This window comes from Citrobacter sp. H12-3-2 (assembly GCF_009649895.1).
GTDB lineage: Bacteria > Pseudomonadota > Gammaproteobacteria > Enterobacterales > Enterobacteriaceae > Citrobacter > Citrobacter portucalensis.
This window is the reverse complement of sequence record NZ_CP045837.1, coordinates 1,036,897-1,152,239: the sequence shown is the minus strand read 5'-3', so window position 1 is coordinate 1,152,239 and position 115,343 is coordinate 1,036,897. Positions and strand designations below refer to the sequence as shown.

The following is a 115,343-nucleotide window of genomic DNA, read 5'->3' as shown; positions in this document are numbered from 1 at the left end:
GCGACTGAGTAAACCCAAAAGTGCACTGTGGGCTTTTGGCCTTACCGATGAAGTCTTTGCCGCTGCAACGGCAAAACTGGTCCGGGATAATCGGCGCTGGAGTGAAAACTGGATGATCGGCATCGCACTGTGCTCCTGGGCCTCCTGGGTGTTTGGTACGGTGATCGGCGCGTTTTCCGGCAGTGGTTTACTCAAGGATTACCCGGCGGTTGAAGCGGCACTGGGATTCATGCTCCCGGCGCTGTTTATGAGCTTCCTGCTCGCGTCATTCCAACGTAAACAAGCGCTCTGCGTGACTGCCTCCCTGGCCGGGGCGCTGGCTGGCGTCATGCTGTTTTCCATACCTGCCGCTATCCTTGCAGGTATTGTCTGCGGATGCCTGACGGCGCTCATCCAGTCATTTTGGCAGGGAGGTCCTGATGAGCTATGAGGTTCTGCTACTTGGCCTGTTGGTCGGCTGCGTTAATTACTGTTTTCGCTATTTGCCACTCCGTCTTGGGGTAGGCAATGTTCGCCCGACGAAGCGCGGCGCGACGGGCATACTACTCGACACTATTGGCATTGCATCTATTTGCGCCCTGCTGGTGGTGTCTACCGCACCAGAAGTTATGCACGACGCTCGTCGGTTCGTGCCTACGCTGGTGGGGTTTGTCATACTGGGCGCAAGCTTCTATAAGACCCGCAGCATCATCATTCCAACGTTACTGAGTGCTCTGGGCTATGGATTAGCCTGGAAAATGCTTGTTGGCTTATAGATAAAAACAATCATTTTAAAGAAATAATACATTTACTTTATTTGTCACTGTCGTTACTATATCGGCTGAAATTAATGAGGTTATACCCAAATGGATAGTTCGTTTACGCCCATTGAACAAATGCTAAAATTTCGCGCCAGCCGCTACGAAGAGTTCCCTTATCAGGAAGTGCTTCTGACTCGCCTCTGTATGCACATGCAGGGTAAGTTGCTGGAAAACCGCAATAAGATGCTGAAAGCTCAAGGGATTAACGAGACATTGTTTATGGCGTTGATTACGCTGGAGTCTCAGGAAAACCACAGTATTCAGCCTTCTGAACTGAGTTGCGCGCTTGGCTCGTCACGCACTAACGCCACCCGCATTGCGGATGAGTTAGAAAAACGTGGCTGGATCGAACGTCGTGAAAGCGATAACGATCGCCGCTGTCTGCATCTGCAATTGACCGAGAAAGGCCATGCTTTTTTGCAAGAGGTGTTACCGCCTCAGCATAACTGCCTGCATCAGCTCTGGTCGTCTCTTAGCACCACCGAAAAAGATCAGCTTGAGCAAATTACCCGTAAACTTCTGACCCGTCTTGATCAGATGGAGCAGGATGGCGCGGTGTTAGAAGCGCTGCGCTAACGCGCCGACTCGCTCAGAAATCCAGATTTATAAATGAAAAAACCGACAGGCCAGCACGCATACTGCTGGCCTGTCTGATAAACAGGTCGGCTCAGCCGATGTGAAAAAAATAAGATCGTGGAGAACAACATGAGCGCAAATGCGGAGACTCAAACCCCGCAGCAACCGGTCAAGAAGAATGGCAAACGTAAAAGTATGCTGCTCCTTCTGACCTTGCTCTTTATTATCATTGCCGTGGCATATGGGATTTATTGGTTTTTAGTACTTCGTCATGTCGAAGAGACAGACGATGCGTACGTGGCAGGGAACCAGGTTCAAATCATGGCTCAGGTATCAGGCAGCGTGACGAAAGTCTGGGCTGATAACACTGACTTTGTAAAACAAGGCGATGTGCTGGTCACCCTCGACCAGACAGACGCAAAGCAGGCATTTGAAAAAGCCAAAACTGCGCTGGCTTCCAGCGTGCGTCAGACGCACCAGTTGATGATCAACAGCAAGCAGTTACAGGCAAGCATTGAAGTGCAAAAAACCGCACTGGCGCAGGCACAAAGCGACTTTAATCGCCGAGTTCCGCTGGGCAATGCCAACCTGATTGGCCGTGAAGAGCTGCAACACGCTCGTGATGCCGTCGCCAGCGCTCAGGCCCAGCTTGATGTCGCGATCCAACAATATAATGCTAACCAGGCGATGATTCTGGGTAGCAAGCTGGAAGATCAACCCGCTGTGCAACAGGCTGCCACCGAAGTGCGCAATGCCTGGCTGGCGCTGGAACGTACCAGAATTGTCAGCCCAATGACCGGTTATGTATCCCGTCGCGCCGTACAGCCTGGTGCGCAAATTAGCCCAACCACGCCGCTGATGGCGGTTGTTCCGGCCACTAACCTGTGGGTAGATGCCAACTTCAAAGAAACACAGCTCGCGCACATGCGTATCGGCCAACCGGCGACCGTTATCAGCGATATATACGGCGATGACGTAAAATATACCGGTAAAGTTGTCGGTCTCGATATGGGTACGGGCAGCGCTTTCTCCCTGCTGCCAGCGCAGAACGCAACCGGCAACTGGATCAAAGTCGTCCAGCGTCTGCCGGTACGTATCGAACTGGATGCGCAGCAACTGGCACAGCATCCATTACGTATTGGTTTGTCTACGCTGGTTACGGTAGATACCTCAAATCGTGACGGACAAATTCTGGCAAGCCAGGTTCGTACCACGCCGGTATCAGAAAGTAATGCACGTGAAATCAACCTTGCTCCGGTCAATAAGATGATCGAAGAGATCGTGCGGGCCAACGCGGGTTAATTCAAAGGTGCGTGTGATGCAACAGCAAAAACCGCTGGAAGGCGCGCAGCTCGTCATTATGACGATCGCGCTGTCCCTGGCGACATTCATGCAGGTGCTGGACTCCACCATTGCTAACGTGGCGATCCCCACTATCGCCGGGAACCTCGGCTCTTCACTGAGCCAGGGGACCTGGGTGATCACCTCATTCGGGGTGGCGAACGCTATCTCTATTCCGATCACCGGCTGGCTGGCAAAACGCTTTGGCGAAGTAAGACTCTTTATGTGGTCAACTATCGCCTTCGTCATTGCGTCATGGGCATGCGGGATGTCCACCAGCCTGAACATGTTGATTTTCTTCCGCGTAATCCAGGGTATTGTCGCCGGTCCATTAATTCCGCTGTCACAGAGCCTGTTGCTGAATAACTATCCACCCGCCAAGCGTTCCATCGCCCTCGCGCTATGGTCGATGACGGTGATTGTTGCCCCGATATGTGGTCCTATTCTTGGGGGCTATATCAGCGACAACTATCACTGGGGCTGGATATTTTTTATCAACGTGCCAATCGGGGCTGTGGTGGTATTGATGACACTGCAAACCCTGCGCGGTCGGGAAACCAAAACCGAGCAGCGGCGCATTGACGCCATTGGTCTGGCACTGCTGGTCATCGGTATCGGCAGTTTGCAGATTATGCTCGACCGCGGCAAAGAGCTGGACTGGTTCGCCTCGCAGGAGATTATCATCCTGACGGTGGTCGCCGTTGTCGCTATCAGCTTCCTGATCGTCTGGGAGCTTACCGACGAGCACCCCATTGTCGATCTCTCGCTGTTTAAGTCGCGCAACTTTACCATCGGCTGCCTGTGTATCAGCCTGGCCTATATGCTCTACTTCGGCGCAATCGTACTGCTGCCGCAGCTGTTGCAGGAGGTATACGGCTATACGGCAACCTGGGCTGGTCTGGCGTCAGCGCCGGTTGGGGTGATTCCGGTGATCCTGTCTCCGATTATCGGCCGCTTCGCGCATAAGCTGGATATGCGTCGGCTGGTAACGTTCAGTTTTATTATGTACGCCGTCTGTTTCTACTGGCGTGCGTGGACGTTCGAGCCGGGTATGGACTTTGGCGCATCGGCCTGGCCGCAGTTTATTCAGGGGTTCGCGGTAGCCTGCTTCTTTATGCCGCTAACCACCATTACGTTGTCCGGCTTGCCGCCCGAGCGTCTGGCGGCGGCATCCAGCTTGTCGAACTTTACGCGAACGCTGGCAGGTTCCATTGGCACATCGATTACGACGACAATGTGGACAAACCGCGAGTCGCTGCATCATGCGCAGCTAACGGAATCTGTTAACCCCTACAACCCAAATGCACAGGCTATGTACGATAAGCTGCAAGATTTAGGGATGACGCACCAGCAGGCTTCAGGTTGGATAGCTCAGCAGATCACCAATCAGGGGCTGATTATTTCCGCTAACGAAATCTTCTGGATGTCGGCGGGGATCTTCCTGGTCCTGCTTGGCCTGGTGTGGTTCGCCAAACCGCCCTTCGGTGCGGGCGGCGGCGGCGGTGGCGCACACTAACTATCTGATAAAAGGGATCTGCGGATCCCTTTTTTATTAGACCTACAATCAGAAGTAATATTTGAATCTCAGACGCCCGCCGTAACGCGCATCTTCGCTGTTATCACCATTATTCGGATTGGCCTCTACCCATGAAGCATAGGCACCGAGGTAGATGTTAAAGTTTTTCATATCCATCACATTGGGGAATAAATATGAGGCATGAATAGTGTGAATGTCATAATTGCCGGGATCGGTGATCCAGCAATCGTCCTCACAAACGGCATCGATATTGGTAGCATTGAAAGCTTCGATTTTGTTATGCGCATAGATATAACCCAGTTCAAATCGATGCCACAACGCATTCACCCCAGCAGTAAAATCTGTCTCATCGGTCGCATCCATATAGGCGGTATTCAGGTTAATCACGGCGCCATCTTCCGGGTCCGTTTTTTGACCATTCCAGGTCATGGTAAAACCATAGCCCGTACGATCTGACTGATCGATCCACGTCCCATTTTGGTAATAGCCGTAGGCGTTGTTAACGACGTTACTTTCCATCGCTATCGCCGTTGAAAAACGCCCGTTTTGCCAGGCGATAACCGGACGGACGTAAGCCACGTTTTTATCGTTGGTTAAATCCATTCCGTGGTACTGCTTCTCGGTATATAACATACTGCCATTTTCCAGCAATGTGTTAACTTCGAAATACCAGTTGTCGATGGTTTTGCTCAGCAGGAAGTTCCCCCCGCTGTCGCTACGTCCCCGTCCTTCTTTCATCATATAGATATAGCCGTAACCGTCACTGTAGAGATCGTTCGCTGTATTCCCCGAATATTCAACAAACGTATCCTGATTCAGCGGGAACATATCGTAGGCTTCGAAACGACCAACCTTAATTTTCCAGTCATTCTCACGACCAAAGAAGAAAACGGCATCATCGAGGTTCATTTTTCCGGTCAGGTCCGCCAGAGGCTGTACCGAGAACCCTGCAAAATTACCGTTGTCCCGCCGCTGGTAGCCATCAAAACCCAGCAACAGGCGTCCGTTAATATCCCAGCGTTCATTGGTTCCTGGTGCCCAATCTTTATTCGCTGACGTTCTCGTCGATGTCAGGCTACCGGAACGGCTTGCCGCATCCATATTAAATTCGACATCGCCATAGAACTTAATATCGCTGAAGCCGGATAATGTCAGCTTAGGCGGAGTTTCACCTGCTGCAATCGGCTCGGCAGACTGGACATTCACCGTCGGCGTAGCAGCGACCTGCTGCTGCTTCAGCGAGCGAATTTGCGCCTCAGCATCGGATGCCCGTTTTTCGGCATTAACAACACGTTGCTCCAGTTCAGCCAGACGCTGCTCAATAGTGATATTATTTGCTGCCCAAAGGTTATGAGAAAAGCAAGCACCGATCATCAGCGCTAAATATTTAGCCTTCATTTTCATCCCTAAAGTTTAATGTATACCAGATAAGATTTGATAAAAACCCTATCTACCGGCTATTAAAAGAGTCTTGTTATTACCCGGATATCTGGCGCATTCCATTATGTTTTTCTATTAATTATTTATGTTTTTTAGTTTATGTGATCAATACACTCTGGCATCATTATTTATCCACCTCTTTCTGTTTACCAGATCACATTTTATTATTTAACAGGTCAGGCATCACTTAAATTAAAATGTATTCTCGCCGCAAATATAATAAACGCACATTATATTAAGCAATAAAAAACCCCGGACATAAACCGGGGTTAATTTAAATACTGGAACAGCTAATCAATAAGACTAAATATGCAGTTCCTGCAGTTTCTCTTTCGGTAGCGCCAGCTCTTCATTGCTGTTCACGCGTACATCACGCTCCAGAATATGACGCGCGATATCCTGTGCTTCGCTAAGAGAGTGCATCTGATACGTACCGCACTGGTAAACGTTCAGCTCCGGGATCTGGTTCTGATCCTGTACTTTCAGCACGTCCGCCATTGCCGCTTTCCACGCGTCGGCTACGCGCTGTTCGTCCGGCGTACCAATCAGGCTCATGTAGAAGCCGGTACGGCATCCCATCGGAGAGATATCGATAATCTCAACGCCGTTACCGTTAAGGTGGTTACGCATAAAACCTGCAAACAGGTGTTCCAGCGTATGGATACCTTTCTCAGGCATCACTTCTTTGTTCGGAATGCAGAAACGCAGATCAAACACGGTGATTGCGTCGCCATGCGGGGTGTTCATCGTTTTTGCAACCCGGACCGCGGGAGCTTCCATCCGGGTGTGATCGACAGTAAAACTATCTAACAACGGCATTTAGCCACCTCCGATAAATTTTTTAAAAATAATCTGAACTCTTTGTTCCGGGGCGAGTCTGAGTATATGAAAGACGCGCATTTGTTATCATCATCCCTGTTTTCAGAGATGAAATTTTGGCCACTCCCGAGTGGCCTTTTTCTTTTGTATCAAGCGTGCTTTTCCAGCCACACGCTAAACGGCTCAGTATCAGCCGCTTCGATCTCCTGCTGACGACGCTTTGAAGCCTCGGTTTCAGCAATAAATTCAGCTTCCTGCACTATTTCTAACGGCTCTTCACGCAGCAGATTTCGGTAAGCCTCACCCAACGCTTTGCCCGTGCCGCCAATGCCTTCATCAATCATAGACCGTAGGATCCGGGCAGAGAAAGTCAGTTCAGGATTGTCAAAACAGGCAACCAGTTCATCACAGACCTTCTGATACTCCTCTCCCCCATCGATGCTGTCCAGCGTTTGTGCCACTCGTTTCAGATCGCGGAACAAATCTTTCCCAACCTTCGGCAGCGGGAACTGGGCTGTTTCACAGCCAATACCTAACGTCAGCCCAGGCTTACGCCCTTCGAGAATCACGCGATTCCAGTTTTTACGCGTACACAGCAATTCATCGCTGCTCATTTCCGGGGCATCAGCCAGCGCACACCAGACCATAAACAGATCGAGGAAGCGCACCTGCTGCTCGTCCACGCCGATAGGCGAGAACGGGTTGATATCCAGCGAGCGTACTTCGATGTACTCGATACCGCCACGCAGAAGCGCATCTGATGGCGTTTCTCCACGACGAGTGACGCGTTTCGGGCGAATAGGCGCATACAGCTCATTTTCAATCTGCAGAACGTTGCTGTTGATTTGCAGACGCTTACCGTCTTTCTCCAGACCGATCGCCGCGTACTCCTCGGAAGGCGTCTTAATCGCGCGCTTTAATCCTGCCACATACTCATGCAAATCGTTAAACGTAATTCCGAGATTGCTTTGCGACTTATTGGTATAGCCCAAATCACTCAGACGCAGCGACGTTGCGTACGGCAGGTAATACATCCCACAGTCGGTTTTTTCAAACGGCAGAGTTGTCGGTTTTCCTTGCAGGAATGAGGAACAAATGGCCGGAGAGGCACCAAACAAATACGGGATCACCCAACCAAAACGGTAGTAGTTGCGGATCAGACGGAAGTAGCCCGCGGAGATCTTCTCTTTAGCATCCTCACCTTCGGTTACACCGCATTTCGCCTGCCAGAAAGCCATAGGCAGCGAGAAGTTGTAGTGTACGCCCGAGATTGTCTGCATCAACGCGCCATAGCGGTTTTTGAGGCCTTCACGGTACAGCGTCTTCAGGCGACCGGTATTCGACGTACCATACTGCGCCAGTTCGATATCCTGACCTTCGGCAATATAGCAAGGCATGCTCAACGGCCACATACGCTCGTCGCCAAGGTTTCTGGCGGTATAACGATGTAAGTCGCGCATGAACGTGAGCATTTTCTCAATGTCATCACCGGGTGGAGTAATGAACTCCAGCAATGCTTCGGCAAAGTCAGTGGTTATCCACTTATGCGTTAGCGCTGAGCCTAACACCTCAGGATGGCCTGTCGTTGCTAATGACCCATCTGCATTAACACGCAGCGTTTCGCGCTCCAGACCACGTTGAATCCCCTTTAACGCCTGAGGATGGTTTTCCAGCCAGGCCAGCGCCTGTGATACGTCCGGGATCAAATTGACCTCCCGCCTGTCAAAATCGTTTTAATTAGCATAATGGTATTGGTTACCCTGAAGGCTATCCCACAACACAATTAGTGCCACCACATAATGCCTTGTGTCGTAACCGCTGCGACAACAACATAGCGCAGCGCCTTGCCAAGGCATAAGAAAAAGAGAACTGGGCCCCACGAGATGCGCATCCACCCGGCTAACAGGCACAGCAAATCCCCCACAACCGGCATCCAGCTTAATAATAGTGTGACAGCGCCATAGCGCCGCAGCCAGCCAGTGGCTTTTTCTTGCCAGCGCGATGTTTTACGCAATGGAAAGAAACGCCCAAGGATAACGTTAGTTAACCCTCCAAGGCTATTACCCATTGTTGCTGTTAAGACTAAGACCCAGGGATGACTGACCCCGGAAACCAACAAAGCAACCAGAACAACTTCAGAATTGCCGGGTAATAGCGTGGCACTGAGAAAACTGCTGGCAAACAGTGACAGGAGCGACAGTCCATCACTCACAATAACCGGACATCCACGGCATCCATTCCCGCGGCATGCGCCGCCTGTATTCCAAAATCGGCATCTTCAAACACGATGCAACGAGCCGGAACAACCCCCATACGTTCGGCACAAAGCAAAAACGTATCAGGAGCCGGTTTATGGTGTTGTACGTGATCGGCTGCGACTACAGCATCAAAATAGCGACGCAGACCAAGGTGAGCGAGCAGCGCTTCTGCAATTGCGCTTTCACTACCCGTACCTACCGACATAGGACGACGACCATGCCAGGCTTTCACGACATCAACCAACGGTAAAGGCTGGACGCTATCCAGCAGCATGCTTCTCACCTTGTCAGTTTTTTCACGTGCCAGTGCATGAGGATCAAGATCGGCATGGTTTAATTCAATTACCGATTGCGCAATACGCCACGTTGGGGAACCATTGAGAGCGACCATGGCATGTTCATCAAACCGTAGTCCATAATGCCCCAATACCTCATGCCACGCCTTACGATGCGTAGGCTCGGTATCCAGGATGGTACCATCCATATCAAAAATCAAACCCGCATAACGTTCGTACATCGTCTTCTCACAAGCCGAGTGACCAGACGTTATTTTATCGTAATTGATTGATTTTGTCGCTGACAGCGAATTGAGGGGTGTTCAGAGAGTATGTGGAAATGATTTAGAGGGAGGGACAAGATGGTGCATCCGGGAGGATTCGAACCTCCGACCGCTCGGTTCGTAGCCGAGTACTCTATCCAGCTGAGCTACGGATGCATCGGGAATTGCTGATTACTACTGATACTGCGAAGAAGATAGTGCATCCGGGAGGATTACTCGGTTGCGCCTCGCCCTGCGGGCCGTTGCTGAAGCAACGTTATCCTCCCTGGTGCTCGCGATTATCTCTCAGACCATGAAACAACAGTTTCGCTGTTATCTCGGAGAATATGGTGCATCCGGGAGGATTCGAACCTCCGACCGCTCGGTTCGTAGCCGAGTACTCTATCCAGCTGAGCTACGGATGCATCGGAAAACTTGCTTTACTGCCGATATTGATATCGTGATAAGCGATATCAAGTAAGAGATGGTGCATCCGGGAGGATTACTCGGCTGCGCCTCGCCCTGCGGGCCGTTGCTAAAGCAACGTTATCCTCCCTGGTGCTCGCGATTATCTCGCAGACCATGAAACAACAGTTTTGCTGTTGCCTCGGAGAAGATGGTGCATCCGGGAGGATTCGAACCTCCGACCGCTCGGTTCGTAGCCGAGTACTCTATCCAGCTGAGCTACGGATGCATCAGGGAAACTTACTTTACTGCAGATTTGATGTCGCTGCTAAAGCGCTATCAAGTAATATGGTGCATCCGGGAGGATTCGAACCTCCGACCGCTCGGTTCGTAGCCGAGTACTCTATCCAGCTGAGCTACGGATGCAAATGGCGGTGAGGCGGGGATTCGAACCCCGGATGCAGCTTTTGACCGCATACTCCCTTAGCAGGGGAGCGCCTTCAGCCTCTCGGCCACCTCACCAACACGCCTCTTGCGAGTGCTTCGAAGAACTTGTTTCTGCTCATCGTCGCTGCGTGGCGCACATATTACTTTCTGGGACTTATAAGTCAAACAATTTTTCCAGAGCTTTTATCGTTTGCACATTTCACGCGCAATTAGTCTGCAAAAACGGCAAAAAGAGTGTTTTATCAACAGATAAATTGGCAATTTCCTGAAGGAGTGAACAAACGGAAACTTCGCAGGAAAAGGCATTACGCGCAGTGGAATCGAAAAAATGGGGAAGACGAAGAAGAAAAGAGAAGAGAAGAGAAGAGAAGAGAAGAGAAGAAAAAGAGTAACTCAATCAGGTTGCGCCTCACCAGAAAGGTGAGACGCGAAAACCTTAGTAACTGGACTGCTGGGATTTTTCAGCCTGGATACGCTGGTAGATCTCTTCACGATGGACAGAAACTTCTTTCGGGGCGTTTACGCCAATGCGCACCTGGTTGCCCTTCACCCCTAAAACTGTCACGGTGACCTCATCGCCTATCATGAGGGTCTCACCAACTCGACGAGTCAGAATCAGCATTCTTTGCTCCTTGAAAGATTAAAAGAGTCGGGTCTCTCTGTATCCCGGCATTATCCATCATATAACGCCAAAAAGTAAGCGATGACAAACACCTAAGTGTAAGCAGTCACGGCATCACATTCTGTTAAACCTAAGTTTAGCCGATATACACAACTTCAACCTGACTTTATCGTTGTCGATAGCGTTGATTCAAACGCTGCGGATTGAAGTCCGCAGCGTCGACTTACGCTTATAATTATTACAGTTTTGCGCTGACCCAGCCTTTCACACTGGCTAACGCTGCAGGCAGAGCCGCTGCATCCGTACCACCGGCTTGCGCCATGTCCGGACGACCGCCACCCTTACCGCCGACCTGCTGAGCGACCATTCCAACCAGTTCCCCTGCTTTCACGCGATCTGTCACGTCCTTAGACACACCCGCAATCAGAGAAACCTTACCTTCCACTACCGTTGCCAGAACGATAACGGTAGACCCCAGTTGATTTTTCAGATCATCAACCATGGTACGCAACATTTTCGGCTCAACGTCCGCGAGTTCGCTGACCAGCAGCTTCACGCCGTTGATATCAACCGCTTTGCTGGAAAGATTTGCACTCTCCTGCGCCGCAGCCTGTTCCTTCAATTGCTGCAATTCTTTTTCCAGTTGACGTGTACGCTCCAGCACGGAACGAACTTTGTCACCGATATTCTGGCTATCGCCTTTCAGCAGCTGCGCAACATCGCTTAAGCGATCGCTCTCAGCATGCACGGTTTGGATAGCACCTTCACCGGTTACGGCTTCAATACGACGAACGCCTGCCGCAGTACCTGACTCGGACACAATGCGGAACAGACCGATATCACCCGTACGGCTGGCGTGAGTACCGCCACACAGTTCGGTAGAGAAATCACCCATGCTCAGAACGCGCACATGGTCGTCATATTTCTCGCCAAACAGTGCCATTGCGCCTTTGGCTTTTGCCGCTTCGAGATCCATGATGTTCGTTTCAATCGGCAAGTTGCGACGGATTTGCGCGTTCACCAGATCTTCAACGGCACGGATTTCAGCAGGCTTCATCGCTTCGGTATGAGAGAAGTCGAAGCGCAGCAGTTTATCGTTAACCAACGAGCCTTTCTGTGCCACATGTGTGCCCAGAACCTGGCGCAGCGCTGCGTGCATCAGATGCGTTGCGGAGTGGTTCAAACGAATACGCGCACGACGGGCTTCATCCACATCAGCCTGTACCGCATCACCAATTTTCAGAGAACCCGCAGACAGCTTGCCGATGTGACCGATAGCCTGGCCATATTTCTGCGTGTCGCTAACGGCAAACGCGAAGCCTGCGCCTTTCAGCTCACCCTTGTCGCCAACCTGACCACCAGATTCCGCATAGAACGGCGTCTGATCCAGTACGACAACGGCATCCTGACCTGCGTTAATTGCGTCTACCGCTTTACCATCAACAAACAGCGCGGTCACTTTGCCGTTCAGTTCCAGGTGCTCGTAGCCTTTAAATTCAGAGGCGCCATCAACGCGAATCATCGCATTGTAGTCTGCGCCGAAGCCGCTGGCTTCACGCGCACGACGGCGCTGTTCTTCCATTGCAGCTTCAAAGCCCGCTTCATCAACCTTAATGTTACGCTCGCGACAAACGTCTGCCGTCAGGTCAACCGGGAAACCGTAGGTGTCATACAGACGGAATGCGGTTTCGCCATCCAGCGTATCGCCAGACAGTTTTGCCAGTTCTTCGTCCAGCAGCGCCAGACCACGCTCCAGAGTACGCGCAAACTGCTCTTCTTCGGTTTTCAGAACCTGTTCAACCATAGCCTGCTGACGCTTCAGTTCTTCACCTGCAGAGCCCATGACGTCCACCAACGGACCAACCAGCTTGTAGAAGAAGGTATCCTTCGCGCCCAGCATGTTGCCATGACGTACCGCGCGACGAATGATACGGCGCAGCACATAGCCACGGTTTTCATTCGACGGCACAACGCCATCGGCAATCAGGAATGCACAGGAACGGATATGGTCGGCGATAACGCGCAGAGACTTGTTGCTCAGATCGGTTGCGCCAGTGACTTTCGCCACGGATTCAATCAGTGAGCGGAACAGGTCGATTTCATAGTTGGAGTTAACGTGTTGCAGCACGGCCGCAATACGCTCCAGACCCATACCGGTATCCACGGACGGTTTCGGCAGCGGTTCCATGGTGCCGTCAGCCTGACGGTTGAACTGCATGAAGACGATGTTCCAGATCTCAATGTAGCGATCCCCATCTTCTTCTGCGCTTCCCGGAGGTCCACCCCAGATATGGTCGCCGTGGTCGTAGAAAATTTCGGTACATGGACCGCAAGGACCGGTATCACCCATCTGCCAGAAGTTGTCTGAAGCATAAGCCGCACCTTTGTTATCACCGATACGGATGATACGTTCGCGCGGAATACCGACTTCTTTTTCCCAGATTTCATAGGCTTCATCGTCAGTTTCATAGACGGTTACCCACAGACGCTCTTTTGGCAGGGCAAACCAGTTTTCACCGGTCAGCAGTTCCCATGCATATTGAATAGCGTCGTGTTTGAAGTAATCGCCGAAGCTGAAGTTGCCCAGCATTTCGAAGAAAGTGTGGTGACGTGCAGTGTAACCGACGTTTTCCAGGTCATTGTGCTTACCGCCCGCACGTACACAACGCTGCGAGGTGGTTGCGCGGGAATAATTACGCTTGTCGAGGCCAAGGAAAACATCCTTGAACTGGTTCATCCCGGCGTTGGTAAACAACAAAGTAGGGTCATTGTTCGGTACCAGGGAGCTGCTGGCAACTACCTGGTGTCCTTTACTATGGAAAAAATCGAGAAACGCCTGACGGATCTCAGCGGTGCTCTTGCTCATAATTATCCTGAAGAAATCAAGCTAACGAAATGTCATTACCAGCATCGGCACGCAAACTGCGCCTCTGGCAATCGAAAAGTGGGAATAAGATAAGTTTTCTTTACTGGGAAGTAAAATCCCGTATGCGGTCAATCGTCAAAATTTCGCCATATTGCCTGAATATCTTCCATCAGATAGCCGCGATAGAGCAAAAAACGCTGGACCTTTATCTTATCTGAAAAATCGACAGGTAAAGGTTCACCGTACTTACGAATGGCCTGCTCGCGTGCAAGCACTGCCCAGTCAATTTCGCACTCACGCATGGCCCGCTCGATAGCTTCACGTGCGATCCCTTTTTGGTTTAATTCCTGGCGCACTCGGGCTGGTCCATAACCTTTGCGGCTACGGCTGGCGATAAACTGCTGCACGAAACGATCATCATCCAGATAACGACTTTCAATACACCAGGCGATGACCTTGTCGTAATCCTCCGGCGTGGCATCAATTTCTTCTGGTCCATTTTTCCCCATCACCGGAGCGGCCAGCTTGCGCCGCAGTTCCTGCTCGCTGTGGTCGCGCATCGCCAGAATGCGTACGGCGCGGTCAAGCAGTCGGGAATAAGCGGAACGGCGGGAAGTTGCTTCTGTCATAGTAAGCCTTCAGAAATGAAAAAGGGCTGCATGATATGCAGCCCTTTACTATATGTGATTCACAACATGCGATTCAAAACAGATTATCAGAAATCTTCGTTCGTTTCTTTTACGTCTTCGCCGCTGTCATCAACGGAGAAATCAGGCGTTGAATCCTGGTTATTGAGCAGTAACTCACGTAATTTCTTCTCAATTTCTTTCGCAGTTGCCGGGTTTTCTTTCAGCCAGTTGGTCGCATTCGCCTTACCCTGACCGATTTTCTCACCGTTGTAGCTGTACCATGCACCGGCTTTTTCAATCAGCTTCTCTTTCACGCCCAGGTCAACCAGTTCGCCGTAGAAGTTGATGCCTTCACCATAAAGGATCTGGAATTCAGCCTGTTTGAACGGCGCTGCAATTTTGTTTTTCACAACCTTAACGCGGGTTTCGCTGCCGACCACATTGTCGCCTTCTTTCACCGCGCCAATACGACGGATATCCAGACGAACAGACGCATAGAATTTCAGGGCGTTACCACCGGTGGTGGTTTCCGGGTTACCAAACATAACGCCAATCTTCATACGGATCTGGTTGATGAAAATCAGCAGCGTGTTGGACTGCTTCAGGTTACCGGCCAGCTTACGCATCGCCTGGCTCATCATACGCGCCGCAAGGCCCATGTGAGAGTCGCCAATCTCACCTTCGATTTCTGCCTTCGGCGTCAATGCGGCAACGGAGTCGACAACGATAACGTCAACCGCACCGGAGCGCGCCAGCGCATCACAGATTTCCAGCGCTTGTTCACCGGTATCCGGCTGAGAACACAGCAGGTTGTCGATATCAACGCCAAGCTTACGGGCATAGACCGGATCCAGCGCGTGTTCCGCATCGATAAATGCACAGGTTTTACCTTCACGCTGTGCAGCGGCAATAACCTGCAGGGTCAGCGTTGTTTTACCGGAGGATTCAGGCCCGTAGATTTCGACGATACGGCCCATTGGCAAACCGCCCGCGCCCAATGCGATATCCAGAGAAAGCGAACCGGTGGAGATAGTTTCCACATCCATGGAGCGGTCTTCACCCAGGCGCATGATGGAGCCTTTACCGAATTGCTTTTCGATCTGACCCAGCGCTGCAGCCAACGCTTTCTGTTTGTTTTCGTCGATAGCCATTAATTACTCCTGTCATGCCGCTTTCGGGTTAAACCGCGAAACGTGATAGATAATGTTCTGTTGAGGCAATTATACTGTATGCTCATACAGTATCAAGTATTTTGTAGAAATTGTTGCCACAGGGTTTGTAACGCGTAGACGGTCGCCTGTCGACGTACCGCGTCGCGATCGCCGCTGAAGCATTCCCGACGCGTAATCCCCTCGCCGCTCGCGCTGGCAAAGGCGAACCATACGGTACCCACGGGCTTTTCTTCACTGCCGCCATCCGGCCCGGCAATACCGCTGATCGAGACCGCGAAATGCGCGCGGGCAGCTTTTAGCGCGCCAATCGCCATCTCCACCACCACAGGCTCGCTCACCGCCCCATGCTGGGCCAGCGTCTCTTCGCGCACGCCAATCATCTGTGCTTTGGCTTCGTTGCTGTAGGTCACAAACCCGCGTTCAAACCAGGCGGAGCTTCCGGCAATATCCGTAATCGCTTTGGCCACCCAGCCGCCGGTGCAGGACTCCGCCGTCGTAACGGTCGCCCCACGCGCTTTCAGCGCCAGGCCAACCTGCTCACTTAACTGCATCAGTTCACTGTCGGTCATTTCAGCCTCTGTCAGTTAAAAAATATGCCGGACAAGATAGCACTTTCATAACCAATGTGGGGATGGAGAGAACGTTTTACGAGGGGGATTCCAAAAATTGCTCCGTTGCATAAATAAGACCTGCCGGATGACGATGTCAGGGCATCTTATCCGGCCTACAAGAGATTTCTTCCTGTAGGCCGGTGGAGCGATTACTGCACGCGCGCCAGCGCGACCGCCTGACCCAACTGCCACACGGCCATCGCGTAGTGGGTACTGTGGTTGTAGCGGGTGATGGTGTAGAAGTTCGGCAATCCATACCAGTACTGATAGCCGGTACCAATATCCAGGCGCAGCAGGCTGGCCTGCTGATGATTACCCAACGACTGCTGTGGCGTCAGACCCGCCGCAGCAAGCTGAGAAATGCTGTACTGGGTTTTAAAGCCGTTCGCCAGCCCAGGTGCCTGACCATTTGCCGGCACCGCGACCGTATCGCCTTTCACCCAGCCGTGGCCCTTGAAGTAATTCGCCACGCTACCGATGGCATCAACCGGATCCCACAGGTTAATGTGGCCATCGCCATTGAAATCAACGGCATATTGCTTATAGGAAGACGGCATAAACTGGCCGTAGCCCATCGCGCCGGCGAAAGAACCTTTCAAATCGAGCGGATCGTCGCTTTCATCTCGCGCCATCAGCAGGAAGGTTTCCAGTTCACCAGAGAAGTATTCCGCACGACGAGGATAGTTAAACGACAGCGTCGCCAGCGCATCCAGAATCCGCGTTTTACCCATCACGCGGCCCCAACGCGTTTCAACGCCGATAATGCCAACGATAATTTCCGGCGGAACACCATAGACCTGCCACGCACGGTTCAGAGCATCTTCATATTGATTCCAGAAGGCTACGCCATTTTGCACGTTGTCAGGCGTGATGAACTGTTTGCGGTAGCGCAGCCATGCGCCGTTAGGACCGGCTGGCGGTTGAGTCGTCGGTGCCTGGCGGTCCATCAAACGCAATACCGAGTCCAGACGCTTGGCCTGCGACAAGATCTCCTGCAGCTGCTGGCGGTCAAAGCCGTGCTTGTTCACCATTTTTTCGATGAACTGCTGCGCGTTCGGATTATTGGCAAAATCACCGCCCGTTTGCATGACGTTGTGCTGTGGCTCAAGCAGGAAGCCGCCGGATGGCGCACCCGAAGTCGTTTGAGTCTCTGAAGGTTTAGGTTTGCTGCTACAGGCAGCGAGCAGTACGAAAAGGGGGAGTAACGCTACATAACGACGCTTGAACATGAGACATCCATTAAACAAATTCAGCCTGGGAGAAGTATGGTAAAGCATCCTCCGCCATACAAGGAAGCGGTAGTCGCTCTCCTTCACAGAATTTACACCCCCTTTCATCTCTGACCTTCACATTTGCGAGCCTTCACGCAATAACTTTCAAATTAAAATATTTATCTTTCATTTTGAGATCAAAATAACACTTTTATATCTTTCAATCTGATTAAAATTAGCCACCGTTTGGCAAGATAACTAAAATCCCTACAGGAGAGAATAATGATCGACACCATCACACTCGGTGCTGAGTGGTTTATCGGGCTGTTCCAGAAAGGCGGAGAAGTGTTTACCGGTATGGTGACCGGTATTCTTCCCCTGCTGATTAGCCTGCTGGTCATCATGAATGCGCTGATTAACTTTATCGGCCAGCAACGTATTGAACGTTTTGCTCAGCGCTGCGCCGGAAATCCACTGTCCCGCTATTTGCTACTGCCGTGCATCGGCACATTTGTATTTTGTAACCCGATGACGCTGAGTCTGGGTCGCTTTATGCCAGAAAAATACAAGCCCAGCTACTACGCCGCCGCCTCTTACAGTTGCCATTCAATGAACGGCTTATTCCCGCACATCAACCCCGGCGAACTGTTTGTCTATCTGGGGATCGCCAGCGGCCTGACCACGCTGGGGCTTCCGCTTGGCCCACTGGCGGTGAGCTACCTGCTGGTCGGTTTGGTGACTAACTTCTTCCGCGGCTGGGTGACCGATTTCACCACCACTATCTTCGAGAAAAAAATGGGCATTCAACTTGAGCAGAAGGTGCATCTGGCGGGAGCAACATCATGACACGTATTCGTATTGAAAAAGGCACCGGCGGCTGGGGTGGCCCCCTTGAACTGGATGCCATTCCGGGCAAGAAAATTGTCTATATCACCGCAGGAACTCGCCCCGCAATAGTCGACAGGATAGCAAGCCTGACCGGTTGGCAGGCAGTTGATGGCTTCAAAGAAGGCGAGCCGCCGGAGAACGAAATTGGTGTGGCGATCATCGACTGCGGCGGCACGCTGCGCTGTGGGATCTATCCCAAACGCCGTATACCGACGGTGAATATTCACGCTACGGGTAAATCCGGCCCGCTGGCTCAGTACATTGTCGAAGATATCTATGTCTCTGGCGTGAAAGAAGAAAACATCACGATTGTCGGCGAGGCATCCGCTGCGCCGCAACCTGCAAGCAGCACTATCGGTCGCGATTACGACACCAGTAAAAAGATTACCGAACAAAGCGACGGCCTGTTGGCAAAAGTGGGAATGGGCATGGGTTCAGCCGTTGCGGTTCTGTTCCAGTCCGGACGTGACACCATCGATACCGTCCTGAAAACTATTCTGCCATTTATGGCGTTCGTCTCGGCACTGATCGGCATCATTATGGCTTCGGGTCTGGGAGACTGGATTGCCCATGGACTTGCGCCGCTGGCCAGCCATCCGTTGGGACTGGTTACTCTGGCGCTGATCTGCTCTTTCCCGCTGCTGTCGCCTTTCCTCGGCCCCGGTGCGGTTATCGCCCAGGTTATCGGCGTGCTGATCGGTGTACAGATTGGTCTGGGGAACATTCCTCCGCATCTGGCGCTACCTGCCCTGTTCGCCATTAACGCCCAGGCTGCATGTGACTTTATTCCAGTTGGGTTGTCGCTGGCCGAAGCGCGTCAGGACACTGTCCGCGTCGGCGTGCCATCCGTACTGGTGAGCCGTTTTCTGACCGGCGCACCTACCGTTCTCATCGCCTGGTTTGTTTCTGGCTTTATTTACCAATAAGGGGCACTCAAAAATGACCGTAATTTATCAAACCACCATTACCCGTATCGGCCAGAGCGCCCCGGATGCACTGTGCGACCAGATGCTGATTACCTTTCGTGAAGGCGCGCCAGCGGATATCGAAGAGTTTTGTTTCATCCATTGCCACGGGGACCTGAACGGCTCTTTACAAGCAGGGATCCAGTTTGAACTGGGCCAGCACCACTACCCGGTCACCGCCGTGGGCAGCGTGGCGGAACAAAACTTACGTGAACTCGGGCATATCACCCTGCGCTTTGACGGGCAGAGCGAAGCGGAATTCCCCGGCACTGTACACGTTGCGGGCCCCGTCCCGGACGGTATCACCCCGGGCTGTATTTTGAAGTTTGTTGCTTAAGATTGAAGGAGATAAAAATGAATCAGGTTGCCGTTGTCATTGGTGGAGGCCAGACCCTGGGGGCATTCCTTTGCCGTGGGCTTGCGACAGAAGGATACCGCGTCGCGGTGGTGGATATTCAAAGCGATAAAGCTGCCAACGTCGCGCAAGAAATTAACGCCGAGTTTGGCGAAGGTACCGCGTACGGTTTTGGCGCAGATGCCACCAGCGAACAGAGCGTGCTGGCGCTGTCGCGCGGAGTAGATGAAATATTCGGTCGCGTCGATCTGCTGGTTTACAGTGCGGGTATCGCTAAAGCCGCGTTTATCAGCGACTTTCAGCTTGGGGATTTCGACCGCTCGCTGCAGGTCAATCTGGTCGGCTACTTCCTCTGTGCTCGTGAATTTTCACGCCTGATGATCCGCGATGGCGTGCAGGGACGCATTATCCAGATCAACTCAAAATCAGGGAAAGTGGGCAGCAAACACAATTCAGGCTACAGCGCGGCAAAATTTGGTGGCGTGGGCTTAACCCAGTCGCTGGCACTGGATCTGGCGGAGTATGGGATCACCGTACATTCGCTGATGCTCGGCAACCTGCTGAAATCACCAATGTTTCAGTCGTTATTACCGCAATATGCGACCAAGCTGGGCCTTAAGCCAGATGAGGTGGAGCAGTACTACATTGATAAGGTTCCGCTTAAACGCGGCTGCGATTATCAGGACGTACTGAACATGCTGCTGTTTTACGCCAGTCCAAAAGCCTCTTACTGCACCGGGCAGTCCATCAACGTGACCGGCGGTCAGGTGATGTTTTAATGTTGAATTGCCGGATGGCGGCTGCGCTTATCCGGCAAAATCAAAGGAGTACATAATGGTTTCCGCACTGATTACCGTCGCCGCTATCGCCTGGTGCCTGCAACTGGCGCTTGGTGGCTGGCAAATATCCCGCTTTAACCGGGCGTTTGATCAACTCTGCCAGCAAGGTCGGGTTGGTGTTGGTCGCTCCGGTGGGCGTTTTAAACCGCGCGTGGTGGTAGCCATTGCGCTGGATGAGCAGCAACGGGTGACCGACACGTTATTTATGAAAGGTCTTACGGTATTCGCCCGACCTAGCAAAATTGCCACGATAATGGGCAAACATCTTGATGATTTACAGCCTGATGTGATCTTTCCCCATGATCCGTTATCACAGAATGCACTATCATTGGCGCTTAAACTGAAACATGGGTAATTTCGTTGTGAATGCTAATAGCTTGCGAAATTATCATTTTGCAACTTATTAAGTCAGGGTAATCACGCCTATGAAACCTCGTCAGCGTCAGGCTGCCATACTGGAGCATCTGCAAAAGCAGGGCAAATGCTCGGTTGAAGAACTGGCCCACTACTTTGACACGACCGGCACGACCATTCGCAAAGACCTGGTCATTCTGGAAAATGCCGGAACCGTCATTCGTACCTACGGCGGTGTGGTATTAAATAAAGACGAATCCGACCCGCCAATCGATCACAAAACGCTAATCAATACGCATAAAAAAGAGCAGATTGCCGAAGCCGCCGTCCGTTTTATACACGATGGCGACTCTATTATTCTGGATGCGGGTAGCACCGTACTGCAGATGGTGCCGATGCTCACGCGCTTTAGCAACATCACCGTCATGACCAACAGTCTGCACATTGTTAACGCCCTTTCGGAGCTGGACAACGAGCAAACTATCCTGATGCCCGGCGGGACCTTTCGCAAAAAATCTGCGTCATTTCACGGTCAGCTGGCAGAAAACGCCTTTGAGCAGTTCAGCTTTGATAAACTCTTCATGGGCACCGACGGCATTGACCTCAATGCCGGCGTGACCACCTTTAATGAGGTGTTTAGCGTCAGTAAAGCGATGTGCAATGCCGCTCGCGAAGTGATTCTGATGGCTGACTCGTCAAAATTTGGGCGCAAAAGCCCTAATGTTGTATGCAGTCTGGAAAGCGTCGACAAGCTGATTACCGATGCGGGCATCGACCCTGCGTTTCGTCAGGCGCTGGAAGCAAAAGGGATTGAAGTGATCATAACCGGAGAAACCAATGAGTGATGCACTACTGAACGCGGGCCGTCAGACGTTAATGCTGGAACTACAGGAAGCCAGCCGACTGCCAGAACGCCTGGGCGATGATTTTGTCCGCGCCGCCAATACGATTATCCACTGTGAAGGCAAAGTCATTGTCTCCGGTATTGGTAAATCAGGTCATATTGGCAAAAAAATTGCTGCGACCCTCGCCAGTACCGGCACGCCCGCCTTTTTTGTGCATCCGGCGGAAGCGCTGCACGGCGACTTAGGGATGATCGAAAGCCGTGATGTCATGCTGTTTATCTCCTACTCCGGCGGTGCGAAAGAGCTGGATCTCATCATCCCACGCCTGGAAGACAAATCCGTCGCACTGCTGGCAATGACCGGAAAACCGACCTCACCGTTGGGTCTGGCCGCCAAAGCCGTGCTGGATATTTCCGTTGAGCGCGAAGCCTGTCCGATGCGCCTGGCACCGACGTCCAGCACCGTAAATACGTTGATGATGGGCGACGCGCTGGCGATCGCCGTGATGCAAGCGCGCGGCTTTAACGAAGAAGATTTTGCCCGCTCACATCCGGCAGGTGCGCTGGGCGCTCGTCTGTTGAATAAAGTGCATCATCTGATGCGCCGCGACGATGCCATACCTCAGGTGAAGCTCACCACCAGCGTGATGGACGCGATGCTGGAACTCAGCCGCACGGGTCTTGGCCTGGTCGCGGTCTGCGACGACCAGTCACTGGTGAAAGGGGTCTTTACCGACGGTGACCTGCGCCGCTGGCTGGTTGGCGGCGGAGCGCTCACCACCCAGGTTAGCGAAGCTATGACTCAGAATGGCATTACGCTACAGGCGCAGAGCCGCGCGATTGACGCCAAAGAGATCCTGATGAAGCGTAAAATCACTGCCGCACCGGTTGTCGATGAAAACGGTAAACTCACCGGTGCTATCAACCTGCAGGATTTCTATCAGGCCGGTATTATCTAATCCTTCAGACCCAGACGTTTCGCCAGCCGGTGCAGGTTGGCGACGTCTGTTTCCAGCGTCCGCGCGCTTGCCGCCCAACTGTGATTATTTTGCGCCAGTGCCCGGCGGATCATCTCCCGCTGGAACGACTCTGTTGCTTCACGCAGATTGTGATGTTGCGGGATCTCCGCAACAACTTCCGCCACCTGCGGAGCCGGACCTTCATCCTGCAAGGCAAAATGCTGCGTCTCCAGCACCACTTCATCCCCTGCCCTGGTAGCCCTGGCCAGAACAACCGCCCGGTGAATGGCATGTTCCAGCTCGCGCACGTTTCCGGGCCAGCCGTAATTCAGCAGATGGCTACGCGCGCCGGGGCTTAGCACCACGCGGGAAAGACCCAGCCGCAGTCGGCATTGCTCGCAAAAATAGCCGGCCAGCAGCACCACATCTTCGCCGCGCTCACGAAGAGGCGGTACAGAAAGGGGGAAGACGCTCAGACGGTGGAACAAATCCGCGCGGAAATTCCCGGCCAGCACCTCTTCGCGTAAATCACGGTTCGTCGCCGCCAGCACCCGCACATCCACGCGTAGGCTGCGATCGTCACCCACGCGCTGAATATCGCCGTACTGCAATACGCGTAGCAGCTTAGCCTGTAGCGCCAGCGAGAGTTCGCCTATCTCGTCGAGAAACAGCGTCCCATTGTCGGCCATTTCAAACTTACCGCTACGATTGCTGATAGCCCCGGTAAACGCGCCTTTTACGTGACCAAACAGCTCACTTTCGGCTACGGTTTCCGGCAACGCTGCACAGTTCAGATACACCAGTGGATTCACCGCGCGCGGCGAACCTTCATGGATAGCTTTAGCCACCAGCTCCTTCCCGGTCCCTGTTTCGCCGCTTATCAGCACGTTGAGATCGGACCCCGCCACAATCTCAATTTCTTTTTTCAGCTGCATCATATTGGGCGAAAGGCCAATCATCTGGGTTTCCGTCACCTGCTCAAAGTTGGTTGACGAACCTGGCAGCATATTCTGGCTTTCCAGTTGTTCAATCAGCAGCGCATTGCTCAGCGCACCCGCCGCCAGCGCGGCAATCAGCCTAAGCTCCTCATCGCTGAAAACATCGAACTGATCGGGCTCCATGCCATCCAGAGTTAACGCACCAATCAAATTTTGACCGGCGAACAACGGCAGCCCAATACAGGCATGCACCTTCAGACTCTCCTGCCCCGGAATCAGACCATCATATGGGTCTGGCAAATCGCTGTCGGCAGGGAAACGAACCACGTCTCCGGCGCGGGCAATCGCCTCCAGACGCGGATGCCCTTCCAGAGTAAAGCGTCTGCCGAGAACATCCTGCGCCAGCCCATCGATCGCCAGCGGAATAAACTGTCGCGACTCGTAGCGCAGCAGTGCCGACGCGTCGCACTCCAGCACCTGACGCAAAGTGGTTATCAGACGTTGAAAACGATCCTGATGTCCAATACCGCTTTGTAATTCAATGGCGATGCCCGCCAGCACGTCTACGGAAAAGCTCATGACTACCTCATTGTCATTTTGACAATTCATATTGTCATATTGACAATAAAATTAATAGTCATTTTGACTACCACCTAATAAGCAGAAAACAATAAAACCATTAAAATCAATAAAATAAAAAGTTGGCACGCAACCTGCAATAAGCAAAACATCTTTTTTAGAAAAACGCTGAATTAATTACTGAGGTTGCTATGTCTATTCTGGTTAAAAATAACATTCATTGGGTTGGCCAACGTGACTGGGAAGTTCGTGATTTCCACGGGACTGAATACAAAACGCTGCGCGGCAGCAGCTACAACAGCTATCTCATCCGTGAAGAAAAAAATGTCCTGATCGATACAGTAGACCACAAGTTTAGCCGTGAATTCGTGCAGAACCTGCGCAGTGAAATTGACCTCGCGGATATCGACTACATCATCATTAACCACGCGGAAGAAGACCATGCAGGGGCGCTGACTGAGCTGATGTCCTGCATCCCGGACACGCCGATTTACTGCACAGCCAACGCCATTGACTCCATCAACGGGCATCACCATCACCCGGAGTGGAACTTTAACGTGGTGAAAACCGGTGATTCACTGGACATTGGTAACGGCAAACAGCTGATCTTCGTTGAAACGCCAATGCTGCACTGGCCTGACAGCATGATGACCTACATGACCGGCGACGCGGTGCTGTTCAGTAATGACGCCTTCGGCCAGCACTACTGCGACGAACGTCTGTTTAACGACGAAGTTGACCAGACCGAACTGTTCGAACAGTGCCAGCGTTACTACGCCAACATTCTGACGCCGTTCAGCCGTCTGGTTACACCGAAAATTACTGAGATACTCGGCTTCAACCTGCCTGTCGATATGATTGCTACTTCCCACGGCGTGGTATGGCGCGACAACCCGACGCAAATCGTGGAAATGTATCTGAAATGGGCGGCGGATTATCAGGAAGACCGCATCACCATTTTCTACGACACCATGTCCAACAACACCCGCATGATGGCGGACGCCATAGCCCAGGGCATCAACGAAGTTGACCCGAACGTGGCAGTGAAAATCTTTAACGTCGCCCGTAGCGATAAGAACGAAGTTCTGACTAACGTCTTCCGCTCTAAAGGCGTGCTGGTCGGTACTTCGACGATGAACAACGTGATGATGCCAAAAATCGCCGGTTTGGTGGAAGAGATGACCGGCCTGCGTTTTCGTAACAAACGCGCCAGCGCCTTTGGCTCACACGGCTGGAGCGGCGGCGCAGTAGACCGTTTGTCTACGCGTTTGCAGGATGCTGGTTTCGAAATGTCGCTGAGCCTGAAGGCGAAATGGCGTCCGGACCTGGATGCACTGGAACTATGCCGCCAGCACGGCCGTGAAATCGCGCGTCAGTGGGCGCTTGCGCCACTGCCGGAAACAACCGTGAAAGCCGCATCCAAAGAAGAAGAATGCGCTTGCGCCGCTGCGGCTGCCGCCGATCTTGGACCTAGCATGCAGTGCAGCGTGTGCCAGTGGATTTACGACCCGGCAAAAGGTGAACCGCTGCAGGATGTCGCGCCGGGAACACCGTGGAGCGACGTGCCGGATAACTTCCTGTGCCCGGAATGTTCATTAGGTAAAGACGTCTTCGACGTCCTGGCAACGGAGGCAAAATGAGCCGCGGAATTGTCATTATTGGTTCGGGCTTCGCCGCCCGCCAGTTAGTCAAAAATATCCGTAAGCAGGATGCAAATGTCCCGCTGACCCTGATTGCTGCGGACAGCATGGATGAGTACAACAAGCCCGATCTCAGCCATGTTATCAGTCAGTCACAGCGTGCAGACGACCTCACCCGCCAGTCGGCGGGGGAGTTTGCCGAACAGTTTAATTTGCGCCTGTTCCCGCACACCTGGGTAACCGACATCGATGCTGATGCCCACGTAGTGAAAAGCCAGGATCAGCAGTGGCAGTACGACAAACTGGTGCTGGCGACGGGCGCTTCAGCCTTTGTACCGCCGGTTACCGGACGTGAGTTAATGCTCACGTTGAACAGCCAACAAGAGTATCGCGCTTGTGAAACGCAGCTGCGTGATGCCCAGCGGGTACTGATTGTCGGCGGCGGCTTGATTGGCAGTGAACTGGCGATGGATTTCTGTCGTGCCGGTAAAGCGGTAACGCTTATCGACAACGCCGCCAGCATTCTAGCTTCGCTGATGCCGCCGGAAGTCAGCAGTCGCTTACAGCATCGTCTGACCGATATGGGCGTACACCTGCTGTTGAAATCACAGCTTCAGGGGCTGGAGAAAACGGCGTCAGGTATTCGTGCCACGCTCGATCGTAGCCGCAGCGTAGAAGTCGATGCGGTGATCGCCGCCACCGGCTTACGCCCGGAGACCGCACTGGCGCGTCGTGCCGGATTGAACATCAATCGTGGCGTCTGCGTCGATAGCTACCTGCAAACCAGCCACCCGGACATTTATGCTCTCGGCGACTGTGCGGAGATTAACGGTCAGGTGCTCCCGTTCCTGCAGCCGATTCAGCTGAGCGCCATGTATCTGGCGAAAAACCTGCTCGGCGGCAATGCGCCATTGAAACTGCCAGCCATGCTGGTAAAAGTCAAAACGCCAGAACTGCCTCTGCATTTGGCCGGGGAAACCCAGCGCCGGGATCTAAACTGGCACATCGCCGCCGAAGCGCAGGGGATGGTCGCCAGAGGGATGAACGACGAAGGCCAGCTGTGTGCGTTTGTCGTCAGTGAAGACCGCATGAAAGAGGCCTTTGCGCTGCTGAAAACGTTGCCTGTGTAAGTCTGGGATGCCGGATGGTGCCGCTTCGCGTCTTATCCGGCCTGCGACTTTGCCCGGCAACGCTGCTACTGATTTATTAACCTCACGCACATGGATGTGCGTTGCCACTTGTCGGTATGCCCCGACATGTTTTTCTTGCCCCGCCAGTCCCGGGGCTTTTTTTATTTTTGCGCCAACGCTCGCGCCGCGGCAATCACGCCCTGCCCCAATGACAACCCGCCGTCGCCCGCCGGTAAACGCTGCGGGAACAGTAAGGTAAAATCACGCAGATAAAACGCCAGACGGGCCGACAATAAGCGGTTATGCATCACGCCACCGCTAAATACTAACGTCTTAATCCCGCGCGCTTCGGCCTGCATTCGCATCAGAGTGGCAAACCCACGCGCCAGCGCGTCGTGAAACGCCCACGCCCTTTCTGCTGGTTTGGCCTGCCAGTTCAGCCATTGCTGCCAAAAAACTGCTAAGTCCAGCTGATTGTCATCAAGCGGCACCGTGACTGGGTGATCAACGCCATCACATTGCGATGCCATCGCCTCAAGCGCACAGGCCGCTTCACCTTCATAACTCAATGATTCCGGTGCACATTGCAACGCGGCGGCAACGGCATCAAACAGTCGTCCGCACGATGACGCCAGCGGAGCGTTAATTCCCCGTTCAATAGCGCGCGCCAGCACGTTCCAGTTTTGATGTTGCAGCACCGATGTTTCCGGATAACGCTGCCAGTCAGGAACAAAACGCAGGCACTGCGCGAGCAGATTACGCCACGGCTGTTTTGCCGCCAGATCGCCGCCCGCCAGCGCTACCGCCGGTAAGCCGCCAAGGTATTCGCATTCACGATAGTTAACCCGCAAACACTCTCCACCCCACAGCGCGCCGTTTTCCCCCATACCGATACCGTCTAGCGTCAGGGCAATCACATCATCGCCATTGAGCGGCCAGCCGTGCTCCGCAAGACACGCAGCGGCATGCGCATGGTGATGCAGCACCGTTTCAGTTGGCAGCTCCATTTCACTGGCCCATTGGCTGGAAACATAGCCAGGGTGTGCATCATGCACGATACGCTGCGGCGTAAAGTCATAAATGTTCTGGATCAGGCGTAGCGCATCACGCCACTGTTGCTGAATGCCGTCATCGCTGAGATCGCCCAAATGCTGGCTGATAACCGCCTGTTCACCACGGACCAGACAGAAAGTATTTTTCAGATCCGCGCCTAAGCACAGCATCGGCGGCACGTCGCGAAATCCTGGTGGTAGTGCAACCGCATCCGGCACATAACCCCGGGAACGACGCAGCATTTCCCCACTGTCACGCACCACGGAGTCATCCATCCGCTGCACAATTTCGCGATTATGCAGCAGGAAACCGTCGGCAATGTCGTGTAAATCTTCCAGCGCCTGGGCGTTGGTAATGGCCGGAGGCCTGCCGCTGAGGTTGCCAGAGGTCATCACCAGCGGACAATTCATCTCTTGTAAGAGTAAATGCTGTAACGGATTCGCTGGCAGCATGACGCCAACCTCCGTTAACCCTGGCGCAATACCCTCGCTCAATGCAGCGACATAGCGTTTCTGCACCAGCACGATCGGCGCAGCAGGGGTAGTCAGCAAACGACGAGCGGGTTCAGGCAATCCCTCATCAGAGGGCAGCATCACTGCCAGAGGTTTCGTCGGACGGTGTTTGCGCAGCCTGAGTAGCGCTACGGCGTTATCATTTCGCGCATCGCACACCAGATGAAACCCACCAATGCCTTTAACCGCCACAATACCGCCTGCTTTCAGCCGCGATACCGCCGCCTGCAGCGCCACTTCTTTCTCCGCTCGCTCACCCGCACAGAACCACTCCAGATGAGGGCCGCATGCCGGACAAGCCACTGGCTGGGCGTGGAATCGACGGTCGTACGGATCGCGATACTCTTTGTCACATTGCGCGCAGAGTGGGAATGACGCCATTACGGTAAACGGACGATCGTAGGGCATCGCGCGGATAATCGTAAAACGCGGACCACAGTGGGTGCAGTTGATAAAGGGGTATCGGTAACGACGTTCGCCGGGGGTGTTCATTTCAACAAGGCATTCGGGACAGGTCGCGGCGTCCGGAACGATTTGCGTATTCATCGTACCGCCAGCACTTTGACGAATCGAGAAATCGGCAGGCTGCTGCGTCCAGGCGAATGGTTCACTCTCAACGCTGTCAATGCGCGCCAGCGGTGGGCAGTGTTGATGCAACTGCGCAATAAACTCCGCCGGATCTTCCTGTAAGCGCACAACCACACCGTCACCGTCGTTACACACATCGCCATGCAGTTGTAAGCGCTGCGCCAGTTGCCAGACGTAGGGGCGAAATCCGACGCCCTGTACTTTGCCGCGAATACGCAGCTGTACGCCGGAGTGGTTGTTTATTGTCATTAAGTCGTTCCCGCAGTCATCTATCCCGGTTTGCCTGATGGCGCTACGCTTATCAGGCCTACGTGGATACGAACAGTAGGCCGGATAAGGCAAAGCCGCCATCCGGCATAAGTACTACCGTATTTTACGCGGATTTTCAGATATCAGAACAGCAAAGATGCGGTGGAATCCAGCGCGGCGCGACGACGTTTTTCCGCGCTCAGTTGCTCAAGCTTATTGCGATCCACATATATCAGCGCGTGAGTCGGGCACACTTCCATACAGGCAGGACCGGCCTCACGATGGTGGCACAGGTCGCACTTATTGGCTTCAGCTTTTTCTGCGCGGACGTTCAGACCTGCGCCGCTGTTACGCACGACCGGACGCACGACCACTTCCATTGCGCCGTAAGGACAAGCCACAACGCAGGTTTTACAGCCAATGCAACGTTCCTGCATTACATGAACAAAACCTTTATCACGGCTGATCGCACCGTTCGGACAGACGTTAGCGCACGGCGCGTCTTCGCACTGGCGGCACAGCGTCGCCGTGGAGACATTAACGCCTTTGATGACGTGAATGCGGGGTAAAAAGGTTTCAGGGGTCAGCGATGCGCAGTCCTGGTTATCCTGATGGGATACCACGCAGGCCACTTCACAGGTACGGCAACCAATGCATTTATTGGCGTCTGCAATGATGAAACGGTTCATCAATTTCTCCAGCAATGACAGAATATCTGCCGAAGCATACACAAATCGTGCCAGAATTTAATTTGCTGTTTTTAAAGGGATTTTATTCTGAAGAACGCAAGAAGGGCGTGTCATCGTCACTAGTGACGATGACAAATGACAGCTGTCAGCGCGAAACGGGCGGCGCAACTGAGTCGCGCGCAATGAGTTCACCGGTGAAGGTCTTTGACGGCGTAAACGCCCCGTCACCTAACATAAAGATCAGGCGCCCAATCGTTTCCTGAATCATTTCTGTTACCGGAATTTTAACGCTGGAAAGCGCCGGAATAGTGTATGGCGCGAGGGCGATATCATCAAAGCCAATCACCGACACCTGTGCGGGAACGCTCACACCATGCTCGTGCAACTGCTTCATCGCGCCGATCGCCATATCGTCATTGCTGGCCACCAATGCGGTAAAATTGACCTTGCGCGAAAGCAAAGTATCCACACCCGCTGCGCCGCAGGCTGGCGTCCATTTCCCTTTAACAATCAGATCATTATTTAGCGCGATCCCATGATGTGCCAGCGCGTCTTTATAGCCTGAAAGTCGCTCCACGCCGGTTGGCGAATCCATCGAGCCGGTAATAAAACCAATCTCTTTATGCCCGGTGGCAATGAGCTGAGTAACGGCGTTAAAGCTGGTCTGCTTTTGATCGCACCATACGCTGTGGCTACTGTTTTTCCGCAGGCGTCGATTAAGCACCATAATCGGCTGGCTGTGGGCATCGATGATGTCATCTATCTCATCCACGCTGAGAAAACGCGGATATATCATAATCGCGTCACAGCGCAGGTCGAGCAGGTACTGGATCGCCTGGCGCTCTTCCTCAGCGCTATGCTTACCGTCAGCCAGTAACAGCTGGCGCCCTTTATCTTCCGCCATCCGCGCGGTATGAAACAGCAGTTCGCTGAAATAGACGCCGTGATAAAGGGTGTTTGTTACCACCAGACCCAGTGTCTGCGTGGTTTTCGCCGCGAGACTGCGCGCCAGCAAATTTGGGCGGTAACCACTCTCTTCAATGGCCTGAAACACGCGGTCTTTGGTTTCCTGGCTGACATAGCCGTTTCCGGAAAGCACCCGGGAAACCGTCGCTTTCGACACTCCGGCACGCTTCGCCACCTCCAGCATCGTGGTCATATTACTCATCCCTTTTCTCTCAATGTGACGCAGTGTACTGCACCGTTTTGCCGCTGTCCTTGCTGCTAAATCGCAGACGCTGACATCTGGTGATCGGGGTCACAATTACAAAAATTGATCAAAATTAAATCTTGATCAGTTAATACAATTTAAACATGATTTTGTGGAACCGGTTTCCTATCTGCGTTTCATCAACCCAGAAAAGCGATCCACGTAAACGGATAAAAAATAACGTACTCTACTGATAAAACAGGATTAAATCCGATGTCCAAGAATTATGCAGCGCTGGCGCGCTCCGTTGTGACGGCTCTGGGAGGCGTCGACAACATCACAGCAGTGACCCATTGTATGACCCGTTTGCGTTTCGTTATCAAAGATGACTCGCAGGTCGACAGCGCGACGCTGAAAACCCTCACTGGCGTGCTGGGCGTGGTGCGCAACGAGAACCAGTGCCAGGTGATTATCGGCAACACCGTTTCGCAGGCGTATCGTGAAGTGGTCAGCCTGTTGCCTGCCAACATGCAGCCTGCTGAGCCGCAAATCAAACCCCGACTGACGCTGAAGCGGATTGGCGCGGGGATCCTTGATGCGCTGATCGGCACAATGTCGCCGTTGATCCCGGCGATTATCGGCGGATCAATGCTCAAGCTGCTGGCGATGGTTCTGGAAATGACCGGCGTGCTGGTGAAAGGATCGTCCACGCTCACCATTCTGACCGTCATTGGCGACGGTGCATTCTTCTTCCTGCCGCTGATGGTCGCCGCGTCGGCCGCTATCAAATTCAAAACCAACATGTCGCTGGCTATCGCCATCGCGGGCGTACTGGTGCATCCCAGCTTTATCGACCTGATGGCGAAGGCCGCGCAGGGTGAGCACGTTGAGTTTGCCCTGATCCCAGTGACGGCGGTGAAATACACCTACACGGTGATCCCGGCGCTGGTCATGACCTGGTGCTTGTCATACATCGAACGTTGGGTCGATCGTATAACTCCGGCGGTGACCAAAAACTTCCTCAAACCGATGCTGATCGTGCTGATCGCCGCCCCGCTCGCCATCGTCATCATTGGCCCGATCGGTATCTGGATCGGTAGCGCGATTTCAGCGCTGGTCTATACCATCCACGGCTATCTCGGCTGGCTGTCAGTGGCCATTATGGGCGCGCTGTGGCCGCTGCTGGTAATGACCGGTATGCACCGTGTCTTTACACCAACCATTATTCAGACAATTGCCGAAACCGGAAAAGAAGGCATGGTGATGCCGTCGGAAATCGGTGCCAACTTGTCGTTAGGTGGTTCATCGCTGGCAGTGGCATGGAAAACCAAAAACCCGGAGCTACGCCAGACGGCGTTAGCGGCCGCCGCCTCAGCCATCATGGCGGGCATTTCCGAACCCGCGCTGTATGGCGTGGCAATCCGCCTGAAACGTCCGCTGATTGCGAGCCTTATCAGCGGTTTTATCTGCGGTGCTGTTGCTGGAATGGCCGGGCTTGCAAGCCACTCCATGGCGGCTCCAGGTCTGTTCACCAGCGTCCAGTTTTTCGATCCGGCCAATCCGATGACCATCGTTTGGGTATTTGGCGTGATGGCGCTGGCGGTAGTGCTTTCTTTTGTACTAACGCTGATTCTCGGCTTTGAAGATATTCCTGTCGAAGATGCAGCCGCGCAGGCCAGAAAAAACCAGGCCACACAACCGGGCAATATCAATGGGGCCAGCATTTGACTGGTACGAACTGAGGTTAATTATGTCTGTTTTTCCGCAAGGATTTTTATGGGGCGGCGCACTGGCCGCCAACCAGTCTGAAGGGGCATACCGGGAAGGCGGCAAAGGGCTGACTACCGTCGATATGATCCCCCACGGCACACACCGCATGCCCGTCAAACTGGGTCAGGAAAAGCGCTTTACGCTGCGGGATGACGAATTTTATCCCAGCCATCAGGCGATCGACTTTTATCATCGCTATAAAGAAGATATCGCGCTAATGGCGGAAATGGGGTTTACGGTTTTTCGTACTTCCATTGCCTGGAGCCGCCTCTACCCTAACGGCGACGAGCTGACGCCGAATGAAGACGGAATTGCGTTTTATCGGGCCGTGTTTGCCGAGTGTAAAAAATACGGTATTGAGCCATTAGTCACGCTGTGTCACTTCGATGTGCCTATGCATCTGGTCACCGAGTACGGCTCCTGGCGTAACCGCAAAATGGTGGAGTTCTTTACCCGCTACGCCCGTACCTGCTTCGAGGCCTTTGACGGTCTGGTGAAGTACTGGCTGACGTTCAACGAAATCAACATTATGCTGCACAGTCCCTTTTCTGGTGCCGGGCTGGTATTTGAAGAAGGTGAAAATCAGGATCAGGTGAAATATCAGTCCGCTCACCACGAACTGATAGCCAGCGCCCTGGCGACTAAAATAGCCCATGAAATTAATCCGCAAAACCAGGTCGGTTGTATGCTGGCTGGCGGTAATTTTTATCCTTACTCGTGTAAGCCGGAAGATGTGTGGACCGCACTGGAAAAAGACCGTGAAAACCTGTTCTTCATTGATGTGCAGGCGCGCGGGGCCTACCCGGCTTACTCTGCCCGCGTGTTTCGCGAAAAAGGCGTGGTAATCGAAAAAGCCCCGGAAGACGACGACATCCTGAAAAACACCGTCGATTTCGTCTCTTTCAGCTATTACGCATCGCGCTGCGCCTCCGCTGAAATGAACTCGGGCAATACCAGCGCTGCCAACGTGGTGAAGTCGCTGCGTAATCCGTACATTGCCGCCAGTGAATGGGGCTGGGGAATCGATCCGCTCGGCCTGCGCATCACCATGAATATGATGTATGACCGCTACCAGAAACCGCTGTTTCTGGTGGAAAACGGGCTGGGAGCGAAAGATGAAATTGATGCCAACGGTGAGATCAATGACGACTATCGCATCAGCTATTTACGCGAACATATTCGCGCCATGGCAGACGCGATTGAAGATGGCGTGCCGCTGATGGGTTACACCACCTGGGGCTGTATCGATCTGGTTTCAGCCTCAACCGGTGAGATGAGCAAACGCTACGGTTTTGTATATGTGGACCGCGATGACGCGGGCAACGGCACGCTGGCACGTACACGCAAGAAATCATTCTGGTGGTACAAAAAAGTCATCGCCAGTAACGGTGCCGATCTGGCATGACGGATCTGCCGGAGGGGGTTACAGCCTTCCGGCAGAAGTACATATTTTCATTTCATTTATTACATTCCGGATTTGGAATCGTCCTTCCAGTTTCAGGTTTGCCCTCCCCCTTTTTTACTGGCATTTTATTCAGTAGTTTTTAATCCTGGCCGTTCACCACAAGGAAGCGTGCATGTTTGATAAAAAGGGCAAAACAGCGGTGGCAATCACCAAACCAATACGTCGCTTGAAAGTCAGCTATGTCAGAAAACGCCATGAAGATCCAAAAACGGGTTATACGCGACGAATCAGTCGTCACGCCTCACTCACGCTGAACGGCGACTGGCTGGAACAAGCTGGATTTCCGACCGGTACGGCAGTGAATGTATCAGTGATGCAGGGGAAACTAATTATTGAGCAGGCAATTGAATGACGAGGATACACTGGGAAAACAGGCCGGATGTCGTTCACATCCGGCACTGATACAGTTTACTCTTCTGGTGCTTCCAGCTCGGAGAATCCACCGTGTCCTTCCCAACCGGCTAATCGCTGATAGACGGTATCAACCGCATCTTTGATCGGCTGTGTCATCGGGTAGTAAAAACCGACGATGTCCGGTTGAATGCCGAGGAAAATCACCTCACCAACATCGTCTTTCAGCTGATCTACCAGGTAGTTCAGCGGCATGTTGTGGGTGGTCATCATGAACATCTCGGCAATGTCATCAGGATCGATAATGCGGATTTCACCGGGGTTCAGCCCCATATCGGTGGCATCAACAATCAACAAACGTTGCGGACGCAGTTCACGAATGGCGACAATATCGTTCTCCGGCGCGCTACCGCCGTCGATGACAACCCAGTTGCCTTGAGGATTTGCAGCACACATTTCAGCCAGCAGCGGGCCCGCGCCGTCATCGCCCATCATGCTGTTACCCACACATAATAAAACGTCAGTCACGGTGTCTCCTCACCATCAGATAGATGGCGCTTTCCTGGTGTATGTCGTGCAGCATGCTAAGCATCAGCTTGCTCCACTCCTGCTGCTGCGGGGTCTGCACGGCACGCGCATCATCGAACGCGCGCGCCAGCATTTGTACATGGTTGAAATCGATAACGATCTCGCCGTATTTCGGCACGCCTTCCATTTTCCGGCGGGCTTCGCTTCCCTCAGCAAGGGTAGCAATCCATGCCAGATATTCGTCCCATGGACAAGTTAACGCCGCTTCCAGGCAATCGATGATCCCTAGGTGGTGACCAATCGCCAGGCTGTAATAGACAACCTGCTGCGCCTCAGCGGGCGTCGCATCGTTCTCATCAATAAACTTACGGCTCAGTTGACTGAACACCACCGTTTCACTCATCGGATACGCGCCTCTTCGACAACATGATTAAGATGCGTGACGATCTCGGTCAGACGCGGATCGTTTTCCGCTTCCAGCCAGCGCGCCACCTGATGCTCGCCCTGCCCTAACTGCGTCATATAGTCATCAGCAATCTGGCGGCCGTAGCGGTATCCCGCCAGACGGCGTGCTTCGCGGTCCACCTTCACACGCAGCGGCTGAACCATGTCCGGATGCAGAATTTCCGCCGGCTGTTCGTCCAGTTCACCCGGCGCACGCGCGTGAATTTTTTGCTCCAGCAGACCCAGCGCCATGGCAAAACCATACAGCGTTGCCGCAGGCGTCGGCGGACAACCTGGAATATACACGTCCACCGGTACGATTTTGTCCGTGCCGCCCCATACGCAGTATAAGTCGTGGAAGATACCGCCGCTGTTACCGCAGGCACCGTAAGAGATACAAATTTTCGGATCTGGCGCAGACTGCCAGGCACGCAGCGCCGGAGAGCGCATGGCACGGGTTACCGCGCCGGTAAACAGCAGAATATCCGCATGGCGCGGTGACGGGACGACTTTGATGCCAAAACGTTCGGCATCAAACAGCGGAGAAAGCGTAGCAAAGATTTCGATTTCGCAACCGTTGCAGCCGCCGCAGTCCACGCGGTAAACGTACGCTGAACGCTTGATGCTTTTCAGCAGCGACGCTTTCATGCTGGCAATGGATTCATCCACCGTCATCGGTACCGGAATACCGTTGGCGTCACGTGGGCCTAATAAATTGCTCATCAGCTGGCCTCTTTCATATGGCGAGTCAGTTCAATACGGTCAGACGGCACCAGGCATTTCTGGCGCTTACAGTCCGGGCAGGTCTCAAAGCTTTCACGGTGGTTTTCCGCGCGGGTATCACCGTTGTGCTTAAGCAGCGCAATGGCGTAATCAATCTCTTTTTGCACCGCAAACGGACGGTTACATACGCGGCAATTGCACAGCGCAAAACGAGACTGCTGCAGGAAATCATCTTTCTTCCACACCGCCAGCTCATACTCCTGCGACAGCTTGATTGCCGCTGTCGGGCAGACTTCTTCGCAGCGGGCGCAGAAAATGCAGCGCCCAAGGTTGAACTGCCACGCCAGCTCATTGGTGACCAGATCGGTTTCTACCGTTAACGCGTTCGACGGGCACGCATTCACACAGGCCGCACAGCCGATGCACTGCTGCGGATTATGTTCCGGTTTGCCACGGAAGTTTTTATCGACCGCAATCGGCTCGAGCGGATACGACGACGTCGGTGCCCCGGTTTTGATGACTTTTTTGATAAAGGTAAACATGGCGATTCCTTATTTCAGCGGCGAGTTTTTACGCTCGATGCTGTAGCGCTCAAGTTCTTTGTACGGCACGACTTTGCTCTTCTTCTTACGCACATCGACCACGGTCATACGGTCAGTACAGGAGTAGCAAGGATCGAGGCTACCGATAATCAGCGGGGCATCGGAAACGGTATTGCCACGCAGCATGTAGCGCAGCGTCGGCCAGTTGGCGTAAGTCGCCGCACGGCAGCGCCAGCGATACAGTTTCTGGTTGTCGCCGGTCATGCTCCAGTGGATGTCATCTCCACGCGGCGCTTCAGCAAAGCCCAGTGCGAAACGGTGAGGAATATAGGTAAAGCCTTCCACCATCAGCGGGCCGCCCGGCAGGTTATCCAGACCAAAGTCGATCATATTCAGCGCGGTGTAGACTTCATTAATACGGACTTTCAGGCGAGAAATAACGTCGCAGCCCTGCTCGCTGTGAACTTCCATCGGCAGCAGACCATAGCCGACAAACGGGTGATCGGCGCGGGTGTCACGCGCGTGGCCGCTGGCGCGAACCATCGGGCCGACGTTACTGAAGTCACGGGCAATTTCCGGATCAAGACGACCAATACCAACGGTACGCTGTTCCATGTTCGGCGTGCTGAGCAGCATATCGACCAATTCCTGCACGTCACGACGCATCTGCTGCGCCAGTTGACGGGTCTGGATCATATCTTCTTTCAGCAGATCACGACGGATACCGCCGATCAGGTTCAGACCGTAGGTTTTACGTGCCCCAGTGAGGATCTCCGCCATCTTCATCGACGTTTCACGTACGCGGAAGAACTGCATAAAGCCGGAGTCAAAACCGGTGAAGTGACAGGCCAGCCCGAGGTTGAGCAGGTGCGAGTGCAGACGCTCAACTTCCAGCAGAATGGCGCGGATCATCTGCGCACGTTCCGGCACCACGATGCCCATCGCATTCTCAACGGAGGTGGTATAAGCGGTGCTATGCGCAAAGCCGCAGATGCCGCACACGCGATCCGACAGGAACGTCACTTCGTTGTAACCCATGCGGGTTTCCGCCAGTTTCTCCATGCCGCGGTGGACATAGAACAGACGGTAATCGGCATCGATGATGTTCTCACCGTCAACAAACAGGCGGAAGTGACCGGGTTCATCGGAGGTGACGTGCAACGGGCCAATCGGCACCACGTTATTTTTCTTGTCGCCCAGTTCGTTGATGAACTCGTAGGTTTCAGCATCGGTAGTCGGCGCCGGGCGCTGACGATAATCCATGCTGTCTTTACGCAGCGGATAGAGTTCGTCCGGCCAGTCATCCGGTAACACCAGACGGCGCTCATCCGGTAAACCAACCGGGATCAAACCGTACATGTCGCGCACTTCACGCTCGCCCCAGACCGCTGCTGGAACGCGCGGCGTGACGGACGGGAACTCCAGTTTATTGGCATCGACTTCAACGCGGACGGTTATCCAGCACTTGGTGCCCTGCTCCATCGACATTACGTAATAAACGGCGTAATGACCGCACAGCTGACGTTCGTCGTTACCAAACAGCACGGATAACCAGCCGCCCTGTTTGTAGTACAGGAACTCCACCACTTCCGGCAGGTAGTTCACCTTGACGGTGATCGTCAGCTGATCTTTGGTCTGCCAGGCTTCATCCAGCACCACGCCCGGAAAGGCCTGGTGCAGCGCAGCGAGATATTGTTGACCTAATTTTTCTTCAGACATGCTCAAACTCTCTTAAATCACGCCACCAGCAAGGAGACGAACGCTAAAAACGCAAACCCAAAACCGGCCCAGGTCACGCGTGAAGTGGCGCAAAAACGCAGACGCGCCATGCTGTTTTCGAACAGGGCGATAACCAGCACGCCGAGGACCAGCTTGACGACGGCAATCACCAGCGCCAGCAGCAGTCCACCGGCGGTGAAGGTTTCCATCTGTCCCCACGGCAGGAACACGCCAACGAACATTTGCAGAACGACCAGCTGTTTGAGGCTAATGCCCCACTTCAGCACGGCAAAACCGCTGCCGCTGTATTCGGTCAATGGACCTTCCTGCAGCTCCTGCTCTGCTTCCGCCAGATCGAACGGCAGTTTGCCCATTTCGATAAAGGTGGCGAAAGCACAGGCGCACAGTGCCAGAATCAGCGGAATGCTGCGCGCAGCAGGCCAGTGGTAAATGGTATCGGCGATATTGCTGATATGGGTTGAACCCGCAACCTGTGCCGCTACCCACAGCCCCAGCAGCAGGATAGGTTCAACCAGCACGCCGAGCATCGCTTCACGGCTGGCGCCAATGGCGGTAAACGGGCTACCGGTATCCAGTCCCGCGATAGAGAAGAAGAAACGGGCGATGGCGAACAGGTAAATTAAGGTGATCAGATCGCCCAGTTGTGGCAGCGGCGAGCCAACGGTCAATACCGGCAACGCAGTGGCGATAGTCAGCATCACGCCCACCATCACAAACGGCGTCAGGCGGAAAACCCAGCTGGAATCCGCAGGCGCAATGCTCTGACGGCCCAGCAGTTTGATAATGTCGCGGTATTCCTGCAAAACGCCCGGACCGCGGCGATTGTGCAAACGCGCACGCGCCACGCGGGTAACACCGGACAGCAGCGGCGCAACGGCAAACAGCACCAGCGCCTGAATTAACGGATATAAAACACTCATTCTCAGGCTCCTCGTGAAACCACAATCACCACCAGCACCGCCAGCTCAATCAGCGCCAGGCGACGGAACAGCACCGGTGCAGCCGCATTCTGCCAGCCCGGAACCAGTGATACCGGGTTCAGCCATTTACGCAGTTTGAGTACCGGGGCAAAGGCTTCTTTCACCGGCATGGCAAAACCGTGCGCGGTAATCACCATTGACTGCTCGTGATCGTAACCACACACCCATGCCGCACCGCGTGAACGCGACGGCAGACGGTTGCCTTTGAAAATGGCCATGATGATGAACGGCAGCAGCGGACACGCGATCAGCAGCAGCGTGATCATTGGCTGAGAAACGGTGGTGTTCGCGGTTTCCAAAGGCAGCGGAACGGCAGAGGAGATCATCGGCAGCAGCCACGGCGCAGCAACGCCGCCAATCACGCAGCAGATAGCCAGCGCGACGACGCTCACTCCCATCAGGATTGGCGCGCAGCAGGCATTTTCAGCTTCCTTCGTGCGCGGTGCGCCAAGGAACGTAACGCCATAGACTTTCGCCATACACATCACCGCCAGCGCGCCGGTAATTGCCAGCCCTACCGCCAGCAACGGTCCTAACAGGCTACCGACAAACGCGCCGCTGTTGCCAAGCTTAAAGAAGGATTGGTAGATAACCCACTCACCGGCAAAACCGTTCAGCGGCGGCAGTGCGGCCATCGCCATCAGACCAACCAGCATCGCCAGCGAGATAACCGGCATACGTTTACCGATACCGCCCAGTTTTTCGATATCACGATGACCGGTACGGAACCAGATGCTGCCTGCACCCAGGAACAGAACACTTTTGAACAGGCTGTGGTTTACCAGGTGGTACAGACCGCCGGTCAAACCCAGCGCGATCAGCGCAGGTTGATTCAGGGAGATTCCGGTCACGCCAGCGCCCAGACCCAGCAGAATAATGCCGATGTTTTCCAGCGTGTGGTACGCCAGCAGGCGCTGGATATTGTGTTCCATCAGCGCATACAGACCACCAACAAACGCGGTGATCATGCCCAGCACCAGCAGCGTAATCCCCCACCACAGCGGCGCGTTACCGCCCAGCAGCGACAGGGAGAGAATACCCAGCAGACCAACCTTCATGACGACGGTAGAGAACAGCGCCGCAGCCGGTGCGCTGGCATTGGCGTGTGCCTGTGGCACCCAACCGTGCAGCGGAATAATCCCGGCCAGCAGGCCAAAACCTGCCACGCCCAGCAGCCAGATGTCAGACCCGAGCGGCAGCTCCTGGGTGCGCAGGTCTAGCAGACGCAGCTCCAGAGTGCCGTAACGTTGCCACACCAGGTAGCAGGCGACCGCCAGCAGCAGCGTACCAATACGCCCCAGCGCAAACCACAGTTTGCCTTCTTTACTGCATCCGGTGAGGAACACGGCACACAGCGCCATAATTTCCGCCATCACCACCAGCGTACCGAGGTTGCTGGCAACCACCGCACATACCGCCGCGGCCATCAGCAGATTCACCAGCAGGCCGTTAGCTTTCACCTGAGGATGACGATGCCAGTCAATGTTGTACAGGCTGACAAACAGGCCGCACAGGCCCAGTGTAATCAGCCAGATAGCATTCAGCGGAGTAATTTGCAGACTGTGACCAATAAACGGCATCACGCCGCTCACTGCCAGCGCATTAGTCAGAACGGTAAAACCCGCGGCTGCCGTACACAGGCTGCCGACTGCACCGCCAACCCCAGCAATCCATCCGCTCAGCGATTTATGAAATGAAAACAGAAATGCCAGAACCGCAGCCGCTGTAAACCAGGCTACGCCGCTGTTAATCAGTGAAATTGCGCTCATTTTGCATCCCCACTCTGAGCCTGCTGAAACAAGGTGAGATCGCCGAAATCGGTATTGAAAGTCAGCTCTCGCTTACGTTTGCTGGCGCGGGCGATATCCATGTTGCTCACCAGATGCAGGGCTTTGGTCGGACACATGCGCACGCAGGCAGGACCTTGCTCGTCAAAACTACACAGATCGCATTTCACCGCGATGGCACGAACGCCAGGAACCCAGTCCAACAGCGAACTCACGCGAGCAGGCGCTGGCGGAGCCGGAGGCGCTTTTGGCGTATTGGCGTTTGCCGGAATGTGTAGCGGACGGCTACCGGAAAACTCTATCGCGCCAAACGGACAAGCGATCCCGCACAGTTTGCAGCTTACGCACAGGCTTTCGTTCAGCTGTACGGCGCCATCAACGCGGTTAATGGCATTAACCGGACACACGGTGGCGCAAGGCGCATCTTCACACTGGTGGCAAAGCTGCGGCGCGGATTCTTTTTCATTTAACATCACTTTCAGGCGCGGCATTGACTGCAGGCCATGCTGGCGATGTGTCTCTGAGCAGGCGGCTTCACAGGTGTGGCAGCCAATACAAAGAGTGGAGTCAGCAATTACAAAACGATTCACCAGGCATTCCTCAGGTGATAGTCATTTTTGACGAAAACATGTCTACCAAATGTCATTTCGACATTTTTCGACATGCCCATTCCCTAAAACGTCGTGACGCAGTATGTAGACCGCACCATGACAAAGTGGGCAGCACCCGAGGCTTAAGCCGGGCTGTGTCCCTCAACCAGCTGGCTTAAATTCACCGGCATATTGTTCTCAACCGCGGTGTACAGGCTGTCGTAGACGGTGGCGATTTTTTCGAGATAGTGCTCCAGCACCTGCTCGCGATCGCGGTTGCTAATACGCTCATCGACCTTACCGTCGATAGTCAATTCTGCCTGTGCAATCAGCTGCTTATCATCACCGTCTTTCGTTTCGACGTAGTATTCGATGGTATGGCTGTTAAAGCCGTCCGCCAGCGTGACGTAGATAGTGAAGTGTTCAAAAAGGACGAAGCAGAGATCCTTGTCCGGTGCGCAGCTCATCGCATGATGCAAACGCGCTTTTGACAGGGTGATCCCCTGAACCAGCGAGTTGCAGTAAATACGCCACTGGTCCTGTAGGCGACGATGCCGTTCAGCGATGTAATCGGCTTTTTCGCTTATTTCCCAAATAGTCATGTCAGGTTACCCGTTTAGCAGAGATGAACAGCCTTAAGCACATTTCATGCCAAAATTAAATTACTTAATTTTCATATAGATAAAAAACCAAAGGCGGGTGACGACATGTCATTTCGTCATCGTCGTCATTGTCACGAATGAAAAAAATCAACCTGGCATGCTTATTGCTTTTAATACGTCAACTTCACAGGAGGCGGTATGCACGAAATAACCCTCTGCCAACGGGCACTGGAATTGATTGAACAACAGGCCACGCAACACGGTGCTAAGCGAGTAACTGGGGTCTGGCTCAAAATTGGCGCATTTTCTTGCGTAGAAACCAGCGCTCTCTCCTTTTGTTTTGATCTGGTATGCCGCGGGACCCTTGCAGAAGGTTGTAAACTCCACCTCGAAGAACAAGAAGCCGAATGTTGGTGCGAATCTTGTCAGCAATACGTCACGTTACTGACGCAACGCGTGCGCCGATGCCCGCAATGCAACAGCGATATGCTGAGAATTGTGGCCGATGACGGCTTACAGATTCGACGTATTGAAATAGATGAAACTCCAGCGCCGGATGGCGACGCTTAAGCGTCTTATCCAGCCTACAGAAACAGCTCGTTTGTAGGCCGGATAAGGCAACGCAGCCATCCGGCAACAGATGTATCGCAAGTAAAAAGATCAGGAGTGAGCGATGTGTACGACATGTGGTTGCGCTGAAGGCAACCTATATATAGAGGGTGATGAGCATAATCCCCACTCGGCGTTTCGCAGCGCGCCATTTGCCCCGGCGGCTCGTCCGGCGCTGAATATTACCGGTGTGAAGACCTCAAATTTCACACCGAGCCAGACTGAAGAAGGCGATTTGCACTACGGTCACGGTGAGGCCGGAACCCACGCACCAGGTATGAGCCAACGCCGTATGCTGGAAGTGGAAATTGACGTACTGGACAAAAACAACCGCCTCGCCGAGCGCAACCGTGCCCGCTTTGCGGCCCGTCAGCATCTGGTGCTGAACCTTGTTTCAAGCCCGGGCTCTGGTAAAACTACCCTGCTGACCGAAACGCTGATGAAGCTGAAAGATAGCGTGCCGTGCGCCGTTATTGAAGGTGACCAGCAGACGGTGAACGATGCCGCCCGTATTCGCGCCACAGGCACACCCGCCATTCAGGTCAACACCGGTAAAGGTTGCCACCTTGACGCACAAATGATTGCTGACGCCGCGCCGCGTTTGCCGCTTGACGATAACGGTATTCTGTTCATTGAAAACGTCGGCAACCTGGTCTGCCCGGCCAGCTTCGACCTCGGCGAGCGCCATAAAGTGGCCGTGCTTTCAGTAACCGAAGGTGAAGACAAACCGCTGAAATACCCGCATATGTTTGCCGCCGCATCGCTGATGCTGCTCAACAAAGTGGATCTATTGCCGTACCTCAATTTTGACGTTGAAAAATGCATCGCCAGCGCCCGGGAAGTGAACCCGGGGATTGAGATTATCCTAATTTCCGCCACCAGTGGTGAAGGGATGGATCAATGGCTCTCCTGGCTGGAGACGCAGCGATGTGCATAGGTGTTCCGGGTCAAATCCGCACCATTGATGGCAACCAGGCCAAAGTCGACGTTTGCGGTATTCAGCGCGACGTCGACCTGACGCTGGTCGGTAGCTGTGATGAACATGGTCAACCGCGCCTCGGCCAGTGGGTACTGGTCCACGTCGGTTTTGCCATGAGCATCATTAATGAAGCTGAAGCGCGCGATACGCTCGACGCGCTACAAAACATGTTTGACGTTGAGCCGGATGTCGGCGCGTTGCTGTACGGCGAGGAAAAATAAATGCGTTTTGTTGACGAATACCGCGCACCAGAACAGGTGATGCAGTTGATAGAGCACCTGTGCGAACGTGCCGCCCACCTCTCCTACACGGCTGAACGCCCGCTGCGAATCATGGAAGTTTGTGGTGGTCATACCCACGCTATCTTCAAATTCGGGCTCGACCAGTTGCTACCGGAAAACGTGGAGTTTATTCATGGTCCGGGTTGCCCGGTTTGCGTTCTGCCGATGGGCAGAATCGACAGCTGTGTAGAAATTGCCAGCCATCCAGAAGTAATTTTCTGCACCTTTGGCGACGCTATGCGCGTCCCGGGTAAGCAAGGCTCCCTACTGCAAGCCAAGGCGCGTGGTGCGGATATCCGCATCGTCTACTCACCGATGGATGCACTGAAGCTGGCGCAGGAAAACCCAACACGTAAAGTGGTGTTCTTTGGCCTGGGTTTTGAAACCACAATGCCAACGACCGCTATCACCCTGCAACAGGCAAAGCAGCGTGACGTGCAGAACTTTTACTTTTTCTGCCAGCACATCACGCTTATCCCTACGCTGCGCAGCCTGCTGGAACAGCCGGACAACGGTATCGACGCCTTTTTAGCGCCGGGCCACGTCAGCATGGTGATTGGCACCGACGCCTACAACTTCATTGCTTCAGATTTCCATCGCCCGCTGGTGGTCGCCGGTTTCGAACCGCTTGATCTCCTGCAAGGCGTAGTGATGTTAATTGAGCAGAAAATTGCAGCCCAAAGCCAGGTAGAAAACCAGTACCGCCGCGTGGTACCGGATGCCGGTAACGCGTTAGCACAACAGGCCATTGCCGAGGTGTTCTGCGTCAATGGTGACAGCGAATGGCGCGGTCTGGGCGTTATCGAATCCTCTGGCGTTCACCTGACGCCGGACTATCATCGCTTTGATGCCGAAGCACATTTCCAGCCAGCGCCGCAGCAGGTGTATGACGATCCGCGCGCGCGTTGTGGGGAAGTGCTGACGGGCAGATGTAAACCACATCAGTGCCCGTTATTTGGCAAAACGTGTAACCCGGAGACCGCGTTTGGCGCCCTGATGGTCTCCTCAGAAGGCGCATGTGCCGCCTGGTATCAGTATCGTCAGCAGGAGTGTGAAGCATGAGCAGCGTACAACTCGCCCACGGTAGCGGCGGTCAGGCTATGCAGCAGTTGATCAACAGTCTGTTTATGGAGGCTTTCGCGAATCCGTGGCTGGCGGAACAAGAAGATCAAGCGCGTCTGGAACTGGCACAACTGGTGGCAGAAGGCGACCGTCTGGCGTTTTCAACTGACAGCTACGTTATCGATCCGTTGTTCTTCCCCGGCGGCAATATCGGCAAGCTGGCCATCTGTGGTACGGCTAACGACGTGGCGGTCAGCGGAGCTATTCCACGCTACCTCTCCTGCGGTTTTATCCTCGAAGAGGGTCTGCCGATGGAGACACTGAAAACCGTTGTTAACAGCATGGCAGCAACCGCGCGCGAAGCAGGCATCGCCATCGTGACTGGCGATACCAAAGTCGTGCAGCGTGGTGCAGCAGACAAACTGTTCATTAACACTGCCGGAATGGGGGCAATTCCCGCCAACATTCACTGGGGTGCACAGACTCTCGGCGTGGGTGATGTGCTGCTGGTCAGTGGTTCGCTTGGCGATCACGGCGCAACTATCCTTAACCTACGCGAGCAATTGGGTCTGGATGGCGAACTGGTCAGCGACTGCGCGGTGTTAACACCTCTTATCCAGACGCTGCGTGATATTCCTGGCGTGAAGGCGCTGCGTGACGCCACCCGTGGCGGCGTGAATGCGGTGACGCATGAGTTTGCCGCATCATGTGGATTTGGTATTGAGCTGTCTGAAGCGGCCCTGCCCGTGAAGCCTGCGGTGCGTGGCGTTTGCGAGCTGCTGGGTCTGGATGCGCTCAACTTTGCTAACGAAGGCAAACTGGTGATTGCCGTTGAACGCCAGGCCGCTGAAACCGTACTTGCCGCGCTGCGCGCGCATCCGTTAGGGTGCGATGCTGCAATGATTGGTGAAGTGGTTGAACGCAAAGGTGTTCGTCTTGCCGGACTCTACGGCGTGAAACGAACCCTCGATTTACCACACGCCGAACCATTACCTCGTATATGCTAGCAGCCGGTTGGCAGCATGCTGTAGGCCGGATAAGACGCATTTGCGTCACTATCCGGCATTAACGCTGCATAACGCCTGATGGCGCTTTGCTTATCAGGCCTACGGATTGCGTGACCAGCGAGTTTGCGGTCAGCCATCCGGCAATAATTTACGACTTATACCTATAATTCATTTACCGTTTTCGCACCGTTCTGCGGTGCTTTCCCTGGAAAAGCAATATGTCGTATACACCGATGAGTGACCTCGGACAGCAAGGCCTGTTCGATATTACTCGTACATTATTACAGCAGCCCGATCTCCCGTCTCTTAGCGAGGCGCTTTCGCAGCTAGTCAAGCGTTCAGCGCTGGCCGACTGCGCGGCTATTGTCTTATGGCAGGCACAAACGCAACGTGCGCGTTATTTTGCAACGCGTGAAAATGGTAAACCCATCGATTATGAAGACGAAACGGTGCTGGCACATGGTCCGGTACGCCGTATTTTGTCTCGCCCTGATGCGTTGCACTGCAACTATCATGAGTTTACGGAAACATGGCCACAATTGGCTTCAGGTGGACTGTATTCTGAATTTGGCCACTACTGCCTGCTGCCACTGGCGGCAGATGGGCGCATCTTTGGCGGTTGCGAATTCATCCGTAACGAAGACCGTCCGTGGAGTGAAAAAGAATATAACCGTCTACAGACCTTCACTCAGATAGTCGGCGTCGTTGCTGAACAAATTCAAAGCAGAGTCAGCAACAACGTCGATTACGATCTGCTGTGTCGTGAGCGTGACAACTTTCGCATCCTGGTCGCCATCACCAATGCCGTGCTCTCCCGACTGGATATTGATGAGCTGGTCAGCGAAGTCGCCAAAGAGATCCACCACTACTTCGACATCGATGCCATCAGCATCGTGTTACGCAGCGATCGCAAAAATAAACTCAGTATCTATTCCACTCACTATCTGGATGAACATCATCCGGCACACGAACAAAGTGAAGTGGACGAAGCGGGAACGCTCTCTGAACGGGTCTTCAAAAGCAAAGAGATGCTGCTGATCAACCTGAGCGAACGTGACATCCTTGCCCCTTACGAACGGATGCTGTTCGAAACCTGGGGCAACCAGCTACAAACCCTGTGTCTGCTACCGCTGATGTCCGGCAATACTATGCTCGGCGTACTCAAGCTGGCACAGTGCGAAGAGAAAGTATTCACTACCGCCAACCTCAAGCTATTGCGCCAGATTGCCGAGCGCGTGGCTATTGCCGTGGATAACGCCCTCGCCTATCAGGAGATCCACCGCCTGAAGGAACGTCTGGTCGATGAAAACCTGGCGTTGACTGAACAACTCAACAACGTAGAGAGTGAGTTCGGCGAAATCATTGGTCGCAGCGAAGCGATGTACAGCGTACTCAAGCAGGTCGAAATGGTGGCGCAAAGCGACAGCACCGTCTTGATTCTGGGTGAGACCGGAACAGGTAAAGAGCTGATCGCACGAGCCATTCACAACCTGAGCGGACGTAACGCCCGTCGGATGGTGAAGATGAACTGCGCGGCAATGCCTGCCGGATTACTGGAAAGCGATCTGTTTGGTCATGAGCGTGGCGCGTTTACCGGTGCCAGCACGCAGCGGATTGGTCGTTTCGAGCTGGCAGATAAAAGTTCGCTGTTCCTCGATGAAGTTGGCGATATGCCGCTGGAGCTTCAGCCTAAGCTACTGCGGGTTCTGCAAGAGCAGGAATTTGAACGTCTGGGCAGTAATAAGCTGATCCAGACCGACGTGCGCTTGATCGCCGCTACCAACCGCGATCTGAAGAAGATGGTTGCCGATCGCGAATTTCGTAACGATCTATATTACCGGCTGAACGTCTTCCCGATCCATCTGCCGCCGCTGCGTGAGCGCCCGGAAGATATTCCGCTGCTGGTAAAAGCCTTCACCTTCAAAATTGCTCGTCGGATGGGACGCAATATCGACAGTATTCCCGCCGAGGCTCTGCGCACGCTGAGCTGTATGGAATGGCCGGGTAACGTGCGTGAGCTGGAAAACGTGGTAGAACGTGCGGTTCTGCTTACCCGGGGCAACGTACTGCAACTGTCCCTTCCGGATATTGCCCCTTTGACGCCGTCCACGCCTCCGGTGGCAACCGAAGTCGCACAGGACGGTGAAGATGAATACCAGTTGATTATGCGCGTACTGAAAGAAACCAACGGGGTGGTTGCCGGTCCCAAAGGCGCGGCACAAAGGCTGGGGCTGAAACGTACAACGTTACTCTCACGCATGAAGCGATTAGGCATTGATAAGGATGCACTGGTTTAGCCAGTGTGGCTATACTGGGTGATATCTCAACGAAAGGAGGCAGTATGGCGGTATCAGCACGTAATCAATTAACCGGTACGGTGAGCGCAGTCGCTACGGGCGCAGTGAATGATGAAGTTGAACTGACGCTGGCTGGCGGCGCAAAACTGGTCGCGATTGTAACCCATAGCAGCCAGCAGGCGCTGGGTCTGGCGAAAGGGAAAGAAGCAATTGCCCTGATTAAAGCGCCATGGGTGACGCTGGCAACTGAAGACTGTGGTCTGAAGTTCTCTGCCCGCAACCAGTTTGCTGGCAGTGTTTCCCAGGTCACAGAAGGCGCAGTCAACGCCACGGTACATATCAAAACTGACGCAGGCTTCGAGATTGTTGCCGTCGTCACCAACGAAAGTCAGCAAGAGATGAAACTGAGTCAGGGAAGCCGTGTTGTTGCGCTGATCAAAGCCTCAGCTATTCTGATTGCCACCAAAGCGTAGTCGCCATTCATCACCACATGGCTAAGTTGCCCGATGGCGCAATGCGCATCGGGCCTACGCGACAGATGCACTTATTCTCGTAGGCCAGATAAGGCGCAGCCGCCATCCGGCGCACAGCGACCTTATTTTTTCCGCTGGTACTTCTCGGGTAACTCCGGCACTGGACGTTTGTCATCAATCAGGTGACGTACGGTCAGAATCGGGTGACGCCAGAGCATTCTCGGCCCAGCCCAACGCATAATTTGCTTCATCTCTTCGCGTTTAGCAGGTTGATAACAGTGCACAGGACACTGTTTACAGGCCGGTTTTTCCTCACCAAATACGCACTTGTCGAGGCGCTTTTGCGCATAGGCAAATAACGCATCGTAATGCCCCGGCTCGTCTGAAGCCTGCGGGCACTGGCTCTCGTAGAGCGAAATCATTCTCTGGATCGTCATTTTTTCACGTGCAATGCGTTTGCCGGACATGATGCCTCCACAATTAAGTTGCATAAATAATACACCTTAACTAAGCACAGAACTATTACTTGAAGGTGATACATCCTTAGCACCCTACGCAAATAAGAATTATTTTCATTTGTTTATGCCATGTGCTATATAACATAGCAAAGGCTATATTCGATGATAAATTAACCACTTTGTTGCGAGGGATACTATGCCGCATCTGCCCCATCTGAAGTCATTTCTCCTTGCCAGCGTGTTAACAGCGCTGACGCTGTCACCTGCCTGGGCGAAAGAAAAATTCAAAGTGGTAACCACCTTTACGGTGATTGCCGATATGGCAAGCAATGTAGCAGGTGACGCGGCGGACGTTAGTTCTATCACCAAACCGGGTGCTGAAATTCACGAATATCAACCAACCCCAGGCGATATTAAACGGGCGCAAGGTGCACAGCTTATTCTCTCCAACGGTCTAAACCTCGAACTATGGTTTGCCCGCTTCTACCAAAATTTGTCCGGCGTACCTGAAGTGATGGTCTCAAACGGCGTGCAGCCAATGGGCATCAGCGAAGGGCCGTACAACGGTAAACCAAACCCGCATGCCTGGATGTCAGCAGAGAACGCGCTGATCTACGTGGATAACATTCGCGATGCGCTGATCAAATATGATCCGGACAATGCCGCAACCTACCAGAATAATGCGCAGAATTATAAAGCGAAAATCCAGCAGACCCTGGCGCCACTGCATACAGAACTGGCAAAGCTCCCTGCTGATAAACGCTGGCTGGTCACCAGCGAAGGCGCATTCTCTTATTTAGCTCGTGATAACAATCTCAAGGAGCTGTATCTGTGGCCGATCAATGCCGATCAGCAGGGTACGCCCAAGCAGGTACGCAAGGTTATCGATGCCATCAGAGAGCATCATATCCCGACGGTATTTAGCGAAAGCACCGTGTCCGACAAACCAGCGCGTCAGGTTGCCCGTGAGTCTGGCGCACATTACGGCGGCGTGCTGTATGTCGATTCGCTCAGTGCAGCCGACGGTCCGGTACCGACCTATCTGGATTTACTGCGCGTCACCACGCAAACCATTGTTAACGGCATCAACAAGGGTCTGGAGAGCCAACCATGAGTCACTCTGCGATTACCGTAAATCAGGTTACGGTGACGTATCGCAACGGTCATACCGCATTGCGGGACGCCACTTTTCAGGTTCCGGGCGGCTCAATTGCCGCGCTGGTCGGCGTAAACGGTTCGGGAAAATCAACGCTTTTTAAAGCGCTGATGGGTTTTGTCCGCCTGGCGCAGGGGGAAATCTCAATTCTGCAACAGCCGGTAAATAAGGCGCTCAAACAGAATCTGATCGCCTATGTCCCCCAGTCAGAAGAGGTGGACTGGTCGTTTCCGGTACTGGTGGAAGATGTGGTGATGATGGGACGCTTTGGCCATATGGGCTGGCTGCGTCGACCAAAACAAATTGACCACGCCTGCGTAGATGCGGCGCTGGCGCGAGTTGATATGCTGGATTATCGCCATCGTCAGATAGGTGAACTGTCCGGTGGGCAGAAAAAGCGTGTTTTTCTGGCAAGGGCCATTGCACAGGACGGACAGGTTATTTTACTGGATGAACCCTTTACCGGCGTGGATGTAAAAACCGAGGCCCGGATCATCGACCTGCTGCGTGAACTGCGTGATGAGGGTCGAACCATGCTGGTCTCTACCCATAATTTGGGATCCGTCACCGAGTTTTGTGATTACACGGTGATGATTAAGGGCACGGTGCTGGCAAGTGGACCCACCGAAACCACCTTTACCCCCGAGAATCTCGAACTGGCATTCAGCGGTGTACTGCGTCACGTTGCGCTGAGCGGCGGTGAACAGCACGTAATTACCGATGATGAACGCCCGTTTATTTCGCGACGCACGGCAAACGAGGGGGAATAACCATGAACTGGCTAACGGAGCCGTTTGGCTACCAGTACATGCTCAACGCCATGTGGGTCTCGGCAATGGTCGGCGGCCTGTGTGCGTTTCTCTCCTGCTATCTGATGCTCAAAGGCTGGTCGCTGATTGGCGATGCGCTGTCGCACTCTATCGTGCCGGGCGTGGCAGGCGCTTATATGTTAGGGCTTCCCTTCGCGCTTGGCGCATTCCTTTCCGGCGGACTGGCGGCGGGCAGTATGCTGTTTCTTAATCAACGTTCGCGCCTGAAGGAAGATGCGATTATCGGACTGATTTTTTCGTCTTTTTTCGGTATCGGGCTGTTTATGGTGTCGCTCAATCCGATGTCGGTGAATATTCAGACCATTATTCTCGGCAACGTGCTGGCGATTGCGCCAGAAGATATTCTGCAACTGGCCATCATCGGGGTTATTTCGCTAACCATCCTGTTTTTGAAGTGGAAAGATCTGATGGTGGTTTTTTTTGATGAAAACCACGCGCACTCTATCGGTCTGAATCCGGGCCGGTTGAAGCTGTTATTTTTTACGCTGCTCTCCGTTTCCACGGTCGCCGCGCTGCAAACCGTCGGCGCATTTCTGGTGATTTGCCTGGTGGTTACGCCCGGTGCAACGGCCTGGCTGCTGACCGATCGTTTTCCACGCCTGCTCACTATCGCCGTAGCTATTGGCAGCCTGACCAGCTTTTTCGGCGCCTGGCTGAGCTACTGGCTGGACGGTGCAACCGGCGGAATTATTGTCGTTCTGCAAACGCTGCTGTTCCTGCTGGCATTTGTCTTCGCGCCAAAACACGGTCTGCTGGCGAATCGCCGCCGCGCCCGTCTGGTGAACAAGGAGTCAGTATGATCTTAACAACGCTGCTGGAACCCTTTCAGTTTGGTTTTATGGTCAATGCGCTGGTCATCTCCACCATTGTCGCCGTGCCCTGCGCGCTGCTGTCTGTATTTTTAGTACTCAAAGGCTGGGCGCTGATGGGCGATGCAATGAGCCACGCGGTTTTCCCGGGAATTGTACTGGCGTGGATTGCGGGCATCCCACTGGCAATTGGCGCATTTATCGCCGGGCTGTTCTGTGCGGTGGCGACGGGTTATCTCGACGATAACAGCCGCATCAAACGCGATACCCTGATGGGAATCGTCTTTTCCGGCATGTTTGGCGCAGGGCTGGTGCTGTACGTCTCTATCCAGTCAGAGGTCCATCTCGATCATATTCTGTTCGGCGATATGCTGGGCGTATCGTTCAGCGACATCATACAAACCGCGGTTATTACGCTTGGGATAGCACTTATTATTGGGCTTAAGTGGAAAGATCTGCTGCTGCATGCGTTCGACCCGCATCAGGCAAAGGCCAGTGGGCTTAACACTGCACTGCTACATTACGGCCTGCTGTGCATGATCGCCCTGACGATTGTCGCCACGCTAAAATCAGTAGGGATTATTTTGTCGATCTCCTTACTGATTGCGCCTGGCGCCATTGCGATTTTAATGACGCGGAAATTTTCCCACGCCTTGTGGCTGGCGGTGATTATGTCGGTCGTTACCTCGTTTATGGGCGTGTACCTGTCTTTTTTCATCGACAGTGCACCGGCCCCCACCATCGTCGTACTATTTTCACTACTGTTTGTGATGACCTTTATTTATTCCACCCTGCGCGACCGTCGTTTAGAACGGCGACGCCAGCAATACGACCTCTAACGGAGTGGGCAGTGATATGCCCACTATCGTTATTAGAATACGTAATGACAATATTCCCAGCGTCCTGAACAAATGCCCCGTTCTGAAACCATGCCATATTTACCAGCGCTATTTAATAATCAGATAGTCACTATCACATTAGATAAAAATACAGGTAAATTTTATGAGCAAGATGAGAATGTCAGAAATCTATTCTGAACCAGAGGCCTATGGCTTACCACGCAAAGGTATAACACTTAATAATAAGGAAGCTGCGTTGGTGGTAGTCGATCCACAGATCGATTTTTTAAGTCCTCAGGGTATTGGCTGGGAGGTTTTTAAAGACAGCATTATTGAAAATAATACTGTAGAAAATCTCGAGACGTTGTTCAAAATGGCAAAAGAAGCACAAATGCCTGTTTTTATTTCTCCACATTATTACTTTCCGCACGACTATAAATGGCAATCTACCGCACCGGGAGAAACATTTATGCACGGCACTGGAATGTTCAATCGTAAAGGTCCACTGACGATGGAGAATTTTGAAAATTCTGGCGCAGACTTTTTACCTCAGTTTAAGCCATATATTTATGATGGCGAAACGGTCATTGCCTCACCGCATAAGATTTTCGGACCAGAAACCAACGACCTGGTACTGCAATTAAGAAAACGCGGTGTCTCACAGGTCATTCTCGCCGGTATGGCTGCCAATCTGTGTATTGAATCCCATATGCGTGAATTGATTGAGCAAGGTTTTGAAGTTGTCGTCGTTAAAGATGCGACAGCGGGTCCGCGCATTCCGGAAGGTGACGGTTATCTCGCCGCTCTAACCAACTACCGCATCATTTCCAATGATTTATGGGACACCGACACCACGGTTGAAAAGGTAAAGGCAGCAGCTAAGTAATAGCTATGAGTACGGTTACCGAGGGTAATTGTATGTACTACATCGCTCATCCATTAGCCATCAAAATAAAATTCATTAAGCGCGGAACTTTTCCATGAATCTTAAGTTTAAGGTTATTTCGGCATGTATTTTACTTTCCATGTCAGTTTCAGCTACTCAGGTGTTGGCCGCTGCCAATACAAATGAGACTACTTACTTAGTTAACCGTGGTGATCCACAATTAAAGGTCAACGGCAAATATATCGATCAGATCATTGCCGAAGTAATGGCGAAAAATAATCTGCCGGGTTTATCCATGGCGATTGTTCAGGCACCTTATATTCCGCGCTCAGCGGGATACGGTCTGGCAACGGCTGCCAATGATGAGCTTGCTTCCACCAAAACCATGTGGGGAATTGGCCCTATCACGCAAGCTTTTACTGCAGTCGCAGTAATGCAACTGGTAGAGCAAGGCAAATTGGATCTTAATACTCCTGTGAGTGTTTATTTGCCTGGCCTGCCGGAAAGCTGGCATAACATTACGATTCTGGAATTAATGCAGCACTCATCCGGGATCCCTGATTTCAGATCTTTCGGCTATAAACAAGAGCAAAAATATACACCTGCGCAGCTTGTGGATCTTGTTAAAGATAAACCGCTCGAATTTAAAAACGGCACGGATATCAACTCCAGCGCAACTGACTTTATCCTGTTAGGTATGGCTATCGAGAAAGTCAGCGGAATGAGTTACGTTGACTTCGTCAACAAATACCAAATTGCGCCGTTAGGTCTGCAAAGCACCATGTTCGCAAAAGACATGCCAACAAAAGCATTCCTTGATCGCCCGACGCCTGATAAGCAACATAATCAGCATTCGAAATTTAAGTCAGAAATTGACTGGATCAACCCTGTTGAGCCTGCAACAGGTTACGTCGCAGCGGGTGACAAACTGGCGCCTGTTAGCGCGATCGCCACTGATAATCTGTTCGCCTACGGTGGTCTGTGGTCATCAGCGGAAGACATCAGTAAGTGGGATATCGGTCTTGCCGGCAGCACGCTAGTTAAAGACAAAAAGCTGCGCGACATTATCTATAGCCCGGCAAAACTGAAAAATGGCAAAGTCGTGCCTGCCATGGCCGGCTGGGAATTTACCCACCATCCTGGTTTTCTGGAAATCAAAGGAACCACAGGTGGCTTTAGTGCCTATCTGAGCCGCTTTACCGCCGGTGATGAACTGGTTTGCGTGACAATGCTGACCAATAAAGAAGGCGTAGACATGACTCAGGTGGCTCGTGATATCGCTGAAGCCTATAAAATCGGGCTGGGTTCTGGGTTAAATTCAGAGAAGATCAAAAACCAGGAAAGTAAATTCTCAGTCGATGAGACGGTCTCCCGACTGAAAGCCATTCTGAAAAGCGAAGGCGTTCCGGTATTCACCGAAATTGATCACGAGAAAAATGCCGAGGGCGCGGGAATGAACCTCAGGCCAACGAAAGTCCTGGTATTTGGTAACCCTAAAGTCGGCACAAAACTGATGCAGGATAAACAGGGTGTCGCGCTGGATCTGCCGTTACGTGTCTCCGTATGGCAGGATAAGATCGGGCGAGTTTGGGTCGGTTATGAAAACCTGGATGACGTAGCAAAAACCTACGATCTTCAGGACAAGCAGACCATTGATAAGATTGACAACTTTATGACTAAGCTGGTCAGTCGGGCTGTTGATGCTTATATCCAGTAACGGGATTTAGCACTCCCAGCCTTCTCATGCTGCGGGACCGTTAAAGCTCCCGCAGCGTGTCAGCGCCAGCTTAATAGCGGGCTAAACGCCTCACGTCCCACCAGGGCACGAAGCGCAGGCAGATGACAGTTACGCGCCAGAAGCGGAGGTACGGCAAAAATAATGTCGCCGGAGAGCATCACATTCTCAAGTTGTCCCCATAGGTACCAGCCGGTTTCAACGCCACTGTCCGGGACGCGTAAATGCAAATGCCATCCCTCCTGCGGCTCATCCGCAATCCCCAGCCACTGGCTAAATCGAGGGATTTCAGGCACAACCTGAGTCACTAACGAACACACACCAACCTGGTTTGCCGGTATATACAACGTTAGCGCTCCCAAAGTAATACGTACCGCCGCCAGATTAGTGGGTGCCGTCATAACCGCTGGTCTCCTGATAACGCTCAAAGACCAGATTCAGATCGAGCAGCGTGTACCAGGTTTCTATCACGTTAACCACCCCCACAGCGATGCTTTGTAACGCCGGGGGCAACGAATCTCCTGGCAAATGAATCTGGCTTTCGGCGACTTCCAACACATCAATCAGTTTATCTATCAGGATCCCACTTTGCATTTTCTCAGCGCATCCAATCAAAATAGTGCGCTTACCTGCCGAATTGACGGTAGGTTTATCGATCAGGCTGTCCAGTCTCATTACCGATTCCACCCGTCCACGATAGTTGATGACCCCTTCAAGCATTGGCGCGCAACAGGGAACCCAGGAGATCGGGCGCTCTGCAAGGATCTCTTTAATTTGCGCCCCATAGAAGGCAAAATTTTTACCCGCCAGTTGAAATAACACCAGCGTACGCTGGGGTTCATCAACGTTTTCACACTCCGGCTTTTCACCATGGTTCAGCGCAAGAATCTGCTCCAGCTGTTGGCTCATATTGACTCCTTTTACTCGGCAATGCAGAAAGTGTTACGGCCATTTTGCTTCGCGGCATACAGCGCCTGATCGGCACGCTCGCGCAGCGTTTCAATCCGATCGCCAAACTGCCACTGGGCAATGCCCGCGCTGAAGGTACTGTGAAAACTGGCGTCGTTAACGGAAAACGTGACCTGCTCGTAATCCCTGCGCAATCGTTCGACCACGCGCGCAGCCTTGTCACTGCTGGTGTTGGGCATAATGATGACAAACTCTTCACCACCATAACGGCCAACGATATCGGTGCTGCGTAAGCGATGGGAGAACAACTGCGAAATACCGACAATTACCTGGTCACCGACCGCATGACCGTAGGTATCGTTAACGCTTTTGAAGCGATCCAGGTCCACCATTACCATACAAAATGGGTTGCCGCTGTAGTTCGACTCGGCAATCGCGCTTTTGAGAAAATGGGTGGTCGTTGAGTGGTTATATAACCCGCTCAGACTGTCCTGCGACATGCGGGCACGCAGGACGCGCATTCTTTCCGCGCGAATCGATACGGCGCGGATCAGCTCCTCAGGGTCGCTCTGTTTGAGGATAAAATCCTCCGCGCCGATGCTCATTGCTCCCAACTGCGCATGCTTGTTGGTCTCGCTGGAGAGATAGGCGATAGGCAGGCCAATATGCTGCGGTATTTGGCGAATCAGTTTTGTCAGTTCCTCACCGCTGAACTCCGGCATGTGATAATCCATCAACACCAGATCGATCGGCTGCGCATTCAGTACATGCAGTAGATAGTGAGGTTTTTCCAGCACATGCACTTCCATGCCCGCCAAGCGCAGCATCTCCGCGTTGTATTCCGCCACCGCGGGTTCGTCATCGATCAACAATACCTGGTAAGGCTTTTTCAGCGACGGTTGAGTCAGGCGATGAAGTTCCTGGACTAAATCGGTGATAGAGGCAGGTTTTACGTAGTAGCCATCACAGCCAGATTTGATGGCGTTGACGCGGGCATTGAAATCGCTATGACACGAGAGAAACAGCACAGGGAAAGGTTTGCCCACTTTTTGTTTCAAATCCGACATTGCCAGCGGTCCACCGTAGGCGTTGTCCGGAAAGCTAACATCCATAATCACCACGGCAGGCGGTTGCGACAATACGGCCTGAGTGAAATCCTGCGTGTTCGCGAACACATGGCAGGTAAAACCAAAACAGCGCAGTTGGGTCGCGAGAAGCTCGACCTGGTCAATATCATCATCACACAGGTAGATAGGCTTACTGGCCCGCCGAACATATCCCTCTTCCGGGCGCTGTGCGGCGATCGGTAATGTGAACTCCGTATCGCTGATACGATGTTCAAGATTGAGCTGCTCCTGAGTCAGGGTGTACAACCACCTGATGATTCGCCGCAGCTCATCGTAATGCAATGTGCTTTGCTCTGTTTCCGGTTCTGTTAGTAAACGCTCACCTTCTGCTGAGGCATTCGCCAGCGGGCTAAAGCCAAAGGACCCTGCCGAACCGTGAATACTGTGCAGCAGGATATGTAGCTGTTTGCGACAGGCTTCGCTAGGCTCTGCGACCAGTTGAACGAGTAATCTTTCCGCTTGTGCCAGCATGTCGGGAATTCGGCGTAGAAACCCCTGCCGTAAACGCGCTATTTTTTCCTGCGCTGCCGCCATCGCTATATGCTTATTTTCTTGTTTCATCAAACACGTAGGCTTATTCAGTTAATCGCAGATGGTTGCAGTAGCGCATTGACAGCAGCCCCCAGATTTTCCGCGAGGTTTTCATCTTTTTTCACCCAACGGTCGTACAGAGCGTCGCTGCCCGTTACTTCATTGGCACTCAGTAAAATAAAAGGCTTAGCCCAATCCTGAGCGCGTAACAGCGCCAGCAAATCCAACCCACTGATCTCTGGCATATGCAGATCGCTAATCACCAGGTCGATGTTGTTATCCGAGTCCAGGCACGCCAGGGCGGAAATCGCGCTTTCCACAATCACCACATCGTAGCCGTCCATTTGCAAAAATATGGATGCCAGTTCAGCCGCAAAAAGATCATCATCAACTAATAAAATTCGCATTTTCTCTCTCGATTTTGCGCCATCAGCACAAAAGCATTTTTAATGTTTTTATCAAACTGTCCTGCTCGAAATCGCCCTTGGCGATGTAGGCATCCGCGCCCACCTGAATCCCCCGTCGCCGGTCCTCTTCCTTCGCGCGGGACGTCACGATGATGATTGGCGTATGCTGGTAGTTTTTCTCCCCACGCAACGATTTGGTGAAGGTGAAACCATCCATAAACGGCATTTCGACATCCGTCAGTACGGCATCAAACTGGGTCAGTTTCGCTTTTTGCAGCCCCGACAGCCCGTCTTCTGCCAGAGTCACCTGATAGCCGTGCGCTTCCAGCACGTTCTTTTCTATCTCACGGGTATTCAGTGAGTCATCAACCACCAGCACATGCCAGGCATCCTGCGTTACGCTCGTGGCGGGCGCTGGTGTACTGGTTTGCCGTGATTGTTGCGCCATCGCCATCAGCGCAGGAACGTGCAGGATGCTGACCAGTTGGTTTTCCGGTGTTTGTACCATCCCGGAGACCAGCGACTGCTGTTGCATATGCTTCGGTAACGGTTTGATCATCATCTTGCGTTCATCGAGGAGCTTATCCACTTGCAGCGCCATTTTGCTGTACTGGTTCTGCACCACGATTAATCGCTGTCCGGGCGTTGAAAAGCTGCTCTGGCGTTCATGAATGCCCAGTAAGCTGCCTACGCAAACCACCGGGATAAACTCGTTATGCAAGATAATGGCAGGACGTCCGGCGATATCGCTGATCCCCTGTGGCGTGCATTCCACCACCTCAACCACATACTGCGCAGCCAGTCCAAAAAGGTACCCCTGCTCTTCAAATTGCAAAATCCGCATCATGGTTAACGAAACAGGCAACCGCAGGTTAAAGCTGGTTCCGACTCCCGGACGGCTATAAACCTGCAAATCGCCTTGCAGGTCGGTCACCACCGTTTTGCGCACCACATCAAGACCAACGCCGCGACCAGAAAGCTCGGAGACTATCTTGCTGGTCGAAAAGCCGGGATGAAAAATCAGCTCATTACATTCTTGCTCGGAGAGCTGCCCGACCATTAAAGCGGGAACAAGACCTTTACTGACCGCCTTCGCGCTGATGGCCTCATAGTTCAGACCACGGCCATCATCTTCGATACGCAGTAGTATCCCGCTGCCGTCCTGCTGAGTAGTGATGGTAATCGTGCCGCGAGTGGATTTACCGAGCGCCAGACGTTCGTCGATCTCACCAATCCCGTGATCGACGGCATTACGCAGTAGATGCGTCAGCGACTCCGAAAGCCGATCAATGAGCTGGCGGTCGATTTCCACTTCTCCGCCAACAAAGCGGCACACCACCTGCTTGTTCAGTGTGGAAGCCAGTTCGCTGACCTGCAGCGAAATGGGTTCAAACAATGTTGAAAGTGGCAGCATACGGATCCGCGCCGCCACATCGTACAGTTCAAACATCTGCAAATGCTGGAGCTGAACGCTTTCTTTTAACTGGGCGCTAAAGTCGTGGATCTGCTGGCGAAGCTGTTCAGCACTCAATCCCGGTAACCGTGGTACCAGTTGACTCAGGTTTTGTATCTGCTGTTCCAGGCGATCATGTCCGGCGAGCACCTCCCCCAGAATGTCGATCAGTCCATCGAGCTTGTTCAGCTTTACCCGAACGAAATCCGCCTGCTTAATACCGGCATCCATGCTGGAAGGTGTCGTAGGCGCTGGGACTAACGGTTTTTCTGTTGCTCCGGCAGTTTCGACAGCCAGCGTGATATCCTCTCCCCGACTGGCGCGGGCAAGGCGTTCGCACAGCCCGGCATCCGCCGGTGGCAACTGATTATCCCCTTCGCTGACAAAAAGCTGGGTAAGCTGACCAGAAAGATACTCCACAGACTCATGGATCAGATTGCCCAGCGCCCTGTCCGGCGTCAGTTTGTTGTCACGCAGTTCACTCAATACATCTTCAAGATGATGCGTGACATCGGCAATACTTTGCAGCTTCAGCATCCGCGCCCCCCCTTTCAGGGTATGCGCAGCGCGAAACATCTCACCTATCCAGGCGTCGGTATGCTCATCAGCGGAGAGGAGAAAAGCCCCTTCGCTGATCGTCTGCAAATGACCTCTCCCTTCATCAATAAAGCGCAGAACGAATTTTTTCAGATCGATAGCCATAATCGCTCTTATTAGCCACTTTGGTGGGCGAATTGCGCCAGTTGATGTTCACACAAGAAACGAAACGTATTGCCAGGAAATACCATTGGCAAACGCAGACGACAAACCGAGGACGGATTGTTTATCTCGTCGTTCAGTAACTGCATCACCACACGATAAGTCCGTTGAGCAGGCTGGTATAACTCGCTTTGCCGGTACATTTCAGCCAGATAATAGTGTGCAGGCCAGTAGCCAGGTTCCTGATAAACCACCTGTTTGAACCAGGCGATGGCCTGCTGGGTCTGGTGTTGCCACATCATCGCCAGGCCGAGCAGCATTTTGGCCTCTGCCGACCACTCATCCTGGGCGAGGATCTGCTGTGCGTTTCCGGCTGTTTGAGAAAACTCACGCTGTTCGAGGGCAATAACGCCCTGGATCAAAAGCGCATCCTGATTACGGGGATCGTCGCGTAATACACAGGCGATACACTTTTCAGCTTCAGAAAAACATTTTTCATCGAGACTGGCGCGTGCTTTCTTCAGCCAGTCATTACTCTGCTGCGCCGTGGGCACCAGAGGAACCTGTTCAACTACCGCTCTCGGCTGCGGAATGCGCACCGCAACTCTGGGGACAGGCACAACCCTTGCCGCTTCACGATGGTGGCAAAAATAGAAAATCCCCTCTTCCTGCTCCAGCTTCAGAATGTCGAAATTGTTAGCCAGCGTTTCCGCATTGCCAAAAAATAAGGCTCCCTGCGGTTGCAACATCTTCAGCAAATTACCGTGCAGCTCGCGACGCGTTGGCGTATCAAAATAGATGGACACATTGCGCAGCAAAATGATGTCCACTTCCGGCAGTAACTGTTCTTTTATAATGTTGGTGCGATGGAAGGAGACCTTCTCACGGATCTCATCATGCAGCCGGTAGAGGTTTCCCGAGCGGGTAAAGTAGCGTTGCTGAATACTCGGGTCGACGCCGCGAAACGAGTAGCTTGAATAGCAGGCGTTGCGGGCTTTTGCCAGGATTGCCGGGTCAATATCACAGCCGTAAATTTCAATGCGCTGAGCCATCCAGCCGAGGTATTTCTCATGCAGCTTGATCGCCAACGAGTAGGCTTCCTCTCCGGAAGAGCATCCGGCACTCAGAATACGCACCGGGCCGCTGCGCTGTTGCAACAGACGCGGGATCCATTTATCGCAGATTAAATCCAGCGTATCGCTTTCACGGAAAAAATAGGTTTCGTTAATCGTAATCAGCGTGATGAAACTATCAAACTCATTCTGCGAGCTACGCAGTTGTTCATAGTATTCATAGTAATCATTGATTTTTCGCTCGGCCATTCGCCGACCCAGCGCCGTTTTCAGCAATGCTTCCATGGCGTTATCGAAGTGCAAACCGACCCGTTCTTTGATCAGGCGCGCATAGTCAGGAAGATTAGGGATCATGGCAATTTACTCTCAACATGCCCGTGGCAAGCCATCGAAAGCAGTACCGCAGCAAGACCATCCAGAGGGATCGTGCGGTGTATTAGTTGCTTGTCGATCGCGTTCTTATTCATACCGAATACCACCGAACTTTCTTCGTCCTGCGCCAGCGTTGTTCCGCCACGGCGGACAATAAGCTCAATGCCGCGGCAGCCATCGCTGCCCATGCCGGTCATAATCAGTCCGACGGCTTTTTCGCGAAACACCTCAGCCACCGACTCCAGCAACAGGTTGCAACTGGGATGGTAAACGTCGCTTTCCTGTCTTGGGATCGCCGCTAAACGCTGGTTGCTTTTGACGATCAGGTGCTGCTCCGGCGGCAATATATACACATACCCCGCTTCCACCCGATCGTCCTCCTGCGCCAGTCGCACCTTCAGATCGGTCACGCTATCCAGCCAATGCACCATATTTTTCGCGAAGCCATCGGCAATATGTTGGGCAATAAGCACCGGGCACGGAAACGTACCGGGCAGATCCTGTAACAGCTTACTTAGCGCCTGCGGCCCGCCCGTCGAACAGGCAATCGCCAGCACAAAGGGCCAGTCCTGCGGCGTCTTTGCAACGTCCATCATTGGTCGTACAGTGGGGATTACTGGTTCGCTTGGATAGCGTAATCCCTTGATATGTCGAATGACTTTCACACCGACCAGTAATTCTACTTTACGATGCAAGGCATCCGTTGAGAGTGGTGAATCACTGCTATGGTGCAACACCGCCAACGCACCACGGGAAATGTAGTCATCATCCCATTGATTCTCTGGATAAAATCTCATGACAAGGATCGGGATTGCGCTGGTTGCCATGATCGTTTCCACGATCTCGACGTTATCGGCGCTCGAAATATCCAGCGTCAGAATCAGCAGGTCCGGCATCAGCTGTTGCAACAGTCGGATCGCCTGTCTGCGATGGGCTGCTTGCCCCACCACCTTAATGTGCGGGTGATCCTCCAGTTGCCTGACCAGCTCATTACGCGATGCGCTGCCCAGGTCGAGGATCAGCACCCGAATGTTGCTGCTATTCATGCATCTGTTTCCGTCAGTGTGAATGAGGACGAAGCCTCTTTCAGCGCTTTCGACAGTTGTGTCATATCCTGACTGACAACCAGAATGTCTTTGATAGATTGCGAGGTATAGTTACTGGCAACAACGATCTCACGCAGCGCCATGACCACCTGATTACTCGCCGTTTTCTGTTGCTGTGTTGATAGCGATATTTGCAGCGCCGCCGTCGAAGTTTGCTCAGCCGTAACAACGATATCGTTCAGATGTTCAGCACTGACTTTACAGGCTATTGCGCCCGCTTTAATGCTCTCACCGCCTTTTTCCGCGTTCAGCACCAGGCGATTAATCGCGTTTTGGATCTCGCTGATCTTATTTTCAATTTCAACCGTCGACTCCGTCACAGAATCCGCCAGACGGCGGATTTCAGCCGCCACAACCGAGAAACGCTTACCGGCTTCCCCGGCGCTGGCAGCTTCGAGCGCTGCGTTAAAAGCGATAAGTTTCGTCTGATCCGCGACGCTGTTAATGATCACCATCACGCGACTGATTTCCGTCGACTTATTACCGAGCATCATGATTTCACGCATATTTTGCTGATTGTCGGTATCAATATCCGTCATACGCATCAGCAATTGCGACATCGACTCGGAGCCTTTATTGCAATCCTCGAGCGTCTGGTTGGCAATATCCACAACCGCCCGTGAGTGTTCGGCTATCTGTGTCGATGAGGCAGACAGCTCTTCCATGGTGGAGGTAATTTCAGCCACTGAAGATGAGGTTTCCACGCTGGTTGATGCCTGCCCATCGACCGCTTCGGTAATATGCAAAGATGCCTGATGTACCGAATTTGCATGAGAAACCATACCGCCTACCAACGAGTGCAGACGCTGACGCATCATCTCCACCGCACTCAGCAGTTCGCCGATCTCATCGTGGTGATCGACCTGAACATCCACCGTTAAGTCGCCTTCGGCAATGGTTTGTGCAATCCCCAGGACACGGTTTAAGCGCCGGGAAATCAGGAAACGGCTGGCCACAGCAATCAGCAGTAAAATGATGGGCAGCAGCAGCGCGGTAAACAGCAGCAGACCGTTACGCACCAGATTGCTGCTCTTGGCGACATCATCAACATAGTTGGTGGTGGCGATTATCCAGTTTATCCCTTCAACGTATTCATAAACGGCAACTTTGGTCTTCGGCAATGCGCCATAACCGCTCACCCAGTTGTAGTAAGTGATGCCATTCTTGTGTTCGAGCATGTCGGCAAACAGCTTAAAACCATTGGCATCGGTAATATTAATTGCCTGCTGGTTGCTCAACGAGGGGTGGACCAACATACGACCAGGTTCAAATCCGGCATCCAGCACATAGGCGTAGCCATCTTTACCAATATGCACATTCAACAAACGCTGAATGATCGGTTGCAAACTCTGTTTGACGTCGAAACCCACCGCGACGGCCCCCACGACCTGACCATATTTGTCGGCAATCGGTTCGTAGTGACTAATAAACTGTTTACCGAACAGTGTGACCACACCGGAAAAGGGTTTATTTTTCAAAAGCAGCGGCAACGCAGGATTATCATGCCCTAGCGCTGTTGCTGTTGCCGTATTGCCTGAACTCGCCAGTAACGTACTGCTGACACGTACAAATTGCTCGCCTTGCAGAATAAACGTACTGGCAAATACGCTGGTTAATTCGGTGAAGTGCGCGTTGGTGTTCGGGTTGCTCAGCACCGCTTTTAATTCAGTAGAGTCCATATAACGCAGCGGTTTATTGGCAACGTTTTGATAATTATTAATATAAACATTGCTGTAATGTTCTGCATCGCGAGTCACACGCTGAAACTCGTTAGAAATACTGTTGTGGAATATCCGCGTGTTGGTTTTAATCATCTCCAGCGCATTGACCTGCAATTCTCTGGAAAGATACGACGATAATATAAAAGAGGCGCTAATCAGCAACGTTGCGATACAAACAACCAAAATCATACCGAGCTTCATCGCCACACCGGGATGGATGTTGTGCAGCCAGGACAATAGTCGAGCGCGCGGTCCCTCACTGGTGGTATTCGCCGTTCGATTTTTTACTTTAATAATGTCACTCATGATTTTTATTCTCTACCTGAGAAGAAATTACTCTTTTTTTGGTCATCAGGAGCTAGCGCCCTGTGATTCGAGCGTGAACAGCGGCGTAGGTTTGCCAATGTGATATCCCTGTAACCAGCCCACATTCATTTTTTCCAGACAGGCCTGAATAGTGGCATTCTCGACAAATTCAGCGACCACCTGCATTTTTTTCATTTCAGCAACGCGGCAGAATGACTCAACGATGTAGTAACTAATTTCACTTTCGGTGATCCGTCGAATAAAAGAGCCATCTATTTTCAGGATATCTGCTTCGATATTCATCAAGCGCGCATGACTCGCAAACCCGGTGCCAAAGTCATCAATTGCCACCCGACATCCCAGCTGACGTATTAAACGTAGCGTTTCCACGGTTTGTTCTTTGTCTGATAACGTATCTGCTTCCGTTATTTCAAAAATAATCCGCTGTGGCTCCACCGCGTAGTCGTGCAGGAGTTGGGTGATCTTCATGACAATATTTGAACGACACACCGTTACTGGTGCCAGGTTAATAGAAAAACAACGCTGCGGGTGGCTACGCATAAATTTGAGGGTGTTTTCGATAACCCAGAGATCGATATCCGGTGCCAGCCCCGCATCATGAGCAACCGGCAGGAAACTGTTCGGTGGAATAAATTCTCCCCGTTCGTTAAGCATACGGATCAATATTTCATGATACGGCGCTTCACCGTGGGTACTGACTATTGGCTGTGCCATCAGGACAAACGCATTGTTATCCAGCGCATTTTGCAGCGCAGTGCGAATTTCCGTTTTATCAACAATGTGGTTGCCAAGGATCCGGCTATGCTGCGCCTCAAGGTTTTCCGGCCTGCCGTTGGTGAGAGATAAACCCGCCACCATGCCCAGTTTCCCCACCAGCTGATAAATATCATCACTCAGATCGTTAATCAGGCAATAGCCCAAACCACTGCGAAAACCCAACCGATGGTTGTTGTAAAAGAGACGAAAACTGTTGGCGGCCTGATACAGATCGCATAGCCGCTCCCAGGTGCCATTTTCCAGCCGGATGAGCAGATCATAACCCGCGTGGTAATAGACTTTCTCGCTTTTCACCAGATGTCTGCGCAAATGCTCAGCAAGGATCTTCTGGTAGCGGGCGCGGAAATGAAAACCATAGCGACGCGAAAAAAGCTCCAGCTCGGGGATCTGTATCAGACATACGGTCGCGCGTTCAGTGGTAAATAGCTCCGTCTTCAGCGCCCGTAAATTTGCCATGCCTGTCATCGGGTCAGTCAGCCCCAACAGCAGCGCCTGGTTAAAGCGCTGACGGGTAAATTTTGCCAGTACCCCCATGATCACAATGGTGAGTGAAAAGACAAAGATCAACGTCGAAACCAGCGCCTGATGCAGCATGAAGTTAACATCGCTGGCGATATAGCTGTCGTTATGTTTGCCTAAGATGATTAATACGATCGTCCACACCAGCATTGTGAACAAGTGGCCAATCTTGATTGCTCCCCACAACATCAACGGAAATAACAGAATCAGGCTATAGATAGAGAAAAAAACATCCAAATTATCCGGTGATGTTAAGAAGAACATCAGAAAAAACAGCAAGATGCACCAGGATATAACGCCGTAGACACCGATATTGCCTTTACACTGTTCGGCAATGGCCCGCAGAAAGGTCAGCAGGAAAGACGGTCGACGAATGATGCGGTAAATCTTGTAAAATAAAGGGATCCCCGTCAGGCAACCGTTGATGATCCCCTGAATACGTACCAGCATGCCCAGACTCAACGCCGGAATGTTATCCACATCGGGGCGTTGTCCGTGGGCGACAAACATTGCAAAGAGTTTGCTGAACACCAGATACAGCAGGACGTTGTAGCCACAAAGCCAGAGCAGACGATTAAAGCTAATTTTGATGCGACCAAAGCTAACGCAGCTGCGTCTGCCGGTGAATTTGCGGTACGCGGCATAACTTAAGGTCGACGCGATGATCAGGCACAACGCATCTACCCGTTCATTTTGCGGACCGACCACAAACATGACCGTCAGGAACAGAAGAAACCCCGGCAACACCCGAAAACCAAACAAGACCAATGCGGCAGAAAATACGGCTAGCTTGAGATCGTAAACTGTTAAAATAGTATTATTGAGAATGCTATAACCGTTAAGATATTGTGCCAGCGGGTAAAAAAGGCCAGGTAAGACAAGTGGCAGGCACCATTCCCGAATGTTTTTTATCGTGTTTGAATTTATTATTGCGTCCAAATCAATTTATCCGCTATGCACTATACCAATAGGACTTTAATCCAGACTCGAATGTCACAAACAAATCCTTTTGGGTCAGCCGATGAACCATAGCAAAATTGTCAACATTGACCGCGCACTGAGAAAATAAAATAAGGTTCTATAATGAAGAGAGCATATTATTCATATCAAATCAGGAAATAAATACCCATTTATAGACAAAAATGGACATCCTGTGGGGATTAAATCACTAAAACGCCTGTCCAAAAAACCGCTAATTCATTGATGTTCCGCAAAAAACAAAAAAGCCGCTGTCAGTTTCCCAACACCTCCAACCAGTACGTATAAAAAATCTTTTCAAGCACCATGAATGTCAACATTAATATCCTGAAAGGGGCATTCAGAAAATGTATTTTTATGTACACTTTTGCCTATTGACGAAAAGAGCAGCGTTATCTATATTCGCATACCGTTATTTTTGTCATTACTCACCATGGTTCAATGTTAGTTATTTGTTACGTCATTACGTTTCACATCTTTCATCTACTTATTTGCAACAATAATATTCCATCAAGTAATAACAGAAATTAATTTTAGCACCGAACAATCTTTTCAGGAATTAACATAATCCGTGGCAAAGTCTCTGTTTTCCCTTAAAGCAATAAAAGGGTGGCAACATTCAATCACTGGCAAAATAACGCAATTCTTGCTGGCGGGTATCGTTATTGCGTTTAGTGCTGGCGCGTTTACCAACTGGAGCCTGATAGATAACTTTTCTTATCAGCAGTGGGTACAGCGGGCTGAAGCGAATGCACAGATTATGACCTACATCATCCGCAACGTGTATACCACCGTTTCGGTCGAAACCAGCGATGCAGGGCAGATATCCCGCATTGTCTCCGACAGACAGATTGGTGACACCGACTCTATTATGCAAACCGGTTATAACCCGGTTGACGTTCTGGCACTGGCATCAGTACAGACCCATAGCCCCACCTGGTTGTTTCTGTATACGCCGGAGAAAGGGTTTGTTGGCATCAACAACAAGTCAGAGGAAGGTGATGGGATCATCTCTTTCCCCGGTCGTCTGCCGCGCGATGTGCTGGGTAACTACTATGTTGGCTTCGCCCAAATTAATGGCGAAGAGTGCTTTATCAGCGCCGTTCCTATTTTGACGCCTTCAGGTGAGATCCTCGGTAGCCTGATAAGCAGCATTGGTAAAAAAAGCGATCTCTACGCCACCTACGATGCGATGCTGAAAAAAAGCAGTATCATTTTTGTCCTGATTTTGCTGGTAACGCTGGCACTGGTCACGATGTTTATGCGCCGTTTATTCCGTCCGGTTCCGCTGCTGATTAACTCCCTTACACGCATCGCCCATGAAGAGACGGACTGTATAACGCCCTATCTTGATCAGGACGATGAGATTGGACATCTGGCCGGGGCGATTGAAAAATTGCGCGTCGCCATGAAAGAACGCGGCTATCTGCAACGAATGCATGAAATGTCGCAAAAGATGGAGCATATGGCCCATCATGATTCACTGACCGGATTGCCCAACCGCGTTTCGTTTGGCCAGGCGTTAGATAAACGCGTCAGTGAAATCCATCAGGACGAAAAACCATTTAACCTGCTGTTGATTGACCTCGACAACTTCAAACCAGTAAACGACACCTTTGGTCATAAAGCGGGCGATGAGCTGTTAATCAGCGTTGCCCAGCGCCTACAACTCTTGCTGGGACCTAACGATATCGCAGCGCGTCTGGGCGGTGATGAATTCGCCATTCTGCAACATGTCAGCGATAACGCCATCAAAGAAGCGAATCGGCTGGCGAAGCGGATTATTCGTGCGCTGAGCACCCCGTTTACCTGGAGCACGCATACTTTTTCCATCAGCTGCAGTATCGGTATCACCACCGCGCCGTATCAGGGCAATAATACCTCGACGTTGATGATCAATGCCGACCTTGCCATGTACGCCTCAAAACATCATGGCCGGGGTTGCTTCCATTTCTTCGAAGACGGCATGGTGATGAAGCATACCCACAGCCTGTTTATTAATCAGGAAATCATCGATGGTATTGATAACAAGGAATTCGAGCTTCATTACCAGCCAATCATCAATCTGGAAGATGAAAGCGTATATGGCTACGAATCGCTGATACGCTGGAATCATCCCACCAAGGGTCTGATTTACCCTGATTATTTTATCAACATCGCCGAGAACTCCGGTCTGATTGTCCGTTTGGGCGAATGGATTATTCGTCAGTCCTGTGAAGCCGCTGCCAAATGGCCGGAGCGTATCAGGGTAGCCGTCAATATATCGGCCTACCAACTGCACAGCCCAGGACTGGTTGACGTTATCAAAGATGCGTTACGCATCAGTCAGCTTTCAGCCGAACGTCTTGAAATAGAAATTACCGAATCCGAAAAGCTGGATAAGTCGATTGCCTTACCCGTGCTGCAAGAGATTCGCTCTCTGGGCATTGAAATCGCGATGGATGATTTAGGCACCGGCTACGCGGCACTGGATTATCTGCTGATCTATCCTTTCACTCGCATCAAGATAGCGCGCACGCTGGTCGATAAGCTCCAGCAAGATAATGCCAGTCAGTATTTGATTGTGATGCTGATTCAGTTTGCCCATAAGTACAATATGTCGGTCACCGCTGAAGGGGTAGAAACCGCGCAGCAGCGTGACATTCTGCGCGACATTGAGTGCCAGAATGTTCAGGGCTATTTCTTTAGCTATCCGCTGCGCGAGCGTGAAGTGCTTTCCGCATTTGCCAAAGAGGTCATTGAAGAAGGACTGTGCAATGTCTGACTTCTTTCGCCCGGTAAAGCGCATGCTGACGATTTTTGCCCTGTTAATTGTTTCAGCAACGCCATGCTTAGCAGGCTCAGCCCTGCCGTTGCACACGCTGGAGCAAATCGCCAGCAAGAAAAGCATTACCCTTGGTTATCAGGATGATGCGTTTCCTTTCTCCTGGCAGAATGGCAACGTACCTGCCGGCTATTCCATTGATATTTGCAACAGTATCGTCAGCGCGCTCAAGACAAAACTTCAGCTTAAAAACCTGAAGGTCGAGTGGGTAAAAGCTAACTCGGCATCGCAGTTTGTCCTGATTAAAAATCACATGGCAGACATCATGTGTATCCCGGCCTTCTATTCGAAAAGTCGCCACAGCATTAGCGAATTCTCGCTGCCGTTTTATTTTTCAAGCACCCGCTTCGTCATGCGTAAAAATGAAAGCAACGACAATCTGGCAGAGCTTTCCGGACATAGCGTACTGGTAAAAAGCGGCACGATTTACGTTGAGCAACTGCAAAAAGTGAATGCCGCCAATGACCTGGATATTAATATTCAACTCGATACCAACAACATTACCGCCTTCAATGAACTGAAGAATGGTGAGTATTCTGCACTGATCTCCAGTACGGTTTTACTCAAAGGGATGATCGCGCAAACGCCTAATCCTGGAGACTATAAACTTTCCGACATTGCGCTCAGCGCCCCGCTACCGGCCGGCTTGTTACTCCCGTTACACGATAAAGAATTTAAAGAATTTGTTGATGACACTCTCTCCTCGCTGATGGCCAGCAACGAATTTACTGCGCTGTACAATAAATGGTTTCAGTCACCGATCCCGCCGAAAGCCATTAATTTAAACATTCCCATGTCAGATAACCTGAAAGCATTAACGTCTGCTAAAAAGAAGATCAGTTTTGATTATGAAAAATATAATTAATCGTGAGATGACAAGGGTGAACCGCATAGTGCAATGGCTGTTTTTACTGGCAGGCATCGGTATCACCCCCGCGCTGATGGCGCAGCAGAACGCCGCGACGCTCGATCATATTCAGAACAGCAGCGTGCTCAACGTGGGTTATCGCCAGCTGCCACCGTTTTCTTTTACTGACCACAATGGCAAAGTCACGGGTTATACCATCGCGGTATGTAACATGATTGCCGATAAGTTGCGCCAGTATTTGAAGCTCAACAGCTTAACCATTCATTATATTCCCGTGAATTTTGCAGAACGCTTCTCCGCATTAAACACACGGAAAATAGATATGGACTGTGGTGTAAATACTAACGCACCGGAGCGGACCTCCAGCGTTTCATTTTCGCTCAACTACTACACCGCGAAAATGCGCATCATCTCTTTGCGTAAAAATAATATAAATTCAATTGCCGATCTAAAAGGACGCACGGTAAGTCTGACCGGTAGCTCTAAAGATTTGCTGGAATTTAATAAAGCCAATAGAGAGCAACACCTTAATATTTCAACGATTACCACCACCACTATAAACGGCGCATTTGAGAAAATGGCGCATAATGAATCCGCCGCTTTCTTTGTCGATGACATTCTGGCCTGGCCGCTGATTAATCATAGCGAGCAACCTGAACTGTTCAGCGTCTCTTCTGAGAGCATCGGTAATGATATGCACTATGCCATTATGATGAGGAAAAACGATCAGCAGTTTGTGACGTTTGTTGACAGTACGCTGAAAGATTTTTTTGCCTCGCCGGCCAACGTGCAATTACGTAAAAAGTGGTTGTCCCCCTGGTCCTGCGAAAAGCTGAAAAACCCGTCACCGGGCAGTTGCCAGCATAGCCATTGAACATTATCCGCCGCTGCTTACGCCACCGCCTGCTACGCCTATGGAAAATCCCCGGGGCGCTGCTGCTATTGCTGTCAGTCCATTCGCTACGCGCGGCCTGGGATTTTGCCAATATTCAACAAAAGTCCGATGCGCTATATGGCCCGGCAACACCAGAAGCACAGCAACGGATCCGCGCCTGGCAACAGCTTCTGCTCCAGTTGCGTAATGCTGACGAGCAAACGCAATTACGCGCTGTAAACCAATTCTTTAACGAGAAGATCCGCTATACCGAAGATATTGATGTCTGGCATAACGTCGATTACTGGGCGACCCCTATCGAGTCGCTGCGCAAAGGTGAGGCGGATTGTGAAGACTACGCAATCGCCAAATATTTCACCCTCCGCCAGTTGGGAGTATCAGAAGACAAACTTCGCATCACCTATGTTAAAGCCCTGCGTTTAAACCGCGCGCATATGGTGCTCACCTGGTACGCCACCCCTGGGGCGATTCCTCTGGTGCTCGACAGCCTGACCAGCACCATTTCGCCTGCTACGCAGCGCATGGACTTATTACCCGTCTACTCCTTTAACAACACTGGCCTTTGGCTTCCCGGCAATCAAAACAATAAACGCGTTGGGGACAGCAAGAGGCTTTCTCGCTGGCAGCAAGTTTTCACCAAAATGCGGGAAGAAGGCTTCCCGATGGATAAATAGGAATCGCCCGTGTCTCTTTTTAAACAGTTACTTCTGGCAATCTCTCTCTTTATGATGGTTGTGTTCAGCGGCAATTTTATTGTGACGCTGGAGAGTTCTCGCAATCAGTCCAATAACCAACTCCTTTCACATGCCCAGGATGCCGCAACGGCGCTAGGCGTTTCGCTGACGCCCAACGTCAACGACCCGGCAATGATCGAGCTGATGGTCAGCTCCATTTTCGATAGCGGTTACTACAAAAAAATCCGCATCGTCGATCTGGCAAACGGCAAAATAATGCTTGAGCGTAGCGCGGTAGCGACAATTCCCGACGTTCCCGGTTGGTTCGTCGATCTGGTGGATGTCACCCCGCAAACCGGTGAAGCAACGATTATGCGCGGCTGGCAGCAGGCAGCTCGCGTGGAAGTGACCAGCGATCCTATCTTTGCCGTGCAGCGTCTGTGGGACAATACCTTAGGCAACCTGCTGTGGATGCTGTCCTGTAGCCTCGCCTGCTTAATCGCCGGTATTCTGCTGCTGCGCAAACTGCTGCGCCCACTCAATTACATGGCAAAACAATCCGAAGCTATTACTCGTCGCGAGTTTCTGACGCTCCACGAGTTACCCAAAACGCCGGAATTACGCCGCGTTGTAGGCGCCATGAATTTAATGGCCGCGAAGCTTAAATCGTTATTTGAAGAACAAGCTATCTATAGCGAGCACCTGCATAATGAAGCTTATCTCGACAGCCAAACCGGAATTGCCAATCGCCGGGCTTTCGATATGCAGCTTGAGGCGCGACTGAGTGATGCCGATACCGCACCGGGATATCTGATGCTGGTTCGCGTTCAGGATTTAGGTGGCCTGAATCAGCGCTTTGGCGGACCGCATACTGATAAGCTGTTGCTCAACATCGCCAACCTGCTGAACGCGCACAGAGAAAAGTATGCCCCTCTCGACAGCACGCTCGCCCGCATTCGCGGCGGTGAATTCGCCCTACTCTGCCCTGGCGTGACGCACGGAGAAATGCTGGAGCTGTGTAATTCATTGTCTCAGAAACTCACGGCCTTTTACGCTACTGGAATGTCAGACCAACAGCCGGTGGCCTATACCAGCATGGTGCCATTCAGCGCCGGAGAAAATGCCCAGTCATTGCTGATCCAGGCCGATCGCCTGCTGGTTGAAGCGGAAACACACACCAACCATCAGGTCGTTCCTACCACCGAAATACCTGCAGCTACAGAAGATCAGCATTTGTGGTTTGTGCGTCTGGAGCATGCACTGGAAAATCAGCAGTTCCAGCTGGTTTATCAGCCGGTAGTCGATTGCCGTCAGCCGGACAAAATCCTGCATTACAAGGTGCTGTCGCGCATTATTGATGAGCAGGGTAACGCCATTACCGCGGGACGGTTCCTGCCCTGGATCCACCGCTTTGGCTGGAGTCATCGCCTCGATAAAGTGATGCTGAAACTGACATTGAACCAGTTGAAAACCGCGCCCGGAAAATTGGCGTTGAGTATCTCCGGCAGTTCTGTCGCCAGTGCGGCCGCCACTGCTGAGCTACTCACCCCGCTGCGCTATTCACCGAAATTAGCCAGTCAGTTGATTCTGGAACTGGATGAAAATCAGTTACCCGGTCCCCATCAGATGGCGGCATTTGTTAAAACCGTCGGTCAGCATCGCTGCTCGCTGGGTCTGCAACACTTCGGCAGCCGTTTCGATATGATTGGTCATCTGTCGCAGTGGGGACTGGCTTATCTGAAAATCGACAGCAGCTATATCCGCAATATTAATGAAGAAAACGATAAACGGTTATTTATTGAAGTATTGTGCAGTGCCACGCGCAGTATTGATTTGCCGCTCATTGCTGAACGTGTTGAAACGAAAGGTGAGCTTATGGTGCTGCAAGAATTAGGGATTGATGGTGCAATGGGGCAATTATTAGGTGAGCCCGCGCCATTGTGATAAAACTGGCGTCTTGATACGCCTTTGTATAGCCGGATGGCGCTGCGCTTATCCGGCCTACAAACTGCCTGCATCAGCTAAAATATACGTTCATCGTTGCCAAGCAGTTGTTCTAACCCGCCAAGTTCCTGGCGCGCGTTTGCGCGATTCATTAATTTAACCTGCGCCATCGGTGGAAGATCGGTAATGGCAATCACGCCTTTACGAATCAACAGGTTAATCAGGTCGTCGAGCACGCGAACCATCTCCAGGTCGCTTTTTTGCAGCATCGCTAAAGCCTGCTGATTGTCATTTTCAGGACTTTTTGCCACGCCTTCTGCCTGCACGTTTGCAGCAGATGAATCAGAATTCATATCAGTGCCTTTTCATTTTGCACGATGCTGCTGCCCTGTTCACACAGGGCAGCAGGCAATCGTTAGTGAGTGTGGTTTTGATCGGGTTTAGCAATCAGGTGATCCAACGAGTAGGTCGGAGAATGCAGATCGCCGCTTGCCGGAGTAGACAGCGCAATATCAATGCCATGCGCCACTTTCGCCGGACTGGCGATCAGGTGATGATCGCCGCCGCTTTGAATGTACTTCGCAATATCCACGCCTTCATGCAGTTCACGCGCCAGATCGCTGAGATCGACTTTTTCGAGCACGCCCTTCGCCTTATCGTCAGCACTGAGCACCGCTGTCGCCTGACCGTGTCCGGTCGCTGCTGGTGCATAAGACAGAGATAATGCGTTATCGTCGAACAGGTTATGCAGCGCATGCTGTATCGCAGCATGATTCCCTTTATCCACCGTATGCCCTTTCACTGGTGCAGGATCGTCCATCGTCACGTTCAGCGTTTGGCTATAAGGCGTAATATTACCGTGGTTATCATGCGCCTCGACCAATACGTTCACGCGGTTATGACCGGCACGGAATGCGGAGGTATCGGCCTCAATGTCATAGGTCAACCCATTAATGCCCTGATGAAGAATGGCATCGTACTGATGACCATTTACCAGCGCTTTAATATGATCGCCATCATTCACATCACCGCTCACGCTGCCGGTAATATGCGTGAAGGTATCGTGTGATTCGGCACGCGAGATGTGGTTATCACCGGCGATCTTATCTACCACGATACTGGCGTCAGCGTGTGTATCAAGGACGATGGTTTTGTGATCGCTCACATCGATTGTATTACCCGCGTCGTCGTGTAACGTCGTTTTCACATCAATATCATTGATACCTTCCTTCAGATATGCGCTCTGGACAGCAACCTGATAAACCGTTGATGATCCAGGTGCCAGCGTAGCCTTCATAAGGTGACCGTTGATATTCACTTCAACAACATCGGTAGAATGGGTATCCCCAGAGACCGTAAAGCGAATCACTGTGTCTGACTGCGATTCTTTCAGGTTAACGACGTTATCTGCTGCGATGCCGTCATTGATAGTAATCGCACCATCGGCATGAGTATCCAGCACCACGTTTTTCTGATCGTGCACATCTAACGTATTCCCTGCGTCATCGTGTAACGTCGTTTTCACCTCAATCTTATTATCGCCCTCATTCAGATACGTTCCCGGAACCGCAACCTGATAAACCGTCGAAGAGCCTGGCACCAGCGTAGCCTTCATGTTGTTGCCATTGATACTGACATCAACGACATCGGTCGGGTGCGTGTCGCCGGAAACCGTAAATTTAATCACCGTGTCTGACTTCGATTCATTCAGGTTAACGACGTTGTCGCCTGCGATATGGTCATTAATGGTAATTGCACCGTTGGCCTGCTCATCAACGGAATAGGTATGTGTCGATTTTGCGGTGAACGGGTTCCCCGGTGCGTCATGGCCGGTAAGCTCAACGTCAATAACCTTGTGCGCATCACTACGTAGAACCGCCGAATCCACGTCAATCTGATAGCCCAGACCGCCGCCGCTCAGGGTGATGACGCTCCCTTGATACTTATGCCCGCCGATGGTCAAGGTAACCGGATCATAAAGCTGCGCGTCACCGCCGACATGGCCGGTGATGGTCACCTTCTGCCCCGACAGCTCCTGGTGGTTGAGGACGTTATCCGCCGTGACGCTGTCAATGTCGACGGTACCTGAAGCCACGCGGTCGATGAGGATCGTCTTATCGGTATCAATCTGCTGGCGGTTACCGGCATCGTCATGGGCGACGACATGGGCGGTAATATGCTGGTTGTGAACCAAATCAACCGTACTGGCTTCAACGTGGAACACCTTATGGCCGCCATTGTCGGTGACTTTCGCCGTCAGATCCTTGCCATTGACGGTGACGGTGACCAAATCGCCAACCTCAACGTCGCCGGTCACAGAACCGGTGATAGTGGTGGTCGGCTTCCCGGCTTCAACGTTATTCAGCACGTCATCGTTGGAGACGGTGTCCAGTACAATCGTCGCATCCACGCGCTCGTCAATTATCACGATTTTGTCATACGTCGCAGTCTGGATATTGCCTGCCGTATCATGACCCGTCACGCTGACATGAATAGTCGGATCGGTCTGAAGATCCGTGGTACTCACGAATGCTTTATACCCCAACTGCCCGTTCATATGCGGCAGCTCAATGACAGTGGCCTCAACCTGGTTGCCATTAACGGTGATATAGACCTTGTCGTTTTTGTGTACGTCACCATCCACGGTACCGCTGACTTCAACCTTGCCAGCCTGAATCTCAGCGGCATTGATAACGTCGTCACCGCCCACGGTATTAACCGTTACCGCTGCCGATGCCGTGGTATCGACAGAAAACGCTTTGATGATACTGGTGTCCTGAACGTTGCCAGCCTTGTCGTGGCCGGTCACTTTAGCGTCGATGGTATGGTCAGCCACCAGGTCTGACGTATTTACATCAACTGTGTAGTGATTACTTGCATTAATAACGGCATTGTAATCATGACCATTGACCGTCAAGGTCACGTTTTCACCGGGTTTAACATCGCCGGAAACGGAACCACTCACCGTGGTCTTTGCTTGTCCAACTTCTTGCGAGTTCAGTACGTTATCAGTTGTGATGTTATCAATCGTAACGCCCGCATCAGCGTTGAGATCGACCTCAACGTGCTTCGACGTCGAGTCAGTACCAGTGTTTCCGGCAGCATCGGTAGCGCTTACCGACGCGGTAATGTCCGGGTTGTTACGCAGATCGTTGATGCTGACATCCTGCGACCAGACCCATCCCGTGGTGCCTGCATGTACCACAGCGGTTAAAGTATTACCATTCACCTGCAGCGAGACTACGCTACCGTCATGGATGCCTTCGCCGCTGACCGTACCGCTGATCGTTGTTGTGCCGCTTTTCGCTTCCGAACCATTGATAACGTCATCACCGGCGACATTGTCCATGGTGATGTGGACTGGGTTATCGGTGTCGACGGTGATAGTCTTCGTTACCGCCGCCGTGTCATCGCCCGCAGAATTATGCACGGAGACGGACACTTCGAACGTCGGGTGCGCCTTAAGTACGTCGGTAGGAACATCAACCTGATAGCCTAATTCACCCGGCAGGCCAGGAATCGCGATCATTTTGCCAGGGTATTGATTGCCGTTAATGGTGACAATAACCGTATCATTGACGCTTACATCCCCAGTTATCAGACCACGAATCGGCGTAGTGGATTTACCCTCTTCAACTTGGTTGATTACATCATCGCCCGTCACCGGATCGACGGTGAGGTGGACATGCGGTTTCTGTGGTAGCGAGGTTCCTGTGCCGGTTGTAGATGTAGTGATTGGCGGCAAATTGGTATTAAAACTGCTACCGCCAGCAACAGGAATTTGTGCTACCCAAGGTAGGTCATAATATTGATGTGCCACCGCCATAGCGACATTGCCATGATTGTCGTGGCCAATGACAGTTACAGTAATATTGCCGTCATCATCCCAATAATCAGTGCTAATGTTCAGTGTGTATCCCAGCTTCCCATCCGGTAAGGTGATAACAGTGGTGTCCAATCTGTTTCCATGACCTACGTCAATATGGATAAGATCGCCGAATTGCGCATCATGATCAACATGTCCCACAACCGTCACATAATCAGGTCTGGCTCCAGCAGCAAGGTCTTGCGGAACCCAGTTTTTAGCTGAGTCAATAGTGATGCCAATCTGAGCAACGGTATCAATCTCCACCGGCCTATCATCATACCCGTACGCAACGTTGCCAGCCGCATCCTTTGCCGTCACCTCGGCATGGATATTCGGATCCATCAGCAGATCGAGCGTTGAAACCTGAGTGCTAAACACGTGCTGACCGTTGCTGCCATCCTGCACTAGGGCATAGTAGGTCTGATGGTTGATGGTCAGTTCAACCAGATCCCCCACTCGTACATCGCCACCCACGGTACCGGTCACGGTGGTCAGCGGGTTATGCGCATCTTTGTAGCTGATAACATCATCATTATGATCCGTCACCAGCGGGTCAATATGGACGATAGCCTCGGCGCGATCGTCAATATTCACCGTGCTTGTCGCATCCGCCGTCGCGGTATTTCCTGCGGCATCATGGGTGGTAATCGTCGCCGTAATATTTGGATCGTTTTTCAGCCACTGGGTATCAACCTCGATGCTATAGCCCAGCGTCCCCAGCTTCGGCAGTTCGACCACCGTCGCATCAACCGTATTGCCGTCAATTACCAAGTGAACGATATTTCCCTTGTGCGCGTCGCCGCCCACCGTGCCGCTGATGATCGTTTTCGGTGCCTGCAGTTCAGTACCGTTCAGAACGTTATCACCCGTCACGCGATCGATGGTGATCGCAGCAAAAGCCCGGTCGTCCAGATTAACGTCATGGTGCGCCACCACGTGCGCATGGTTCTTCGCCGCATCGGTAACGTCCATGGTGACTTCAATATGCGGGTTGGCGACCAGATCGGCGGTATTGACGATAATACAGTAGCCCAGATGGCCATTGATATCGTCCACCGAACCTTTATAAGTGACGCCGTTGATGGTCATGACCAGCGGGTCGCCTTTTTGAACTTCGCCGGTCACGGTGCCGCTCACAACCGTAGTGGTCTGATGCTGCTCGTCATAATTCAGCGTGTTGTCTGGCGTAACGTCGTCGATTGTAATCGTCGCGTCGATGCGGGTATCGATCACCACCGTGGTCTCAGCATTGGCCGTCGCCGGGTTGCCCGCAACATCGGTGGTGCTAACGGTGGCCGTTAAATGCGGATCGGACAGCAGATCGGCGGTACTGACTTTGATGCTATACCCGAGATGACCGCCCTGATCGCTGACTTTCCCGGTCAGGGTATGACCATTCACGGTAAGGTAAACGGTATCATTGGCGTGCACATCGCCGCCGACTCTGCCGGTCACATAGGTGAACGGCTGGCGGGATTCATCGCCGTTGACCATATTGTCGCCGGTAACAGGATCGATAGTCAGGGTCGCCTCCGCCAGGAGGTCAACCTGCAAATTTATACCCATCAGACCATCCTGGGTGTTGCCAGCAACATCCTTACCCACCACATGCGCAGTAATATGTGGGTTGGCGACGAGATCGCTACTCTGAACATCCAATTTATAGCCCAGCGCGCCGTTATGCTCAGGCAGGTGCTGAACGGTGGTTTCGTAGGTTTTACCGTTGACGATAACCTCAACTTTAAAGCCGACATCCACATCGCCGGAAACAGTGCCCATCACCTCGGTAGTCGGCTTAACGGACTCGGCGCCGTTAATCATATCGTCGCCCGCCACGGTATCGATGGTGATCGCCGCCACCGCATGGTTATCAATATGAACTTTATGGTCAGTGTGTTTGATGACCTCATTACCTACGGCATCATGCGAGACGACTGTGGCTCTGAATGTCACATCTTTATCCTGGTCACCCTGATTATCGCTGAACGCCGACGAGTCGACCGGGATTTGATAGCCCAGTTTACCGTTAATCAGCGTGATGACTTCACCTGTAAACGTGTGGCCATTAATCTCAAGGCTGACAGCATCGTGAACTTTCGCATCACCGCCGACGGTGCCGGTGATGATTTGCTGAGCCATATTCAGTTCACTATGGTTCAGTACGTTATCAGCGGTGACCTTATCAATCGTAATGCTCGCCTCAGCGTGCAGATCGATATGCACCATATGGTCGTGCGTTACCGTTGACGGGTTACCGTGTTCATCGACGGTTGAAATGGATACATGGACCTTCTGGTCGCTGCCATCTTTCAGATTATCGGTGCTGACTTCAATGCTGTAACCCAGCGAATGGTCAGGCAGTTCAAAGACCTTGCCGCTATAGGTTTTGCCATTGAAGGTTAAGGTGACAACATCGTCTTTCTGCGCATCGCCGCCGACTGCCCCTGTAATCGTCGTCTTGTGCAACTGAGACTCAGCTTTGCTGATAATGTCATCACTTGCGACGGTATCGATGCCGATAGAGGCGCTGGCGTTCAGATCCAGCCCCACGGTACACTCCGCAGTTGCCGTGGTTTCGTTATCATGATCGTCCGTGGTATGAATGCTGGCATGAATCACCGGGTCGTTGACCAGGTTCTGGGTATCCACCGGGATATGGTAGCCGAGGCCACCGTTTGCCAGCTTCTCCACTTCCCCCGAATAATGTTGGCCATTAATCACCAGCTCAACGATATCGTGCTCTTTTGCATCGCCGCTCACCGAGCCGCTGATGGTGGTCTTGCCGTTATTGTCCGTCGATTCCTTGATGTTGATGAAGTTATCATCCGTCACACCATCAATGGTGATATGCGATTGCGTGTACATATCGTTGCTAATGGTCAGGGTATTCTGACTGGTGACACTATTATGCGCCGCATCCGAGGAAGTTACGGAAACGGTAATTTGCGGGTGGGTCATCAGCATATGAGTATTGACCGGGAAGCTAAAGCCCAGCCCGCCGCCTGTCAGCGGGATAACCACACTGTGAATCACCTCGCCGCCCTTCAGCGCCAGAGTAACCGCATCCCCCACTTTCGCATCCGCGCCGGTAACGGTACCGGTAATTTGCGTGATACCGCCGTTGGCGGAAAACTCCTTGATATTAATAACGTCATCACCCGCGACGGTATCAATATGCACCTGGTTTACCGCAAAGTTGTCGATATGCACGCTGTGGTTGCTGATCGCCGTCACTTCGTTGCCTACCGCATCATGCGAGACAACCGTCGCCCTGATGTTGACGTTTTTATCCTGGTGGCCCTGGTTGTTGCTGAACGCCGACGAGTCGACCGGGATTTGGTAGCCCAGTTGACCGTTATTCAGCGTAATGACTTCACCCGTAAACGTGTGGCCATTGATCTCAAGGCTGACAACGTCGTGAAGCTTCGCATCACCATCGACGGTGCCGGTGATGAGTTGCTGAGCCATATTCAGTTCGCTATGGTTCAGGGTGTTATCGGCGGTCACCTTATCAATCGTAATGCTCGCTTCCGCGTGCAGATCGATATGCACCATATGGTCGTGCGTTACCGTTGACGGGTTACCGTGTTCATCGACGGTTGAAATGGAGACATGGACCTTCTGGTCGCTGCCATCTTTCAGATTATCGGTGCTGACTTCAATGCTGTAACCCAGCGAATGGTCAGGCAGTTCAAAGACCTTGCCGCTATAGGTTTTGCCATTGAAGGTTAAGGTGACAACATCGTCTTTCTGCGCATCGCCGCCAACCGGCCCCGTGATGATCGTCTTATGCAGGTTGGACTCGGCTTTACTGATAATGTCATCACTTGCGACGGTATCGATGCCGATAGAGGCGCTGGCGTCCAGATCCAGCCCAACGTGGTGTTTCGTCACCGCCGTCATTTCGTTGCCATGCTCGTCCGTGGTATGGATGCTGGCATGAATCACCGGGTTGTTGACCAGGTTCTGGGTATCCACCGGGATATGGTAGACCAGATTGCCGTTCGCCAGCTTCTCCACTTCCCCCGAATAGTGTTGACCATTAATCACCAGCTGAACGGTGTCATGCTCTTTTGCATCTCCGCTCACCGTGCCACTGATGGTGGTCTTGCCGTGATTGTCCGTCGATTCCTTGATGTTGATAAAGTTATCAGCCGTCACGTCATCAATGGTGATATACGACTGTGTATACAGATCGGCGCTGATGGTTTTGGTTTCAGAATGCGTGACGCTGTTCCCTGCCGGATCCGTAGAGGTAACAGAAACCGTAAATTCCGGATGAGTTACCAGCTTATGGCTATTTACCGGGATGCTATAGCCCAGTCCACCGCCCGCCAGCGCGATAACCACACTGTGAATCACCTCGCCGCCCTTCAGTGCCAGGGTAACCGCATCCCCCACCTTCGCATCCACGCCGGTTACGGTACCGGCGATCTGCGTAAAGCCGCCGTTCGCGGAAAACTCCTTAATATTAATAAGGTCATCACCCGCGACGGTATCAATATGCACCTGGTTTACCGCAAAGTTGTCGATATGCACGTCGTGGTCGCTGGTGGCAATCGCCAGATTGCCCGCCGCATCGTGGGAGGTGACGCTGACATGGACCGTCGCCTCTTTCAGCACATGACCGACGTTGTCAGAGAACGCCGCAGAATCCACCTCGATGCGATAACCGAGGGTATTTTTCCCGGTATCAATCACCTGGCCGTGATACTGGTAGCCGTTAATCTCTACCAGCACCGGGTCGCCCGCTTTCGCGTCTTCCCCGCGCACGTTTCCGGTAATCACCTGCTTCGCCGCCGACAGCTCAGTAAAGTTCAGGGTGTTGTCGGCAGTGACATCATGAATATTGACGGTGTTATGTGCTTTAGTGTCCAGCACCACGGTACGGTGCGCCAGCGCGGTCACTTCATTACCCACCGCATCGTGGCTGACCAGCGTCACCACCACCGCATTTTTACCTTCCTTCAGCGTGCCGACCGGCACCGCCACTTCGTAGCGCAGTTCGCCGTTATTATCGACCACCGTTCCGGTAAAATTCTGCCCCCGCACGCTGACGGTCACAGCATCGCCCGCTTTGGCATCGCCGCCTGCCACGCCGCTTATCAGCGTGGTCATGCGGTTTTCAATGGCGTTGACCACATTGTCGTTCGCGACGGTGTCGATATGTACCGTGTTTTCCGCGAAGTTGTCGAGATGCACGTCGTGGCTGCTGGTGGCAATCGCTAGGTTGCCCGCCGCATCGTGGGAGGTGACGCTGACATGGACCGTCGCCTCTTTCAGCACATGACCGACGTTGTCAGAGAACGCCGCAGAATCCACCTCGATGCGATAACCGAGGGTATTTTTCCCGGTATCAATCACCTGGCCGTGATACCGGTGGCCGTTAATCTCCACCTGCACCGGGTCGCCCGCTTTCGCGTCTTCCCCGCGCACGTTTCCGGTAATCGTCTGCTTCGCCGCCGACAGCTCCGTGAAATTCAGGGTGTTGTCGGCAGTGACATCATGAATATTGACGGTGTTATGCGCTTTAGTGTCCAGCACCACGGTACGGTGCGCCAGCGCGGTCACTTCGTTACCCACCGCATCGTGGCTGACCAGCGTCACCACCACCGCATTTTTACCTTCCTTCAGCGTGCCGACCGGCACTGCCACTTCGTAGCGCAGTTCGCCGTTATCATCGACCACCGTTCCGGTAAAACTCTGCCCCTGTACACTGACGGTAACGGCATCCCCCACTTTGGCATCACCGCCTGCCACACCGCTAATCAGCGTGATCATGCGGTGTTCAATCGCGTTGACCACATCATCCGTCGCCACCGCGTCAATGTTGACCTGATTGGTCGCAAGATTATCAATGTGTACGCTGTGGGTATCGGTGGCGATCGCCAGGTTGCCCGCCGCATCGTGAGAGGTAACCGTGACCTTCATTTCCACGTTACCATCAACCGGAATGCTGTTATTGGCAAAGTCGGAAGCGTTAACCGCAATACGGTAGCCCAGCGTATTGTTACCGAGATCGATCACCTGACCATTGTACTGATGGCCGTTAAGCTCCAGTTGTACCGGATCACCCGCTTTCGCGTCTTCCCCGCTGACGGTTCCGGAAATCACCTGGTTACGCATATACAGCTCAGCACGATTCAGGGTGTTATCTGTCGTGACATCATCAATCGTGAGGGCGTTATGTGCCTGGGTGTCCAGCACCACGGTGCGGTGCGTCACGGCAGTGGCTTCATTGCCCACCGCGTCATGGCTTACCAGCGTCACCTGTACATCGTTAGCCCCCTCTTTGAGGGTTGCGGAAGGCACAACGATTTCATAGCGTAGCTGGCCATGATCGTCGAAAACCGTGCCGTGAAACGCTTTGCCCTGAATGGTCAACGTGACCGGATCACCCGCTTTCGCATCACCGCTGGCAATGCCAGAAATAATGGTCGGCATACGAAACTCATTAGCGTTGACGACATCATCATTCGCCACCGTTTCAATGGTCACGGCATTTTGCGCATACAGGTCGTTATTGACGTGATGATCCGTGGAAACAATGGTGGTGTTTCCTGCGTCGTCAGTAGAAGTTAATGTGGCGTGAATGTTCGGGTCATGCAGTAACCCCTGGGTCAGTACCGGGATGGTATAAGTCAGAGTCCCATTTCCGGGGTCGGTAACAACACCGGTATATTCTTTACCATCAACCAATAAAGTAACGATATCGCCGGGTTTAGTATCGCCGCCGACCGACCCGAGGATCAGGGTTTGCGGTTGACGCGACTCTTCGTAGTTAATGAGGTTATCCGGCGTGACGTTATCAACGGTAATGTCGATGTGTGGTCCGGTAATATCAATCAGCGCATGATCAAAACTTTCTGCCGTTCGTCCCGTCACATCGGTGGCTATTGCCACCACTGTTACATTTCCCGGGACCAGTCCCCCCAGATCGGTATCAATATTCCAGTGCCCGTTGCTCACTGGAACAGTAACGGTGAATGTGTTTTTTTGGCTATCGGTGAAGGTGAGTGTGATGTGATTTTGATTACTGGTGCCGCTTAAATGGGTCTGATGGAATTCGCTTTTGTTAATGAAACCGTCGTTGCCGGCAAACTCGGTAATTTGTACCTCAGGCGGGAAAACACTCGCGGAACCTGCGGTAACTCCCCCTATCGGCAGATTGATATCCCAGTTCGGGCTTCCCAGACCTTTAGTGTTAAAACCTGCTGTCGGATCAACCACCTGCCCGGTCAATTCAAGCTGAACCAGAGTGTGCCCCCCGCCGCCACCTTCTAATGTTGCCGGTGCTTCATTACCCGCCGCGGTGGCTTCCAGCACCTGCGTCGGGTCAGCGCCATCGGCAATGGCCTTTTGTGCGGCGGCAATATCCTGAGCACTACTTTCCGGATGATGGCTAACCTGTAGCCCGTGCTCACCCCAATGGCTATTACGGCCTATATCCAGCGTTTTTCCGTCTGGTAAAGAGATACTTACCGCGCCGCTGGCACCGGTCACAATTTCTTCACCGCTATATACCCTGTCGCCTTCATGAACCAGTCGTTGTGCACCATTGGCATCAACTACGTAAACCTGTCCAATAATTGCTTTGATCACACCGAGTAATTTGCTCACCGTAACCTCACTTAATTACCATCATTATTTTTATAAACTCGTTAATACATTAACGAACAAATATCACATTCAATTAATGTAAACATTAATATCTCAATGTAGAAAAAAACACATTTTATAGAATGCAATTACATGAGACTTGACTGGCAAATGAATATAATAAAAAATAACCAAAAATAAAACACGATGTGACAAAACATGTCGCTGAATAGCTGATTACAGCCATCAATTAAGATAATTCATATTTGTTAATTAATATAACGTGTTTGTAAAAATGGATGATAGCGACGACACCTGGATGTCATAACCGTGAGATATAGGGCATTCATGTCATGAAGAAGTTTTTAGTTTTTCTGCTTTCATGTTTTTCAATAAATACAGTAAACGCAGAAGACTTACAAAATACCGTTAAAGATGCATTAGCGAATCATCCTGAAGTTAATGCTGCAATAAATAGCCGTTATTCCTCGGAGCAAGATCTGCGTGCGGCACAAGGTGGCTATTTGCCATCACTGAATTTAAATGCCGAGGCCGGGCGCAAAAATGTTGATGATGCAACTACCCGCGCTGCAGGACGCAATAACGGTCTGACTCAATCACCTAACGAGGCGACTATCAGCCTCGAGCAAAATGTGTTTAACGGCTTTGCGACCAACAGCGAAGTGGCGCGCCAAAAAGCGACCGTAGACTCACGCGCTTACAGCGTGATGAACACCAGCGAAAGCACCGCTTATGCGGTGATTCAGGCCTATTTCGACGTGCTGCAACGCGAAGAATTTGTGCGCCTTGCTGAAGACGATCTGGCGAACCACGAGCGCATTTATGACCAGATAAAACTGCGTACCGATCAGGGCGTTGGGCGCTCCGGGGATTTTATGCAGGCCGAAGCGCGTCTGGCGCAGGCGCGAAACAACCTGCTGACCGAGCAGACTAACCTTGAAGATGCGAAAACCACCTTTGTCAGCGTGACGGGCATGGATCCGCAGGGCTTAAGCCAGCCAGAGAGCATTGACTCTCAGTTGCCAACCTCGCTGGAAGATGCCAAAAGTCGGATGGAAAAAAATAATCCATTACTGAAGTCTGCCAATGCGGATATCGAAGCTGCGCACCAGCAGTATGAAGCGTCGAAATCAACCTTCTATCCACGTGTGGACGTTGAGCTTTCCCGCGGGATTAGCAACAACACCGATACCACCAGCGCACACACCGAAGAGTGGGAAGCGATGGTAAAACTGCACTACAACCTGTACCAGGGCGGCAGCGACAAAGCCAACATGAACTCCCGCGCTTATCTGCACAAGCAGGCTCAGGATGTACGTAATAACACACTGCGCCAGCTGAATCAGGAGCTACGCCTGGCCTGGACCGCACTGCAAAACGCACGCGCCCAGCTTCCTTCGGCGGAAGAATATGCCGACCGCAGCGTCAAAGTGCGCACGGCTTATCAGGATCAATTTAGTCTTGGCGAGCGCACGCTGCTGGATTTACTCGATAGTGAAAATGAAGTGTTCTCCTCTAAACGCCGTCTTGTTGAATTACGTTATCTGGCCATGACCAGTGGCTATCGTATTAGCGAACGCACCGGGGAATTAATGAATATTCTAAAAATTACACCTCCGCCATCGGGGCAACCGGTAGATTCAGCAGAAGAAAATAGCTTACCGGAACTTCATTAATAATTATTAATCCCCAATAAATCTCTGACCTGCACGCTTATAATTAGCTTGCTATTATTTAACCGTGCACGGTCAGAATGGTTGCGAAAATGAGTGCACAAGCCGAATTATTAAATGACGTCCCTGAGAATTACGCTAACCCTAATTCTCAACATCACGACCCACGTAGCCATAATGACGACCCGTTATTAGATAGCTTACTGATTCTGTGTTCTCTGCACGGTAAACCGGCGAGTCGTTCAACATTAAGCAGTGGCCTGCCATTAGAAAACGATCGGCTCACGCTAAATATATTTCCACGCGCGGCGGCAAGGGCTGGTTTAAAGGCGCGAGTCGTCACGCGCACGCTCGATAAAATTCCGGCAATGTCTCTGCCTGCTGTCTTGTTATTGAACGCAGGGGGAACCGGGGTGTTGTTGGCCTGGAACGATGACGGTAGCGCCCGCTTTATGCCCAGCGAAAGCGAAGGTGGGGAAATTTGCGTTGATGCCGCCACGCTTGAGCAAAACTATGCGGGCAAAGTCATTTTTGCGCATCCGCGCCACGAATTCGATTTGCAGGCAGAGGCCTTTCTGCCGCGTACCAAATCCTGGTTTAAAGACACGCTGAAGCTGTCACGTTTTCTGTATATGGATGCGGTATTGGCCAGTCTGTTAATCAACCTGATTGCGCTCGGCACACCGCTCTTTACCATGAATGTGTATGACCGCGTCGTGCCAAACCAGGCAACGGTCACACTATGGGTGCTGGCAGTCGGCATCTGCCTGGCTTTTGTCTTTGATCTGATTTTAAAAATGCTGCGCGGTATCTGCCTTGATATTGCAGGTAAGAAAAGCGATCTCATCATCTCTTCGACCCTGTTTGAGCGCATTGTCGGTATGGAGATGAAAGAGCGCCCGGCACGCGTGGGCAGCTTTGCACAAAACATTCACGAGTTTCAGTCACTGCGTGATTTCCTCTCATCCCTCACTTTGACGACAATTATCGATTTGCCCTTCACCCTGTTACTGCTGATTGTTATTGGCATTATCGGCGGCGCGCTGGCATGGATCCCGGTACTGACATTACCGATTGCCCTATTGTGCAGTTGGGCACTACAAAAGCCGGTCAACGCTGCTGTGGCAAAAACCATGAGCCTCGCCAGCGAACGTCAGGCGCTACTGATTGAAACCCTGAGCAGTCTGGATGCCATCAAAGTGAATAATGCCCAAAGCGAACGCCAGTTCCAGTGGGAACAAACGCTGGGCAGCCTGAGCCGTCTCGAACTGCGGGTGAAAACCTTATCCAGCCTGGCCAGCAACCTTACCGGCTGGTTCCAGCAAATTTCAGGCGTGGTGATGATCATCGTCGGGGTGTACATGATTATCGACGGCAAACTGAGTATGGGTGGCTTGATCGCCTGCTACATGCTCAATGGTCGCGCCTTGATGCCGCTGGGTCAGCTCACTGGCCTTATCGCCCGCTATCAGCAGGCGAAACTGACCATCAAAAACACTGAGAAAATGATGTCGCTGACGCAGGAGCGCCGTGCGGATGAAAACCCGCTCAAGCGTGAACAGTTACAGGGCAGTATTGAATTTCGCGATGTGGATTTCAGCTATCCGGAGCAACAAAACCTGTCGCTGCACAAAATTAACCTGACCATTCAGCCCGGTGAGCGCATCGGCATTATCGGGCGCAGCGGTTCCGGTAAAAGTTCGTTGAGTAAACTAATCGTCAATTTATACCAGCCGAGCGCCGGGAACCTGCTGATCGATGGTATCGACTCTCGTCAACTGGATGTGAACGATCTGCGCCACAGCATCGGCTACGTGCCACAGGACATCCAGCTATTCAACGGCACGCTGCGCGATAACCTGCTGTGCGGAGCGCGCTATGTCGATGACGAAACCATGCTGCGAGCGGCAGAACTGGCTGGCGTCAACGAATTCGCACGCCTGCATCCCGACGGCTATAACCTGCAGGTCGGCGAACGCGGCTCCCAGCTTTCCGGTGGGCAACGGCAGGCGGTGGCGCTCGCGCGCGCACTGTTGCTTGATCCCCCTCTCCTGCTACTGGATGAACCCACCAGTTCGATGGACAACACCAGCGAAGAGAAGATCAAACACGCGCTGGCCCCCTGTATTGCGGGAAAAACGTTATTACTGGTCACGCACCGCGCTTCCATGCTGTCGCTGGTTGACCGTCTGATTATTGTTGATAAAGGTCGCATCATCGCAGACGGTCCGAAAGGGGTAGTGATGGATGCGTTGAAAAAGGGGCAAATTAATGCGTCTCGCTGATCTCCTGACTCGTGCCCGCAGCTATATGCAGCACTATTTTCGCGGTCGTGATGAAAATCAAACCGACAGTATTAATGAGGTCAGTCAGGCCATAATTGATGACGCCCCAAGAGTGATACGACTGACGTTGTGGGTGATCCTCGCGCTGGTGGCGCTGTCCTTCATCTGGGCTGGTTTTGCAAAAATTGATGAAGTGACACGCGGTGAAGGCAAAGCGATCCCTTCATCAAAACTGCAAAAAATCCAGAACCTGGAAGGGGGAATTGTCACCGAGCTGTACGTGCATGAAGGGCAAATCGTTAACGCCGGAACTCCACTACTGCACCTAGATGACACGCGCTTCGCCTCCAACGTGGGTGAAACTGAAGCCGACAAACTCGGTCTGCGCGCCAAGGTAGAACGCCTGACGGCGGAAGTTGAAAACCGGGACTTTGTGATTTCACACGAGATAGCCAGCCAGGCACCGGATGTCGCCCGAGGAGAAACCGAGCTGTACAACAGCCGCCGGGAACAATTTCACAACGAAATTTCCGGGCTCGAAGAACAGCTGGTGCAGAAAAAACAGGAACTGCGCGACTTTGAGTCAAAGGAGGATCAGTTTAAGCACAGCCTCGGGTTAATCCGTCAGGAAATCAAAATGTCCGAGCCGCTGCTCGCTTCAGGCGCCATTTCAAAAGTCGAACTGTTGCGACTGCGTCGTACCGAAGTGGAAACCGCCGGGCAGCTCAATTCTATTAGCCTGTCGCTGCCCAAGGCTACGTCAGAAATTAAAGAGATTGAGAATAAAATCGGTGAAAGCCGTGGCCGTTTCCAGAGCGATGCGCTGGCCCAACTCAATGAAGCTCGCACCAATCTGAGTAAAACCCAAGCAAGCGTTAAAGCACTGGAGGATCGGGTGAACCGTACCATGGTCACCTCACCGGTGCGGGGTATCGTCCAGCAGGTGATGGTGAATACTATCGGCGGCGTCATTCAACCGGGCAGCGATCTGGTGGAAATCGTTCCGCTGGATGACAAACTGTTAATCGAAGCCAAAATCCAGCCGCGCGATATCGCCTTCCTCCATCCGGGTCAACATGCGATGGTGAAATTTACCGCTTACGATTACACCATCTATGGCGGTCTGCAAGGCGAAGTAGTGCAGATAAGCCCGGACACCGTTACCGATAAGCAGGGGCGAAGCTTTTATATTGTGCGTTTGCAGACGGATAAAAATTACCTGGGAACAAAAGAGCATCCGATGCTGATCATTCCCGGCATGGTGGCGAGCGTCGATATTCTCACCGGCAAGAAAACGATTCTGAGCTACCTGTTAAAACCGATTATTCGCGCACGCGCGGAAGCACTCAGAGAACGTTGATCGGATGCGCTCCCTTACACTTTGCCGGGGAGCGCATGAATTTATAACGGCGTGCAAAAAGAGAGCTTTCCACGATTCAGGGTGATTTTCCCGTCATTAACCAGCTCCTGTAACACCTTATGGATGGCACTACGTGAAATATGGTTACGGGTCAAAATAAAAGTATACACGGATGTTTTCTCGCGAACCTCTGGTTCCATCGACCAGATATATTTCACGTGTTCAATAATCTGCTCACGTATAGTGCGGTGCGACTGCAACGCCTCACGCTGAAAATAACGTTGAAGATGATGCGTTAAGATATCAAACGCCTGCTTCCATAAGTTTTTGGTCGTAAACAGGTGATCGGCATTTTGTACGCTCATCGCCCACATTTCACAATCGGTATCACAACGTAAATAGTGACCAGCCACTTCCGTACGCATTTGTGGCAGGCCGAGAATAGCAGGTGCAGAAATACTCACCGTGACTAAATCGTTTTCCACACGATAAACAGAGACAGTCCCTTTCTCCAGAAATAAGATATGTCCATCGGTCTTCAAATCAATACGCTGACGTTTTTTACGTAACGACAGCCAGGCATTATCCGACTTCTTCATTTCATCGCCAACGAGCACTACAGCATTTTCAATTTCTTTCTGGAACATGGGACTCTCTACCGCAAATTATGGCTTAGTCAAAAAGATAGTTAAATTTACTCGGCACTAAAAATAAATGTCAGCTCGCAAACAAGCTGACATTTATTCCCATCTACATCTACCACCGGCATTCCCTGGTGCCATTGACGCGTTAAGGTTCATGCTGTTTTCGCGTGGTGGTGCCATGCAGTATATGGCGCTGTCCATAAAGAATTAATGGCAATCATCTTTGTCGACATTTTTTCATCTTTCTGTTCTTTACAAAGTAGCTAAAAAGACACAATCAATTGATTTTAATGGGTTTTATTTTCATTAAAAAGTTATCATTCTTGTTATATCATGATACCAATTTGCAACACTTAGCGGTTCTCGCTGTGGAATCAGGTCCATGCTGGTGGTCTTTATAGGCTCAGTGGTATCATGACTAAACAACCACCAGACGCATCATCAAGAGTAGAGACAATATGTCTGAGACTGGCAATGTCAGTTATCTGATTGAAAATAGAATAATATTTACGCCAGCCACACAATGTCTGGCGCGGGTAGATCACCCCAATCAGCGGATAAAACTCAAACACTCAGCGTCGCTATGTCTTTTATTACTTATTCAACATCGCGGGCAAGTGGTTTCTCAAAACGAATTGCTGGAATTCGGTTGGGGTAAAAATCACCGGCAGGTGAGTTTCAACGCCTTTTATCAAAGCATTCTCTCGTTGCGTAAAAGCTTACTGCAGCTGGAGCTTGAACAACCGCTGATCACAACGATCCCCCGCAAAGGGCTGATCATTCAAGAAGAGTTTGATATTCAGGTCATTGAAACACCGGAGGAGAACTCTGCTTCTGCTGAAGAATCCTTAGCGCCAGATGCCACCATTGAGGAATTTTTGGCTGACACACCGCGTCAACCTTTGATAACGGCTGCAGAAACAGTAATGTTGGCACTTACCCTGATAATTTGTGTGCTTATATTATATCCGTGGCAAGCCAGCGATGATTATTTCTCCGGCTATATCACTGCGGATAAAGCACCCACTGGCTGTCAGTATTATTTCAATAACGATGCAAGTAATTTCTCCCGGCATACCGCGTTTATCGACAAAAACCCAGGACTGTGTCAGAGCCATAAATTTATCTATATCACGACCTATCCTGAGTCTAAGAAACTGTCCGTACTGGTGTGTCGCTCACCGATAAAAGCCAGGCAAGAAAATGCCTGTCAGTCGGTATATTACCCACGGTATGATAGCTAATGAACTTATATCCCCGAACGTCCCGCATCCAGACAGGTATTATCCTGCTGCTTTGTTTTGCTGCGCTTATTCTTACTGTCGTCTATCGGTACAGTAAGAACAATGGCGAGTTACATGATCTCACCTGCCGCTCTGCCATCGAAATTGTACGCAATACAAGCTCGTTCCGAGGGATTATTGATATTAAAACCGGGGGCAGTAAAGGTATTGTGAATATTGATGGTATTATCAAAGATGCCGAAAATAATGAGCAAACCGTGCAACGCATGGTACTTTTTACACAATCCAGCTACGGCTCAAGCCCGGTTTGGATTTCACAGAAAATCCAAATTTCCAATCGAGAAACGGCTCCCGCCAGCCTTATTCAGGAACTCCTCCCCGATTTTTTCCTGACCAACACCAGCGTATCCAACGTCGATTTTTTTGCACTGAACAGCGCGACATACCTGATTACCAAAGAGGGGATCCCCTATCTGTACTGCCAGAATTATGCTTTGCCGGAAAATGAATAATCAATAAGCGTTCTGGCGGCAAAACCTACGGATGAATCTCAGTCGTTGTCGGTGATAAGATAGACCATTCAGGTCGAGCCAACGCTCGTCGTTACTGCCCATCAGGCGGCTTTCGAATGACAAATTTGTGGGTTTATGTGAGTTTCCAGGGGCTCACGTGAGACTGCCCAGGTCCCCAAAAAGATTAAAAAAAGAGCAAAAGCGATATGAAAGAGTCACTTGATACGGACTTCACGAACCACACCCCAATGATGCAGCAGTATCTCAAGCTGAAAGCCCAGCACCCGGAGATACTGTTGTTTTACCGCATGGGCGACTTTTACGAACTGTTTTATGACGATGCGAAACGTGCGTCTCAGCTGCTTGATATCTCCCTGACCAAACGCGGCGCGTCTGCGGGCGAGCCAATCCCGATGGCGGGCATTCCTCACCATGCGGTAGAAAACTACCTCGCCAAGCTGGTCAACCAGGGTGAATCCGTCGCTATTTGTGAACAGATTGGCGATCCGGCGACCAGCAAAGGTCCGGTCGAGCGCAAAGTGGTGCGTATCGTCACGCCAGGCACCATCAGTGATGAAGCGCTGTTACAGGAACGCCAGGACAACCTGCTGGCCGCTATCTGGCAGGACAGTAAAGGTTATGGTTACGCCACGCTGGATATCAGCTCCGGGCGTTTTCGTGTTAGCGAACCCGCCGACCGCGAGACCATGGCCGCAGAATTGCAGCGCACCAATCCAGCTGAACTGCTGTATGCCGAAGATTTCGCTGAAACTTCACTGATTGAGGGACGTCGCGGATTACGTCGTCGTCCACTATGGGAATTTGAAATCGATACCGCTCGCCAGCAGCTAAACCTGCAGTTTGGCACACGGGATCTGATTGGCTTTGGCGTGGAAAACGCCCCGCGTGGATTATGCGCGGCAGGCTGCCTGCTGCAATACGTAAAAGATACCCAGCGTACCTCGCTGCCGCATATTCGTTCCATCACCATGGAACGTCAGCAGGACAGCATCATTATGGATGCCGCCACGCGCCGCAATCTGGAAATTACCCAGAACCTGGCGGGCGGTGTTGAAAACACGCTGGCTTCAGTACTCGACTGCACCGTGACGCCGATGGGCAGCCGTATGCTCAAACGCTGGCTGCATATGCCGGTCCGTGACACCAGAGTCCTCACTGAGCGCCAACAGACCATCGGCGCGCTACAGGATTCCACCGGTGAATTGCAACCCGTGCTGCGTCAGGTCGGCGATCTTGAACGTATCCTTGCACGTCTGGCCCTGCGTACCGCGCGCCCGCGCGATCTGGCCCGTATGCGTCATGCATTCCAGCAATTACCGGAACTGCGCGCACAACTGGAAAGCGTAGACAGTGCTCCCGTACAGATGCTGCGCGAGAAAATGGGTGAGTTTGCTGAGCTGCGTGAACTGCTGGAACGTGCCGTAGTGGAAGCTCCACCTGTGCTGGTTCGCGACGGTGGCGTCATCGCCCCCGGCTATAACGAAGAACTGGACGAGTGGCGAGCGCTGGCTGATGGCGCAACTGACTATCTGGACAGACTGGAAATCCGTGAGCGCGAGCGCACCGGCCTTGATACGCTGAAGGTTGGGTTTAACGCCGTTCACGGCTACTACATTCAGATCAGTCGCGGGCAAAGTCATCTGGCGCCGATTAACTATGTGCGTCGCCAGACGCTGAAAAACGCCGAACGCTACATTATTCCGGAGCTGAAAGAGTACGAAGACAAAGTTCTGACATCAAAAGGCAAAGCGCTGGCGCTGGAAAAACAGCTGTACGATGAGCTGTTCGACATGCTGCTGCCGCACCTGGCTGATTTGCAACAAAGCGCCAGTGCGCTGGCAGAGCTGGACGTACTGGTCAACCTTGCGGAACGCGCTTATACCCTGAATTACACCTGCCCGACCTTCACCGACAAGCCTGGTATTCGTATTACCGAGGGACGTCATCCGGTGGTTGAACAGGTGCTGACCGAGCCGTTTATCGCCAACCCACTTAACCTCTCGCCTCAGCGACGGATGCTGATTATCACCGGCCCGAACATGGGGGGTAAAAGTACCTATATGCGCCAGACTGCGTTAATTGCGCTGCTGGCCTACATAGGCAGCTACGTTCCGGCGCAGAAAGTGGAGATCGGGCCTATCGACCGCATCTTTACCCGCGTGGGCGCGGCGGATGATCTGGCCTCCGGTCGTTCCACCTTCATGGTAGAAATGACCGAAACCGCCAACATTCTGCATAACGCCACCGAGAACAGCCTGGTGCTGATGGATGAGATTGGACGCGGCACCTCCACCTACGACGGCCTGTCGCTGGCGTGGGCGTGCGCGGAAAATCTGGCCAATAAAATCAAAGCATTAACGTTGTTTGCCACCCACTACTTCGAACTGACTCAGTTACCGGAGAAAATGGAAGGCGTAGCAAATGTGCATCTTGATGCGTTAGAGCACGGCGATACCATCGCCTTCATGCACAGCGTACAGGATGGTGCGGCGAGCAAGAGCTATGGTCTGGCGGTAGCTGCCCTGGCAGGTGTACCAAAAGAGGTTATTAAACGCGCGCGGCAAAAACTGCGCGAACTGGAAAGCATCGCGCCGAATGTTGCTGCAACTCAGGTCGACGGCACACAGATGTCGCTCCTGTCAGCTCCGGAAGAAACGTCGCCCGCCGTTGAAGCACTGGAAAATCTCGACCCGGATTCGCTAACGCCTCGCCAGGCGCTGGAGTGGATCTACCGGTTGAAGAGTCTGGTGTAACGCCGTAATGCCCGATAGTGATACGCTTATCGGGCCTTCAAAATATCGCTATATGTAGGCCGGGTAAGGCAAAGCCGCACCCGGCGAGTTGTATTAGCGCTTATCTTCTGCCAGCAGCGGTGGAATACTCGGCACCATCGGTGCGTCATCAATATCCTTCTGCGTCATGCGAAACGCTTGCGGGTAGTGCTCGCGGCTGGTACGGCGTAGCGGCTCAGTATCACGCCAGGTGTATAGACAATGCTGGCACTGATATACCGTCCAGACTCCTTTTACCGGCGAGTTTGCCATCACTTCAATATGTTCATCGGCACAACGTGGACAAATCATCTGCTACTCCTTATTTACGGTTAGCCAGCATGGCGGTCAGTTTTTCTGCCCAGGCTTTCGTTTCCGGTAAATCACATACCGGCTGGCTATAGTGCCCACGGTTATCCGGCGCAACCGGCGTGGTCGCATCAATAATTAACTTGTCGGTAATCCCCGCCGGACTGGAACCCGGATCAAGCTCCAGCACCGACATATTCGGCAATTGCACCAGATCGCCCGCCGGATTGACCTTCGAAGACAGCGCCCACATCACCTGCGGCAGGTTGAACGGATCAACATCCTCATCAACCATAATCACCATTTTCACGTAACCCAGGCCATGCGGCGTCGTCATTGCGCGCAGCCCCACCGCGCGGGCAAAGCCGCCGTAGCGTTTTTTGGTGGAGATAATCGCCAGCAAACCGTGGGTATACATGGCATTCACCGCCTGCACCTCCGGGAATTCGGCTTTCAACTGTTGATACAGCGGTACGCAGGTTGCCGGACCCATCAGGTAGTCAATCTCCGTCCACGGCATCCCCAGATACAGCGATTCAAAAATAGGTTTGGTGCGATAAGAGACTTTATCGATACGCACGACCGTCATATTACGTCCACCGGAATAGTGCCCGGTAAACTCGCCAAACGGCCCTTCGATTTCACGCTTACGACCTTCAATGACCCCTTCGAGGATCACTTCTGAACCCCATGGCACGTCAAAGCCGGTGAGCGGCGCGGTAGCGATCGGATACGGACTTTCACGCAGCGCTCCCGCCATTTCGTATTCCGACTGATCGTACTTCAGCGGCGTGGCCCCCATCAGGGTAATGATCGGATCGTTACCCAGCGTGATGGCAATCGGCAGATCTTCACCGCGCTCTTCGGCTTTATGCAGGTGCAGCGCGATATCGTGCATCGGCACTGGCTGTAGGCCAAGCTTGCGTTTGCCCTTCACCTCCATACGATAAATGCCGACGTTCTGTTTGCCAAAGTTGTCCGGATCCAGCGGATCGCGCGACACCACGCAGGCTTTATCAAGATAGAAACCGCCGTCGCCATCGTTCAGGCGAAACAGCGGCAGAATATCAAACAGGTTGATCTCATCACCATCAACACAGTTTTCAGCCCACGCCGGATTGGCGCGACGCTCCGGCGTAACCGGAAATTTATCCCAACGGCGAATAAACTCATCAATCTGTTTTTTCACCGGAGTATTTGGCGGCAGGCCTAAAGAGATGGCATGATTCTGCCACGAACCAATAGTGTTCATCGCCACGCGGGCATCGGTAAAACCACGAATATTGTCAAACCACAGCGCTGGCGCACCGTCACCAATGCGTCCGGTCGCATTGGCTGCCGCAGCCAGATCCGGCTCAGCGTTGACTTCTTCACTGATTTTCAGCAATTGTCCCTGGTCGTCCAGCGCCTGTAAAAAGCTGCGCAAATCATCAAATGCCATTATTCATTCTCCTGTGAAAAATTCTGCGCCTGCCGTAAACCCTGCCAGCGACGGGCGTTGGGATGTCCCAGACCAAACTGATCGAGCACACGCGCAACGATATGCTGCGTAATGTCATCGACCGTTTGCGGGTGGTTGTAATACGCGGGCATCGGCGGGACCATCGCCACGCCCATGCGGGAAAGTGCGAGCATGTTTTCCAGATGAATCGTGCTAAGCGGCATTTCACGCGGAACCAGAACCAGCTTGCGCCCTTCTTTCAGCACCACATCAGCAGCGCGCCCCACCAGCCCTTCCGCGTAGCCTGCACGAATACCGGCCAGGGTTTTCATACTGCAGGGGATAATGATCATGCCGTCAGTACGAAACGATCCAGAGGAGATGGTTGCCGACTGGTCCGCCGGGTTGTGGCAATAATCGGCCAACGCAGACACATCACGGACGCTGTACGGCGTTTCCAGTTCAATAGTGGTTTTGGCCCACTTTGACAGCACCAGATGGGTTTCCACCTCGGGCATTTCTCGCAGCGCCTGCAATAGCGACACACCAAGTGGCGCGCCGGTTGCCCCGGTCATTCCGACAATCAGTCTCATTTAGCCTCTCAATTTTTGTTCGTGTACGAACATTTTGGTTAAAATACTCTCACATAACATTTCGGGCAAGGTCATCGAGCACAGATCGCTAAAGCCGCAATTGTTAAAAAAAGATGCGTAACCCGCTATGATAGAGACTGACAGGAATTCCGGAGCGCTCATGCCGTTACGAAATAAAGCATTTCACCTTTTACGTCAGCTCTTCCAGCAGCATACGTCCCGCTGGCAACATGAATTACCGGACCTGACCAAACCACAGTATGCGGTGATGCGCGCCATTGCTGAACGTCCCGGCATTGAGCAGGTCGCCCTGACCGAAGCCGCAGTCTGTACCAAGGCAACCCTTGCGGAAATGCTGAGCCGAATGGAAAAACGGGAGCTGGTCAGGCGTGAACATGACCCGGCAGATAAGCGTCGACGGTTTGTTTATTTGACCGCGCAAGGAGAAGCATTACTGGCCAGCGCAACTCCGTTAGGCGATAGTGTGGATGATGAGTTTCTGGGCAGACTTAGCGAAGAAGAACGCGAGCAGTTCACACGTCTGGTGCGTAAGATGATGAACTAATCTGCCGGATGGCGACATAAATGTCTTATCCGGCCTACAAAGTCCTGCTCCCCGTAGGCCTGATAAACGCAGTGCCATCAGGCAACAAACATAGAAAAAGGCCAGTCCCAATGAGACTGGCCTTTCTTGATAGAACTTGTGCTTACTCGCGGAATAGCGCTTCGATATTCAGTCCCTGAGTCTGCAGGATTTCACGCAGACGACGCAGACCTTCAACCTGAATCTGGCGAACACGTTCACGGGTGAGACCAATTTCACGGCCCACATCTTCCAGTGTCGCAGCTTCGTACCCCAGCAGACCAAAACGACGTGCCAGCACTTCACGCTGTTTGGCGTTCAGTTCGAACAGCCATTTGACGATGCTCTGTTTCATATCATCGTCTTGCGTGGTGTCTTCCGGGCCGTTTTCCTTTTCATCGGCCAGAATATCCAGCAACGCTTTTTCGGAATCGCCACCCAGCGGGGTGTCTACCGAGGTAATACGCTCGTTGAGTCGGAGCATACGGCTGACGTCATCAACCGGTTTATCCAGTTGTTCAGCAATCTCTTCTGCGCTCGGTTCGTGGTCCAGTTTATGCGACAACTCACGCGCGGTACGCAGATAGACGTTCAGCTCTTTTACAATGTGGATCGGCAGTCGGATCGTACGGGTTTGGTTCATAATCGCCCGTTCGATCGTCTGGCGGATCCACCAAGTTGCGTATGTTGAGAAGCGGAACCCGCGTTCCGGGTCAAACTTCTCGACGGCACGGATCAGTCCCAAATTGCCCTCTTCAATCAGGTCCAGCAATGCCAGACCACGATTGCCATAACGACGAGCAATTTTCACCACCAGACGCAGGTTACTTTCAATCATGCGACGGCGAGAAGCGACATCCCCACGCAGTGCGCGACGCGCAAAATAAACTTCTTCTTCGGCTGTTAACAGTGGTGAATAACCAATCTCACCAAGGTAAAGCTGAGTCGCGTCCAACACACGCTGTGTGGCCCCCTGCGATAACAGCTCTTCTTCAGCCAGGTCGTTATCACTGGGTTCCTCTTCACTCAAGGCTTTTTCATCAAAAGCCTCTACTCCGTTCTCATCAAATTCCGCATCTTCATTTAAATCATGAACTTTCAGCGTATTCTGACTCATAAAGGTGGCTCCTACCCGTGATCCCTAACGGAACTAGCACGTGAAAGCCTGGTTCCGCCGAATTATCGCTGCGGTAAATAGCGCAGCGGGTTTACGGATTTCCCCTTGTAACGAATTTCAAAATGCAAGCGTGTTGAACTGGTTCCGGTGCTACCCATGGTAGCTATTTTCTGCCCCGCCTTGATTTCTTGTTGTTCCCGGACCAGCATTGTATCGTTATGGGCGTAGGCACTCAGGTAATCATCGTTATGTTTGATGATAATAAGATTACCGTAACCGCGCAGTGCGTTACCGGCATATACGACGCGTCCATCTGCGGTCGCGACAATAGCCTGTCCTTTACTGCCTGCAATATCGATCCCTTTATTGCCACCTTCAGTAGCCGCGAAGTTTTCGATTACTTTGCCGTCAGTCGGCCAGCGCCAGGTAGAGATTGGCGAGCTGGTTGACGTTGAGCTTGCAGTTGATTCGGTTGCGCTAACTGCTGGAGCCGTTACAGGCGCTGTGACAACGGTCCCAGCAGGCTTGTTGTTCGGCAACATTTTATTAGCACTTTGTTCACCTGAATCCTCAGAATACGTAATTGTTGGTTTCGAAGCAACAGCAACGGTGGAATTTTGTGCAGGGTTGGTCACAACTCCTTGCTGTGCTGCATCCGCCTGGGTAATAGCATTACCACCAGTAATCGGTGTACCCGACGCGTTGCCCACTTGCAGAGTTTGACCGACATTCAGGCCATACGGGGCCGGAACGTTATTGCGTTGTGCGAGATCACGGAAATCGTTCCCGGTAATCCAGGCGATATAGAAAAGAGTATCGCCTTTCTTAACAGTATAGGTACTGCCGCCCGTATAGCTACCTTTCGGAATGTTCCCATACTTACGGTTGTACACAATACGACCGTTTTCCATCTGCACAGGCTGTTCCGCAACAGGCTGGATCTGTGTTGACTGTGTGGTCTGACGCTGCACCGGCTGGATCTGTGGCGTTTGCTGTACTGTCGACGTCGAGCCCATTTTTGGTGGAGGCGTAATCAGCATGCCGGAATTGGTGTTCGTTGATGCACCGCCATCAACGGAACTGACCGGTGCAGGTGGATTCGAGGTATTTGAACAACCTGCCAGCCATAATGAAACCAGTGACAATGCCGCAATGCGGCGGACGGTAAATTTGTGGCTTCCCGCGCTCATTTATCCCCCAGGAAAATTTGGTTAAAACCAGTGACGTAATCACCGTGCAAGGCATCGGACTGGGCACTGGAAACGTGACCACGATACGCTTACTAATTCCAGAATATCCAGGAAAACTCCAGGTATTCATTGCCTGTATCTACGCAAGCTCCCCTTTTACTAAGGGAACGAAACGTACGGCCTCCACGGTATCGATAATAAATTCGCCTCCCCGACGACGCACCCGTTTCAGAAACTGGTGCTCGTCGCCCACGGGTAAGACGAGAATGCCGCCTTCATCCAACTGCATCATTAGCGCAGTTGGGATCTCAGGCGGCGCTGCCGTAACAATGATAGCGTCAAACGGGGCTCGCGCTTGCCAGCCCTGCCATCCATCACCATGACGGGTAGAAACATTATGTAAATCAAGCTGTTTAAGTCGACGACGCGCCTGCCACTGCAAACCTTTAATGCGCTCAACAGAGCACACATGATGCACCAAGTGCGCCAGAATCGCCGTTTGGTAGCCAGAGCCGGTACCAATTTCCAGCACCCGGGACTGCGGCGTTAACTCAAGCAGCTCGGTCATCCGCGCAACCATATAGGGCTGCGAAATCGTCTGCCCCTGACCAATCGGCAGAGCAATATTGTCCCAGGCCTTATGTTCAAACGCCTCATCAATGAATTTTTCACGCGGCACGGCGGCAAGTGCATCGAGAACAAGCTCATCTCTGATGCCCTGCGCACGTAATTGTTCAAGAAGAGTGTGTACGCGTCTGCTTACCATTGCGTGTCGGCTCCCACGCTGTCTAACCAGTCAGAAACAACTTCATGCGCGCCATATGCGGTTAAATCGACATGCAGCGGCGTAATGGAAACATAGCCTTCATCGACGGCGGCAAAATCAGTATCCGGTCCGGCGTCGCACTTTTCGCCCGGCGGCCCGATCCAGTACAGCGTATTACCGCGCGGATCCTGCTGTGGGATCACCTGATCCGCAGGATGGCGGCTACCGCAGCGGGTGACGCGGATACCTTTAATCTGATCCAGCGGTAAATCCGGCACGTTGATATTCAAAATGCGCCCGGTGCGCAGCGGTTCGCGACTCAGCGCCCGTAAGATACGGCAGGTTACTGCGGCAGCAGTATCGTAGTGTTTATGCCCATCAAGTGAGACCGCCAGCGCAGGAAAGCCCAGGTGACGACCTTCCATCGCCGCCGCAACGGTACCGGAATAGATAACATCATCGCCCAGATTAGGACCTGCGTTAATACCAGACACGACAATGTCCGGACGCGGACGCATTAATGCGTTCACGCCCAGATAGACGCAATCGGTAGGTGTACCCATTTGTACGGCGATATCACCGTTTTCATAGGTGAACGTGCGAAGTGAGGATTCCAGCGTCAGCGAGTTAGACGCGCCACTGCGGTTACGATCCGGGGCAACCACCTGTACGTCAGCAAACTCACGCAGCGCTTTCGCCAGCGTTTGTATACCGGGTGCGTGGACCCCATCATCGTTACTCAGCAATATACGCATAATCACCCATTGTGTTAATAAGTTCCCTTACAACACTGGTGGCGAAGCTACCTGCCGGTAGCCAGAAACGTAACTCAACGGTTACGTCATCCCACCAGTTCCAGCTTAATTGTTGTGGATACAGCAACATAGCACGACGCGATGCGTCGACTTTCTCGCGCAACAACAGCGATTGCAGCGCGGTTTCATCAGCAATAGCGGCTTCTTCAAACGCCAGCGCGTCGCGCTGAGTTCCCCACTCACCGCTGCCCGGTAATGCCGCTGTAATCATCAATTCTTTATCATCGACGCGACGCTGTAATTCGGTCTGTTCTTCCTGCGTGGCGACAAACCAACTTCCGCGTCCCGACAATTGTAGCGCATCGCCGTCAACAACTTGATTAAAGTCTGTTTTTTTCAAGCGTTCACTGACTATCTGATTAAACAACGCGCTACGGGCCGCCGACAACCAAAAACTGCGCTTATTGCGATCGCGCACCGGCGCATCGCTTTGCGCCCAGCGCAGCGCCCCTTGCAGGTTGCTGCCGCCAATACCAAAACGCTGAGCGCCAAAATAGTTCGGTACGCCGCGCTCGCTAATCGCCTGCAAACGCGCTTCAACGTCATTTCGCTGGCTCACTTCACGCAGCACCAGCGTAAATTCGTTATCTTTCAGCGCCCCTAAACGCAGCTTACGCTTGTGGCGCGCGTACTCCAGCACTTTACAGCCTTCGAGTTCAAATTTGCTTAAATCAGGCATTGCATTGCCCGGCACGCGCGCGCACAGCCACTGTTCCGTGACTGCATGCTTGTCTTTCTGGCCAGCAAAGCTCACTTCACGGGCGTGAATTTTCAGGAACTTCGCCAGCGCGTCAGCCACAAAACGGGTATTACAGCCGTTTTTCAGGATACGCACCAAAATGTGCTCGCCTTCGCCATCCGGTTCGAAGCCTAAATCTTCGACGACGACAAAGTCTTCCGGATTCGCTTTCAGAACGCCATGGCCTTGTGGTTTGCCATGGAGATACGTCAGATCTTCAAACGCAGTCATTTCGTTGCCTTAATGAGTAACGCCACCGCTTCACAGGCAATCCCTTCCCCACGCCCGGTAAAACCGAGTTTTTCCGTGGTGGTCGCTTTCACGTTAACATCATCCATATGGCAGCCGAGATCTTCGGCAATAAACACGCGCATTTGCGGAATGTGCGGCAGCATCTTCGGCGCCTGAGCAATAATCGTCACATCCACATTACCAAGCGTATAGCCTTTGGCCTGAATACGCCGCCAGGCTTCTCGCAATAATTCACGACTATCTGCACCTTTAAAGGCCGGGTCGGTGTCCGGGAAGAGTTTACCGATATCCCCCAGCGCAGCCGCGCCCAGCAGTGCATCGGTTAACGCGTGTAACGCCACGTCGCCATCAGAATGCGCCAGCAATCCTTTTTCATACGGGATGCGCACACCACCAATGATAATTGGGCCAACTCCGCCAAAAGCGTGTACGTCGAAACCGTGTCCAATTCGCATTATGCCTTCTCCTGATATACACAACATCCTCCAGGCAGCCTGAAGAATGATGTATCTAGATAGTTCGGGTCAGATAAAATTCCGCCAGCGCCAGGTCTTCCGGGCGGGTGACTTTAATGTTGTCAGCGCGTCCTTCGACCAGCAGCGGATGAAAACCGCAATATTCAAGCGCCGAGGCTTCGTCCGTAATGGTTGCGCCTTCGTTTAGCGCACGGGTCAGACAGTCATGCAACAGCTCGCGAGGGAAAAACTGCGGCGTCAACGCATGCCATAAATCGGTGCGATCGACCGTATGGGCGATGTCTGTTCGGCCCGGCTCCGCGCGTTTCATCGTGTCGCGCACCGGCGCGGCAAGGATCCCACCGATGCGGCTGGTTTCACTTATTGCCAGCAAACGAGATAAATCTTCCTGATGCAGGCACGGACGCGCGGCATCATGCACCAGTACCCAACTGGCCTCACCTGCGGCTTGCAAACCAGCAAGGACAGAATCGGCACGCTCGTTGCCACCATCCACCACGGTAATTTGCGGGTGCGCTGCGAGTGGAAGTTGGGCAAAGCGACTGTCGCCTGGGCTAATAGCGATGACGACTCGCGTCACCCGGGGATGAGCCAGCAGCGCATCAACCGAGTGTTCGAGAATGGTTTTATTGCCAATAGAGAGGTACTGCTTAGGACACTCTGTTTGCATTCGGCGGCCAAACCCGGCAGCCGGCACCACGGCGCAAACGTCCATTAAAGTGGCTGCCATGTTAAATCCCTGGACGGTTTATCGATTGTTTTGCCCTGCAGTCTGAGCGCGTTTAGACGCGTCAGGCACCAGACGATAAAAGGTTTCGCCTGGCTTAGTCATACTGAGTTCGTTACGCGCGCGCTCTTCGATAGCCTCTTGCCCGCCATTGAGATCGTCAATTTCGGCAAAAAGCTGATCGTTACGCGCTTTCAGTTTCGCGTTTGTAGCTTGCTGCGCCGCAACATCATCGTTGACGCGACTATAGTCATGTATGCCGTTCTTACCGAACCACAGCGAATACTGTAGCCAGACTAATAAAGCCAGCAACAGCAACGTAAGTTTACCCATCCTGCCCCCTGAAAAACGGCATCAACATCCCATAAACTCCGCTGACAACTTTACATCAACGGACGGGAATGCCGCGACAACGCGGGCAAATGTACCACATTTGCCCGTTGTTACGTATACCCCATGTAAGGAGAACATAATCTCATTGTTGGTTACGGTTTGAATTATGGCCAGACAGTGAACAACAGCGGCGATCGCGTGAAAGGACGTATGCCTAACCCAGTAGCCACAGGAACAGTGCGCCAAACATTGCGCCAACCACCAGCAGGGTACAGGTAATACTCAGCAGCAACCGCCCCTTCAATAGCGAATGCAGGGCAATACCCGCGACAATCGCCACGGGCAACAACGCGAGGAAAAAGGGCCAGGTATAGAGGAAGAAAAACAGTGTGTTAGGGCCATACATCAGACATGGGAATCCCAGCGCCAGCAACCACGCGACAAAACCGACCACGGCTCCTGGGAGTGACCAGGTAGTTTCGTCGTCGGCAGCGAAGGTATCTGACTCTGTAATAGTAATGTTATGGCTGTTACGCATATCTAATCCTGTGACCGTGACTGACCGGGCATGCAAGCTCGGGTGTCTCAGGATCTGATAATATCTTCCTGCCTCAGCAGGTCTAATAATTGAGGAACCAAATTTGTTACCAATTGTTCACCATCAAGATGAATCTCTGGCGATTCAGGCGCTTCGTAAACCGAGTCAATTCCGGTGAAATTGCGCAACTCCCCCGATCGCGCTTTTTTATACAGCCCTTTTGGATCGCGTGCTTCGCACGTTGCTAATGGCGTATCGACAAAAACCTCAATAAAACGCCCTTGGCCCACGCGCTCGCGAACCATTTTTCGCTCGGCGCGATGTGGAGAGATAAACGCAGTCAACACCACCAGGCCGGCGTCTACCATCAGGTTAGCCACTTCACCAACCCGACGAATATTCTCCTTACGATCGGCATCGCTAAACCCAAGATCGCTGCACAGACCGTGACGCACGTTATCGCCATCCAGCAGATAGGTGCTCACCCCTAGCTTATGCAGCGCCTCTTCCAGAGCCCCTGCTACCGTGGATTTACCGGAACCTGACAGCCCGGTAAACCACAGCACAACACCACGATGACCGTGGCGTTGTTCCCGCTGTTGCGGTGTAACAGGATGGGCATGCCAGACGACGTTTTCGTCATGCAGCGCCATTATTTTCCTCCCAGCAGATCGCGCGCACCCCAGTGTGGGAAGTGGCGACGCACCAGTGCATTAAGCTCCAGCTCAAACGCGCTGAACTGAGAAGCTGTGGCAAGCTCCTGGACGATTGGCTCACGCACCAGTCCCGCGCCAACGGTAACGTTGGTCAGGCGGTCAATGATAATCAGCCCGCCCGTAACCGGATTCTGCTGATAGGTATCCAGCACCAGCGGCTCATCAAAAGTCAGATTAACCAGACCGATACCGTTCAGCGGTAGCGCTTCAACGTCACGTTGGGTCAGGTTATTAATATCGACCTGATACTGCACGCTATCTACGCGTGCGCGGGTCTTCTTGCCCGCGACTTTTATGTCGTAGCTCTGCCCTGGCGACAACGGTTGTTCCGCCATCCACACCACATCAACAGCTGCGCTTTGTACTGTCGGCAGCGTTTCACCGGCATCAAGTAACAGGTCGCCCCGGCTAATATCGATCTCATCTTTCAGCACCAGGGTGATCGCTTCACCCGCATGCGCTTCCTGTAAATCGCCATCAAAGGTTACGATCCGCGCCACGCTCGACTCAACGCCGGACGGCAGCACTTTGACGCGCAGTCCGACCTTCACGCTACCGGAGGCCAGCGTTCCGGCATAACCACGGAAATCCAGATTCGGTCGGTTCACATACTGCACCGGGAAGCGCATCGGCTGAGTATCAACAATGCGCTGGATCTCAACGGTCTCCAGCACTTCCAGCAGCGTCGGACCGCTGTACCACGGCATACTGGCGCTTTGCGAAGCCACGTTATCGCCTTCCAGCGCAGAGAGCGGCACAAACCGGATATCCAGGTTGCCCGGCAGTTGTTCAGCAAAAGTAAGATAGTCTTCGCGAATGCGGTTAAATGTCTCTTCGCTAAAGTCCACCAGATCCATTTTGTTGATCGCCACTACCAGGTGTTTGATCCCAAGCAACGTGGAGATAAAGCTATGACGACGAGTCTGATCCAGCACGCCTTTACGCGCATCGATCAGTAGGATCGCCAGGTCGCAGGTCGACGCACCGGTCGCCATGTTACGGGTGTACTGCTCATGCCCGGGAGTGTCCGCAATAATAAATTTACGCTTCTCGGTAGAGAAATAACGATACGCCACGTCGATGGTGATGCCCTGCTCACGCTCGGCCTGCAAGCCGTCAACCAATAACGCCAGATCAAGCTTTTCGCCCTGAGTGCCGTGACGTTTACTGTCATTGTGCAGCGATGAAAGCTGGTCTTCATAAATCTGACGCGTGTCGTGCAGCAGGCGGCCAATCAGGGTACTTTTCCCATCATCCACGCTACCGCAGGTTAAAAAGCGCAGCAGACTTTTGTGTTGCTGGGCAACCATCCAGGCTTCAACGCCGCCTTCATTAGCAATTTGTTGTGCAAGTGTCGTGTTCATGGCGGCTCCTTAGAAATACCCCTGACGTTTCTTCAGCTCCATGGAGCCCGCCTGGTCGCGGTCAATCACGCGGCCCTGACGTTCACTGGTGGTTGAAACCAGCATCTCTTCGATAATTTCCGGCAGCGTCTGCGCATTCGACTCCACCGCGCCTGTCAGCGGCCAGCAACCGAGCGTACGGAAACGCACCATGCGTTTTTTAATCACTTCACCGGGTTGCAGATCGATTCTGTCGTCATCAATCATCATCAGCATGCCGTCGCGTTCCAGCACCGGACGCTCCGCCGCCAGATACAGCGGCACGATGTCGATATTTTCCAGCCAGATGTACTGCCAGATATCCTGTTCAGTCCAGTTAGAGAGCGGGAAGACGCGAATACTTTCGCCTTTGTTAATCTGCCCGTTGTAGTTGTGCCACAGCTCCGGGCGCTGATTTTTAGGATCCCAGCGATGAAAACGATCGCGGAAAGAGTAAATACGCTCTTTGGCACGCGATTTCTCTTCGTCACGACGAGCACCGCCAAACGCGGCATCGAAACCGTATTTATTCAGTGCCTGCTTCAGCCCTTCAGTTTTCATAATGTCGGTATGCTTGGCGCTACCGTGGACAAACGGGTTGATGCCCATCGCCACCCCTTCCGGGTTTTTATGCACCAGCAGTTCGCAGCCGTAGGCTTTCGCCGTGCGGTCACGAAACTCGTACATTTCGCTGAATTTCCAGCCGGTATCAACGTGCAGCAATGGGAACGGCAGCGTGCCCGGATAAAACGCTTTACGCGCCAGATGCAGCATTACGCTGGAATCTTTGCCGATGGAATACATCATCACCGGATTAGAAAACTCGGCGGCCACCTCACGAATGATATGGATGCTTTCCGCTTCCAGTTGCCGCAGGTGGGTAAGTCGTTTTTGATCCATAACCGTTCCTATGTAATGCCGTTATTTTGCTAACGATGCTCAGATAACCTGACTATAGGGAGGGCAAGGGGGCGAATGAAATTACGAATTGGAATGAGTAGTTCCTCAAAGGAATAACGATCCGGAAAAGCAAATATCAAAAAGTGCTTAAGCTACCGGAATTCGGGCATTTAAGAGCAAATGAAATTGTTTTACCTCGATCACGGTTTCATACTAGCGGCTGAAAATTTCTGCTTGGTATTTAAGGACTCACTATGTTTTCCGCATTGCGCCACCTGACTACCGCCCTGGCGCTCGGCGCGTGCTTCATCCTTCCCGCACAGGCAACATCTTCGAAGCCCGGAGATATCGCAAATACCCAGGCTCGATATATCGCAACGTTTTTCCCAGGCCGCGTGACGGGATCTCCAGCAGAAATGTTGTCTGCTGATTATATACGTCAACAATTTCAGCAGATGGGTTATAGCAGCGATATTCGAACGTTTAATAGCCGTTATGTTTATACCGCCAAAGATAACCGTAAAAACTGGCATAACGTAACGGGAAGCACCGTTATTGCTGCACATGAAGGCAAAGCGCCGCAGCAGATTATTATTATGGCGCACCTCGACACCTACGCCGCACAAAGCGACGCCGACTCCGATGCCAATCTGGGTGGATTAACCCTGCAAGGTATCGATGACAACGCCGCAGGTGTTGGCGTAATGCTGGAACTGGCGGAAAAACTCAAAAACGTGCCGACACAGTACGGTATTCGATTTATCGCCACCAGCGGCGAGGAAGAAGGCAAACTGGGCGCGGAGAACATCCTGAAGCGAATGAGCGCCGCCGAGAAGAAAAACACGCTGCTGGTTATCAACCTCGATAACCTGATCGTCGGCGATAAGCTCTATTTCAATAGCGGTAAGAAAACCCCGGAAGCGGTGCGAAAACTGACGCGCGACCGGGCACTGGCTATCGCGCACAGCCGCGGTATCGTTGCCAGCACCAATCCAGGTCTGAACAAAGACTATCCGAAAGGCACTGGATGTTGTAACGATGCAGAGGTCTTCGACAACGCGGGGATTGCCGTTCTTTCAGTTGAAGCGACCAACTGGAACCTGGGCAAGAAAGATGGCTATCAGCAGCGCGCCAAAAGCGCCTCTTTCCCGGCAGGCAACAGCTGGCACGACGTGCGACTGGATAACCAACAGCATATCGATAAAGCGTTACCAGGCCGGATAGAGCACCGTAGCCGCGACGTGGTACGCATTATGCTGCCGCTGGTAAAAGAACTGGCAAAAGCGGGTAAATCCTGAAGAAGGGATCCGGTAGGATGTAAATCTTACCGGCCCCCTTTCCTGTTACCCTTCGTGCAGTCCGCACTCGCGCTTCAATCCGAAGAAACGCGTCTCTTCTTCCGCCATACCCGGCTCCCATTTGCGGGTGGTGTGGGTATCGCCTACCGACAGATAGCCCTGATCCCACAACGGATGGTATTTCAAACCGTGTTTTTGCAGATACTGGTAAACCGTACGGTTATCCCAGTCGATGATCGGCAGAACTTTAAACACGCCGCGCTGGATAGCCAGCACCGGCAAATGCGCACGACTGCCCGATTGCTCTCGACGCAGACCGGCAAACCAGGTTTGCGCGTTCAGCTCCTGCAGCGCCCGGTTCATCGGCTCGACTTTGTTGATGTCATTGTATTTTTCAATGCCTTCAACGCCCTGCTCCCACAGTTTGCCGTAGCGTGCTTCCTGCCAGGCCGCACTTTCCTTTGCCCGGTAGACTTGCAGATTAAGCTTAAGCTTGTCCGTTAACTCATCAATGAACTGATAGGTTTCCGGGAACAAATAGCCAGTATCGGTGAGGATCACCGGGATATCCGGGCGAATCTGATTTACCAAATGCAGGCTCACTGCCGCCTGGATACCAAAACTTGATGACAGTACATATTCACCAGGCAGGTTTTCCAGCGCCCACGCTACGCGATCCTCGGCGCTCAATTTTTCCAGTTGGTCGTTGGTTTGTGCCAACGCCATAACGCGTTCAACTTTCGGCAGTTCGTTCAACGCGTTGAGATCGAGTTTGGACATAAGTTCCTCACTGTTTGCCTTGCCTGATGGCGCTGCGCTTATCAGGCCTACCGATTCAGCAGACCCGATAAGTCAATTTCACATTATTCCCAGAAATCCCGGGCGGGATCGAGCACCGGGCGAATAATGCCCGCACGCACCGTAAAGTCACCGAAGCCTTCACCCGCTTCGCGCTCTTTCGCCCAGCGCCCAATCAGTTCATCCAGCGATGCCAGAATTTCCGGCTCGGTGATGTTCTCTTTAAACATCCGGGGAATGCGAGTTCCGATACGGTTGCCCCCTAAATGGAGGTTGTAACGCCCGGGTGCTTTACCCACCAGACCAACTTCCGCCAGCATCGCACGACCACAACCGTTCGGGCAGCCGGTCACACGCATGACAATGTTTTCATCACTCAGGCTGTGCTTCGCCATCAGCGTGTCGATGTTGTCGATAAACGTTGGCAGGAAGCGCTCGGCTTCCGCCATCGCCAGCGGACAGGTCGGGAACGAGACGCAGGCCATCGAGTTTTCACGCTGCGGAGTGACTGCGTTCATTAAGCCACTCTTCTGCGCAATCTTCTCGATCTTCGCCTTTTCACTCTCAGGAACACCGGCAATGATCAGGTTCTGGTTCGCGGTAATGCGGAACTCACCTTTGTGGATCTTCGCGATCTCAAGCAGACCGGTTTTCAGCGGTCGGCCCGGATAATCGAGGATACGGCCGTTTTCAATAAACAACGTCAGATGCCATTTATTGTCGATCCCTTTCACCCAGCCGATACGATCGCCGCGACCGGTAAACTCGTACGGACGGATCGGCTCAAACTTGATCCCCGCCCGGCGCTCAACTTCAGCTTTAAAGGTCTCAACGCCTACGCGTTCCAGCGTGTATTTGGTTTTGGCGTTTTTACGATCGGTACGGTTACCCCAGTCGCGCTGAGTCGTCACCACCGCTTCCGCGACCGCCAGCGTATGCTCAAGCGGCAGATAGCCGAATTCGCTTGCTGTGCGGGCGTAGGTTTTCTTGTTACCGTGCTCGATGGACAGACCGCCGCCCACCAGCAGGTTAAAGCCCACCAGCTTGCCGTTTTCCGCAATCGCCACGAAGTTCATGTCGTTGGCGTGCAGATCGATGTCGTTCTGCGGTGGGATCACGACCGTGGTTTTAAACTTACGCGGCAGATAGGTTTGACCGAGGATCGGCTCTTCGTCGGTGGTCGCGACTTTTTCCTGATCCAGCCAGATCTCTGCATAGGCGCGGGTACGCGGCAGCAGATGTTCGGAGATCTTTTTCGCCCACTCGTAGGCTTCGGCGTGCAGCTCAGATTCATACGGGTTGGAGGTGCACAGCACGTTACGGTTCATGTCGTTGGCGGTCGCCAGAGCGTCAAGCCCGACTGAATGCAGCATCTGGTGTACCGGCTTAACATTCTTCTTCAGAATGCCGTGAAACTGGACGGTCTGACGGTTGGTCAGACGAATGCTGCCGTATATGGTGTTGTCATGGGCGAACTTGTCGATCGCCTGCCACTGTTTGGTGGTGATCACCCCACCCGGCAGACGACAGCGCAGCAGCATAGCGTGACGCGGCTCCAGCTTTTGCTCGGCACGTTCGGCGCGGATATCGCGGTCGTCCTGCTGGTACATACCGTGAAAACGGATCAGCAGGAAGTTGTCGCCTTTAAACCCGCCGGTCAGGCCGTCGTTTAAATCTTCGGCAATGGTACCGCGCAGATAGTTGCTTTCCAGCTTCATACGCTCAGCGTCGGACAGTTTGCCTTCGACCACCAATGGTCCTGGATGTTTTTCGCTCATTAGTAGACATCTCGCTGATAACGGCGCTCAATGCGCAGCTCACTTAAAAATTCATCCGCCGCTTCGATATCCATACCACCGAATTCGGCAATCACTTCCAACAACGCCTGCTCAACGTCTTTCGCCATGCGATTGGCGTCGCCACAGACATAAATGTGCGCACCGTCGTTAATCCAGCGCCACAGTTCCGCGCCCTGTTGGCGCAGTTTATCTTGTACGTAGACTTTTTCTTTTTGATCGCGGGACCAGGCGAGATCGATACGGCTCAGTACGCCCTCTTTGACGTAACGCTGCCATTCCACCTGATACAGGAAATCTTCGGTAAAGTGTGGGTTACCAAAAAACAGCCAGTTTTTGCCTTCGGCTCCGTCAGCCGCACGTTGCTGCATGAATGCACGGAACGGCGCAATCCCCGTACCCGGTCCAATCATAATTACCGGCGTCTGTGGGTTCGCAGGCAGACGGAAGTTGTCGTTGTGTTCAATGAACACGCGAACTTCACCTTCTTCTTCCACGCGGTCGGCGAGGAAACTGGAAGCACCACCAGCACGGGCGCGACCTTCTATCTCATAACGCACCACGCCCACGGTGACGTGCACTTCCCTTTCCACTTCCGCCTGGGAAGAGGCAATGGAGTACAAACGCGGCGTCAGCGGACGCAGCAGTTCAACTAACGCCTGAGCATCCAGTTGTGCCGGAGAGAAGCGCACCATATCGACGATGGGCGTGGTTGCGGCGTAATGCTGCAACTGTGCTTTGTCACCCACTAACGGCAGCAAAGTTTCGCTGCGGGTTAAGGTGGCATAGTTCTCTACGATATTGCCGGTGTTAACCGTCAGCTCGAAATGCCACTGCAACGCTTCAGCGAGCGACAGGGTTTTGCCTTCAACCGTGACCGGCTCATCACCTTTCAGCCACAGCAGTTCAACCAGTTCTTTAACCAGAGCCGGGTCATTCTGATACCAGACGCCCAGCGCATCGCCCGGCTGATAACGCAGGCCGGAATCGCCTAAATCAATTTCAATATGGCGCACGTCTTTTTCAGAGTCGCGGCCGGTAATTTTCTGATTCACCGCAAGGGACGCCGTCAGTGGCGCTTCTTTGGTGTATGGGCTGGTGTGTACTTCATTTACTGCACCGCTCGCGGCAACTTGCACAGACGGTGCAGCAGGCGCACGCGCTTTCAGAACATCAACAAGGCGAGCACGCCACTGCGCGGCGGCGGCCTGGTATTCGACGTCGGCATCTACACGATCGAGCAGACGTTCACCACCCAGCTCAGCCAGTTTCGCATCGAAGTCTTTTCCTGCCTGGCAGAAAAACTCATAAGAGGTATCGCCAAGACCAAACACAGCAAAAGCGGTGTTATCAAGCTTCGGCGCTTTTTTCGAGAACAGGAATTTATGCAACGCCACGGCTTCTTCCGCCGGTTCACCTTCCCCT

At 52.5% G+C, this 115,343-nt stretch carries 98 protein-coding genes and 5 tRNA genes (2 of these 103 only partly in view); 43 read left to right on the top strand and 60 right to left on the bottom strand.

All coding sequences use genetic code 11. From position 1 onward, the window contains the following. The 5 genes from GHC22_RS05505 to emrB form a co-directional block, all read left to right on the top strand. Positions 1-430, top strand: the 3' portion of a protein-coding gene (locus tag GHC22_RS05505) for an AzlC family ABC transporter permease (protein WP_003825971.1). Its footprint begins 308 nt before the window's first position; 430 of the gene's 738 nt are visible here — the last part of the coding sequence; its start codon lies off the left edge, out of view; its stop codon occupies positions 428-430. Next, positions 420-755, top strand: coding sequence for an L-valine transporter subunit YgaH (gene ygaH / locus GHC22_RS05500; protein WP_003825969.1), 336 nt, complete (start codon positions 420-422; stop codon positions 753-755). The genes GHC22_RS05505 and ygaH overlap by 11 nt, the downstream gene beginning before the upstream one ends. 90 nt (positions 756-845) lie before the next feature. After that, a complete protein-coding gene (gene emrR, locus GHC22_RS05495) occupies positions 846-1,376 on the top strand; it encodes a multidrug efflux transporter EmrAB transcriptional repressor EmrR (protein WP_003037300.1) in 531 nt (176 codons plus the stop codon). A gap of 129 nt (positions 1,377-1,505) precedes the next feature. Further along, a complete protein-coding gene (gene emrA, locus GHC22_RS05490) occupies positions 1,506-2,678 on the top strand; it encodes a multidrug efflux MFS transporter periplasmic adaptor subunit EmrA (protein ID WP_003825968.1) in 1,173 nt (390 codons plus the stop codon). A gap of 16 nt (positions 2,679-2,694) precedes the next feature. Further along, the gene (emrB, locus tag GHC22_RS05485) at positions 2,695-4,233 is read left to right on the top strand and encodes a multidrug efflux MFS transporter permease subunit EmrB (protein ID WP_003825966.1); all 1,539 of its coding nucleotides are present in this window, start codon (positions 2,695-2,697) and stop codon (positions 4,231-4,233) included. A gap of 48 nt (positions 4,234-4,281) precedes the next feature. On the opposite strand, the gene GHC22_RS05480 is transcribed toward emrB, so the two are convergent. From GHC22_RS05480 to mltB, 16 genes are all read right to left on the bottom strand, one after another. Continuing rightward, positions 4,282-5,652: a carbohydrate porin gene (locus tag GHC22_RS05480; RefSeq protein WP_153752397.1), complete on the bottom strand. Its 1,371-nt coding sequence runs from the start codon at positions 5,650-5,652 to the stop codon at positions 4,282-4,284. Positions 5,653-5,997: 345 nt separating this feature from the next. Continuing rightward, a complete protein-coding gene (luxS, locus tag GHC22_RS05475) occupies positions 5,998-6,513 on the bottom strand; it encodes an S-ribosylhomocysteine lyase (protein WP_003037312.1) in 516 nt (171 codons plus the stop codon). Positions 6,514-6,662: 149 nt separating this feature from the next. After that, positions 6,663-8,219 carry a glutamate--cysteine ligase gene (gene gshA, locus GHC22_RS05470; protein ID WP_032944711.1) on the bottom strand — a complete coding sequence of 519 codons (1,557 nt, stop codon included), beginning with the start codon at positions 8,217-8,219 and terminating at the stop codon, positions 6,663-6,665. Positions 8,220-8,296: 77 nt separating this feature from the next. Further along, positions 8,297-8,725 carry a YqaA family protein gene (locus GHC22_RS05465; RefSeq protein ID WP_003825961.1) on the bottom strand — a complete coding sequence of 143 codons (429 nt, stop codon included), beginning with the start codon at positions 8,723-8,725 and terminating at the stop codon, positions 8,297-8,299. Next, positions 8,722-9,288 carry a fructose-1-phosphate/6-phosphogluconate phosphatase gene (yqaB, locus tag GHC22_RS05460; RefSeq protein ID WP_048236634.1) on the bottom strand — a complete coding sequence of 189 codons (567 nt, stop codon included), beginning with the start codon at positions 9,286-9,288 and terminating at the stop codon, positions 8,722-8,724. Before yqaB ends, GHC22_RS05465 begins: the two co-directional genes overlap by 4 nt. Positions 9,289-9,409: 121 nt before the next feature. Further along, positions 9,410-9,486, bottom strand: a tRNA-Arg gene (locus GHC22_RS05455). 171 nt (positions 9,487-9,657) lie between these two features. Continuing rightward, positions 9,658-9,734: transfer RNA gene (locus GHC22_RS05450), tRNA-Arg, on the bottom strand. Between the two features lie 192 nt (positions 9,735-9,926). Next, a tRNA-Arg gene (locus GHC22_RS05445) sits at positions 9,927-10,003 on the bottom strand. A gap of 60 nt (positions 10,004-10,063) precedes the next feature. Further along, positions 10,064-10,140 (bottom strand) — tRNA-Arg (locus GHC22_RS05440). A 3-nt stretch (positions 10,141-10,143) separates the two neighbouring features. Further along, positions 10,144-10,236, bottom strand: a tRNA-Ser gene (locus GHC22_RS05435). A 361-nt stretch (positions 10,237-10,597) separates the two neighbouring features. Next, positions 10,598-10,783: a carbon storage regulator CsrA gene (csrA, locus tag GHC22_RS05430; protein ID WP_000906486.1), complete on the bottom strand. Its 186-nt coding sequence runs from the start codon at positions 10,781-10,783 to the stop codon at positions 10,598-10,600. A gap of 238 nt (positions 10,784-11,021) precedes the next feature. Next, positions 11,022-13,649, bottom strand: coding sequence for an alanine--tRNA ligase (gene alaS, locus GHC22_RS05425; RefSeq protein ID WP_103285682.1), 2,628 nt, complete (start codon positions 13,647-13,649; stop codon positions 11,022-11,024). A 128-nt stretch (positions 13,650-13,777) separates the two neighbouring features. Beyond that, the gene (recX, locus tag GHC22_RS05420) at positions 13,778-14,278 is read right to left on the bottom strand and encodes a recombination regulator RecX (protein ID WP_008785618.1); all 501 of its coding nucleotides are present in this window, start codon (positions 14,276-14,278) and stop codon (positions 13,778-13,780) included. Between the two features lie 86 nt (positions 14,279-14,364). Further along, the gene (gene recA, locus GHC22_RS05415; protein WP_003037330.1) at positions 14,365-15,429 is read right to left on the bottom strand and encodes a recombinase RecA; all 1,065 of its coding nucleotides are present in this window, start codon (positions 15,427-15,429) and stop codon (positions 14,365-14,367) included. Between the two features lie 92 nt (positions 15,430-15,521). After that, positions 15,522-16,019 (bottom strand): nicotinamide-nucleotide amidase, encoded by a 498-nt coding sequence (pncC, locus tag GHC22_RS05410; RefSeq protein WP_048225249.1) that lies wholly within the window; start codon positions 16,017-16,019, stop codon positions 15,522-15,524. A 191-nt stretch (positions 16,020-16,210) separates the two neighbouring features. Then, positions 16,211-17,290: a lytic murein transglycosylase B gene (gene mltB, locus GHC22_RS05405; RefSeq protein ID WP_194841956.1), complete on the bottom strand. Its 1,080-nt coding sequence runs from the start codon at positions 17,288-17,290 to the stop codon at positions 16,211-16,213. A gap of 264 nt (positions 17,291-17,554) precedes the next feature. Between mltB and srlA the strand changes: the two genes are divergently transcribed. The 7 genes from srlA (at position 17,555) to gutQ (ending at position 22,476) form a co-directional block, all read left to right on the top strand. After that, positions 17,555-18,118, top strand: a complete 564-nt coding sequence (gene srlA, locus GHC22_RS05400; protein ID WP_003037339.1) for a PTS glucitol/sorbitol transporter subunit IIC — start codon at positions 17,555-17,557, stop codon at positions 18,116-18,118. Then, positions 18,115-19,086 carry a PTS glucitol/sorbitol transporter subunit IIB gene (locus GHC22_RS05395; protein ID WP_008785620.1) on the top strand — a complete coding sequence of 324 codons (972 nt, stop codon included), beginning with the start codon at positions 18,115-18,117 and terminating at the stop codon, positions 19,084-19,086. The genes srlA and GHC22_RS05395 overlap by 4 nt, the downstream gene beginning before the upstream one ends. 13 nt (positions 19,087-19,099) lie before the next feature. Further along, positions 19,100-19,462 carry a PTS glucitol/sorbitol transporter subunit IIA gene (srlB, locus tag GHC22_RS05390; protein WP_008785621.1) on the top strand — a complete coding sequence of 121 codons (363 nt, stop codon included), beginning with the start codon at positions 19,100-19,102 and terminating at the stop codon, positions 19,460-19,462. Between the two features lie 17 nt (positions 19,463-19,479). Next, a complete protein-coding gene (gene srlD, locus GHC22_RS05385) occupies positions 19,480-20,259 on the top strand; it encodes a sorbitol-6-phosphate dehydrogenase (protein ID WP_003037345.1) in 780 nt (259 codons plus the stop codon). Between the two features lie 55 nt (positions 20,260-20,314). Continuing rightward, a complete protein-coding gene (gene gutM / locus GHC22_RS05380) occupies positions 20,315-20,674 on the top strand; it encodes a transcriptional regulator GutM (protein ID WP_153686760.1) in 360 nt (119 codons plus the stop codon). Positions 20,675-20,744: 70 nt separating this feature from the next. Then, positions 20,745-21,518 (top strand): DNA-binding transcriptional repressor, encoded by a 774-nt coding sequence (locus GHC22_RS05375; protein ID WP_003037350.1) that lies wholly within the window; start codon positions 20,745-20,747, stop codon positions 21,516-21,518. After that, positions 21,511-22,476: an arabinose-5-phosphate isomerase GutQ gene (gene gutQ, locus GHC22_RS05370; RefSeq protein WP_003825938.1), complete on the top strand. Its 966-nt coding sequence runs from the start codon at positions 21,511-21,513 to the stop codon at positions 22,474-22,476. The genes GHC22_RS05375 and gutQ overlap by 8 nt, the downstream gene beginning before the upstream one ends. On the opposite strand, the gene norR is transcribed toward gutQ, so the two are convergent. Then, positions 22,473-23,993, bottom strand: coding sequence for a nitric oxide reductase transcriptional regulator NorR (gene norR / locus GHC22_RS05365; RefSeq protein WP_057068118.1), 1,521 nt, complete (start codon positions 23,991-23,993; stop codon positions 22,473-22,475). The genes gutQ and norR overlap by 4 nt on opposite strands. 191 nt (positions 23,994-24,184) lie before the next feature. On the opposite strand from norR, the gene norV reads away from it, so the two are divergent. Both norV and norW read left to right on the top strand, forming a co-directional pair. Next, positions 24,185-25,633 carry an anaerobic nitric oxide reductase flavorubredoxin gene (norV, locus tag GHC22_RS05360; RefSeq protein ID WP_008785624.1) on the top strand — a complete coding sequence of 483 codons (1,449 nt, stop codon included), beginning with the start codon at positions 24,185-24,187 and terminating at the stop codon, positions 25,631-25,633. Then, on the top strand, positions 25,630-26,763 hold the full coding sequence (gene norW / locus GHC22_RS05355) for an NADH:flavorubredoxin reductase NorW (protein ID WP_048215690.1): 1,134 nt from the start codon (positions 25,630-25,632) through the stop codon (positions 26,761-26,763). Before norV ends, norW begins: the two co-directional genes overlap by 4 nt. Positions 26,764-26,924: 161 nt before the next feature. Here norW and hypF read toward each other — a convergent pair whose 3' ends face one another. The 3 genes from hypF to GHC22_RS05340 form a co-directional block, all read right to left on the bottom strand. Then, positions 26,925-29,165 (bottom strand): carbamoyltransferase HypF, encoded by a 2,241-nt coding sequence (hypF, locus tag GHC22_RS05350; RefSeq protein WP_057068114.1) that lies wholly within the window; start codon positions 29,163-29,165, stop codon positions 26,925-26,927. Positions 29,166-29,308: 143 nt separating this feature from the next. Continuing rightward, the gene (hydN, locus tag GHC22_RS05345) at positions 29,309-29,854 is read right to left on the bottom strand and encodes an electron transport protein HydN (RefSeq protein ID WP_003037366.1); all 546 of its coding nucleotides are present in this window, start codon (positions 29,852-29,854) and stop codon (positions 29,309-29,311) included. A 145-nt stretch (positions 29,855-29,999) separates the two neighbouring features. After that, positions 30,000-31,013, bottom strand: coding sequence for a LacI family DNA-binding transcriptional regulator (locus GHC22_RS05340; protein ID WP_048215688.1), 1,014 nt, complete (start codon positions 31,011-31,013; stop codon positions 30,000-30,002). A 264-nt stretch (positions 31,014-31,277) separates the two neighbouring features. Between GHC22_RS05340 and ascF the strand changes: the two genes are divergently transcribed. The 3 genes from ascF (at position 31,278) to GHC22_RS05325 (ending at position 34,591) form a co-directional block, all read left to right on the top strand. Next, complete coding sequence (gene ascF, locus GHC22_RS05335; RefSeq protein WP_153752393.1) at positions 31,278-32,732, top strand: PTS cellobiose/arbutin/salicin transporter subunit IIBC; 1,455 nt, start codon at positions 31,278-31,280, stop codon at positions 32,730-32,732. A gap of 22 nt (positions 32,733-32,754) precedes the next feature. Further along, positions 32,755-34,179 (top strand): 6-phospho-beta-glucosidase, encoded by a 1,425-nt coding sequence (locus GHC22_RS05330; protein ID WP_153752391.1) that lies wholly within the window; start codon positions 32,755-32,757, stop codon positions 34,177-34,179. A 172-nt stretch (positions 34,180-34,351) separates the two neighbouring features. Next, positions 34,352-34,591 (top strand): SymE family type I addiction module toxin, encoded by a 240-nt coding sequence (locus GHC22_RS05325; protein WP_153752389.1) that lies wholly within the window; start codon positions 34,352-34,354, stop codon positions 34,589-34,591. Between the two features lie 56 nt (positions 34,592-34,647). On the opposite strand, the gene hycI is transcribed toward GHC22_RS05325, so the two are convergent. From hycI to hycA, 9 genes are all read right to left on the bottom strand, one after another. Further along, positions 34,648-35,118 carry a hydrogenase maturation peptidase HycI gene (gene hycI, locus GHC22_RS05320; RefSeq protein WP_003037382.1) on the bottom strand — a complete coding sequence of 157 codons (471 nt, stop codon included), beginning with the start codon at positions 35,116-35,118 and terminating at the stop codon, positions 34,648-34,650. Next, positions 35,111-35,521 carry a formate hydrogenlyase maturation HycH family protein gene (locus GHC22_RS05315; protein ID WP_003037385.1) on the bottom strand — a complete coding sequence of 137 codons (411 nt, stop codon included), beginning with the start codon at positions 35,519-35,521 and terminating at the stop codon, positions 35,111-35,113. The genes hycI and GHC22_RS05315 overlap by 8 nt, the downstream gene beginning before the upstream one ends. Further along, positions 35,518-36,285 carry a formate hydrogenlyase subunit HycG gene (gene hycG / locus GHC22_RS05310; RefSeq protein WP_003037388.1) on the bottom strand — a complete coding sequence of 256 codons (768 nt, stop codon included), beginning with the start codon at positions 36,283-36,285 and terminating at the stop codon, positions 35,518-35,520. The genes GHC22_RS05315 and hycG overlap by 4 nt, the downstream gene beginning before the upstream one ends. After that, positions 36,285-36,827 carry a formate hydrogenlyase complex iron-sulfur subunit gene (locus GHC22_RS05305; RefSeq protein ID WP_032944742.1) on the bottom strand — a complete coding sequence of 181 codons (543 nt, stop codon included), beginning with the start codon at positions 36,825-36,827 and terminating at the stop codon, positions 36,285-36,287. Before GHC22_RS05305 ends, hycG begins: the two co-directional genes overlap by 1 nt. Positions 36,828-36,836: 9 nt before the next feature. Continuing rightward, complete coding sequence (hycE, locus tag GHC22_RS05300) at positions 36,837-38,546, bottom strand: formate hydrogenlyase subunit HycE (RefSeq protein WP_003037393.1); 1,710 nt, start codon at positions 38,544-38,546, stop codon at positions 36,837-36,839. A 17-nt stretch (positions 38,547-38,563) separates the two neighbouring features. Further along, positions 38,564-39,487 carry a respiratory chain complex I subunit 1 family protein gene (locus GHC22_RS05295; protein WP_153752387.1) on the bottom strand — a complete coding sequence of 308 codons (924 nt, stop codon included), beginning with the start codon at positions 39,485-39,487 and terminating at the stop codon, positions 38,564-38,566. A gap of 2 nt (positions 39,488-39,489) precedes the next feature. Then, positions 39,490-41,316: a formate hydrogenlyase subunit 3 gene (gene hycC, locus GHC22_RS05290; protein ID WP_003825912.1), complete on the bottom strand. Its 1,827-nt coding sequence runs from the start codon at positions 41,314-41,316 to the stop codon at positions 39,490-39,492. Next, a complete protein-coding gene (gene hycB, locus GHC22_RS05285; RefSeq protein WP_003825909.1) occupies positions 41,313-41,924 on the bottom strand; it encodes a formate hydrogenlyase subunit HycB in 612 nt (203 codons plus the stop codon). The genes hycC and hycB overlap by 4 nt, the downstream gene beginning before the upstream one ends. 143 nt (positions 41,925-42,067) lie before the next feature. After that, positions 42,068-42,526: a formate hydrogenlyase regulator HycA gene (gene hycA, locus GHC22_RS05280; protein WP_008785633.1), complete on the bottom strand. Its 459-nt coding sequence runs from the start codon at positions 42,524-42,526 to the stop codon at positions 42,068-42,070. A 198-nt stretch (positions 42,527-42,724) separates the two neighbouring features. On the opposite strand from hycA, the gene hypA reads away from it, so the two are divergent. From hypA to GHC22_RS05245, 7 genes are all read left to right on the top strand, one after another. Beyond that, positions 42,725-43,096 (top strand): hydrogenase maturation nickel metallochaperone HypA, encoded by a 372-nt coding sequence (hypA, locus tag GHC22_RS05275; protein WP_008785634.1) that lies wholly within the window; start codon positions 42,725-42,727, stop codon positions 43,094-43,096. A gap of 103 nt (positions 43,097-43,199) precedes the next feature. Then, positions 43,200-44,072 carry a hydrogenase nickel incorporation protein HypB gene (gene hypB / locus GHC22_RS05270; RefSeq protein ID WP_003037409.1) on the top strand — a complete coding sequence of 291 codons (873 nt, stop codon included), beginning with the start codon at positions 43,200-43,202 and terminating at the stop codon, positions 44,070-44,072. Beyond that, complete coding sequence (gene hypC, locus GHC22_RS05265) at positions 44,063-44,335, top strand: hydrogenase 3 maturation protein HypC (protein WP_003037411.1); 273 nt, start codon at positions 44,063-44,065, stop codon at positions 44,333-44,335. The genes hypB and hypC overlap by 10 nt, the downstream gene beginning before the upstream one ends. Next, entirely contained in the window at positions 44,336-45,457 is a 1,122-nt protein-coding gene (gene hypD, locus GHC22_RS05260; RefSeq protein ID WP_103014823.1) for a hydrogenase formation protein HypD, read from the top strand. Then, positions 45,454-46,464 carry a hydrogenase expression/formation protein HypE gene (gene hypE / locus GHC22_RS05255; protein WP_048225272.1) on the top strand — a complete coding sequence of 337 codons (1,011 nt, stop codon included), beginning with the start codon at positions 45,454-45,456 and terminating at the stop codon, positions 46,462-46,464. Before hypD ends, hypE begins: the two co-directional genes overlap by 4 nt. A gap of 218 nt (positions 46,465-46,682) precedes the next feature. Further along, positions 46,683-48,761, top strand: coding sequence for a formate hydrogenlyase transcriptional activator FlhA (flhA, locus tag GHC22_RS05250; protein ID WP_032944751.1), 2,079 nt, complete (start codon positions 46,683-46,685; stop codon positions 48,759-48,761). 44 nt (positions 48,762-48,805) lie between these two features. Next, positions 48,806-49,234 carry a molybdopterin-binding protein gene (locus GHC22_RS05245; protein WP_003825890.1) on the top strand — a complete coding sequence of 143 codons (429 nt, stop codon included), beginning with the start codon at positions 48,806-48,808 and terminating at the stop codon, positions 49,232-49,234. A gap of 122 nt (positions 49,235-49,356) precedes the next feature. Here GHC22_RS05245 and GHC22_RS05240 read toward each other — a convergent pair whose 3' ends face one another. Next, on the bottom strand, positions 49,357-49,701 hold the full coding sequence (locus GHC22_RS05240) for a nitrous oxide-stimulated promoter family protein (protein ID WP_003825888.1): 345 nt from the start codon (positions 49,699-49,701) through the stop codon (positions 49,357-49,359). 187 nt (positions 49,702-49,888) lie between these two features. On the opposite strand from GHC22_RS05240, the gene GHC22_RS05235 reads away from it, so the two are divergent. The 6 genes from GHC22_RS05235 (at position 49,889) to GHC22_RS05210 (ending at position 55,929) form a co-directional block, all read left to right on the top strand. Beyond that, on the top strand, positions 49,889-50,806 hold the full coding sequence (locus GHC22_RS05235) for a metal ABC transporter substrate-binding protein (RefSeq protein WP_057068101.1): 918 nt from the start codon (positions 49,889-49,891) through the stop codon (positions 50,804-50,806). Continuing rightward, the gene (gene sitB / locus GHC22_RS05230; RefSeq protein ID WP_003825870.1) at positions 50,803-51,618 is read left to right on the top strand and encodes an iron/manganese ABC transporter ATP-binding protein SitB; all 816 of its coding nucleotides are present in this window, start codon (positions 50,803-50,805) and stop codon (positions 51,616-51,618) included. The genes GHC22_RS05235 and sitB overlap by 4 nt, the downstream gene beginning before the upstream one ends. A 2-nt stretch (positions 51,619-51,620) precedes the next feature. Beyond that, positions 51,621-52,478, top strand: a complete 858-nt coding sequence (gene sitC, locus GHC22_RS05225) for an iron/manganese ABC transporter permease subunit SitC (RefSeq protein ID WP_153752385.1) — start codon at positions 51,621-51,623, stop codon at positions 52,476-52,478. Beyond that, entirely contained in the window at positions 52,475-53,326 is an 852-nt protein-coding gene (gene sitD, locus GHC22_RS05220) for an iron/manganese ABC transporter permease subunit SitD (RefSeq protein WP_032944764.1), read from the top strand. Before sitC ends, sitD begins: the two co-directional genes overlap by 4 nt. A 163-nt stretch (positions 53,327-53,489) precedes the next feature. Then, on the top strand, positions 53,490-54,212 hold the full coding sequence (locus GHC22_RS05215) for a cysteine hydrolase (protein ID WP_153752383.1): 723 nt from the start codon (positions 53,490-53,492) through the stop codon (positions 54,210-54,212). 94 nt (positions 54,213-54,306) lie between these two features. Then, positions 54,307-55,929 carry a serine hydrolase gene (locus GHC22_RS05210; RefSeq protein WP_153752381.1) on the top strand — a complete coding sequence of 541 codons (1,623 nt, stop codon included), beginning with the start codon at positions 54,307-54,309 and terminating at the stop codon, positions 55,927-55,929. Positions 55,930-55,988: 59 nt separating this feature from the next. Here GHC22_RS05210 and GHC22_RS05205 read toward each other — a convergent pair whose 3' ends face one another. Genes GHC22_RS05205 through GHC22_RS05165 form a run of 9 tightly spaced genes read right to left on the bottom strand, consistent with a single transcriptional unit; the run spans position 55,989 to position 67,907 of the window. After that, a complete protein-coding gene (locus GHC22_RS05205) occupies positions 55,989-56,348 on the bottom strand; it encodes a hypothetical protein (RefSeq protein ID WP_003825861.1) in 360 nt (119 codons plus the stop codon). Further along, entirely contained in the window at positions 56,332-56,856 is a 525-nt protein-coding gene (locus GHC22_RS05200; RefSeq protein WP_008785646.1) for a chemotaxis protein CheW, read from the bottom strand. Before GHC22_RS05200 ends, GHC22_RS05205 begins: the two co-directional genes overlap by 17 nt. An 11-nt stretch (positions 56,857-56,867) precedes the next feature. Then, a complete protein-coding gene (locus GHC22_RS05195) occupies positions 56,868-58,544 on the bottom strand; it encodes a diguanylate cyclase (protein ID WP_057068091.1) in 1,677 nt (558 codons plus the stop codon). Between the two features lie 17 nt (positions 58,545-58,561). After that, positions 58,562-58,921 (bottom strand): response regulator, encoded by a 360-nt coding sequence (locus GHC22_RS05190; RefSeq protein WP_008785648.1) that lies wholly within the window; start codon positions 58,919-58,921, stop codon positions 58,562-58,564. 22 nt (positions 58,922-58,943) lie between these two features. Continuing rightward, complete coding sequence (locus GHC22_RS05185) at positions 58,944-61,076, bottom strand: response regulator (RefSeq protein ID WP_153752380.1); 2,133 nt, start codon at positions 61,074-61,076, stop codon at positions 58,944-58,946. Between the two features lie 11 nt (positions 61,077-61,087). Next, positions 61,088-62,500 carry a protein-glutamate O-methyltransferase CheR gene (locus GHC22_RS05180; RefSeq protein ID WP_153752378.1) on the bottom strand — a complete coding sequence of 471 codons (1,413 nt, stop codon included), beginning with the start codon at positions 62,498-62,500 and terminating at the stop codon, positions 61,088-61,090. Then, positions 62,497-63,564: a chemotaxis protein CheB gene (locus GHC22_RS05175; protein WP_153752376.1), complete on the bottom strand. Its 1,068-nt coding sequence runs from the start codon at positions 63,562-63,564 to the stop codon at positions 62,497-62,499. The genes GHC22_RS05180 and GHC22_RS05175 overlap by 4 nt, the downstream gene beginning before the upstream one ends. After that, positions 63,561-65,651, bottom strand: coding sequence for a Cache 3/Cache 2 fusion domain-containing protein (locus GHC22_RS05170; RefSeq protein WP_153752374.1), 2,091 nt, complete (start codon positions 65,649-65,651; stop codon positions 63,561-63,563). Before GHC22_RS05170 ends, GHC22_RS05175 begins: the two co-directional genes overlap by 4 nt. Before the next feature lie 45 nt (positions 65,652-65,696). Then, the gene (locus GHC22_RS05165) at positions 65,697-67,907 is read right to left on the bottom strand and encodes an EAL domain-containing protein (protein WP_153752372.1); all 2,211 of its coding nucleotides are present in this window, start codon (positions 67,905-67,907) and stop codon (positions 65,697-65,699) included. A 610-nt stretch (positions 67,908-68,517) separates the two neighbouring features. On the opposite strand from GHC22_RS05165, the gene GHC22_RS05160 reads away from it, so the two are divergent. The 5 genes from GHC22_RS05160 to GHC22_RS05140 are packed head-to-tail and all read left to right on the top strand — an operon-like array spanning position 68,518 to position 75,151. Next, entirely contained in the window at positions 68,518-70,710 is a 2,193-nt protein-coding gene (locus GHC22_RS05160; protein ID WP_003825843.1) for a bifunctional diguanylate cyclase/phosphodiesterase, read from the top strand. Continuing rightward, positions 70,703-71,635, top strand: coding sequence for an amino acid ABC transporter substrate-binding protein (locus GHC22_RS05155; protein ID WP_071446382.1), 933 nt, complete (start codon positions 70,703-70,705; stop codon positions 71,633-71,635). Before GHC22_RS05160 ends, GHC22_RS05155 begins: the two co-directional genes overlap by 8 nt. A gap of 7 nt (positions 71,636-71,642) precedes the next feature. Continuing rightward, entirely contained in the window at positions 71,643-72,512 is an 870-nt protein-coding gene (locus GHC22_RS05150; RefSeq protein ID WP_228553260.1) for a transporter substrate-binding domain-containing protein, read from the top strand. Positions 72,513-72,514: 2 nt separating this feature from the next. Then, complete coding sequence (gene lapG / locus GHC22_RS05145) at positions 72,515-73,207, top strand: cysteine protease LapG (protein WP_032945487.1); 693 nt, start codon at positions 72,515-72,517, stop codon at positions 73,205-73,207. 9 nt (positions 73,208-73,216) lie between these two features. After that, on the top strand, positions 73,217-75,151 hold the full coding sequence (locus GHC22_RS05140) for an EAL domain-containing protein (RefSeq protein WP_153752368.1): 1,935 nt from the start codon (positions 73,217-73,219) through the stop codon (positions 75,149-75,151). 77 nt (positions 75,152-75,228) lie between these two features. On the opposite strand, the gene GHC22_RS05135 is transcribed toward GHC22_RS05140, so the two are convergent. Both GHC22_RS05135 and GHC22_RS05130 read right to left on the bottom strand, forming a co-directional pair. Continuing rightward, complete coding sequence (locus tag GHC22_RS05135; RefSeq protein WP_048215665.1) at positions 75,229-75,504, bottom strand: hypothetical protein; 276 nt, start codon at positions 75,502-75,504, stop codon at positions 75,229-75,231. Positions 75,505-75,566: 62 nt separating this feature from the next. Continuing rightward, positions 75,567-86,639: a retention module-containing protein gene (locus GHC22_RS05130; protein WP_153752367.1), complete on the bottom strand. Its 11,073-nt coding sequence runs from the start codon at positions 86,637-86,639 to the stop codon at positions 75,567-75,569. A 332-nt stretch (positions 86,640-86,971) separates the two neighbouring features. On the opposite strand from GHC22_RS05130, the gene GHC22_RS05125 reads away from it, so the two are divergent. From GHC22_RS05125 to GHC22_RS05115, 3 genes are all read left to right on the top strand, one after another. Next, entirely contained in the window at positions 86,972-88,315 is a 1,344-nt protein-coding gene (locus GHC22_RS05125; protein ID WP_153752365.1) for a TolC family outer membrane protein, read from the top strand. Between the two features lie 89 nt (positions 88,316-88,404). After that, positions 88,405-90,597: a type I secretion system permease/ATPase gene (locus GHC22_RS05120; protein ID WP_048225311.1), complete on the top strand. Its 2,193-nt coding sequence runs from the start codon at positions 88,405-88,407 to the stop codon at positions 90,595-90,597. Then, complete coding sequence (locus GHC22_RS05115) at positions 90,584-91,957, top strand: HlyD family type I secretion periplasmic adaptor subunit (RefSeq protein ID WP_100271966.1); 1,374 nt, start codon at positions 90,584-90,586, stop codon at positions 91,955-91,957. The genes GHC22_RS05120 and GHC22_RS05115 overlap by 14 nt, the downstream gene beginning before the upstream one ends. Before the next feature lie 41 nt (positions 91,958-91,998). On the opposite strand, the gene GHC22_RS05110 is transcribed toward GHC22_RS05115, so the two are convergent. Beyond that, positions 91,999-92,604, bottom strand: coding sequence for a helix-turn-helix domain-containing protein (locus GHC22_RS05110; RefSeq protein WP_048215661.1), 606 nt, complete (start codon positions 92,602-92,604; stop codon positions 91,999-92,001). 455 nt (positions 92,605-93,059) lie between these two features. Between GHC22_RS05110 and GHC22_RS05105 the strand changes: the two genes are divergently transcribed. From GHC22_RS05105 to mutS, 3 genes are all read left to right on the top strand, one after another. Then, positions 93,060-93,845: a winged helix-turn-helix domain-containing protein gene (locus GHC22_RS05105; RefSeq protein WP_128612549.1), complete on the top strand. Its 786-nt coding sequence runs from the start codon at positions 93,060-93,062 to the stop codon at positions 93,843-93,845. Continuing rightward, complete coding sequence (locus tag GHC22_RS05100; RefSeq protein WP_003825820.1) at positions 93,845-94,357, top strand: hypothetical protein; 513 nt, start codon at positions 93,845-93,847, stop codon at positions 94,355-94,357. The genes GHC22_RS05105 and GHC22_RS05100 overlap by 1 nt, the downstream gene beginning before the upstream one ends. Positions 94,358-94,563: 206 nt before the next feature. Further along, positions 94,564-97,131 carry a DNA mismatch repair protein MutS gene (mutS, locus tag GHC22_RS05095; protein ID WP_048236664.1) on the top strand — a complete coding sequence of 856 codons (2,568 nt, stop codon included), beginning with the start codon at positions 94,564-94,566 and terminating at the stop codon, positions 97,129-97,131. A 93-nt stretch (positions 97,132-97,224) separates the two neighbouring features. On the opposite strand, the gene GHC22_RS05090 is transcribed toward mutS, so the two are convergent. Genes GHC22_RS05090 through GHC22_RS05080 form a run of 3 tightly spaced genes read right to left on the bottom strand, consistent with a single transcriptional unit; the run spans position 97,225 to position 99,492 of the window. Beyond that, positions 97,225-97,461 carry a non-oxidative hydroxyarylic acid decarboxylases subunit D gene (locus tag GHC22_RS05090; protein ID WP_032944812.1) on the bottom strand — a complete coding sequence of 79 codons (237 nt, stop codon included), beginning with the start codon at positions 97,459-97,461 and terminating at the stop codon, positions 97,225-97,227. 10 nt (positions 97,462-97,471) lie between these two features. Further along, on the bottom strand, positions 97,472-98,899 hold the full coding sequence (locus GHC22_RS05085) for a non-oxidative hydroxyarylic acid decarboxylases subunit C (protein ID WP_048215658.1): 1,428 nt from the start codon (positions 98,897-98,899) through the stop codon (positions 97,472-97,474). Next, positions 98,899-99,492 (bottom strand): non-oxidative hydroxyarylic acid decarboxylases subunit B, encoded by a 594-nt coding sequence (locus GHC22_RS05080; RefSeq protein WP_032944815.1) that lies wholly within the window; start codon positions 99,490-99,492, stop codon positions 98,899-98,901. Before GHC22_RS05080 ends, GHC22_RS05085 begins: the two co-directional genes overlap by 1 nt. A gap of 160 nt (positions 99,493-99,652) precedes the next feature. Here GHC22_RS05080 and GHC22_RS05075 point away from each other — a divergent pair, with 160 nt between their 5' ends. After that, a complete protein-coding gene (locus GHC22_RS05075; protein ID WP_100271962.1) occupies positions 99,653-100,057 on the top strand; it encodes a MarR family winged helix-turn-helix transcriptional regulator in 405 nt (134 codons plus the stop codon). A 142-nt stretch (positions 100,058-100,199) separates the two neighbouring features. Here GHC22_RS05075 and rpoS read toward each other — a convergent pair whose 3' ends face one another. The 12 genes from rpoS to cysD form a co-directional block, all read right to left on the bottom strand. Next, the gene (rpoS, locus tag GHC22_RS05070; RefSeq protein ID WP_000081498.1) at positions 100,200-101,192 is read right to left on the bottom strand and encodes an RNA polymerase sigma factor RpoS; all 993 of its coding nucleotides are present in this window, start codon (positions 101,190-101,192) and stop codon (positions 100,200-100,202) included. Between the two features lie 62 nt (positions 101,193-101,254). Beyond that, positions 101,255-102,337 (bottom strand): murein hydrolase activator NlpD, encoded by a 1,083-nt coding sequence (gene nlpD, locus GHC22_RS05065; protein ID WP_228553236.1) that lies wholly within the window; start codon positions 102,335-102,337, stop codon positions 101,255-101,257. Positions 102,338-102,521: 184 nt separating this feature from the next. Continuing rightward, complete coding sequence (locus tag GHC22_RS05060) at positions 102,522-103,148, bottom strand: protein-L-isoaspartate(D-aspartate) O-methyltransferase (RefSeq protein WP_003034172.1); 627 nt, start codon at positions 103,146-103,148, stop codon at positions 102,522-102,524. Beyond that, on the bottom strand, positions 103,142-103,903 hold the full coding sequence (gene surE, locus GHC22_RS05055) for a 5'/3'-nucleotidase SurE (protein WP_032944818.1): 762 nt from the start codon (positions 103,901-103,903) through the stop codon (positions 103,142-103,144). The genes GHC22_RS05060 and surE overlap by 7 nt, the downstream gene beginning before the upstream one ends. Further along, positions 103,884-104,933, bottom strand: a complete 1,050-nt coding sequence (truD, locus tag GHC22_RS05050) for a tRNA pseudouridine(13) synthase TruD (RefSeq protein ID WP_153752361.1) — start codon at positions 104,931-104,933, stop codon at positions 103,884-103,886. Before truD ends, surE begins: the two co-directional genes overlap by 20 nt. Then, positions 104,930-105,409, bottom strand: a complete 480-nt coding sequence (gene ispF, locus GHC22_RS05045) for a 2-C-methyl-D-erythritol 2,4-cyclodiphosphate synthase (protein ID WP_003034167.1) — start codon at positions 105,407-105,409, stop codon at positions 104,930-104,932. The genes truD and ispF overlap by 4 nt, the downstream gene beginning before the upstream one ends. Positions 105,410-105,464: 55 nt before the next feature. Then, complete coding sequence (gene ispD, locus GHC22_RS05040; RefSeq protein WP_003825722.1) at positions 105,465-106,160, bottom strand: 2-C-methyl-D-erythritol 4-phosphate cytidylyltransferase; 696 nt, start codon at positions 106,158-106,160, stop codon at positions 105,465-105,467. An 18-nt stretch (positions 106,161-106,178) separates the two neighbouring features. After that, positions 106,179-106,490: a cell division protein FtsB gene (ftsB, locus tag GHC22_RS05035; RefSeq protein ID WP_003034163.1), complete on the bottom strand. Its 312-nt coding sequence runs from the start codon at positions 106,488-106,490 to the stop codon at positions 106,179-106,181. 214 nt (positions 106,491-106,704) lie between these two features. Then, the gene (locus tag GHC22_RS05030; protein ID WP_060683318.1) at positions 106,705-107,028 is read right to left on the bottom strand and encodes a DUF3561 family protein; all 324 of its coding nucleotides are present in this window, start codon (positions 107,026-107,028) and stop codon (positions 106,705-106,707) included. Positions 107,029-107,075: 47 nt separating this feature from the next. Further along, positions 107,076-107,681, bottom strand: a complete 606-nt coding sequence (gene cysC / locus GHC22_RS05025; RefSeq protein ID WP_048236672.1) for an adenylyl-sulfate kinase — start codon at positions 107,679-107,681, stop codon at positions 107,076-107,078. Next, positions 107,681-109,108, bottom strand: a complete 1,428-nt coding sequence (cysN, locus tag GHC22_RS05020) for a sulfate adenylyltransferase subunit CysN (protein WP_153752360.1) — start codon at positions 109,106-109,108, stop codon at positions 107,681-107,683. Before cysN ends, cysC begins: the two co-directional genes overlap by 1 nt. A gap of 9 nt (positions 109,109-109,117) precedes the next feature. Continuing rightward, positions 109,118-110,026, bottom strand: a complete 909-nt coding sequence (cysD, locus tag GHC22_RS05015) for a sulfate adenylyltransferase subunit CysD (RefSeq protein WP_003034152.1) — start codon at positions 110,024-110,026, stop codon at positions 109,118-109,120. A gap of 254 nt (positions 110,027-110,280) precedes the next feature. Between cysD and GHC22_RS05010 the strand changes: the two genes are divergently transcribed. After that, positions 110,281-111,324, top strand: coding sequence for an aminopeptidase (locus tag GHC22_RS05010; protein ID WP_008785678.1), 1,044 nt, complete (start codon positions 110,281-110,283; stop codon positions 111,322-111,324). Between the two features lie 45 nt (positions 111,325-111,369). Here the strand turns inward: GHC22_RS05010 and cysH are convergent, their stop codons facing one another. From cysH to cysJ, 3 genes are all read right to left on the bottom strand, one after another. After that, positions 111,370-112,104, bottom strand: a complete 735-nt coding sequence (cysH, locus tag GHC22_RS05005; RefSeq protein WP_048215654.1) for a phosphoadenosine phosphosulfate reductase — start codon at positions 112,102-112,104, stop codon at positions 111,370-111,372. Between the two features lie 83 nt (positions 112,105-112,187). Further along, positions 112,188-113,900 (bottom strand): assimilatory sulfite reductase (NADPH) hemoprotein subunit, encoded by a 1,713-nt coding sequence (cysI, locus tag GHC22_RS05000; protein ID WP_153752357.1) that lies wholly within the window; start codon positions 113,898-113,900, stop codon positions 112,188-112,190. Then, positions 113,900-115,343, bottom strand: the 3' portion of a protein-coding gene (gene cysJ / locus GHC22_RS04995) for an NADPH-dependent assimilatory sulfite reductase flavoprotein subunit (protein ID WP_153752355.1). 356 nt of this gene lie beyond the right edge of the window; the window shows 1,444 of its 1,800 coding nt (coding positions 357-1,800); its start codon lies off the right edge, out of view — the gene reads right to left on this strand; the stop codon is at positions 113,900-113,902. Before cysJ ends, cysI begins: the two co-directional genes overlap by 1 nt.

Bases quoted from the DNA above. Each gene is read 5' to 3' on its own strand.
- hypC (WP_003037411.1), top strand. From the start codon at position 44,063: ATGTGCATAGGTGTTCCGGGTCAAATCCGCACCATTGATGGCAACCAG.
- sitC (WP_153752385.1), top strand. From the start codon at position 51,621: ATGAACTGGCTAACGGAGCCGTTTGGCTACCAGTACATGCTCAACGCC.
- srlD (WP_003037345.1), top strand. From the start codon at position 19,480: ATGAATCAGGTTGCCGTTGTCATTGGTGGAGGCCAGACCCTGGGGGCA.
- pncC (WP_048225249.1), bottom strand. From the start codon at position 16,019: ATGACCGACAGTGAACTGATGCAGTTAAGTGAGCAGGTTGGCCTGGCG.
- GHC22_RS05155 (WP_071446382.1), top strand. From the start codon at position 70,703: ATGTCTGACTTCTTTCGCCCGGTAAAGCGCATGCTGACGATTTTTGCC.
- alaS (WP_103285682.1), bottom strand. From the start codon at position 13,649: ATGAGCAAGAGCACCGCTGAGATCCGTCAGGCGTTTCTCGATTTTTTC.
- GHC22_RS05205 (WP_003825861.1), bottom strand. From the start codon at position 56,348: ATGACGGCACCCACTAATCTGGCGGCGGTACGTATTACTTTGGGAGCG.
- GHC22_RS05105 (WP_128612549.1), top strand. From the start codon at position 93,060: ATGTCTGAGACTGGCAATGTCAGTTATCTGATTGAAAATAGAATAATA.
- GHC22_RS05210 (WP_153752381.1), top strand. From the start codon at position 54,307: ATGAATCTTAAGTTTAAGGTTATTTCGGCATGTATTTTACTTTCCATG.
- ispD (WP_003825722.1), bottom strand. From the start codon at position 106,160: ATGGCAGCCACTTTAATGGACGTTTGCGCCGTGGTGCCGGCTGCCGGG.
- hypB (WP_003037409.1), top strand. From the start codon at position 43,200: ATGTGTACGACATGTGGTTGCGCTGAAGGCAACCTATATATAGAGGGT.
- srlA (WP_003037339.1), top strand. From the start codon at position 17,555: ATGATCGACACCATCACACTCGGTGCTGAGTGGTTTATCGGGCTGTTC.
- GHC22_RS05295 (WP_153752387.1), bottom strand. From the start codon at position 39,487: ATGAGTGTTTTATATCCGTTAATTCAGGCGCTGGTGCTGTTTGCCGTT.
- GHC22_RS05075 (WP_100271962.1), top strand. From the start codon at position 99,653: ATGCCGTTACGAAATAAAGCATTTCACCTTTTACGTCAGCTCTTCCAG.
- GHC22_RS05340 (WP_048215688.1), bottom strand. From the start codon at position 31,013: ATGACCACGATGCTGGAGGTGGCGAAGCGTGCCGGAGTGTCGAAAGCG.
- mutS (WP_048236664.1), top strand. From the start codon at position 94,564: ATGAAAGAGTCACTTGATACGGACTTCACGAACCACACCCCAATGATG.
- hypD (WP_103014823.1), top strand. From the start codon at position 44,336: ATGCGTTTTGTTGACGAATACCGCGCACCAGAACAGGTGATGCAGTTG.
- GHC22_RS05110 (WP_048215661.1), bottom strand. From the start codon at position 92,604: ATGTTCCAGAAAGAAATTGAAAATGCTGTAGTGCTCGTTGGCGATGAA.
- GHC22_RS05395 (WP_008785620.1), top strand. From the start codon at position 18,115: ATGACACGTATTCGTATTGAAAAAGGCACCGGCGGCTGGGGTGGCCCC.
- norR (WP_057068118.1), bottom strand. From the start codon at position 23,993: ATGAGCTTTTCCGTAGACGTGCTGGCGGGCATCGCCATTGAATTACAA.
- csrA (WP_000906486.1), bottom strand. From the start codon at position 10,783: ATGCTGATTCTGACTCGTCGAGTTGGTGAGACCCTCATGATAGGCGAT.
- yqaB (WP_048236634.1), bottom strand. From the start codon at position 9,288: ATGTACGAACGTTATGCGGGTTTGATTTTTGATATGGATGGTACCATC.
- GHC22_RS05190 (WP_008785648.1), bottom strand. From the start codon at position 58,921: ATGCGAATTTTATTAGTTGATGATGATCTTTTTGCGGCTGAACTGGCA.
- GHC22_RS05180 (WP_153752378.1), bottom strand. From the start codon at position 62,500: ATGATCCCTAATCTTCCTGACTATGCGCGCCTGATCAAAGAACGGGTC.
- GHC22_RS05135 (WP_048215665.1), bottom strand. From the start codon at position 75,504: ATGAATTCTGATTCATCTGCTGCAAACGTGCAGGCAGAAGGCGTGGCA.
- GHC22_RS05060 (WP_003034172.1), bottom strand. From the start codon at position 103,148: ATGGTAAGCAGACGCGTACACACTCTTCTTGAACAATTACGTGCGCAG.
- ispF (WP_003034167.1), bottom strand. From the start codon at position 105,409: ATGCGAATTGGACACGGTTTCGACGTACACGCTTTTGGCGGAGTTGGC.
- hycE (WP_003037393.1), bottom strand. From the start codon at position 38,546: ATGTCTGAAGAAAAATTAGGTCAACAATATCTCGCTGCGCTGCACCAG.
- norV (WP_008785624.1), top strand. From the start codon at position 24,185: ATGTCTATTCTGGTTAAAAATAACATTCATTGGGTTGGCCAACGTGAC.
- luxS (WP_003037312.1), bottom strand. From the start codon at position 6,513: ATGCCGTTGTTAGATAGTTTTACTGTCGATCACACCCGGATGGAAGCT.
- GHC22_RS05120 (WP_048225311.1), top strand. From the start codon at position 88,405: ATGAGTGCACAAGCCGAATTATTAAATGACGTCCCTGAGAATTACGCT.
- hycC (WP_003825912.1), bottom strand. From the start codon at position 41,316: ATGAGCGCAATTTCACTGATTAACAGCGGCGTAGCCTGGTTTACAGCG.
- GHC22_RS05215 (WP_153752383.1), top strand. From the start codon at position 53,490: ATGAGCAAGATGAGAATGTCAGAAATCTATTCTGAACCAGAGGCCTAT.
- GHC22_RS05150 (WP_228553260.1), top strand. From the start codon at position 71,643: ATGACAAGGGTGAACCGCATAGTGCAATGGCTGTTTTTACTGGCAGGC.
- srlB (WP_008785621.1), top strand. From the start codon at position 19,100: ATGACCGTAATTTATCAAACCACCATTACCCGTATCGGCCAGAGCGCC.
- truD (WP_153752361.1), bottom strand. From the start codon at position 104,933: ATGACTGCGTTTGAAGATCTGACGTATCTCCATGGCAAACCACAAGGC.
- cysD (WP_003034152.1), bottom strand. From the start codon at position 110,026: ATGGATCAAAAACGACTTACCCACCTGCGGCAACTGGAAGCGGAAAGC.
- hycA (WP_008785633.1), bottom strand. From the start codon at position 42,526: ATGACTATTTGGGAAATAAGCGAAAAAGCCGATTACATCGCTGAACGG.
- GHC22_RS05195 (WP_057068091.1), bottom strand. From the start codon at position 58,544: ATGAAACAAGAAAATAAGCATATAGCGATGGCGGCAGCGCAGGAAAAA.
- surE (WP_032944818.1), bottom strand. From the start codon at position 103,903: ATGCGTATATTGCTGAGTAACGATGATGGGGTCCACGCACCCGGTATA.
- emrB (WP_003825966.1), top strand. From the start codon at position 2,695: ATGCAACAGCAAAAACCGCTGGAAGGCGCGCAGCTCGTCATTATGACG.
- GHC22_RS05185 (WP_153752380.1), bottom strand. From the start codon at position 61,076: ATGGCTATCGATCTGAAAAAATTCGTTCTGCGCTTTATTGATGAAGGG.
- recX (WP_008785618.1), bottom strand. From the start codon at position 14,278: ATGACAGAAGCAACTTCCCGCCGTTCCGCTTATTCCCGACTGCTTGAC.
- GHC22_RS05080 (WP_032944815.1), bottom strand. From the start codon at position 99,492: ATGAGACTGATTGTCGGAATGACCGGGGCAACCGGCGCGCCACTTGGT.
- cysN (WP_153752360.1), bottom strand. From the start codon at position 109,108: ATGAACACGACACTTGCACAACAAATTGCTAATGAAGGCGGCGTTGAA.
- rpoS (WP_000081498.1), bottom strand. From the start codon at position 101,192: ATGAGTCAGAATACGCTGAAAGTTCATGATTTAAATGAAGATGCGGAA.
- hypE (WP_048225272.1), top strand. From the start codon at position 45,454: ATGAGCAGCGTACAACTCGCCCACGGTAGCGGCGGTCAGGCTATGCAG.
- norW (WP_048215690.1), top strand. From the start codon at position 25,630: ATGAGCCGCGGAATTGTCATTATTGGTTCGGGCTTCGCCGCCCGCCAG.
- sitD (WP_032944764.1), top strand. From the start codon at position 52,475: ATGATCTTAACAACGCTGCTGGAACCCTTTCAGTTTGGTTTTATGGTC.
- GHC22_RS05315 (WP_003037385.1), bottom strand. From the start codon at position 35,521: ATGAGTGAAACGGTGGTGTTCAGTCAACTGAGCCGTAAGTTTATTGAT.
- GHC22_RS05325 (WP_153752389.1), top strand. From the start codon at position 34,352: ATGTTTGATAAAAAGGGCAAAACAGCGGTGGCAATCACCAAACCAATA.
- cysI (WP_153752357.1), bottom strand. From the start codon at position 113,900: ATGAGCGAAAAACATCCAGGACCATTGGTGGTCGAAGGCAAACTGTCC.
- emrR (WP_003037300.1), top strand. From the start codon at position 846: ATGGATAGTTCGTTTACGCCCATTGAACAAATGCTAAAATTTCGCGCC.
- hypF (WP_057068114.1), bottom strand. From the start codon at position 29,165: ATGACAATAAACAACCACTCCGGCGTACAGCTGCGTATTCGCGGCAAA.
- gutM (WP_153686760.1), top strand. From the start codon at position 20,315: ATGGTTTCCGCACTGATTACCGTCGCCGCTATCGCCTGGTGCCTGCAA.
- recA (WP_003037330.1), bottom strand. From the start codon at position 15,429: ATGGCTATCGACGAAAACAAACAGAAAGCGTTGGCTGCAGCGCTGGGT.
- GHC22_RS05175 (WP_153752376.1), bottom strand. From the start codon at position 63,564: ATGAATAGCAGCAACATTCGGGTGCTGATCCTCGACCTGGGCAGCGCA.
- GHC22_RS05125 (WP_153752365.1), top strand. From the start codon at position 86,972: ATGAAGAAGTTTTTAGTTTTTCTGCTTTCATGTTTTTCAATAAATACA.
- GHC22_RS05170 (WP_153752374.1), bottom strand. From the start codon at position 65,651: ATGAGTGACATTATTAAAGTAAAAAATCGAACGGCGAATACCACCAGT.
- ascF (WP_153752393.1), top strand. From the start codon at position 31,278: ATGTCCAAGAATTATGCAGCGCTGGCGCGCTCCGTTGTGACGGCTCTG.
- GHC22_RS05330 (WP_153752391.1), top strand. From the start codon at position 32,755: ATGTCTGTTTTTCCGCAAGGATTTTTATGGGGCGGCGCACTGGCCGCC.
- GHC22_RS05100 (WP_003825820.1), top strand. From the start codon at position 93,845: ATGAACTTATATCCCCGAACGTCCCGCATCCAGACAGGTATTATCCTG.
- hydN (WP_003037366.1), bottom strand. From the start codon at position 29,854: ATGAACCGTTTCATCATTGCAGACGCCAATAAATGCATTGGTTGCCGT.
- GHC22_RS05375 (WP_003037350.1), top strand. From the start codon at position 20,745: ATGAAACCTCGTCAGCGTCAGGCTGCCATACTGGAGCATCTGCAAAAG.
- GHC22_RS05480 (WP_153752397.1), bottom strand. From the start codon at position 5,652: ATGAAGGCTAAATATTTAGCGCTGATGATCGGTGCTTGCTTTTCTCAT.
- gutQ (WP_003825938.1), top strand. From the start codon at position 21,511: ATGAGTGATGCACTACTGAACGCGGGCCGTCAGACGTTAATGCTGGAA.
- GHC22_RS05240 (WP_003825888.1), bottom strand. From the start codon at position 49,701: ATGTCCGGCAAACGCATTGCACGTGAAAAAATGACGATCCAGAGAATG.
- GHC22_RS05085 (WP_048215658.1), bottom strand. From the start codon at position 98,899: ATGGCATTTGATGATTTGCGCAGCTTTTTACAGGCGCTGGACGACCAG.
- emrA (WP_003825968.1), top strand. From the start codon at position 1,506: ATGAGCGCAAATGCGGAGACTCAAACCCCGCAGCAACCGGTCAAGAAG.
- cysC (WP_048236672.1), bottom strand. From the start codon at position 107,681: ATGGCGCTGCATGACGAAAACGTCGTCTGGCATGCCCATCCTGTTACA.
- GHC22_RS05235 (WP_057068101.1), top strand. From the start codon at position 49,889: ATGCCGCATCTGCCCCATCTGAAGTCATTTCTCCTTGCCAGCGTGTTA.
- GHC22_RS05010 (WP_008785678.1), top strand. From the start codon at position 110,281: ATGTTTTCCGCATTGCGCCACCTGACTACCGCCCTGGCGCTCGGCGCG.
- flhA (WP_032944751.1), top strand. From the start codon at position 46,683: ATGTCGTATACACCGATGAGTGACCTCGGACAGCAAGGCCTGTTCGAT.
- hypA (WP_008785634.1), top strand. From the start codon at position 42,725: ATGCACGAAATAACCCTCTGCCAACGGGCACTGGAATTGATTGAACAA.
- ygaH (WP_003825969.1), top strand. From the start codon at position 420: ATGAGCTATGAGGTTCTGCTACTTGGCCTGTTGGTCGGCTGCGTTAAT.
- GHC22_RS05305 (WP_032944742.1), bottom strand. From the start codon at position 36,827: ATGTTTACCTTTATCAAAAAAGTCATCAAAACCGGGGCACCGACGTCG.
- mltB (WP_194841956.1), bottom strand. From the start codon at position 17,290: ATGTTCAAGCGTCGTTATGTAGCGTTACTCCCCCTTTTCGTACTGCTC.
- GHC22_RS05030 (WP_060683318.1), bottom strand. From the start codon at position 107,028: ATGCGTAACAGCCATAACATTACTATTACAGAGTCAGATACCTTCGCT.
- GHC22_RS05245 (WP_003825890.1), top strand. From the start codon at position 48,806: ATGGCGGTATCAGCACGTAATCAATTAACCGGTACGGTGAGCGCAGTC.
- GHC22_RS05090 (WP_032944812.1), bottom strand. From the start codon at position 97,461: ATGATTTGTCCACGTTGTGCCGATGAACATATTGAAGTGATGGCAAAC.
- GHC22_RS05115 (WP_100271966.1), top strand. From the start codon at position 90,584: ATGCGTCTCGCTGATCTCCTGACTCGTGCCCGCAGCTATATGCAGCAC.
- ftsB (WP_003034163.1), bottom strand. From the start codon at position 106,490: ATGGGTAAACTTACGTTGCTGTTGCTGGCTTTATTAGTCTGGCTACAG.
- GHC22_RS05200 (WP_008785646.1), bottom strand. From the start codon at position 56,856: ATGAGCCAACAGCTGGAGCAGATTCTTGCGCTGAACCATGGTGAAAAG.
- cysH (WP_048215654.1), bottom strand. From the start codon at position 112,104: ATGTCCAAACTCGATCTCAACGCGTTGAACGAACTGCCGAAAGTTGAA.
- sitB (WP_003825870.1), top strand. From the start codon at position 50,803: ATGAGTCACTCTGCGATTACCGTAAATCAGGTTACGGTGACGTATCGC.
- hycG (WP_003037388.1), bottom strand. From the start codon at position 36,285: ATGAGCAATTTATTAGGCCCACGTGACGCCAACGGTATTCCGGTACCG.